Here is a 115,094-nt window from a genome sequence, read left to right as displayed (position 1 = left end):
ACCATGGCTTGGTGCGCCATCACCGGGATGTCTACTTAAGCAAGGGCCGTTGGGTGCTGGCTACGGCGGTGGTTGTCGGCTGGCTACTGGGGTTAACGGTAGATGTCTCTGAACCCATTGTCAGCCTGCTTTATGCGTTCGTGGCCGGTGGTATTGTGCTTAACGTGTTGAAAGAGGAGTTGCCGGAAGACCGCCATAGCCGCTTTTGGCCCTTCGCGTTAGGCGCGCTTATCAGTACCGTGCTGCTAGTGTTTTCGTAGATTCTTGCGTCGATCTGTAGGTGCTCATTTACTATTTGGCTCATTGGCCGTTTGGTCGCTGCGTATGAACGCCTCATTTGCAAATGAAAATCACTTTGCGCATTGACTTGACGAGGTAGTCCGTCACAATTTGCTGCCTATCTTTCTGTCAGGAAGCGCTAATGGAGTTGTTGCAGGTTGTCTTTCGTCATTACCGCTGGCCATTTCTAGGGGCCATTGGGTTAAGCCTTTTAAGCGCGGGCCTCGGGGTTGGCGTCATTGCCTTTATTAATCAGCGCTTGATTGAAGTTGGCAGCCCGCTTTCAGCGCTGCCCCAGTTTTTGGGTTTGCTATTTGTGTTGCTCGTTGTGACGCTGGGGACCCAGTTAGCGATTACCCTGCTGGGGCACTACTTTGTGTATGACCTGCGCACAAGGCTTGTGAAGCGCATTCTTGACACTGATATCGAGCGGCTTGAGCAGTTGGGTAATGCCACGCTGCTGGCGAGTCTTTCAAGTGATGTGCGTAATATCACCATTGGTTTTGTGCGCCTGCCTGAGCTTGTGCAGGGTGCCGTGTTGGCACTTGCTTCGGTCGCCTATTTGGCGTGGCTTTCACCGAAAATGGTGGTCATTACCGTGATATGGATTGCGGCCACGATGGGGGTGGGCTGGGTGCTGATTTCGAAGGTATATCGGCACTTTAGCCTGGTGCGTGAAAGCGAAGATCGTCTCTACAAAGATTACCAATCCGCCATTGAAGGGCGCAAAGAGTTAGCGCTCAACCGTGACCGGGCTCAGCGCTTCTTTGATGCCACCTTCACCCGCAACGCGCGTGAGTACCGCTACCATATTATTCGCGCGGATACGTATCATCTAAGTGCGGGGAACTGGTCCAACATTATGATGCTGGGAGCCATTGGCGTGGTGTTTTTCATGGCCAATGGGCTGGGCTGGGCGACACCTGCCGTTGCCGCTACCTTTGCATTGACGTTACTGTTCTTACGCACGCCTTTAATTCAAGCCATCGGCGCCTGGCCCACCTTGATCAGCGCACAGGTCGCGTTTGATAAGCTGGCAAGTTTGGAGCTTGCCGAGTATCAGCCGGGCTTTGCGGTTGATGACGCCTTTGCTGCCTGGCAGCGCCTTGAGCTTGTGGATGTGACTTATCACTATCCTGGCAGTGAGCAGGGCGAAGGGTTTCACGTTGGCCCCGTTAACCTGACGCTTGAGCGCGGCGAGCAGGTATTTTTGATTGGCGGTAACGGCAGCGGAAAATCCACCCTGGCGCGTTTGTTAACCGGCTTGTATCAGCCGCAAAGCGGGCATATCAAGGTGGATGGACAGACGCTCACACAGGCGCAGTGGCAAGGGTTTCGAGCGCGATTTGCCAGTGTGTTTACCGACTTTCATCAGTTTGACCTGACAATGGGGCCGGACGGGAAAAATGCCGACCCTGTGCTGGTAGCGACCTGGCTTGAGCGGTTACAAATGCAGCAAAAGCTGAAGTGGGAGGATAATCGGGTCATTAATACCCAGCTTTCCCAAGGGCAGCGCAAGCGCTTGGCACTGTTACTGGCGATTGCTGAAGAGCGGGATATTTTACTACTTGATGAGTGGGCCGCCGACCAGGACCCTCAGTTCAGGCGGTTGTTCTACCGAGAACTATTGCCGCACCTGCGTGATATGGGCAAAACGGTGTTTGCGATCAGCCACGATGATAGCTACTTCGTGCATGCCGACCGTTTATTGGAAATGACCCAGGGGCAGCTAAGAGAATTAACCGGCGCGCAGCGCGATCTGGCAAGCCAGGATGCGGTCACTCAGATTAACAGTTGATGTTAAAAATCTGAAGTTAGAGATCTGAAGTTAAAAAATATACAGTTAGACAGCCGTTAGGTGGCTCGTTTGCGGGCCACTCGGTCACACCCTTCCAGCGGGCAATTGCTGCACACGCTGAACTCATCCAGTAAATAGCGCAGGCAGCAAAGCTTGCGTACTTGCTTCACCTCATCGCTGCCCTTGGGCGTATACGTGCGTACCGGCTCAAAGAGCGGATTGCGCTGGCCATCAATATGGCGTGATTCCAGCAGCGCTCGGGCAGCACTAAGCGCCGCCTGGTTCACTTCCGGGTGTTCGGCAAGTACCTTCACATAGTAATCCAGATAGCCACCGGCGTTGCTCCAGAACACGCGGGGGGCTGCGCCTGAAATGGCGGACAAGCGTTCAATAAGTGGCGCCCAGTGCTGGGTAATCAATTTGGCAAAACGTTCGCTGGTATCCTGAGCGTCCATCAACGCGCCTTCATGGGGCAGCCAAAGCTGTGTTGTACAGCCTTCATCATTCAAAATGACGTGTACGTCATCCAGCTCTACCGGTAGATCACGGTTAAGAAGTAGGTGAGAAGCGAGGGTAGGCACGGTAAGTGCGCTGAAATGCCACTTCGACCACAGCGACGTAATGGCGCGCTTGTCGCCACCCGGGTAGCGAGCAGCGTAGCGCTCCAGGTCCTGTTCCAGCAGTGCTGTATTACGCCAGCGCGAAGCCTTTACTGCACTGGCCGGTGGCGTGCCGCCAATCAAGGGCGGGGTAAGCAGCACAAGTGCGCCCTGATAGCAGTCAGCGAGCGAGGGCAAGGTACAGGCAGAGTGGGTCAGGGCTAGCGGTGGCATAACAAAACTCCCGACATGAACTTGTAAAAGTTCAAGCACACTTGCGCAAACAGTAACGATGTGGCGTTAGCGCAGGTTGAAAGTGAAGGAGTCAGCTTAATCGATAATGCTTATCAGTTGAAGTGTTAGTTGCGAATCAGTGCGTTTTACAAAAGCGCGTTTATTGAGCGACCGCGATATTATGCTCGCCGTTAGGGTGTTGCATGACCTGCATGGGCAACCCATAAATAGCTTCCAGGGTGCTATTACTCATCATGTCACCTGGCGTGCCGTGAGCGAGCAAGCGGCCGCTGTGTAGGGCCATCAGCTCGTCGCAGTAGCGCGAAGCCATATTAATATCGTGCAGAACGATAATAACCCCCAGGCCGAGCTCATCGCAGAGCTTGCGAATGAGTGCGAGGACTTCCATCTGGTGGGCAATATCCAGCGCGGCCAGCGGCTCATCAAGCAGCAAAAAGCGGCTACCCTGTGCCAATAGCATGGCAAGCCAAACGCGTTGGCGCTCACCTCCAGAAAGCGTATCGACCAAGCGGTCGGCAAACGCTTCGGTATGGGTGAGCGTGATGGCTCGGTCAATCGCGTCTTTATCTTTCTGGTTATGACGGCCCAGTAGGCCGTGCCACGGGTAGCGGCCAAAAGCGACCAATTCTCGGCCGGTTAAATTTTCGGCGCTGGGCAAATGCTGGGGAAGATAGGCCACCTGGCGCGCAAATTCTCGGTTGCCCCAGGCACTGAGCGAGCGTTGGTCAAAATAGATCTCGCCCTGGCTTACCGGCTGCTGCTGGGCCAGTAGCTTGATCAGAGTCGATTTTCCCGAGCCGTTATGACCAATCAGGCCGTAGACCTTGCCTTGCTGGAAGGTATGCTCAATGGGCTGTAAAAGGGGCTTGCCGTTGATCGCAAAGGTAGCGCCTTTGACCTCGAACATGGAGGACTCCTGGCCGTCAGAAGGTGATTACGAAAACCCGATTGTATCGTTAATGGTTATCATTTAGTAGCGCTGCTCCAGCGCTTCGCACAAACGGCTGTCTATCACGAAAGCGGGCCGGCCATCCGGGAAAGCACACCGTCCTTGAACACCGTACGGTGTATAAGTGCCATTATCACGTGCCCAGTCACCAGCGCTAAAAGCAGCCAGGCGAGCGGACTATGTAATGCGTTGGCTGTCGCTATCATCCATGGGATCTCGCGCTCGGCTGCATTGAAAAGCGGTAGGCCGTAGACATCCAACGCACCGCCTCTGCCGTACTGGCGCAAGATGGCAAGCGTGGGTAGCGCGATCAACAGTGCATACAACGTGACATGCCCGCCATGCGCTAGCGCACCCCTTATCCCAGGCGCATACGAAGGACGCTGCTGACGATTTAGCCATGCCCAGCCCGCACGCAGTAACGTCATCACTAAAAGTATAACGCCCAACGAGCCGTGAGGGCCGACGCTTGATAGCAGCAAGGTGAGGGACGTTTCGCCAAACCCGCGCCACGCCAGCACAACGCTGAACTGAAGCAATACGATAGCGGCCGTTAACCAGTGCAGAGTGCGGCTTATGATGCCGTAGCGCGTAGCGCTGTCCCGCCAGAAGAAGGAGGAACTTGTTAAAGCAGCAGGGGAGGCTATGTCGGCCATTATTATCGTTCTCGATTCAATAACTGTTTTGATGGTGCGCTGTTACAGCCCTGCAGAGCGGCACTAACGAGGGCATCAATTGTAGTGCTAATCGTTATCATTTAAAATCACGCGCTTATATTCACCCATGACTGATTAAAAAGCCAAGGCGCTTAAATGACCGTGCTGCCTATCGCGTCCACCACACAAGCGTGGACGATTATCCGAGATACCCCGCCATGCTAGATGCAGCCGCCCTTCAAAAAGTGTGCCGTCTGTCGCCTGCCAAGGCCGTTTGGTTACTTAGCCTACCGTTGCTGGTGCTGTTCGGCATTAGCCTTCATGTTCAGGGCGGTATTGTTTCCGGGTTTCAGGTACTGCTGGCGCCTTCGTTTGGAAATACCCATGAGGTATTACTCTATTATGCCTGGTGGCCACGGGTGTGCGTGGCATTGCTGGCTGGCGGCGGTTTGGCGCTGGCGGGTGTGTTGATGCAGCAGGTGCTGCGAAACCCGCTGGCATCACCCACTACGCTTGGGGTGGCATCGGGTGCTAACCTGGCGTTGCTGGCTACCACGTTGATGGCGCCAGGGCTGCTGGTCATCGGACGTGAGTGGGTGGCGTTAATCGGTGGCGGTTTAGCCGTTGGGCTAGTGTTTGCGCTGACCTGGCGGCGTGGGCTAGCGCCTGTGGTCGTGGTATTGGCTGGGTTGGTGGTTAATCTATATTTGGGCGCACTTTCGACCGCGCTGTTGCTGTTCAACCATGAGACGCTGGCGGGGCTATTGATTTGGGGGGCGGGGTCGCTTGCCCAGAACGGCTGGAGTGGGGTAGCTACCTTATGGCCCCACTTGGCCATCAGTGCTGTGGCTGCAGGGCTGTTGTTACGCCCACTAGCCGTGTTGGAACTTGACGATGCCAGCGCCAAAAGCCTGGGTATCTCGCTTAAATATCTGCGTTTTGCTGGGCTCGGGCTTGCAGTATTTATTACCGGCAGCGTGGTCAGCGTTGTCGGTATTATTGGCTTTATTGGCTTGGCGGCACCCAATATTGTGCGCATGGCCGGGGCACGCCGGTTAGGCAGCCGCATACTCTGGTCGACGCTGCTGGGCGCGGTACTGCTGGCGACCACGGATCTTCTACTACAGCGCTTTTCGGGCATGCTGACGACGCTGGTTCCCACCGGCGCTATTACCGGCGCGCTGGGTGCACCGCTGCTTTTATGGCTCATTCCTCGGCTGAAGCTTCAGGGGGACAGGCCTCCGCAACCCCCGGGGATGCTGGTAAGCCGTCATCCAACGCCGTACCGCTTGGCGATGGGGCTTTTAATCGCGTTATCAATGGCAGTATGCCTGGGACTGCTGTCAGGCCAGGGCGCTAACGGCTGGGAGTGGATTAGTCCGGCCCACTGGCAGGTGATGGAGTGGCGCCTGCCCCGAGTCATCGCCGCGGCAGCCAGTGGCTTGATGTTAGCCATCGCCGGAACAGTGCTTCAACGCCTTTCCGCTAACCCTATGGCGAGTCCCGAAGTGCTGGGTATCAGTGGGGGCTGCGCGATTGCTTTGATCCTGGGCATTTACGTGCTGCCTGCACCGAGCAATGCAGCGCTGATCGGCATTGGGACCCTGGGGGCATTGACCACACTGGCCGTGCTAGTGATCTTGAATCGCCGTAGTGGCTTTGTGCCTGAGCGGCTGTTGCTTAGCGGCGTTGCAATTGGCGCACTGTTTGATGCAGTGCGTAGCGTGCTGCTGGCGGGCGGCGACCCGCGAGGGCAGCAGGTTATTGCCTGGCTGGCAGGCTCTACGTATTACGTGGATGTGACCAGTGCGGTGGTGGTGGGAAGCATCGCCGCTGTGTTGGCAGTGATAACCCTTCCTTTTACCCGCTGGCTCGATATCCTGCCGTTGGGCGCGCCGATGGCTCAAGCGCTGGGTGTGTCCCTGAACCGAGCGCGGTTGGGGCTGTTGCTGCTGGTGGCACTGTTAACCGCGTGTGCCACGCTGGTCGTCGGGCCGCTCTCGTTTATCGGCCTGCTGGCACCGCACATGGCGCGTTTGGTGGGTTTTTCCCGCGCTCGGCAGCAACTGGTTGGCGCCGCATTGATCGGAATGTTGCTCATGGTGCTGGCCGACTGGGTCGGCCGCCAGATTATGTTTCCGTATGAGATTCCCGCAGGCCTTGTTGCCTCGTTGATTGGCGGCGCCTACTTTATGTGGGGCCTGCGGCGTTTATGAGGCTTACGCGCTTAAGCGTTACGCCTAAGGGTGTTGATTGAAGTAAGCGGCCATCACGTCGAGTACCTTTTCGATATCGGCATCATTGATATCACGGTGCACGACAAGACGCGTGGCGTATAAAAGCTCAATTAAAATATCGTGCTGTTTAAGCCATGTTGAAAGAGGCTGAAGGTGCTCTTCCGAAATGTGTACAAACAGCATGTTGGTGGCTTGAGACGTCACCTCTATACCCGGAAGCAGGGCCAGGCCTTCGGCCAGGCGTGCTGCGCGGCGATGGTCGTCGGCCAGGTCCTGAATATTGTGATCTAACGCATACTGGCAGGCGGCGGCTATGATTCCTGCCTGGCGCATACCGCCTCCCGCTACCTTGCGCCAGCGGCGGGCACGCTCGATGAAGTCCCGTGGACCTATCAACGCCGAGCCGATCGGTGCACCCATCCCTTTTGAGAAGCACAGTGAAACGCTATCAAAGGGGCGGCATAGCTGCTCAAGCGGCACTTGGCTTGCAACGGCTGCATTAAAAAGCCGCGCGCCGTCCAGATGCGTTGCCAAACCTCGTGAACGGGCAAACTCGGTGGCTTGATGAACGTAGGTTTCGGGCAGCACTTTACCGGCGATGGTATTTTCCAACGCCAAGAGACGCGTGCGGGCAAAGTGAACATCATCGGCTTTAATCGCTGCGCTGATTTTTTCTAAGGGCAGGCTGCCATCACTGGCATTTTCAATTGGTTGTGGCTGAATACTACCCAACACCGCAGCGCCGCCCCCTTCATAGCGATAGGTGTGGGCTGACTGCCCAACGATATACTCATCACCCCGCTCACAATGCGCCATCAGACCCACCAGGTTGCTCTGGGTGCCGCTTGGAAACAGCAGTGCCGCCTGCTTGCCGGTTAAGGTGGCAAGGTGCTCCTGAAACGCATTGACCGTTGGATCATCGCCCCAGACATCATCCCCAACAGGCGCACTCATCATGGCTTCTAGCATGGCGGCATCGGGTCGGGTGACCGTGTCACTGCGTAAATCGATCATAAAGATTTCCTTTATAAATAAGTGATTTCTACGTTAACCCACTAGTGTTAAAGCTACCGATAAAAGCGTTGCAAAGGGAACATGATGGATCTTAAAAGCGGCTATCCGTTTTGGACAGTAAAGAACGGTCTGTTGGCTACTTTCCCACAGCTAACCCACGACCATCAATGCGAGGTGGCCGTCATCGGCGGTGGCATAACCGGGGCGCTGATTGCCAATGAACTAAGCCAGCATGGCCATCACGTGGTGGTGGTTGAGCGTCGCGATATAGGCTGGGGAAGCACGGCCGCCAGTACCGCACTGCTGCAGTATGAAATTGATACCCATATGACCGAGCTTGCCCAGCGTTACGGTGAAGCAAACGCGGTGCTTGCCTACCGGGCGTGTGCAGAATCAATTTTTGAGCTTGAAGCCTTGGCGCTTGAACTGGAGGATGTGGAGTTTGAGCGCCAGCAAAGCCTCTATTATGCAAGCAGTGGGGAAGACGTAGCGTCGTTGAAAGAGGAACTTTGGCTGCGTCAGAAACATGGTTTTAAGGCCAAGTGGCTTGAGCGGGCAACGCTTTTGGAACGCTACGGCTTTGATGCGCCAGGCGCTATTTTAACCGAGCTTGCCGCACGCATGGACCCTTATCGAATGGTCTATCAGCTGTTTGGCAAGATAGCCACACAGGGCAGCGAGGTATACGACCGTACCCAGGTGGAACGCATGACCCAGCACGGTGAGCATATAGCGCTTACGTTGACGAACGGTGCAACGCTCAACTGCCAGCAGGTCGTGGTGGCCGCAGGCTATGAGTCTCAAGCGTGGCTGCCTGAGCCGGTGGCTAAAAACCGGAGCAGCTATGCATTCGTTACCGACCCGCTAACGCCTGACATGCTGGGCGAGCTTAAACATACCCTCGTCTGGGAGTCTGCGCGGCCCTATCTTTACCTGCGCACGACTCAGGAGGGAAGGCTGCTGGTCGGCGGTGATGATGATGAGCAGGATATTCCCAAGCGTCGCGATGAACGAGTACTGGAAAAAGCCGAGGGGTTGGCAGACAAGGTCAAGACGCTCTGGCCGTCGTTAACGATTAATCCTACCTTTAGTTGGGCGGGCACGTTTGCCGAAACATGCGATGGGCTGCCTTATTTTGGTCCTCATGATTCCCATGGGCCAAACGTGCACTTTGCCATGGCGTACGGCGGAAACGGCATTAGTTACAGCATGATAGGGGCCAAGCTACTGCGCGCTTTAATTGAAGGAAAGCCGCATCCGCTGGCAGAGTTATTTTCGTTTAAACGCCATATTTAAGCCACGTAACGGGCTATGTGATATTACCACCCCACATTGTCGTTACACGATGAGATCAGCGCCCATGAACCACTTGCTATTTTTACGTGCCCTTGAGCGTGGCGACCTGCGCTTTGTGCATGAACTTAATAATAATCAAAGTATTATGTCGTACTGGTTTGAGGAGCCCTACGAATCATTTGATGAGCTGGAGGAGCTTTATAACAAACATATCCATGATAATGCCGAGCGACGGTTTGTAGCGGAAGACAGCACCGGAACGGCGATTGGCTTGGTGGAACTGATTGAAATTGACTACATCCATCGCAGTGCAGAGTTCCAAATCATTATCACTCCGGACCATCAGGGAAAAGGGTTTGCACGTTCGCTGATCCGCCAGGCCCTACACTACTCGTTTACCATCCTGAACCTTCATAAGGTGTTTCTCATCGTCGCAGTGGAGAACGTTAAGGCGATTCATCTTTATGAAGAGAGTGGGTTCATCGAAGAAGGACATCTGGTTCAGGAGTTCTTTATCAACGGCAAATACCGAGACGTAAAGCGGATGTATATCCTGCAGGAGGCTTATTTAGCAGCGCTTGAAAGTGACGCTACCTAGCAGTTGATTGATGGTTTGAATGGCGTACTCAGGTACAAAAATAACGCCTCCAAGGGGAGGCGTTGATAGGGGGTAAACAGCCGCGGGCTTTAGTAATCACAAAGATAAGCGGCAAAGGCATCAAACGCTGCGCGCTGCGCAAGCGCGTGCTGTGCCCATACTTCCATAATGTCCGCATTAGTGGCCGGGTACTGAGTCATTGAGTGTTGCATAGCATGCACTCCTGTTAGCAGGGGAGTTAACAACGGTTCTTGTTATGAGGATTTTTGGTTGTGCGTCGCAGCATTGGCTGCGGCGGAGGATAGTAGGCGCTTTTGAGGGTTGATGCTAGTCCTAACGTTGTAGGTAAAAGACGATGGGCTGTAAGTAATGGCTTACAGATTGAGTAGGTGAGTGCTTACATTGTTGAATGAAAAAGGTTTTCACAAACAATATAAAAAAAGCCTCAGGGTGCCAGGAGTTGGATGTTTTTTAGCCGTTCGCTGGTGAACTGACGTGTAACCCCAAAGCTAAAGCCCATGGTCACATGTCTGGTTTTAAAGCTCCGTCATCGCCCCTTCGTTAGCGCTTTCTCCTCGAGTAGCTCGCAGCCTCCCACTAAGTGCTGTCTAGGCTAACGCATGAGCTTGCACTGTTATTATTGGGTCTGTTGGTTAGCTGTGGGTCAACGGTTTGTTTCCACTGGTTAAAGTGTATTTTCGTAATTCTTGCAGGTGCCAAGAGCGCTAGCACTTTGGTCGCAGCATAGTGGTTTTTTTCTTGCAGGGCATGTTCTCGTTGATTACCTTTTATATTGTATGATGTATTACGAGTGTTGAGTGGCTACGGTTTTAACTCATTACCAATTGGCTTGGGCATACATGAGGGCGTTTCAGTGACGTTTTCCAAACAAGAAGTAGTCAAAGCAATAGGCGGTGGTTTGCTGTCATTCCCTATCACTGATTTCGATGCGAACGGACAGTTTGACGAGCAAAGCTACCGTGAGCGTTTGACGTGGTTTATCCGTCATGATATTTCCGCTGTTTTTGTAGCAGGCGGTACGGGTGAGTTCTTTAATTTAACCTTGGAAGAGTATCGGCAGATTGTCCGTGTGGCCGTAGAGGTCGTTGATGGTAAATTGCCGGTGATCGCAAGTGCTGGATTAAGCGTAAAAGCGGGTAAGGAGTTTGCCACTGCTGCTGAAGAGGCCGGTGCAGACGGTATTTTGCTGATGCCGCCTTACCTAACAGAGTGCCCGCAGGATGGATTGGTCGAGTATGCTCGACAAATCTGTGATGCCACGAACATCAACATTATCTACTACAACCGTGGTAACGGCATTCTAAATGCCGGATCTGTCCAGGCGCTTGCGGATGCTTGCCCGAACCTTATCGGCCTCAAGGATGGTAAGGGCGATATTCAAGCACTAAACAAGATCATTAAAACGGTAGGGGATCGCCTTGTGTATGTAGGCGGTGTGCCCACAGCTGAGATTTTTGCAGAAGCGTACCTCTCCATTGGTGTGAATACCTACTCTTCTGCGGTGTTTAACTTCGTTCCGGATATGGCAGTAACGTTTTACAAAGCGTTACGCCAAGGGGACAAGGATACGGTTAAGAATATTACTACGGGCTTCTTTATTCCCTTTATTGATCTGCGTGATCAAAAATCCGGTTATGCAGTTAGCTTGATTAAAGAAGGCGCGAATATTATCGGCCGTCCGGCTGGTAGCGTCCGCGCACCTTTAACCATGCCGACCCCTGAGCAACGCCAGCAGTTAGAACGCCTAGTAGGTGTAGCACGCTCTTACTAAATGCTGGAAAAAAACCACCTGTAATAACAAGAGGTTTTAAGTGATGAAAACAACAAATATCCGTCGCCAAGCGCTGTTTGCGTTAACAGGTGTCTCACTATTAGCCGCTGCGGTCTCTGCCCAAGCCGATAACTGGAGGGGATGGAATATACACCCGGACGGTTACCCCAACACGGTAGCGCTTGAAGCCTTTGCTGAAGCGGTTACAGAACAAACGGAAGGACGTGTCTCGCCACGTGTCTACAATAATGCTGTATTAGGTGATCAGTCCGACGCGATTGAACAAACACGTAATGGCGCTCTGGACTTTGCCAACTTCAATATGGGCCCTATGGGTCCAATCGTTAAGGAAACGAACGTTTTCTCGCTGCCTTTTCTGTTTACCGATGTAGATCATATGCACACGGTGATGGATGGCGAGATTGGCCAGCGATTTGCTGATGCGTTGGAAGAGAAAGGTCTGGTGGTGCTTTCCTGGTTCGATTCAGGTGCCAGAAGCATCTACAACACCAAACACCCGATCAATACCCCAGAAGATGTCCAGGGCTTAAAGGTCCGGGTCATGAACAATGATCTCTACGTTGAGATGATGGAGGCACTTGGCGGCAATGCAACGCCAATGGCGTATGGCGAGGTCTACCAAAGCTTAACGACCGGTGTTCTGGACGGCGCTGAAAATAACTACCCTTCCTTTGAATCAAGTAACCACTACGAAGCGGCGGAATACTACTCGTTAACTGAGCATTTGATTATTCCTGAGTGTTTGTGTGTTGCTAAAGCAAGCTGGGAGAAGTTATCTGAAGAAGACAAGGCCATTGTACGTGAAGAAGCGATGAATGCTTCCGCCATGCAGCGTGAATTGTGGGTCGAAAGCTCTGAAGAGAGCCGTCAGATTATCCTCGATTACGGCGTGGAAGTTAATGAAGTAGAAGACAAAGCAGCGTTCCAGACACTGATGGAGCCCATGTACGAAAACTTTATCGCCAACAACCCCGGTACTGGAGAACTGATTGAGGAAATCAGAGCCGCACAATAATTTTCTTGCTGGCTTCCTTTCGGCGGCTTAATGCCGCCGAAAGATTAAAAGGAAATGTGCCGTGAGTATAGAACTCGAAACACCCAGCAGCAGGAAAAACACGACAAAAGGCGGCTCTCTGGATCGTGTATTAAACGGCATGGCTGAGCTATGCGTGCTTTTAGCAGGTGTCATGCTGGTTATTCTTATTGCCACGTTCGGCTGGCTGGTCTTCGGGCGTTATGTGCTTAACGATACGCCAACCTGGGTGGAGCAAACTTCTTTGGTGTTAGTGGTGTATATCACCTGCTTAGGCGCCGCAGCTGGCGTTAGATATCATAGCCATCTGAATATCGACTTTGTGCGTGAGAGCTTCCCTCCTTTTCTGCGCGCATTACTGCACCACATCTCGGACCTTTTCATCCTTGTGTTTGGTGGTTTTATGGCGGTTCAGGGTTGGAATTTGGTCATGACAAACCTGGAAAGAGCCATCCCAATGATTGGTCTTTCTGAAAGTTGGCGTGCAGCCCCTTTGGTGATCTGTGGTGTGCTGATCATGCTGTTTTCAGGGGCAGATATAGTTCAACGATTACTGTCTCGTAACGTTGAGAGGACATAAACCATGGGGCTGATGCTACTGTTTGGAATTTTCTTTCTCGGCCTTGTTGCAGGTGCGCCGGTCGCTTTTGCCGTTGGGCTGGCTGCTGTCGCTACATTTATGTATGAAGGGCTGCCGTTGTTTGTCGCCTTTCAGCGTATTCTTTCGGGAATTTCCGTCTTTTCACTATTGGCAATTCCTTTCTTTATTTTTGCCGGTGAGCTCATGCTTCACGGAGGCATTTCCACGCGCCTTGTACGCTTGGCTTCGGCCATGGTTGGGAAAGTACGTGGTGGCTTGGGAATGGTTAACATCAGTTCTTCCATGCTGTTTGGCGGTATTTCAGGCTCAGCCGTTGCCGACACCTCTGCATTAGGCTCAATACTTATCCCGGTGATGAAAGAGAAAGGCTATGACGCTGACTACGCTGTCAACGTAACGGTCACTTCTTCGGTGGCGGGTGTCGTGATTCCGCCCAGCCATAATATGATTCTCTATGCCGTAGCAGCAGGGGGCGGTATTTCCGTTACCCAGCTGTTTATCGCGGGGATTGTTCCTGGTATCTTGATGTGCCTCAGCTTGGCCGTAGCTGCTTATATTGTGGCCGTTAAGCGTGGCTATAAAGGCGAAGCATTTCCCGGCTGGCAAGCCTTATTACTTAGTTTAGTGGCCTCGCTGCCGGGTTTAATGACTGCTGTTATTATTGTGGGCGGTGTTCTTTCGGGCATTTTGACCGTAACGGAGTCCGGGGCCTTTGGCGCGATCTACGCCATTATTGTGACCGGGCTTGTCTATCGTGAGCTTAGGTGGGCGTCCTTCAAGGCAGCCGTTATTCAGTCGGTTAAAACCACATCATTGGTCATGATTTTGGTGGGCTGCGCATCGGCTTTTTCTTACCTGCTGGCGCTCTATAACGTACCTGAAATTCTGACCACCGGACTGATGACGATTTCAGACAAGCCTGTCGTGATTTTTTTAATGCTTAACCTGATTCTTCTGGTGCTAGGCATGATCATGGATATGGCAGCCTTGATTCTGATTTGCACGCCTATCTTCTTGCCGGTCGCCATGCAGTTTGGGATGGATCCTATCCAATTCGGCATCATCCTGATGATGAACCTTGGGCTGGGGTTATGTACACCTCCCGTTGGCGCGTGTCTTTTTGTAGGTTGTGTGATCGGAAAAATTAAAATTGAACAGGCGGTCCGCACCATTTGGCCGTTCTTTCTGGCGCTGTTTGTGGCGCTAATGCTGGTGACTTACATCCCGGCGGTTTCATTAACGCTACCTGGCCTTTTTAGATAATGCCACGACAGGAAAACCAGCCATGAGAATAGAATCGGTCAAGACTCATATTCTGGATCACAAGCTTGAAACAGCGTTTGAAAGTGCTTCGATGTCATTCACACGCCGCCAGCACTGTCTGGTCGAAGTCATTTGTGAAGACGGCACCGTTGGATGGGGTGAGTGCTTAGGGCCTGCCAAGCCTAATGCTGCCATTGTTCAGTTATACGCTCAAACACTGATTGGCGAAGACCCGCTGCAAACCGAGAAAGTGTGGCTCAACCTTTATAACCGTCTCCGTGATCAGGGCCAGCGTGGCTTAACCATGACGGCATTGAGTGGTATCGATATTGCGCTGTGGGACATCAAGGGCAAGCACTTTGACGTACCTGTTTCCACTCTGCTTGGCGGTCGGTTCCGTGAATCTGTGCGTGCTTATGCCACCGGCTCGTTTTGCCGTGAGGGAGTTGAGCGTATCAGTGACGTTGCGGCGGAAGTGGCACGCTATCGCCATGAAGGCTTTCACGCCGTCAAGATCAAGATCGGCTTCGACGTTGAAGAAGACCTGAAAGTGATAGAGGCGGTGCGGGAGTCAATCGGGCCGGATGTGCGGTTAATGATTGATGCAAATCACGGCTACGACTACCTGGAAGCTATTGAAGTAGGCCAGCGTGCGGCAGCGTTTGGTGTCGACTGGTTTGAAGAGCCGGTACTCCCGGAGCAAATCGACACGTATGCCGCCGTAAGGGCAGGGCAGCCTATTCCCGTGGCTAGCGGAGAGAACTGGCACGGGCGTTACGCTATGCATGAGCCGCTGGCGCGTAGGGCTGTCGACATCGTACAGCCGGATATTTGCGGCGTGGGTGGCTTTAGCGAAATTCGTCGGGTGGCGGATATGGCCGCCATGCACGGCGTAAGGCTAGTGCCACACGTTTGGGGCACTGCAGTGTGTTTGGCGGCCAGCCTTCAGTTTATGGCAGCACTCGCGCCTAACCCACCGCGGCGAAAACCGCTTGAACCGATTATGGAGTTTGACCGAACTGAAAATCCGTTTCGTCAGGCGGTGGTACAAACGCCGGTTGAGCATCAACACGGCGTGATGAGCGTACCGGATGGTCCAGGATTAGGCATTGATATTAATCGTGAGGCGTTAAACACGTATGCATTAAAGGAAAGGCAGAGTACGGGTGCAGTTGATGAATAGCTAATAATTCGGTTCTAAATGTACTTCTATCTAATAACGAACGCTATTAAGCAGCTGCTTAATAGCGTTCGTTATCTATCTGTCTATTCATTAAAAGTAGAGAATAAAATATTAGACTAATGGAGTGATGCAGGCGCTTTGATTAGGCTATACGCTATCAAACATAATATGTATTACTAATAATGCATCAGATTTCTTTAGCGTATTGGAGACTAAATGAACATCTTTATCCGATATTTCGCGGGTATGATAATGCTAATGCTGTCAATAACAGCGCATTCAAATACACCCAGTAACCAGCTTATTATTGCATTGAAAATGAATAATATACTGTCGCTGGACCCTGCTGCGGCTACGGGTAACGATGTTGCCTTTGTTAATGCCAACCTTTATGACACGCTAATTGAACTGGATCCTCATGATCCAACCATCATCCTGCCTTCGATCGCTAGTGACTGGGAAGTAGCCGGCGATGATATGTCGATTCTGTTCACTCTAAACGACGATATTCACTTCCATTCAGGTAACGCACTCACTGCTGAAGATGTAGTTTGGACGCTGGAGCGTATCCTAAACCTTAATTTAGCGCTTGCAACAACGTGGAAAGCCTTGGGCTATACCCAAGAGAATATTTCCGACTTGGTTAACCAGGTTAGCGAGTACGAAGTCGAACTCAAGTTTCCGCGTAAGCTTGATCCAAAGCTGGTGATATATACGCTGGCGACGAGTCCCAGTGCTTTTATCCTTGATAAAAAGCACGTTCTTGAACATGAGCATGAAGATGACCTTGGGCATCGCTGGTTAACTACTAACTCTGCAGGTAGTGGTGCTTTTATCCTGGAGCAATGGATTCCCCAGGACAGAATTATCATGACCAGAAATAGCCAATACTGGGGTGGCGAGCCCATCATGGAACGCGTAGTAATGCGTAATCTAAAAGAGTCACAAACGATGCGTTTGATGATCGAGCGCGGTGACATCGATGTAGCCATCGGCATGTCGGTTCCTGATATTCGCTCGCTGGAAAGTGCCGAGAATGTAGATATCCAAACGACTCAGCGTGGCACCCTCTATTACGTCGCCGTTAGTATGCATAACGATATTCTAGCTAATAAAGAGGTTCGAAAGGCGATTAGAGGCACCATTAATTACGAGGGTATCAATAACAGTATTATGCCCTACTATGGAGTTTTTCATCAGCGCCCGATAAAACTTGGCCTGCCGGCTACCTTGCCGGAACCCATGTATTCAGTATCACCTGAGGAAGCTCGCGAGTTACTTCAAAGTGCGGGTTACGAAAATGGGTTTAGCACTACGATACGAGCACTTAATGAGTCTCCTTTTATTAATGCAGCTATCAACTTACAAAATAGTTTAAAGCGTATAGGAATAGATGCAGAAATTATTAGCGGATCGGGTAATCAAGTATACGGTGCGATGCGAGATCGCCGCTTTGATATTATCGTAGGGCGAGGAGGCGGCGGTTTTGCACCGCATCCAGACTCTAATCTTACCCCACTGCTTCTGAATCCGGATAATTCAGATGAAGCGAAGCTCACCAATTTTCAGGGTTGGCGTACTGGTTATCAGAATGATCGTATCAATGAATTAATTTTAGGCGCAGTTTCTGAAGCTGACAGTGATATACAAAATAGCCTTTACGAAGAAGTTCAATCCATCTATGAGGAAGAGGTTGGTGCCTTGTTCCCTTTCTCTCAAATGGTCAATACGGTAGCCGTTAGAAGTGAAGTGGAAGGGTATATAGATGATCCTGCCGCGATGACCCGCTTACGATCAGTTACCAAAAGAGGTGAGTAACCGACTTTATTTCTACTTTAAAACGGAGCATATAATAATGATAAGATCACGTTGGTTCGGCGCGTCTAAAAAGTTAGGTGTTATCTTTATAATCCTGTTTGGCCTTTTAACAATGACATTTGTTATTGGGCGGCTAATGCCAATTGATCCCGTCTTGGCGGTCGTTGGCCCGGATGCCGATTCATCGACGTATGAACAGGTTTTTCAGCAAATGGGGCTGGATCGACCTATCTGGATTCAGTACTTCTATTACCTCCAGGATATGCTTTCGGGTGATTTCGGCTATGCCATTTTAACAGGAAGCCCTGTTATCAACGATATTATTCGGGTGTTGCCTGCCACGATAGAGCTAGCCTCTGTAGCTATCATATTTGGTGTAGGGCTTGGGGTTCCCTTGGGTGTGTATGCGGCAACACATAGAGGTCAATTGGGTGATCATTTAACGCGGATTATCACCCTTTTTGGGTATTCGACTCCTGTGTTCTGGGTCGGCATGGTGGGATTAATCATCTTTTACGCGTGGCTTAATTGGGCCGGCGCGGCTGGAAGGATCGGGTTTGCTTATGATGGGATGTTCGAAAGCTATACCGGATTTTATCTCATAGACACCCTTCTTTCTGGCAACGTAGAGGCCTTTGTTAGCGCTCTACGACATATTGCCTTGCCCGCTGCGATTCTTGGCTTGAACTCCGTCTCTTTTATTGGACGAATGACGCGCAGCTTCATGCTAGAGCAGCTCTCCCAAGAGTATGTGAAAACGGCCCGTGTGAAGGGACTTTCTGAACATAGTGTTATCTGGAAGCACGCGTTTAAAAACATTCTGGTTCAGTTGCTGACAATAGTAGCGCTTGCTTATGGGGGATTGCTGGAGGGTGCGGTACTTATTGAAACCGTATTTGCCTGGCCTGGTTTTGGACAATATTTAACTGACAGCCTCTTAATGGGCGATATGAATGCTGTCATGGCCTCAGTTCTTTTCATTGGACTTGTATTTGTTTTCTTGAATTTATTATCAGACGTCCTATACAAGCTGTTCGATCCGAGGACTAAATAATGAGAAATGCTGAAACAATAAATAACGCGGATTACTCAATGGGCCTTCGGTCTAACGTTGCACCGACCAGAGCAACGTTGTTTATTAAATCGTTTAAAAAGCTTTGTAAAAATCCGCTGAGCGCTTCCGGGGTCGTTATTGTCGCCTTGCTACTCATTCTTGCTATAGCAGCTCCCCTGATAGCCACACATGACCCGCTTCAGCAGGATTTATTGCGCACGCTATCACCACCTTCCATGGCTCATTGGTTTGGCACGGATGAGTACGGAAGAGATATCTTCAGTCGTCTTGTTTATGGCTCTCGGGTAACTCTGTATATCGTCTTTTTGGTCACTATTATTGTGGGCCCTATTGGCTTATTTATAGGCACTATGTCCGGTTATTTTGGTGGCTGGATTGACAGTACTTTTATGCGTGTTACGGATATTTTTATCTCGTTCCCAAGTCTGGTGTTAGCACTGGCTTTTGTGGCGGCCTTGGGGCCAGGGCTTGAACATGCGGTTATCGCAATAGCACTCACTTCGTGGCCTCCGGTCGCGCGCCTTGCACGGGCAGAAACGCTTACGTTAAGAAACTCAGACTACGTTGTGGCAGCTCAGTTACAAGGGGCCTCGTCGTCTCGCATACTCGTACATTACATCTCCTTGATGTGCCTGCCCTCCTTGATTGTTCGTTTAACCATGAATATGGCAACAGTCATCCTGACGGCTGCAGCGCTCGGCTTTCTAGGGCTAGGGGCGCAGCCGCCGCTACCCGAGTGGGGCGCGATGATATCGACAGGGCGTAGTTATATGCTTGAGAGCTGGTGGCTCGTTGCTTTCCCGGGCGCCGCTATCATGCTTGTCAGCTTGGCGTTCAATTTATTGGGTGACGGCCTGCGTGACCTTCTAGACCCACGGACAGAGTGAGATACCCATGGATGTATTAACGGTTGAAAAACTGAACGTCTCTTTTCGTACCGATGAGGGCTTAAAGCACGCGGTTCGCGACGTATCTTTTACGCTTAAAAATGAAAAGTTGGCCATTGTTGGCGAGTCAGGCTCAGGAAAGTCGACAGTTGGGAAAGCCATACTGAAGCTGAACCCGCCGTCTTCAATCGTCACGGCTGACAAGCTCCAGTTTAAAGATTGCAATATTTTAACCTGCGATGATAAGCAAATACGCTCCATACGGGGCCAGCATATCTCAATGATTATGCAGGATCCTAAATTTTCGCTAAACCCAGTCATAACAGTGGGCGACCAGATTTCAGAGGCATTAAGAGTTCATCAGAATATAACCCGGCATGAAGCTAAAAGGGCCGCCATAAAAATGCTCCATGAGGTGAGTATTTCAGATCCTGAGCATGTGTATAGTCAGTATCCCCATGAAATATCCGGAGGCATGGGGCAGCGGGTAATGATTGCGATGATGGTAATACCCGAGCCAGATATTATTATCGCAGATGAACCAACATCGGCATTGGATGTGTCAGTTCAGCAGGATGTGCTTAACATATTAAATGAGCTCGTAGAAAGGAAAAATATCAGCCTGATATTTGTAAGCCATGACCTGAATCTGGTGAAAAAGTTTTGTGATCGCGTTTTGGTGATGTATGAAGGAAAAGTGGTTGAATCTATACAGGCCAATGAGCTTTCTAATGCAACGCATCCCTATACAAGAGGACTGATGGAGTCGCTTCCTAGCCTCAAGCATCGGCGTGACGTACTGCCGGTGCTGTCTAGAGACCAACAATGGCTTGCTTAGGAGTAGCTCAATGATTGCTATTGATTCGTTATCGTTCGATATCTCAAGCCTTACAAAATCAAAGCGTATTTTAAGTGACATTAACCTTAATATTGAGCGCGGTGAGTCGTTTGGCTTGGTAGGGGAGTCGGGGTCGGGAAAAACCAGCATTCTTAAGTGCTTGGCGGGCCAGTTTCAAGGCTGGGAGGGGACCATTCATGTACAGGGTAAATCGATTGCCAAAGCATCTTTGAAAGAGCGAAGCAATACCATGCAAATGGTATTTCAGGACCCCTATGGTGCTTTACACCCTCGGCACACCATTCGAAAAATTTTAAATGAACCGCTGGTGATTAAAGGCTTGCCCAATAAAGAGGAGAGGATTGTTGAGGCATTGGAGCAGGTGGGGCTTAATGAAACATTTTTATCTCGCTACCCCCACCAGATATCAGGTGGCCAACGGCAGCGGGTGGCGATAGCCAGAGCCATCATACTGGATCCTGACATTATTCTGCTGGATGAGCCTACTTCAGCGTTGGATGTTTCTGTCCAGGCCGAGATACTTAATCTTTTAGCAACCTTGCGCACCCGTCATCAGTTAACGTATCTCATGGTGTCACACGATCTTGGCGTTATTGCTCATCTTTGCGATCGTGTTGCCGTGATGAAGGGGGGAGAGGTGGTCGAGGTCGTTTCCAGAGAAGAGCTGATGGACGGAAATATAGCGCATCCCTATACGCAAAGCCTTTTACAGCATGCTTTTAACCGCGAATAAGGCTCTGGTTCAATAGAAAGTAAAGGTGGGAGGGCCCACCTTTATGTTTAACGTGATTTACCGTTGAGATTGAAACAACTCTGCATTGAACGTTCTGACAAAAAAGAACACAGCGCCAAGGCTTACCGCACTACTGTTGGTCTTCTTTATCTAACCTGCTCATCCAGCCAGTCGAAAGCAGCATCTTGCATATCGGCCGTGAACGTATGTGCTTTGTCTTGCCATACGCGGGTAGTGAGGCCTTCACTTTCTCCGTAGGCATCCCATACGCTGTGCATTTTCGCCATGGCCGCTTGTACGGCGCTGGTGGGAAACAGTGGACCTTCTCCTCCGACATAAACCAGCATCGGCTTGAGTGCTGATAGCGCCGCCACATCCGGAAAGTCTAGCAGGCTCAATAATCCAGGATGTAACATTGTAAAAGCCGACTGACCGCGCAACTGATTATTGCCCGGGAGCATAACTCTTTGCTTTCTGCCATCCACCCATCGACGACGGTGGCTCTAATCTCGGGTGACAACGTCGTTGCTATTAGCGTTCTCATCTTGTCTCCTCAAGCCCGGTCGGTAACGCCAGTTCTGATGGGCTTGGTATGGCACCGGTCTGTACCATCCATTCAGCTAACAAGTTAGGCCAGCCTGCTACCGGCTTACCCTGTGCTCCCCCTATGCCGAAACCATGGCCTCCGTCACGGAAGATATGTAGCTCCGCCTTAACGCCTGCTTCATGAAGTGCAGTATAAAAAGCAACGGCGTTGGCTGGTGATACGGAGGGGGCGTCGTCGGCCATTACCAAAAACGTTTCAGGTGCATCCGTACTGACGTGCTCTTCAGGAGAGTAATCACTTTTTTGCTGCGGCGTTGGGTTATCACCAAGCAGAGCAGAGCGTGAGCCTTTATGAACGCCGTTATCCTGCATTGTCACCACCGGGTAAACCAGGGCTACAAAATCGGGGCGGGCTGAGATAACGTGTGCCTCGTTGTCCTCTTCATAAGTGGTCCGGTCATAGCCAGTAGCGAGCGATGCACCCAAGTGGCCTGCGGCGGAGAAGCCCAGAAACCCAATGCGATCAGGATTCAGCCCCCACTCATCAGCATGTCCACGCACTAGACGCATCGCGCGCTGAGCATCGGCAAGCGGCGCATCCGCGCGGTCAGTGTGTCCCTCGCCAGGCAGGCGGTAGGCAAGTAGGAAGCTGGTGACGCCCAGAGGCGCCAGTGCTTTGGCAATTTCAATCCCTTCCTTGTCGAGAACCACACGCCTATAAGAGCCGCCCGGGGCGATAATGATGGAGGTGCCGTTGGGGTTTTCTGGAACCCAAGCCGTTAGGCTTGGTTCAGCAATGCCTGTAAGGGCTCGGTCAGCCCTAAACAAGTTTTTGGAGCGCTCATCAATGGTTGGTGTGAGGTCAGCGGGTGTTCCCGCGGGCCGCTCGTCCCAAAGCGGTAGAACCGCTTCATGCTGTAAAACATCGGCCATAGCTCCCTCCTGTGCTCATAAAACCGCACAAGGCTAACGCCACCAGTCATGCGGATAAATGTAGTGTTTGTTTTTACATGGTTGATAAACCATTTAATGCGTCATGCGATCATTGTTTTTATAAAAAAAGAGTGTCTGCTGCTATGGGGAGCAAGAGACACTCAGCGCTAGTTTTACTGATTGAACACTAACCGTTGTAGAGCCAAGGCACGTGCACGCTGTTCGCTCTCAGTATTGGCTTCTTGTTGAAGCAGGGCCCTGATCTCAGCGAGCGTTACTTCATCAAAAGGCTGCGCCATTGCTGACGTGTTTTCTTCCTGAATGAACCAGTTGTCATCGCTGATATCGCCGTGAACGCTATCGGGGTAATCGCTTTCGCTTTCCATATGCAGCGATACGTTGCCCGCTAACTGAGCAGATTCTAACTGATCACCATAGGGGCTTTGGCGAACAATAAAGTTGAAGCGCTTATTGTCGATAGCCACGTTATCAACGATGGACAAAGCGCCCGAGTTGAAGTTATCGGTGAAGCCATCCATACCATTATTGAATGAAAGGTTATTTTTCACGGTGTGAGCAACAGGAAGGCCTTCGCCGCCCAACTTGAAGCCATTACCCAGGTTGCCGCCTGTTTGCTGGGTGTTAAAGGTCTGGCCATTATTAAACGCAATGGAGTTGGTAATGGTTACGGCGCCGTTAGGGCCATCCTCTACTTTGTTGAACAGGTCCCAGCCATCGTCGATATTGTGGTGCGAGATGCAATAATCGAACGAGTTGCCTTCACCGATACGCATCTTGGCGGCAAAGCCGTCGGCGTTGATGCCGGATGCGTCCTCGTTGTTATAGCTTTCGCTATAGCGCACCGTGTTATGGCTGGCCCACAGGGCGCGGCCAACGTCGGAGGGCGAGGTAATCTGAAAGCCGGTGTCCGGGGCGCTGTGGGTCACGATATGTTCGAAAACGTTATGGCTGCCGTGAATAATCAAACGCTCGCCCGCGACTTCAAGATGATCCAACTGCCAGTAATTAGCGTTATGCGACACCATACCGGTGAAGCGCACCTCAGCGTTTTCGCCGGAAAGCCGCTTTAACGCGTCTGGTGTGCCGCTGGCGGTCAGCGGAATTTCAATGGCGCCATACTCGCCGTCGGCCAAATGAATGGTGCCCCCTGGCGCGACCAGCGAGATAGCCGATTCCAGGTCTAACGGATTGTCTAGGTCGCCTGGCTGCCCTGCGCGCCCGTCCGGTGATACGTGAAGGTTGTAGGGGTCTGCAACGTCTATCAATTCAAGCATTAGGGTCGTGTGCTGGGGGTGGGTATCAGGCCCTTCGGAAGGCACGAAGGTAACGTTTAGCTCGGTGGGCTCTTTAACCTCAAGCGGAAAATGAAACAGTTGACCGGCTTCTACTTCTAGTGACTCGCCAAGCGCCTCTCCATCCTTGGCTAAGCTGAAAGTACCTGCGTAGTTGGCCAGTGCCTGCAGCGTATAATCCGATGTTGTCACGAGGCTGGGTGAGGCGATTGACCACACGAGCGGCGCTTCTAGCGCCTGATATTCAGCAGCTTGCTGGGTGTCGGCATCAGACAGCTCAATGGTGATATCGGAAACGTTGAGCCGGGCATTGCGCGAGGCAAAAAAACCTATGGACTGGTGCTCTGGGTCCTGTACCTCGACCAGGTTGGCGGGCGCCTCGATCAGCTCATGGCGGTAGATCTCATCGCCATCCTCCAGGGTAACGCTGAAATGTTCATCGCTGCGTGCAAGGCTCATGCGGTAGGTGTGTTCGCTGCCGTGGGGTATACCTTCGGCATAGTCTTCCTTGCTCAGCAGATTACCCGGGTTTCCCCACGGGTCCTGAATACCCTCGCGGTATACCGCCGTTGCATTTGCCAGCCCATCGTTCTCCCGCGTATGCGAGCGCATCAAGTTCATGACCATATTGGAGGCAGCTGGAAATTCCTCATGGCCAGCAGGTTGGGGGTTAGCGCGTGGCGCTCCCACTACATCACGAACGATAATGCCTGCACCTTCCTGACGGTTGGGTGTTGCCCCTGTTTCCGGGCCTAACTGCTCTAGTGTAAGCGTTGCTGTGAGCACGAAGTTTTTATCAGTGGGCAACGTCGTGTAATAGAAGGTACCGCCTTCATGCGAGTTGGCGAGCTTCCCGCCTCGGCTCTCAATTGTCACGTTATCAAGCAGGGCACCCGAGGAGACTGGTTCGCCATTGTGGGTCACCTCATTGGTGCCGACTTTCTCAGGCAGAATAGTGGAGCCAAAATTTAAATCCGTTGACTGGCCAAAGGTGACGCTCTGCCAAACAAGTTCGGAAGCGTCATCGGCGTGCACAAGCGAGATGCCCAAGGCGGGTGTTATAACGGTCAAGGCAAGCGAGGCTATCTTTCTCATGAGTAAACCTTATGTTCTTTATGATTGTTCTAAAAAGACTGGCCACAGCCCGAGAAAGGACGATGACGCTGAAAATTCGTCAAAAGATAATACATAGTACGTTTTGAGCTACAAATTAGCTAAAAGTATGACAGCACTAAAACAAAGATATGAATGTAGCTTTAACGTATCTCGACCCAGTCCGGGCTTTGGCCAACAGGCAGGCGATTAACTAACTGCAAATAGCCGGTCTCGCTATCTATTCGATAACTCGCAATATGATGGGAAAACTGTCCGGCGGCGATGAGATAGTGACCACAAGCAGTAATGGCAAAGCCACGGGGGCGGTTCTCCGTCTCAAAATACTTTTCAAAGTGGATTGTGCCATCTGATTGCAGATTAAAGAGGTGCAGCGTTGAGGTGGCTTTTTCAGAGGCATACAGAAAGCGAGCATCCGGAGTAATATGAATATCCGCTGCTTGAAATGCCTCTTGCTGATCAGGTAAGTACGCCGTTTGCAGGTGGTTTAAACCTTCTGCACCATAACGGACGACGTTAACTGTGCCGTTACGTTCGCCAATGATGTACGCAATAGGCTGGGTAGGGTGATAGGTAATATGCCTTGGTCCAGTGCCCTCTGAGAGCATAAGCTCATCAATACATTGAGCCGGAAACGAGGCAGCGCTACCGGAAGACCGTGATTCCCATTGCCATTGATATATAACGTCTTTGCCAAGGCCCGTAGCTAGAATAGTCTTGTTGTCTGGCGCCATGCGCAGCATATGCGCATTCACAATTTCTTGAATCTGATGGGGCTTTACCGCTATACGGTTATCTTGCTGTATGTCAAAAACGCTGACGTGATGATCGATAAAAGATGCGCTTAACAAGTGCGTATCATCAGTGTCTGTCTGGATATAGGCAAGATTGGTTTCAACAGGCGTGTTACCTAAGTGCTGTAGACCGCCTTTGGCATCAATCGTGAAGCTGGCAATAAAAAACGGTTCTCCTCGGGAAACGGCATAGAGTGTATTACGCGCACGCGATATGGCAAGTGGCATGGCTCCACCCGGTTTTTTAAGCCCTGGAAGACGTGTGTGCGTAACGTATTCAAGTGTTCCGGTTGCTAATGATAGGCTGGCGGTATATAGCTCTCCGCTTAGCGCACAGCCTATATATAACGCTTGTTTTTTATCGATCATCGTGGCTTTTTGGTTCATGTTGACTGTCCTTTACGATAGCTTAAAACGATACGCTTGAATTCGTCATCTGCGCTGATCTTCGGTCTTCGTATATTCATACCATTGTCTATATTGTTGTCGGCAGTGTGTTTCTCTAATATTAAACATATTATGTATGACTTTAAGAAGCCATGCCAAATGTAAAAATACGCTATATACGAGGGGCCAAGGCACGATGAAAATCGAATCCATATCCGTAGACGTTATCCGCTATGAATCCAAATTAGCCCGAGACAGTGCGGGTCACGCCCATGCTGGAAAGCCCAGCGAAGCGCAAATTGCCATGCTCTCCGTGACAGCCGAAGACGGCGCCAAGGGGTACGCTTTTGCACCCAAAGAATTGATCCGCCCTTACATTGTTGAAAACTACTTTAAGAAGGCGGCTATCGGTAAGCCTGTGCATGCGCGGGAGCTTATCTGGCAGGATCTCTGGTTGCGCCAACGGGGTAGTGGAGCACAGCTAACAGACCGTGCCATGGCTGTTCTAGATCAAGCGCTTTGGGATCTGGCGGGTCGCCAGTTGAATGTACCTGTCTATCAGCTGTTGGGCGGTGCCCGGGACAAGGTAAAGGCTTATGCCAGCACCATGTGTGGGGATGAAACGCAAGGGGGACTCTCCACGCCTGAAGAGTACGCCCAGTTTGCGGAATCCCTGGTCGCGCGTGGTTATCAAGGCATCAAGCTACACACCTGGATGCCGCCGGTTAGCTTTGCGCCTAGCGTCGAAATGGATATTCGTGCTTGTGAAGCCGTCCGGGAAGCAGTAGGGCCCAACGTGGCACTCATGCTGGATGGTTACCATTGGTACAACCGACTGGATGCCTTGAAAATCGGCCGCGCGCTTTCGCGTCTGAACTTCGCTTGGTTTGAAGAACCGATGCCTGAAGATTCCATGGAGTCCTACCGCTGGCTGACCCAGCAGGTGGATGTGCCGGTTATCGGCCCGGAAACCATTGGTGGCAAGCATCAAAGCCGTGCCAGCTGGGTTCAGCACAATGCCTGCGACATCCTGCGTGCAGGTGTCGCCAATGGTGGGGGTATCACGCCTTGCATCAAGGCGGCCCATCTGGCCGAGGCGTTCGGCATGGACTGCGAAATTCACGGCAACGGCGCGCCGAACCTGGCGGTCGTGGGTGCTATAACCAATTGCCAGTGGTACGAGCGCGGCCTATTGCACCCGCATATGGATTACGACGAGGCGCCTGCTTACTTGAACGTCATTGTCGATGAAATGGATGCACAAGGCTTCGTTCACCTGCCCGACCGACCGGGCCTGGGTGAAAGCATCAATTTTGATTACATCAAAAATAATACGCTAGAGAGCTACTAATTTGGTTAACGGGCCGGGTTAGTTCACCGCGTATATTTCAAAGCACCAGCTTTATAACTATCCGGCAACGCCGATGTTCCAATAATAAAGTGATAAGGGGTTCTTATGAGTGTCGATGTCTGGGTAATATTAATTTACCTTGTCTTTCTAGTAGTCATTGGTTGGGTGTTTAAAAACTTCAATGCTAATACCAGTGACTACTTCCGCGGTGGCGGTAACATGCTGTGGTGGTTGGTAGGTTCAACCGCCTTCATGACACAGTTCTCAGCCTGGACATTTACAGGTGCCGCTTCTCAGGCCTATATGAGTGGCTTTGCGATCATATTTCTTTTCATGGCCAACGCTGCCGGTTATTTCCTTAACTATGTGTATTTTGCGCCGCGTTTTCGGCAGCTGCGCGTGGTCACCGCTGCAGAAGCGCTGAAGATGCGCTATGGCAAACCCAGTGAGCAAACCTTTATTTGGTTTAGTATGTTTGATGGGTTGGTATCCGCAGCAACCTGGTTAAGTGCTCTGGCAATCATTACTTCGGCGGTGTTTAACGTTCCGCTTGAAACCGTTATTTTGTTAACCGGTATTGCCGTAGTAGCAATGTCAGTAACGGGCGGTGCCTGGGCGGTGGTTGCCTCCGACTATGTTCAAATGCTGATCATTATGTCGGTTACCTTTGTTTGCTTTATCGTTGCCTGGGGGAATACAGAAAGCATAGGCCATGTTGTATCCAGCTATGACGGTGAGTTTTTGACAGGAAGTGGCTATGGCTATGCATGGCTGTTTGGATTTTGGGTATTCATGTTAATTATTAAGCAAATATTCATGATGAATAACACGCTTAATGGTTATCGCTATATTTGCGCCAAAAACAGTAAGAATGCTCGCTATGGTGCTCTGTTTACCCTTTGTCTTGCTTTGATTGGGCCCATTATATGGTTTTTCCCTGCATGGTTTATGCATGCTTACAGCCCGGACTTCACAGATAACTTCGCTATGTTGGGCGCTAAGGCCAATGAGGCTGTCTTTGTCGGCTTCGTTAGTGAATATATGCCGGCAGGTATGTTGGGACTGCTGATGGCTGCAATGTTTGCTGCTAGTATGTCTTCAATGGACTCAGGCTTGAACCGTAACGCAGGCTTCTTTGTACGGAACTTCTATCTACCTGTTATAAAGCCCCATGCTACCGAGAAAGAGATGATGCGTGTCTCACGCTTTGTCACCCTCAGTTTCGGTGTGATCATTATCGGTATCAGCCTGTTTATCAACTCGCTAAAAAGTATGAGCCTGTTTGATATCTTGTTAACGGCAAGCGCGTTGATTACCTTCCCGATTACCATTCCTGCCATGTTGGGTATGATTATTCGCAAGACACCAGACTGGTCTGGCTGGGGAACGCTCGTAGTGGGCTGTATGGTTTCTTATGTTATTGGCGCATGGCTATCGCCAGAGTTCGTTAATAATGTAATGGGAATGGATATTACTGACCGTGAGTGGTCTGATTTCCGCGTCTCATTTGCTATCGGTGCACATGTCGTAATAACTGGTGGTTTCTTCATGTTGAGTACACTTTTTTACAAACCTGAAGCGCAATCAGACGAGCGAGCAGATGAACGCGCGGAAATGTGGCAGCGTTGGGAAACGCCGGTAGAGAGTACCGAAGAAGATCCAGCTTCCGATGCAATTGATTATGCCCAGAAAATTGTGCTGGGTCGTTTAATTCTCATTGGCAGCATCATGGTGATGGGCTTGTCATTACTTCCCAACTCGATGGATGGACGCCTAATCATGCTCTTGTGCGGAGGGATACTGTTGGTTCCTGCGGTTCTGATGCTTATCTCGGCGCGTGCCAGTAAGCGAGCTATGCATAAAGCGGAATTGAAGACTCAAACCGCTTAATAACAGTGACCCACAACAAAGCACTCTCTTGATGCAGGTACAGGCGTAGGGAGAGTGCTTAATGAAACATAATACATTATAAGTGTTATGTATAGGGTGCGCGCAAGTTCACACCATGTGAAGAATTTTTAGCGTGCGATAACAATAAGTGCTTAACCGAGAAGGCTATTTATGAAAAATACAAAGTTAGTTAATGGGGTGGCAGTACTTGCAGCAATGTTTTGTAGTCTTGGTCATGCAGGCACAACGACCATAGCAACAAAATATGAACAGACCTTTAGAGATAATCAGGATTATAAGGTCAAGTTTGGTATTGGGCATGTATTCGATAATAAAATATCACTTGGCTTTGAGCACCAACGTCGCTGGCGCGATGAGATAAGTGGATCACCTGAGTTAGCTGAGAATTTATTTGGTCTTGGCTATACCTATGCACTGGATGAAGATAAACGATGGACACTTCAGCCAAAGATTGAATACAAGTTTAACCCAGGTCAGGAAATGGCTCGTCCAATGCTCAGGTTAAACTATCGTATTAATGATGCTTTGCGGATTGGTACACGCTACCGCTATGAATATCAGACGTATAAAGAAGGTAACGGGCCAAGGTCGCGAGCCAATCGATTTGACGGATATATCAATTATGCTCTGACGGACCAAATTGGTCTGGCTTGGAACACTAGCTACGCCTATATGCTTGGTGGTGATAATCGTATGTATACAGGGTCCCGTGACCGTTGGGAGCATGAGTTTAGCGTTGGTTATCGCATCAATCGAGCCAATGCGCTTGCTATAACCTATAAGCGTAAAGATGAAATACGCGAAGGGGCATCTAGTAATGCTGGAAAACATAATGATGCTGCCCAGCTAACGTATAGCTTCCGATTCTAAACACCCGTTATGGGTAATATAAGCAGGAGCGTTCAGGCTTGCATAAAACAGATGCAGGTTGAGGTGGTTTAAAAACATTGATTCCGCTTCTGCTTCCCTCTATAGTTGTGTGATGTATTACAACGAGACATGATACAGGAATAAATATATGAATTTTTCACGTGAAAATACTGTGACAGCTATCTCAAACGGCTTGCTATCTTTCCCGATTACGGATTTCGACAGTCAAGGCTGTTTTAACCGTGAGAGCTACCAGGATCGCCTGAAGTGGTTTGTGAGCCATGAAATTACAGCTGTCTTCGTTGCTGGCGGAACGGGCGAATTCTTCAGTCTGTCGCTGGAAGATTTCCGCGATGTAGTGACAACAGCGGTTGAAACTATCGGTGGTCAGCTACCTATTATTGCTAGCGCAGGCCAAAGCGTTGAGATGGCCAAGGCTCAGGCCAAAATTGCCGAAGAAGCCGGGGCTGACGGTATTCTCTTGATGCCTCCCTATCTAACGGAATGTCCTCAGGATGGCTTGGTCGCCTATGCACGTGAAGTGTGTAACAGCACGTCCATCAACGTTATCTACTATAACCGTGGTAATGGCATTATGAATGCCGAGTCGGTCAAGCAACTAGCCGATTCCTGCCCAAATTTGATTGGCCTTAAAGATGGTAAAGGCGATATTCAGGCACTGAACAAGATTGTGAAAACGGTCGGCGACCGTCTGGCATACATTGGGGGCGTACCTACCGCTGAGATTTTCGCGGAAGCCTATTTGTCGATCGGCGTTAATACCTATTCTTCAGCGGTGTTTAATTTTGTGCCCGATATGGCATCAACGTTTTATAAGGCACTGCGTGCCGGCGAACAAAAGACGGTAGAGAAAATTATCCGGGATTTCTTTATTCCGTTTGTTGATCTACGCGACCAGAAAAAAGGCTATGCCGTTAGCTTGGTTAAACTGGGGGCTGATATCGTCGGCAAGCCTGCAGGTAACGTGCGTGCACCGCTGGTGATGCCTTCTGAGTCAGAGCGCAATCAGTTGATCGACTTGGTCAACGTTGCCAAGCAGTATTAAAGGCCGCCGCAGCAGCGATTTTCAAACAATTCAGGAGGCATGATGTCAATTCCAGAAAATACCCGCCCATTAACTGGCCCGTCCCCGCGCTTTAAGGCGCCTGCGGGAGCAACTGATTGTCATGCCCATATTTTCTTACCAGAGTTTGAGGCGCAAGAGGGCGGGCCTCAAATTGCTGAGCTGGCAACGGTTGAAAATTATCGTGAGCTGCAAAAATGGTTGGGCCTGGAGCGTATCGTTATTACCCAGCCAAACGCTTACCAAACCAACAACGCTGCCTTGGTCGCAGCGTTAGAGCAGTTTGGTCCTGAGGTGGCACGCGCTATAGCTGTCATTACACCGGATACTCCTCGAAGTGAGCTTGATCGGTTACACGAGAAGGGCATACGTGGCGCACGTATCATGCAGCTGCCAGGTGGGGCGGTAGGTATTGATCGTATGTTGGCTGTAGAAAACGTTATTCAGGATATGGGTTGGCATCTCATGGTCCAGTTTAATGGCCGTGATCTGCCTGACTACCATGAAGAGCTGCAAAAGATTAAAGGGCGCTACATTATTGATCATATTGGTAAGTTCATTGCCCCAGTGCCTGCCGATGACCAGCGTGTTGATGACATCCTGCGTTTGATCGATAAGGGTAATGCATGGTTCAAAATCTGTGGTGCGTATGAAACCAGCTTGACGGGCGGGCCAGATTACTCAGACGTATCGCCTATTGCCAAGCGCGTCATCCAGCATGCGCCTGACCGGGTTATCTGGGGATCCAACTGGCCCCATGTTGGCGTCCAGCGCGCACAATACCCAAGTGATGCTGAGCAGCTGGATATTCTCTTGGATTGGGCAGATGCAGAGACGCGGCAAAAAATATTGGTAGATAACCCGGCATTTCTCTACGGTTTCTAGTTATAAGCAGGTTGTTATTAAATTTTACTACCTGGCAACTATAAGATGAGCAGGAGATGGGTATGTTAAACAAATTATTAGTCACTGGTGCTGCAGGTGGTGTGGGTAAAGCGATTCGTCCTTACTTAACCAAGCTCGCCAAGAATGTGCGCCTTTCCGATATTTCAGATATCGCAGATCCGGCTGCTCATGAAGAAGTGATGGTATGTGATCTTGCCGACTATGAAGGCGTAAAAGCGCTGGTAGATGGCTGTGACGGTATTATTCACTTGGGCGGCGTCTCTGTTGAAAAGCCTTGGGAGGGCATTTTACAGTCAAACATTATTGGTACTTACAATCTTTACGAAGCAGCACGCCATTTAAATAAGCCGCGCATCATTTTTGCAAGCTCGAACCATACCATTGGCTTTTACGAGCGCACTCAAAAAATTAACACACAAGTGCCGCGCCGCCCTGATTCTATTTATGGTCTTTCAAAGTGTTTTGGAGAAGACTTGGCGAGCCTCTACTTCGATAAATTTGGTATTGAAACGCTAAGTATCCGAATCGGATCCTGTTTCCCTAAACCGGCTGATGCTCGCATGCTGGCGACTTGGCTCCATGTTGAGGATTTACTGGCTCTGTTTGAGCGTGCGTTTCAGGCGCCCAAGCTGGGGAATTCCGTCATTTATGGCGCTTCTGATAACGCTGAACAGTGGTGGGATAACCAGCTGGTTTCGTTTTTGGGTTGGAAGCCGCGCCATAGCTCTGAGCAGTGGCGCGAGGAAATTGAATCCAAGGGGGGGCAAGCAGCAGACCCTAACTCACCAGAAGTGGTTTATCAGGGTGGAAAATTCGCTGCTTCAGGCCATCCTGATGACTGATCGTCATATGTATGATTAAAAAACGTATGGGTTGTTATATAGTGGTACATATTATGGAGGGCATTAAGCAAGCCTGAACTTTGATCTACGTGAGAGTTAGTGAAGCATGAAAAATCTTGGCATAAAACCTTTAGTGCATGGTGGTAGCTTGTCGCGACAGGTCTCCCAGCAATTGGAAAGTATTATTGCAGGCCAGGAAATCCCGGTGGGAGATAAGCTCCCACCAGAAGGCGCGCTATGTGACATGTTCGGGGTTAGTCGTACGGTCATTCGTGAAGCTATCACTCACTTAAAATCGCAGGGGCTTGTTGAAACCCGCCGTGGAATTGGAACACGCGTGTTGCGTTCGCTTCCTGAAAGCAAGGCTTCGGGTAAGAAAATTCGACTGAGCACTATCGAGGATATTTTAAATATTCTTGAGCTACGTCTGACTATTGAACCCGAGGTGGCTGCTTTGGCCGCCAATCGGCACGATGAGCAAGATAAACAACGCCTGATAAGCCTGCATCAAGATTTTATTCAGGCGTGTAAGCACGCGACGCAGGCACGAGAGGAAGATCTGGCCTTCCACGCAGCTATCGCGCAGGCAACGCATAACCCAGCGTTTGCCACCATTTATGAGCAGTGGGATGTAGGCACAATTCCTCGCGCTAAGTTGATGTCAGTGGAAGTGGATTTGCAAACGACATACCAGTACCTGCAAAGAGTAAGCCAGGAACACTCTGACATTCTTGAGGCAATTCTGGCCCGTGATCCAAAGGCGGCCAATGCTGCCATGTATCAACATTTAAGCCGAGCATATAAAACTTACTATTCTTACAAGTAGGTGCGTTTAAAGGTGATGCCCTACGCGAATCTATCAGGAGAGATCGACCATGGCACTGGAAGGCAAACTCTTAATCGGTCAGCAGGTTGTCACCGGCACACAGCGCAATATCCAGGCTACTAACCCTTCTACGGGTGAGTTGCTTGAGCCGGTCTACGTAGGCGGAGACCGAAGCCATGTTGAACAGGCCACTAAGCTTGCCTGGGATGCACTGGATACCTATCGCGAAACTTCACTGGAAGCACGCGCCACCTTTCTTGAAACCATTGCCAATGAGATTGAAGCAATTGGTGATGAGCTGATCGAACGTGCCATGGCGGAATCCGGTCTTCCGCAAGCACGTCTTGCTGGCGAGCGTGGCAGAACCTGTGGTCAGTTACGCTTATTTGCATCGGTAGTGCGCGCTGGTGAGTGGTTGGATGTACGTATCGACCCTGCCATGCCGGATCGTCAGCCGCTGCCGCGTGCTGATTTACGCCAGCGCCATATCGCTTTGGGGCCGGTGGCTGTGTTTGGTGCCAGCAACTTCCCCCTGGCATTCTCTGTAGCGGGTGGCGATACCGCCTCTGCGCTGGCGGCGGGCTGCCCGGTAATAGTGAAGGGCCATTCCGCTCACCCCAGCACGTCCGAGCTGGTGGGCCGGGCGATCCAAAAAGCAGTGAAAGCCTGCAACCTGCCGGAAGGCGTGTTCTCGCTTCTGTTTGGTTCGGGTAATGAAATTGGTCAGGCGCTGGTCACCGACCCACGTATTCAGGCAGTAGGTTTCACCGGGTCACGCAGTGGCGGTACAGCGCTGATGCAGGCGGCTCAAAATCGCCCCCAGCCCATCCCTGTTTACGCTGAGATGAGCAGCATCAACCCGGTCTTTTTACTACCCGCAGCGCTGAAGGAAAACAGCCAGGCGTTGGGCGAGGCATTCGTTGGCTCACTCAATATGGGGGCTGGCCAGTTCTGCACCAGCCCCGGCTTGGTGATCGCCGTCAAAGGTCCGGATCTGGATTCATTCATTCAGTCGGCACAAAAAGCGGTGGAAGGCAGCGGCGCGCAAACCATGCTGACACCGGGCATCCATGACGCGTATCAAAAAGGCGTTTCCGCACTGAGCGGTGAGGCCAATGTGAGTGAAGTCGCCCGTGGCCAAACCGGCAGCGGCAGCTATCAGTGCCAAACGGGCCTATTTGCCACGTCGGCAAGTAATTTCCTCGCGTCTGAAGTGCTTCAGGAAGAGGTGTTTGGCGCGAGCTCACTAATCATCGAGTGCCAGGATATGGCCGAAGTGAAGCATGTGGCCGAGCAGTTGGAAGGCCAGCTAACGGCCACGCTGCATATGAATGATGCCGATATTGACGCGGCAAAAACGTTGTTGCCCACGCTTGAGCGTAAAGCAGGGCGGGTTCTTGCCAATGGCTGGCCAACTGGCGTAGAGGTTTGCCATGCCATGGTTCACGGCGGCCCTTACCCTTCAACGTCCGATAGCCGTACTACTTCGGTAGGCACCGCCGCGATCAAGCGCTTTTTGCGTCCGGTATGCTATCAGTCACTGCCAGAAAGCTTATTGCCAAGCGCGTTGCAAGAAAGCAATCCGCTGAAAGTTAGCCGATTGGTAGATGGTAAGCGGGAAGCCTGATATCTCTTTGAGATCATCGGAAGTCATCCACTAGTCAAGACCCAAAGCAGGTAAGTAATTACCTGCTTTTTTATCAAGTGTGCATCTAACAATTAAAATTCGCAGGAGTAGATGATGAGTGAAGAAATTACCCTTTCATTGAAAGATGCTGAAGCCCTGAGTCTCAATGTGCTTCAACATAATGGCTATAGTCAGGCTCACGCGGAAGCCATTACACGTAATGTACTGGCCGCTCAGCGTGATGAGTGTCACTCACATGGCCTATATAGGCTGATTGGCTGTGTTAACACGGCCCGCAATGGCGGGGTGGACACGCACGCAACGCCGGAAATTATCGACCAGGCAGCTAGTGTTGTTAAAGTGAACGCTCATCAAGGGTGCTCGTTATTGGCATTTGAACAGGGTAAACAAAGCCTTGTTGAAAAGGCCAACCGCACGGGCATTGCGGCACTTGCGATCAATAACAGCTTTCATTTTTCAGCGCTGTGGCCTGAAGTGGAGGCGCTCTCTAGCGAAGGTTTGATCGGTATCGCTATGACGCCAAGCCATGCGTTTGTTGCACCTGCAGGTGGCACTAAGCCGCTACTGGGCACAAATCCTATCGCATTTTCATGGCCGCGGCCGGGTGGCACACCGTATACGTTCGATTTTGCGACTAGCGTTGTAGCGCGAGGTGAAATCGAGTTGCATAAGCGCGCCGGGAAAACGATTCCTTCTGATTGGGCGATAGATGATAAAGGTAGCCCCACCAGTGATCCGGTAGCAGCACTTGCGGGTGCCATGCTGACCTTTGGCGGCTATAAGGGCTCGGCGCTTTCTACCATGATTGAGCTGCTGGCCGGGCCGCTGATTGGCGATGTACTGGGCCATGAAACTCAGGCTGCCAACGAGCAGAAAACCGGCAAACCCTTTCATGGCGAGCTGATTATCGCCATATCGCCAGAGGTATTCTTGGGGAAAGACGCCGAACACCATCTTCAGCATGCAGAGGTACTGTTTGATAATATCCTCGGGCAGGGCGCTCGCTTACCTTCCCAGCGCCGTTTTAAGGCGCGTGAAAATAGCCTGCAAAACGGCGTTACGTTGCCAAAGGCTCTTTACGATGAGCTTGTTGAACTGACTCATTAAGCCATTAAGCATCTCTGATAATGGCATGCTGCCTTATTTAATGCTCCGCTTTCGGGTTAGAAAGGAAGGTTTGATGGCGCTATATCCTCTCCGTAGCCAACCTGATGCTTGACGTCGCTGTCATCATTGCGCCTATTTTTTTGCTGATTGGCGTCGGCTATTTTTCCATGCGAATTCGCATTCTTGACCGCGAGCAAATGCAGGGAGTTGGGCGGTTTGTGCTGTATATCGCGCTCCCTGCGCTGTTGATCCGTGCCCTTACCCAAAATCCTCTTGAAGAGGTGTTTAACATCCGTTACCTGTTAGCTTACGGGCTTGGGTCGCTGGGTGTTTTTGCCGCTGCACTGGGTTATAGCGTAATGTTGAAAAAGCAAACGCTTACGACCGGAAGTATTAGCGCGCTGGGAATGTCCGCATCAAATAGCGCGTTTAGTGGATATCCGGTTGCGGTAATGATTATCGGCCCTCCCGCCGCTAATTTTTTAGCCTTGAATATGATCATCGAGAATTTATTGATCATCCCGCTGGCGCTTATTCTTGCAGAGGTAGGACAGCAAGCCGGGCATGGCGTTATTAAAACCCTGCAAAAAACGCTTCGCCGATTGGCCAAGAACCCTATCTTGATTGGCTTGTTTATTGGGGTATTGATTGCTGTAACCGACACACCTCTACCCGCCCCTGTTATTCGAGCAGTCGATATGCTGGCAACCGCGGCAGGTCCTGCTGCATTGTTTGCCATCGGTGGCGCACTCTACGGACTGCAAATACGTGGCGTAGTGGGCGAGGTGAGCCAGATCGTCACGGGCAAGTTGATCCTTCATCCGCTTGGCGTGTTTATCTGCATGTGGTTGATTGCAGGTAATGACGCGTTACTTATCGCTGGTGCACTGCTGTTTGCCAGCGCGCCCATGGCAAGTGTCTATCCTTTACTGGGGCAGCGTTATGGTATGGGAAACGTGGCTGCCGGTGCATTGATGGCGAGCACGCTCATGTCCTTTGTCACCATCAGCGTTATTGTTGGTTTGATGACCTATTTTGGCGTGTTGCCTTGATCGCTATTGGCGGCAATAAACGCTTTGGCTCTTGGATCCTGCAGATAGGCGATATTCAGGCGCAGCCATGACGTTGTTTGATTGTCAGGGAAAAACAAGTGGCTGGGCGATAGCATGATGTCAAAACGGCGTGCGCTCGCCATTAGTGCTTCCTTCTCCACCGGCGATTTGGCCCATACAAACATGCCGCCTGCCGGTTCAGTGAATACCTCCCAACCGACTTGCTTGAGCTGCGTAAGCGCCAGTGCCATCTGGTTGGAGAGCCGGGTTCTTAAGCGTTCAGTGAGTTTTCGATAGCTGCCGTTTTGAAGCAGCGTGATCAGCACCTGCTCAGCAAAGCGCGAGGAGGAAATGCTGGTTAACATCTTGATATCCACAAGCCGTTGCACTAGTGAAGGCGGGGCGGCTATAAAGCCGACCCGCAGCGATGAGGTGAGCGTTTTGGAAAAGCTGGACAGGTAAATAACCCGTTTAAGACCATCCAGTGCGGCGAGCCGTGTGGTCGGGGTGTGCTGAAAGTCAGCGTAGATATCGTCTTCTACAATCGTGAAATCGTACTGCTCGGCGAGCTGTAAAACGCGATGTGCAATCGCCGGTGTGAGCGTACTGCCGGTAGGGTTTTGAAACACGCTGTTCACGTAAAAAAGCTTGGGACGGTACTCTGCTAAGAGGGCTTCCAAACGGTTAATATCCGGCCCATCAGCAAGGCGCGGTATTCCTATCACGCGAACGCGCTGTAAATGCAGCAAGCCGAATAGGTTGTAATAGCCCGGCGATTCCACAAACACCACGTCGCCGGGCTCAAGCAGCATTCTCACCAATAAATCCAGTGAATGGCTGCCGCCGCTGGTCATGACAATTTGCTCAGCACTTGCTGATATTGCGAGGGGGCGCAAGCGCTCCTGGATTAAGCTGCGAAGCTCCTGCAGTCCTTGGGGCGTGCTGTATTCAAAAATTCCTGATTGGCTTTTACGCGCCACTTGGCGAATGGCGTAGGTCAGGTATTCGCTCTCGCGCCAAGCATTAGGCAACCACCCGCAGCCCAGTTTTAGCGAATACTCATTAGCGCTAAAAAGCCCCCACAGCCCATTGGTAACTTCTTGAAGAGGGGTAGAGGCTAACGATGGTTGGGGGGTAACAGCAGCGCCATCAGAGATAAAGAACCCGGAGCCGGGTCTTGAGCGAACCAGGCCAATAGCCACCAACCGTTCGTAGGCGTCAATAACCGCATTACGGCTAATATTGAGGTCTGCCGCTAGGCGGCGTATGGAAGGTAAGCGACGCCCGCCCGCTCCATTCTCTTGAATCCAATGGCGAATACTCTCTTCAAGCTGCTGCGCAATTGGGGAAGCGGCATGTCGGTCGACCTGAAGTTTCATAAACATCTCTGCTGCCGGCCACTGTTCTCAAAAACGCAGGAACAGTGCTTGGGTAATGATGGACAAGTGTACCTTACCTCTAGGCGGGATGGGTGCGAGCGTAATGGCTTAACCCATGACCCGTTTAGGAAAAAAGATGGACCGATATAACGCGCCCCGGTTGGCTTTTGCACTATTTATGATTACCACTGCGGTTAATTTACAGGCACCGCTTTACGATATCCTGGCGGCGAAAGCAGGCGTCGGTGTGGGCGCAGCCACACTCGCGTTTGCTTGTTACGTTGTGGGCGTCATGCCGGTATTGCTGGGGCTTAATGGGCTGGCGGATCGGGTGGGGCCTAAACCGCTCATCATTGTCGCGCTTCTGCTCTGTTTAAGTGCCACTGCGCTAACCCTATTGATGCCTAGCTTGATAGCGCTGGGGGTTGCGCGCTTTTTATTAGGCATTGGTACCGGGCTGACCTCAGCCGTCGCGCCTGGATATATGCATCGGTTACTTAATAGTGACGACAGTCGCATGGCAACGACGTACGTAACGTCCAGTACAGCACTTGGGTTTGGTTTGGGTGCGGCGGTTACCAGTTTGTTTATTCTCCATACGTCCAGTGTGACGCCGCCAAGCCTATGGCTGTATCTGGGCGTAGGCACCATTGCGTTAGTTGCAGTGATGCCACTAAAAAATATCGCACCTGCTGCTACCCAAAGTGCGATGTGGCGACTGCCAGGTTATCCGCCGGGAACACTGAGCTTTGGGCTAGCCATTTTACTTGCATGGGCAACCGTAGGGTTGGTGATTGCTATATTGCCCTCCACGTTAAGCCTGCACGGTTTAACGCCCTGGAGTGGTTTTGCCACGTTTGGCATTTGCAGCTGCGGAGTACTGTTTCAGCCTTGGGCACGCGCCTTGGTGCCCGTGAAGGCCACGATGCTGGGGTTGATGATTTTACCTCTCGCCTACGGATTAATTGCCTGGGGCGCCCTTCAGGGAAGCCTGGTAGCTGTGTTACTGGGAGCAGTTGCGGCCAGCAGCGCCTGCTATGGGTTTATCTATTTGGGTGGCTTAAGCGGAGTGCTAGCCATTGCTGGCCCGTCTTCTACCCAGGCAAGCGCCGGCTATTTTTTGATGGCGTATGTGGGATTTAGCCTCCCGGTAATGACAACGGGCGCCCTTGTTGATTCAGTCGGGCATGTAGCCGCATTGACGCTATTTGGCGTGGCGTTACTGGTGGGAGTCATTGCCACGGTTAGTTTGCTGCTCATCGGCCGGAACAAGCCTTCCAAGCGGCTGACGGCCATTCGCCAGCCATAAATCGTGCGCTTTGCTTACGTGTGTCGCTCAATCAGCAACCCACAAGAGGGCGCTGCCCACAGCGTGTCTGCGGTAAACACCACATCGCATACGACCGGTACGTAGCAGCGGCGCACCTGCTCATCAATCCGTGCGCGTAGGTCATCCTGAGCGGTTAACGACGTGGTGATGCCTTCATCAGGTAGCACCACGTGCACCATAACGTAAAGCAGGCGCCCAGGGCGTACCATACGCACACGGACTTCTTGGGTATGCGTTTCTGCCAGTGCCTGAGAAATAGCGTCGCGCACAGGGGCAGCAATGGCTTCTTCGGGCGTTTTATTGAGTAACTCCTTCAGCGCTTGGGAGGCCATGCGTACAGGCACGCCCAGGCACAGCACGACGACCGCAATAACCAGTACCGAATCGATATACGGCACTAGCGTGTTCAAATTTAACTGCTCAAGGAGTACTACTAGGCAAAATGCCGCGAGAACTGCTGCGGAAATCACGCTATTGACGATCCAGTTGAGTTTGTCGGCCGCGATCAGAGGGCTTGCGGTATAGCGTTGGCTGCGGTGCATTACCCAAGCGGTCAGCGAGCAGGCAAACGTGGCAAACAGGGCATAGATGACCGCAAGGCCCGCTGAAATCTCTCGCCCGCCAGAGAGGAGCGCGACAATGGCATCGACCAAAGCAAAGATGGAAACACCCAGAATTAATAACCCTTTACACAGGTTAACCAGCGACTCGAAGTAACTGTATCCAAACGGATAAGATTCACTATCAGGGCGGCTGGCTAATTTACTCACCTTGATCGTCACTAAAGCTACACTAAAGTAGATTAGGTTAAATAACCCATCGAGCAAAATAGCCTGGGAATTGGAGGCGAGTGTAGCGGTAATTCCGGCACAGCCAATCAAGAGCGCCATAAAGGCGGAAAATGCCAGTGTACGCGTTTCTGTTTTCATGGATATTTGGCCCCACCGCCAGTGATATAACCCGCAAGCATAGCAACATTTTTCATCTTTGAACCAACGAATGCTATGCATTAAGGCCACAAAGGCGAGTGACAAAGTACTCACAAAGAGAAGGACGTTATGCGTCATGCCAAGGACTTAACCTTTTCGCTATTAACCCCTGAAGACGCTGTCGACCTGTTGGCGTTTGAAACCGCCGAACGTGCCTGGTTTGAGCAGCATATTGAAGCGCGTTATAGGCATTTTTATACGCCTCAAGGCGTCTCACAGCATATTGTTGAGTGCCTTTCCCTGAATGCCCAGCGTCGAATGAGCCCGCTGTTGATACGCAAGAGAGGAATGCTTATCGGCCGCGCCAATTTGCGCGATATTGACGAACACCAAGCGAAGGTAGGTTATCGCATTGCAAAAAGTGCCTGCGGTCAAGGAGTTGCTTATAGGGCGCTTAAGCATCTAATGAAGGAAGCGCGCGGTGTCTATGGTCTCACTACGCTAACGGCGATTGTTTCTGTCGAGAACGATGCCTCTCAGCATGTGTTGCAGAAAGCCAGCTTCGATGCCATGGATATCTTGCCAGCGCACTCCCAAGTGGCCGACAAGCGCGTTGATTGCCTGGTATATCAGTGTGCCTTGAAGGCAGTCTGCTGAAAGCGGCGTTATAAAGCCTAGCAACGCTCTGTGCTGCGTACCTTGGTAACGTTAAAAAGCGTGTACTACCTTGAAGGCATGCCGTTGATCAATACGCAGCCAATCAGGAGGGGCTAACGATGCCAGTGTTAAGCGCGGGTACAGAACAGGGAACGCCGGTAAAGATTCATTACGAGGTATACGGTGCAGGCAAACCTGTGGTGCTTATCCATGGATGGCCATTAAGCGGCCGTTCCTGGGAAAAGCAGGTACCAGCGCTAGTGAAGGCGGCCCGCATGCGATTAACACCACCCACGCTGACGAGTTTAATAAAGCGTTGATCGATTTTCTTAATGCTTAACGGTTAATGGTTGTAAAGCGCTTCTAACGCCGCCTATCAGGCGGCGTTTTCGTTGGGAAAACCAACAGGAGATTTCTTCAAAACAGAAAATCGGCTAAAACACTATATTGTATTTTTGGTTAATAAAGTGCAATTATGGCGCCTGAGATCGACTCATCAGTTAATAACGACAATCGTCAGATACGGCGGCATGAACTATGCACAAGCTTGAGAAGCTAACCCACTACACGCATGGCTATTTGACGTTCAAGGGCCATGATTACGCGATTATCGAACTGCCCAAATTACTCGGCGAGACGCTTCACAAGCTGCCCTATGTGCTGCGCCTTCTGCTTGAAAATATTATGCGTAATACGACGGGGGAGGAGCGCAAGCGCAGTGCTCAAGCGCTGTTGAGGTGGCTGGAAAACGGCACGAGCAGTGATGAAATCGCCTTTCAGCCGGGGCGGATATTGATGCACGATACAACGAGCACACCTGCGTTAGTGGATATTGCCGCTATGCGTGACACGATACGTGAGGCAGGGGGTGATCCTGAAGTGCTTAAGCCACATTTACCGGTAGATGTTTCAGTAGATCATTCGCTTGCTGTGGAAGTGTTCGCCAGCAGCAGCGCCTCAGAAGACAACCTTCAGCATGAAATGCGCCGTAACCACGAGCGGTATCGTTTTTTACGCTGGGCCTCCAGTGCACTTGAAGGCGTGACCATTCACCCGCCGGGCACCGGTATTATGCACACGCTAAACCTTGAGCAACTGGCCACCGTCGTAACCACTCAAGAGCGTGGCAGCGAACGCTGGATGGTGCCCGATATGATGATAGGTACTGATAGCCATACGCCAATGATTAACGGCATTGGTGTATTGGGCTGGGGAGTAGGTGGCCTGGAGGCGGAAACGGTAATGTTTGGTGTACCCACCATGTTGCGCATTCCTGACGTGGTGGGGGTTAAGCTGGCAGGCACACTGGCGCCACACGCACAGGCCACCGACTTGGCGCTGATAGTCACTCAGCGCTTGAGGGCGCTGAACGTAACGGGCAAGTTCGTTGAGTTTTTTGGACCGGGCGTGAGCACCTTAACGGCTGGTGATCGTGCTGTCGTGGCTAATATGGCGCCTGAGTACGGCGCCACTACCGGTTTTTTTGCGGTGGATGAGCAAACCCTGCGCTATCTTGACCAAACAGGGCGTTCGAGAGAAGCCGTTGAACGGGTAGAGCACTACTGCAAAGCGACAGGACTTTGGTTTGAAGCCGATGAGCAGCCTACCTATACACAGTGTATAGAGATTGATTTAAGTGGTATTGGTGTACAGGTAGCCGGGCCTACGCGACCCCAGGATGTGCATGACTACACCGATGTGGGAGTGGTGTTGTCACAGCTTGAATTTACGCCAAGTGCAGTACCTCACCGCGCAGTTTCAAACCTGCCCCGCCACCCCGTAGCGATTGCTGCCATTACCAGTTGTACCAACACGAGCGATCCACGCCTTATTATCACCGCAGGGCTATTGGCCAGAACGGCGCGCCGCTATGGGTTAACACCGCCTGCTTGGGTAAAAACCTCGCTTGCCCCAGGCTCACCAGCAGCGGCTACCTATCTCAAACGGGCAGGGCTAATGGAAGATCTGGCCGCTATCGGCTTTGATATCGTCGGGTATGGGTGTACTACCTGTATCGGTAACTCGGGGCCATTGACCCCAGAGATCAGGCAGGCACAGGAAGCAGGTAACTGCCGTGCAGTAGCGATGCTGTCGGGTAATCGAAACTTCCCAGGACGCGTGCACCCAGATCTTGACCTGGGTTTTATCATGTCGCCTGCGCTGGTTGTGGGTTTTGCCTTGGCCGGTAATGCCGAGCATGATTTCAAAAAGCCACTGGCGGAGTATGAAGGTAGGAGTATCTACCTGCGTGACCTATGGCCTGCCAGGGAAGACGTCGATGCCGCGTTAGCCGAGGCGCTGAACGCTGCCGATTTTGCAAAAGATTTCAAACAGGCAAGCCGTAACACCCGTTGGGAGGCTCTGGATGCGCCTAAAACAGCGACCTTCCCATGGGAGGAAGCCTCTAACACGCTGCGCCGCCCACCGTTTGCTGCGGTATCCGAGGGCAGTCAGCTAGGCCATTACACTGCTTACCCGCTGCTGATAGTCGGTGATGATGTCACGACCGACCATATCTCACCTGCTAGTGCCATTCCGGCTGATAGTCGTGTCGCTGACTATCTGGTTGAGCGCGGTGAACGTCGTGATGATCTAAACGTTTTTGCCTCACGTCGGGGCAATTGGGAGGTCATGGTAAGGGCCGCCTTCCACAATAAAACGTTAAAAAACTATCTTGTCCCTGATGCACCGGTTGCACATACGCGTCATCTACCCAGCGGCGATGTTATGCCTCTTTTTGAGGCAGCCAGGCGCTACCGTGAAGCCAATGAGTCCGTTGTGATCATCGCGGGTGAGCGCTACGGTATGGGGTCATCGCGTGACTGGGCTGCAAAAGGGCAGCGGTTGCTAGGCGTTCGTGCGGTACTTGCCGCAAGTTTTGAGCGTATTCACCGCTCAAACCTGATCGGCATGGGAATTTTGCCGCTGAACTTACCCGCGGGCGTTAGCTCAACCACGCTGAATATTGAGCCGGGTGATCAAATCGAGATTCAGGCGCAGGCCGATACGCTAACCCCTCGCGCTTGGATTCAAGTTAATATTTTAAGAGTGCAAGGCGAGGTAGAGACGCTAATGGCTATCGCCCAGGTCGATACGCAGGCAGAAATTACACTGCTTAAAGAAGGCGGCGTTATTCCCTCGCTACTGAAAAAAACATTGGCCTGAGTAATACTGGCCAAGCCCTTCATAAGGAAAGTGATAAGTGAGCGATAGTAACAAGCTAAGAGAGCTAATGGCGCCTACCGGCGTGTTGCGCACCACTATTAACGTGGGTAACCCGATATTGGCGGGACTCGATGCCGATCAGCAGCCCTATGGCGTTTCGGTTGATTTGGCAAAGATGATCGCGCACAGGCTGGACGTTGAGCTTGAACTTCAAGTATATGCCTCCGCCGGTGAGGCCGTTGCCGTTGTCAGCGATGAAAAGGCCGATATGGGCTTTTTTGCACTAGACCCCAAGCGTGCTGAAAGTATTCAATTTACCGCGCCCTACGTGCTGATTGAAGGCTGCTATCTGGTGCGCGAGGATTCGCCAATTACTGATCAGCAAGAGGCTGACCGCCCTGGTCAGAAGATCGTGGTTGGTAAGGGCAGTGCTTATGATCTTTACCTTAGCCGCGCTATTCAACACGCCGAGCTGGTTAGAGCACCTACTTCTCCGAAAGTGGTGGCGTTTTTTATTGAACACAAGCTGGATATCGCCGCAGGCGTTAAGCAGCAGCTGGAAGCGGGTATTGAGGAGTTTGGTGGTTTGCGGCTGTTGCCTGGGCACTTTATGACGATCCAGCAGGCGATGGGCGTTCCGAAAAACCGGCCCCAGGAAGCCGCCGCTTTTCTGTCCGCGTTTATTGAAGAGGCGAAGGCGGAAGGGGAGGTCGCTCGCTTGTTAGCCAAGCATAATATTCAGGGTGCCTCGGTCGCGCCAAGCGCTTAAAGGATGGGTCGTGGCTAATAGTGCATCACCCCTTACCGCTGAGCTTTTGGCAAAGCGTATTCACACGTTGATTAATGAAGAGGCTATACCCGTAGGGAGCCACCTGACGGAGGCGAGCTATGTAACGAAATTGAAGGTCTCGCGGACGCCCATTCGTGCGGCCTTTCAGTTTTTGGAAGAGCAGGGGGTGGTGAAGCGTCAGCCTAATCGCGGCTTCTTTTTAGTGGATACCAAGCGTGGACTTTTTGCCGATACTGACGAGCCGCTAGAGCAAGGCTCTTCTATCTCGCCACTGTGTTTTACGATTGGCGTCGATTATTTAAATAATCAGATCGCCGGGAAAATTACCGAGGCGGAACTTGTTAAAAAATATACGCTTGGTCGCAGCACGATTCTTCAAGCGATGCATGCCATGGAGGCTGAAGGCTGGGTGTCCAGGCTTTTGGGCTATGGCTGGGAATTTAACGAGTTCTTAACCTCTCAAGCAACGTATGATCAGTGTTTTCGTTTTCGTCTGTTAATTGAGCCCGCCGCGTTAAGAGAGCCTGGCTACCAGGTTAATGAAAAAGTCTTCGGCCAGTTAAGGCAGTCATTAATTGAGGCCGTGTCTGAAGAAGGTAGCACGATCTCTGAGCGTCAAATGTATATAAATGGCACCTACTTCCATGAAAGCATCGTTAACGGCTCAAATAACCAGTTTCTGATTGAGAGCCTTAAGCGCGCTAATAGGCTGCGTCGCCTAATTGAATACCACGTATATGCCCGGCGTGAATCGCCAGTGCCTGAGTATAAAGAGCACTTGGCGATTCTTGACCTGCTGGAGACGGGGGATAATCAACAAGCAGCTGTCTATCTAACGGAACACCTGGAGCGAACGCGTCAGGAAAAAATGCGTATTGCCCAAGGTATTTTTGCCCGTTAACGGCACGGCAGAGAAAGATGAAGCTGCTTCTTGTATGTGCATCTTCGCCTATGTGGCTTATTCCTCAACCCACACATCAACTCCTTTAAAGCTCACCTTCCAGGTACGTAGCTTGACGCTGTCATCTTCCAGACACTGGCCGTCTTCCAAACGAAAGTGCTGCTTATAAATGGGTGAAGCCACCACGGCGGCGCCCTTTATATCGCCCACAATGCCGTGGGCGACCACATTGGCGTTGGAAAACGGGTCGTGGTGATCAATGGCGTAAAGCTCACGCTCAAAGCCCGGCAAATAGAATAGTGCGACTTGCTTCGGCCCCTGTGGTGTTTCAAGCCACGCAGCAACCCCGGAAAACGCGACCAGATCGGCTTTACTGCACAGTTTCTGGCCGGTCGGTGCCTTTCTGCTTTGTATAACTGTTGCTTGCTTCATTGCGGTAGCGGTCATGGAGTAGCCCCTTTAAAGTGATGTCGATTAGTCTTTGTACGAAAACTGCTTGCGCTCGACCATACGGCGTTAAAAATCAGCTCAAAATACTCATTTACACTCGTAAACTCCGTTTTTTCGCTAATTTTTGCCTTGTCTGGTCTTCGCTCAGCGACTTTTCGTAACAAACCCTAGGCAGGCCGTAGCTGGCCGCGCTCACTGGTCATGATGATCGATGGGTCGGGGCGGCTGTCGTTAACGTAGCTTCTAAAGCGCTTGAGCTTATCCGGGTCACTGATGGCGCCCGCCCATTCGCACTGATAGTTATCCACCACGGTTTGCATCTGGCGCTCCAGTTCATCACCCATGCCCAGGCGGTCGTCGAGAATTACCTCTTTCAGATACTCCAGCCCGCCTTCCAGGTTTTCCCGCCATACCGAGGTACGCTGCAAGCGATCCGCTGTGCGCACGTAGAACATCAGAAAACGGTCGATGGCGCGGTAGAGGGCTTCGTCGTCAAGATCGGTGGCAAACAGCTCCGCATGGCGTGGGCGCATGCCGCCGTTGCCGCACACGTAGAGATTCCAGCCGTTTTCGGTGGCGATAATGCCGATATCCTTGCTTTGCGCTTCGGCGCACTCGCGGGTACAGCCTGATACGCCAAACTTGATCTTGTGCGGTGCGCGCAGGCCCTTGTAGCGGTTCTCAAGTTTGATCGCCATGCCCACGCTGTCCTGAACGCCGTAGCGACACCAGGTGCTGCCCACGCAGGATTTCACCGTACGCAGCGACTTGCCGTAGGCGTGACCGGTTTCAAAGCCGGCTTCGATCAGCTCGCCCCAGATCTCAGGCAGGTCCTCCAGGCGGGCGCCGAACAGATCAATCCGCTGGCCGCCGGTGATCTTGGAGTAAAGGCCGTATTTTTGCGCCACCTGACCCAGCACCACCAGTTTGTCCGGGGTAATTTCGCCTCCGGCGATACGTGGCACCACCGAATAAGTACCGTTTCTCTGCATATTGGCCATAAAGGTATCGTTGGTATCCTGCAGCGGGATATGTGCGGCGTCGGTAATTGGCTCGTTAAAGCAGGAGGCGAGAATGGAGCCTACAGCGGGCTTGCAGATATCGCAGCCCAAATGGTGAGCACTAGGCACACCGTGCTTTTCGATCAACTCGCTGAAAGTTTTGATGCCTTCCACACGCACGATGTCGTAAAGCTCCTGACGGGTGTGCTGAAAGTGCTCGCAAATCGACTTGTCCACCTCAACGCCGCGTGCAGCCAGCTCATGATCCACCACGCTTTTCAAAAGCGACGCGCAGCCACCGCAGCCGGTGCTGGCGCGGGTGTCACCTTTCACGGATGCCAAGTCGCTGGCGCCTGCGTCAATGGCCGCGCAAATGCTGGCCTTGGTGACGTTATGGCACGAACAGATCATCGCGGTTTCCGGCAGGGCATCCGGGCCAAGTGCCGGGGCGCCGCCGCTTTGCGGCAAAATCAATGAGGCGGGCTCTTTGGGCAGCTCGATACCGTTGGCGTAGTACTGAAGCAAGGTATCGTAGACGCTGTTATCGCCCACCAGCATGGCGCCCAAGAGCTTCTTGCCGTCGCTTGAGACCACCATCTTGCGGTAAATCTGGGTAAGTGGGTCAAGGTAGCGAAACATCCGCGCGCCGGGGTTTTGGTTGCCATGGGCATCGCCAATCGAGCCGACATCCACGCCTAACAGCTTGAGCTTGGTGCTCATATCAGCACCGGTAAAAGAAGCGTCGCCACCGGTGAGCGTCGAAAGCGCTGTCTTGGCCATCTGATAGCCAGGCGCCACCAGGCCAAAAATGCTCTGATTCCACAGCGCCACTTCGCCAATGGCTAAAATCGCCGGGTCGCTGGTTTGGCACTGATTGTTGATCACTACGCCGCCGCGCTCGCCGATCTCCAGGCCGCACTCCCGGGCCAGTTGATCTCGGGGGCGAATACCCGCCGAGAACACGATCAGGTCGGTTTCCAGTATTTTGTCATCCTGAAAGACCATGCGATGGCGGCTGGTTACGCCATCTTCAATGCGCTGAGTGGCACGCTCGGTGAGTACCTGAACACCCAGGGCTTCGATCTTTTCGCGCAGCAGCTCACCGCCCTCGCTATCCACCTGCATGGGCATCAGGCGTGGAGCAAACTCGATTACCGCGGTTTCCAGATTTAACCCGCGCAGCGCGTTAGCCGCTTCCAGGCCCAGAAGGCCGCCGCCCACCACGACGCCGGTGGCCGCACTTTGCGCCGCCTCGCGGATGGCATCGAGATCATCCAGCGTGCGATAGACCAGGCAACCTTCGCGATCGTTACCGGGAATGGGCGGCACAAACGGGTAGGAGCCGGTGGCCAGCACCAGCTGATCATAAGCGTAATGGCCGTGCTCGGTGGTCAGTGTTTTGGCCTCGCGGTCAATGGCTATGACCGCTTCGCTGCTGTTGAATGTCACGCCATGGCCTGCGTAGTAGTCGCCATCACACAGGGCCAGCGCTTCGGCGTCGCGGCCTTTAAAATATTCAGAAAGGTGCACACGATCATAAGCACGGTGGCGCTCTTCGCCAAACACGGTGACGTTCATCTGTGACAGGGCGCCGTTTTCAACCAGCTGCTCGACTAGGTGGTGGCCGACCATACCGTTACCAATAATAATCACGTTGCGTTTAGAGGTGGTGGACATGGCTAAGCTGCCTCCAGCGTCGATGAGGGAGTGGGTGGGGTATCAAGAAGCAGGGCGTTGGCATCGGCTTCACCGAACAGTAACGCCTGGCGGCAGGCGCCCAGATCGGTTTTGGCCAGCGCCTGGGCGAAATACCAGGGGCCGGAATGGGTATCGCCATACAGCACGGCACCTTCAAGCCTTCCGTTGTGCAGTAGCAGGCGGCGGTAGTCGCCGCTTTCCGGGTCGCTGTAATGCAGTACTTCGTGTTCTGGCGCGGCCTCCGTGGGGCCAAACGCGTAGAGGGCCAAGCCGCTGATCTTAAGCTTGGTGGCGGTTGGCACCTCACGATAGCGGGCGCTGCCATCGCCACACAGCGTGTTGGCTAACACATCTACTTGGCGCCAGATTGGCTCGACCAGGCCGTAGGTGTGCTGCTCGAACTGGCAGCACTCACCCAATGCGTGAATACGCGGGTCTGAGGTGGTGAGCGTGTCATCAACCATGATGGCGCGCTGCGTTGCCAGGCCTGCCAGATGGCCCAGTTCTGCGTTAGGTGTAATACCGGTTGCCACGATGACGCTCTGAGCAGGCAGACGCTGGCCATCCCCGAGTACAACAGCGGCTAAGTTGCCTGCGCCATCGTCTTCAAAATGGCGGATGCGCGCATTGGTTAAGATGGTCAAGCCACGCAGGGTAAGCGTCGTTTCAAGCAGCCCAGCGGCCATGCTATCCAGCTGACGATTCATCAATCGCTCGCTGCGCTGTAGAACGCTGACGCTGGCACCCCGCTTGCGAAGCCCTTCGGCGGCCTCCAGGCCCAACAAACCGCCGCCGACCACGACACACTCGCCGCCCTGTAGGGCAAGCGTTGCGAGCGTGTCGGCATCTTGCAGGGTACGAAACCCATACACGCCGTTAAGGCCAATGCCGGGAACCTCGGGCAGCTTTGGGCGTGAGCCGGTGGCAATCACCAAGCGGTCATAGGCCAGCGTGCGGCAGGTAGTGACAACACGCTGCTCTTCGCGGTTGATCTCCAGCACGCATTCATTCAGGTGCAGGGTGATACCCTGTTTGGCGTACCACTGCACATCCCGCAAGGCGAGGGCGCTAGGCGGCATTTCATCGGCGAGCAGTGGCGATAGCAGTATCCGGTTATAGGCGGGAGATGCCTCTGCACCAATCACCGTTATCTGCTGGGGTCGATGAGACAATTTAACGACGGCCTCTAGCAGTCGATGGCTCGCCATACCGTTGCCGATAACGACTAAGTGATCATCAGACGAGCACCGAGAGATAGCGATCATAGGTTGCTCCTTACAGTTTAGCGCTTGGCTACAAATGCCTATCCACAAATACTCGGCAGCGCTGAAGAAAAGCCAATAAAAAAAGCCCCTGAGTCAGCGTCCCGGGCAAATGGATTGCCAGGAAGGCCGTATCAGGGGCTTCGTTGCCCGGTAGCTGAGGCCAAACCCGTTAGCTGGGTTTCGCACAGAGCAGCCACCGTTGGCTGCCCGCTAAGCTTAAATTTATCTAATCAGTACAGGGCAATTAATCAGCCAAATATCGTTAATTATTTATTTTTTTATTGCTTATCAATAGCCTGTTTTAAGTAGGCAGGTTGACGATAACGCCTTTTTATCCGCCTAAGCGCAGACTGCGCACGCTATTGGTGCGCTAAGCGGTAAGAATGCACCGTGAGTAGTCAGCGTTAGCAAAAAACCTGCCTACAAGATAAGTCGAAAGATATTTTCTTGGTTACTAACCTTCTGTTTAATTTGGTGTTTTTGTTTTAATGGGTTGGTTGGCGTAGGCCTTGCTATTACCTTGGCAACAAGCAACAAAGCACAGACGGGTTTATCGGCACAATAAAATGCAGCCATTGAATTTGACGGGCAAATAACAACGCTAACGCCATCAGATGACAGGCCATTAATAAGTATGTCCAATCCCAGCAGTGCGACATTTGGCACCGGTGCAGGTGTCCCTGAGACAACGGCGTCCAGGCAGGCTTCTTTTGAGGCTAGCTTGGGCGCTTTTTGCTTTTAAGCGGGAGGAAATCAGTATGTCCCAGGCCACACGCTCGGCTTGTAAAGCAAACACAACGTGCCCTTATTGCGGTGTCGGCTGCGGCGTAATCGCCACTGTGGCTAGCGGCACAATCAGCGCCGTTGAAGGCGACCGCGACCACCCCGCCAACTTTGGTCGGCTATGTGTGAAAGGCTCGGCACTTCACGAAACCCTCGGCCACCATGACCGGCTCACCACGCCCTGGGTCGATGGCCAAGCGGTTGACTGGAATGTGGCGTTAACCACCTTGGCAGAGCGGTTGCAAACGACTCGCGCAACTTACGGCGCTGAGTCAGTCGGTGCCTATCTTTCAGGCCAGCTATTGACCGAAGATTACTATGTGGCCAATAAGCTATTTAAAGGCTTTTTAGGCACGCCGCACCTGGATACCAACTCGCGACTCTGCATGGCCTCTGCCGTGGCGGCGTATAAACGCTCGTTGGGCGCGGATGCCGTTCCCTGCAACTATGAAGATATTGAAGAGGCCGAGCTGGTGGTGCTGGTGGGCTCGAATCTGGCCTGGAATCATCCGGTGCTTTACCAGCGCTTAAAGGCCGCCAAAACGCGCAACCCGTTGATGCGCGTGGTGGTCATCGACCCGCGCGTGACCGACAGCTGCGAGATTGCCGACCTGTACCTGGGCATCGCACCCGGCAGCGATGCAGTGCTGTTTAACGGCCTGCTGGCCTGGATGGCTGAGAATAACAAGCTGGATCAGCTCTATCTGGATCGCCATACACAAGGTTTCGACGAAGCGCTGCTGGCCGCGAGCCAGCATGATATTAATGACGTGGCGGCGATATGTGATATCGACCCTGAGCGGTTGGAGACCTTTTACTACTGGTTTGCCAGCCAACTCCATGTCGTGACGCTCTACTCCCAGGGCGTCAATCAATCCACAAGCGGTACTGATAAGTGCAATGCGATCATTAACTGCCATCTGGCGGGCGGCAAAATCGGTTTGCCCGGGGCGGGGCCTTTCTCGATCACCGGCCAACCCAATGCCATGGGCGGACGCGAAGTGGGTGGGCTTGCCAACCAGCTGGCCGCGCATATGGATTATCACACCCCTGGCGCCCTTGGCCGAATCACCCGCTTTTGGGCGACGGAAACGTTAATGCCCGAACTGCCCCAGGCGCCTGGCTATAAGGCGATCGAGCTTTTTGACGCGGTTGAGCGGGGCGAAATAAAGGCGCTTTGGATAATGGCCACCAACCCAGCGGTCAGCTTGCCGGATGCCGCCCGCGTGCGGCGTGCGCTTGAAAAGTGCTCACTGGTAATTGTGTCTGAGTGCGCAAGCCATACCGACCTGCTGGCCTACGCCGATATCATTCTGCCCGCGACGGGGTGGTCTGAAAAAGACGGCACGGTGACCAATTCCGAGCGGCGTATTTCACGCCAGCGTGGCTTGCTACCCGCGCCTGGCCAAGCGCGTCACGACTGGTGGATTATGTGCGAAGCCGCCAAGCGGTTAGGCTTTCAGGAGGCGTTTGACTATAGCCATCCCCATGAAATTTTTGATGAGCACGCGCGCCTTTCCGGCTTTGAGAATGAGGGAGAGAGCAAACGGCTATTCGATATTTCCGGCCTTGTGGGACTTGGGCGCGAGGGCTACGACGCGCTGGCGCCTATTCAGTGGCCGGTGACGTCTTCAGCGCCTCACGGAACGGCGCGGTTATTTGAAGATGGCAAGTTTGCCACGCCTGATGGGCGCGCCAACTTCATCGCCATAACGCCGCGCTTGCCGGAGCAACGCCTGAGTGACGCCTACCCGCTGCGCCTGAACACCGGGCGTATTCGCGACCAGTGGCACACCATGACGCGCACGGCACGCGCGCCCCGGCTGATGAATCATCGCCACGAGCCGTTTATCGAATTCCACCCAGGCGATGCTGCGAACTATGGCATTGGCGACCAGCAACTGGCAGTATTGTCCGCCGCCAGCGGCGAGTACCGGGGGCGCGTGCGTATCTCGAATGCCCAGCGGCGTGGCGAGGTGTTTATTCCCATGCACTGGAGCGATGCGTTCAGTAAATCGGCGCGTAGCGGTGCCATGCTAAAAGCTTTGACCGACCCTGTGTCAGGCCAGCCAGAAGCCAAGCACGGCGCTGTGGCGCTGGCACCGCTTGAAGTAGCCTGGGAGGCAACGCTGTTGATTGCCCATCCATTAGGGGATAATAGTCAGGAAGTGCCCCCGTGGTGCAGAAGCGATTATTGGGCACGCGTACCCATGCAGGGCTGTCAGCGCTGGCAGCTGGCAGATGCAAAACCGGTACATGACTGGGTGGCGCTGCTCGCTACGTGGCTACCCGAAGGGGCTTCTTTGTGGTGTGAAGACAGCGGCAATGGCCGCCTGCGCGCTGCGGCTATTGTGCAGGGCAAACTGCGCTGGTGGCTGATGGTCGGCCCGCCGCGCGAATTGCCCGGGCTTGCCTGGCTTGAAGCGCGTTTTAATGAAACAGTCATAAGTGATAAGCACCGGCGCCGGCTGTTAGCGGGGTGTGACGATGGAGCCGCCGATACCGGCCCCGTGGTATGCAGCTGCCACCAGGTGGGCCAGGCGGCGATTGTTAATGCCATTCGTGCCGGTGATGCCAGCGTTGAAGCATTGGGCGCACGGCTTGCCTGTGGAACCCAATGCGGTAGTTGTTTGCCTGAATTGAAGTCCCTGATTGAAGAGGAGCGTTCACATGCGCGTGCTAAGCAAGCGTCTACTACAGAAGTGGCCTGAGGCCACGATGCGCTTTACGCAGCGTGTGCTGTCGCCATTCCAGCGCTCCCCGCGCAGCGCCTCAAGTGCGCCTTCGCTTAAGCTACGCGGCGAATGCACGGCTGGGCATGTGTATCTGGTTGGTGCGGGCAGTGGTGATATGGAGCTGTTAACGCTGAAAGCCGCGCGGCTGTTAATGCAGGCCGATGCTATCGTGTATGACCGTTTGGTAGGCGACGATGTGCTGGGGCTGATTCCGCTTTCCGCCGAGCGCTACTACGTTGGCAAAGCCAGTGGCCATCACAGTATGCCTCAAGCGGAAATTGGCGCTTTGATGGTCAAGCTGGCAAGCGCCGGAAAATCGGTGGTGCGCTTGAAAGGCGGTGACCCCGGTATCTTTGCGCGTATGGGCGAAGAGCTTGCCGCTCTGGCGGATGCCAATGTGCCCGCGCACATCGTGCCCGGCATTACTGCGGCGTCTGCCGTCGCCGCAAGCCTGGGGATCCCGCTAACCGACCGGGGCCACTCTCAGCAGCTGCGCTTTATTACCGCACAGCTATGCCGTGAGGGCGGCGCGCCCGACTGGAAAACTCTGGCCCGCCGCGATGAAACCCTGGTGTTTTATATGGGGCTTTCCAAGGTAGAGGCCATTTGCGCAGGGCTACGTCAGGCCGGCTTGCCCGATGAGTGGCCGATCATGTTGGTCGCCAATGCCAGCCTGCCTGAACAGCAGGCATTGGTGGGTACCCTTAACGATATGCCCCAACGCCTGGCGGATCATCCGCTGCCATCACCCTGCGTGATTCTGGTGGGCAGCGTGGTGAGTATGGTGGCGAGCAGCCCCGCTAATGCGCTTGCCTCAGCGGGCATCATCGAAGCGGTCGACCTGACGTAGCGTTGGGAACAGGCGCATCCACAGGCCGACCACCGCCAACGTGCCCACGCCGCCAATCACCGCGGCGGGCACTACGCCAAACCCGGCAGCCATGCTGCCTGCGCGGAACTCGCCCAACTCATTGCTTGAGCCAATAAACAGCATATTGACGGCATTCACCCGGCCGCGCATTTCATCCGGCGTGGCCAGCTGAATCACAGTGGTGCGTACATAAACGCTGATCATATCGGCCGCACCCGCCACCAGCATGGCGATCATTGACACCCAGAACAGGGTTGAGAAGGCAAACACCAGATTCGCCAAGCCAAACACGGCCACGGCGGCAAACATCACATGCCCGGCGCGGCGCTTGATGCCGCGAACGCCAAGATAAAGCCCCATCAATAATGCACCCACCGCAATTGCGCTGCGCAATGCACCTAGCCCTTCAGGGCCAACATGCAGAACTTCCTGAGCGTAAATGGGCAGCAGCGCCACGACGCCACCCAGCAGCACGGCAAATAGATCCAACGAAATGGCGCCCAGAATAATCGGCTGATAGCGGATATAGCGAATGCCTGCGGAAAAGCGCTTCCAGGCGGTGCTTTCCAATACCTTGGCTTTCTCAACATAGAGCACTGGTACCAGCATCAGTAAGGCCAGCGCGACGATAAAGCAGCCCAAGCACACGGCATAAGCCAGGCTGCCGCCGCCCACACTGTAAAGTACGCCGCCCAGCAATGGCCCGCTAATCACTGCGACTTTCATGATCGAGCTATTCAGCGCAATGGCCTGGGCAAGCTGAGCGCGGGGCACAATATTGGGCAACATACTTTGCAGCGTGGGGCCGGTAAACGCCCGAGCACAGCCAAACAGAGCCAGCACAACATAAAATTCAATAACGCTACCGTGATTGGCCTGCGCCAATAAAAGCAGCAGTGCGCTACAAATGCCTTGTACTGCCCAGCTGAGTTGCAGAATGCGCTTGCGCGGAAAACGGTCGACCACATCGCCGGCGGGCAGCAGTAAAATCACCATAGGCAGAAACTGCGCAAGCCCCACATAGGCAAGCGACATGGCATCACGGGTAATGTCATATACCTGCCAGGCCACCACAATGGCCTGAATTTGCATGGCAAAAACGGCTGCAAGGCGGGAGAGAAGAAAGCTTAGAAAGCCCGGTTGGCGATGAATGGGAAGCAGCGGGGCATCGGTCGCTGCAAGCGTGTTGTTGTCTGGGGGCATGGGCGGTATCTTGGTTAGCAAGAGAATGTTAGCAAGCGAATTTTTATAATTCTATCGCTTATGGCGCCAAACGTGGATCAAAATGCCCGTAAATTCCGCCTGGTTAATGCCAAGCCTATTAAGGGGTTTTTCTAGTGAGTGGTTGAAGTCACGTGACGGCTGCCCCATGTTAATTAACACGCTATCAATAGAAAAGGATGTTAATGATGCAAAAGGTTATGCCTAACCCCGGTTTCGGTACTTTTCGCTTGGAAGGCGATACGCTAAAAGAGAGCATTCATGCGGCGCTTGAAGCAGGCTACCGCCATATCGACACCGCTCAGTTTTACGGTAATGAGAAGGGCGTTGGTGAAGCGATCCGTGACAGCAGCGTGCCACGTGGCGACATTTTTCTAACCACCAAGGTGTGGCACGACAACCTGGCGCCGCAGCGCTTGAAAGAGAGCGTTGATGAAAGCCTTGAAAAACTGGGCACCGATTACGTTGACCTACTACTGATCCATTGGCCATCGCCGGATAATGAAGTGGCGATGGAAGAGTATCTGGCTGCTCTCAAAGAAGTAAAGGCACTGGGCAAGGCGTGCCATATCGGCGTATCCAACTTCACCATCGAGCAGCTTGATAAAGCGGTGGAGATTTTGGGTAAAGGCGAAATCCTCACCAACCAGATCGAAGTGCATCCTTTTCTGCAAAACCGCAAGCTGGTTGAGCGCTGCGAGCATCACGGTATTCAGGTAACGGCCTTTATGCCGCTGGCGGTGGGCAAGGTAATGGACGATGCGACCCTCAAGCAGATTGCTGATGCACATAGCGTAACGCCTGCGCAAATTGCCTTGGCTTGGGTCAATCAGCGCAATATGGTCACCATTCCCTCTTCCACCAAGGCGCGTAACATCCAAAGCAATATTGCCGCGTTTGATCTTGTGCTAAGCGACAGCGAAATGACCGACATTGCCAAGCTGGACCGCAAGGAGCGCATCGCCAACCCTGACTTTGCGCCCGCCTGGGACGAGTGATCTTAAATGAGTGCTGAGGAACCTTAAGCTTCTTATAATGTCTTAGCGGTGCCTGTTTTAGCAGGCACCGCTTTTATATAGCTTTTAAATAATCGGCTGTACAGGAAGATTCCATGAAGCAAAAGATTCGCGACAACGCGCTCAAAGCGCAGCTACGAACCCCCATGTTCAAGATGCAACAACAAACGCCCAAAAAGGGCAAAGGCAGCTACTCCCGTAAAGGGCGCAAGGCCCTGCGGGGGTATCGCCAAGCCGCTTAATCAGGCGTTTTGGCAATGCTTCTGCTCTACCCAGGTATAGATCAATCCCTCTTAGCGATAGCCTTTCGCTTGCAGGTGAAATAAATGGGCGTAACGGCCGTTTATCGCGAGTAGTTCTTCATGCGTGCCGCGTTCAATAATTTCTCCCTGGTCGATAACGAGGATGAGATCCGCATTGCGAACGGTTGAGAAGCGGTGCGAAATAAGAATCGTCATTTTATTGTGGCTATGTTGCCGAAACCGGGTAAATACGTCGGCTTCAGCGGCAGCGTCCATCGCGGCGGTGGGTTCATCCAGTACTACAATATCGGCCTCTTCGCGCATGTAAGCACGTGAGAGCGCTATTTTTTGCCACTGCCCGCCGGAGAGTTCCTGTCCGTCCTTAAACCAGCGGCCCAACTGAGTGTTATAGCCTTGAGGCATGCGTTTGATAAAACTGTCAGCCATGCCATTGCGAGCGGCCTGCTGCCAGCGCTCTTGATTATTAAACGCCTGGATGTCGCCCACGCCCAGATTTTCGCCAACCGGCAATTGATAGCGGACAAAGTCCTGAAAAATAACCCCGACGCGTTTGCGTAGCGCACTGCTTTCCCAATCACGAAGATCACTGCCATCCAGCAGAATTCGCCCCTTTGTAGGGTGATAAAGCCGCGTTAAAAGCTTAATGAGGGTGGTTTTTCCTGAGCCGTTTTCGCCGACCAAGGCAAGGCTTTGACCGGGAGACAGGTGCAGTGAGATATGCTGCAATACCTGCTTGCCGCCTGGGTAAGCAAAGCTTACATCTTCAAAGCGCAGCCCATCGCCGGGAAGCGCGCCTTGCAAGCGCGTGCCGCCTTCCTGCTGGGTAGGTTGTTCCAGGTACTCGTAGAGGTTGGAAAGATAGAGGTTGTCTTCGTACATGCCGCTGATAGCTGTCAGGCTTGCAGAAAGCGCAGACTGGCCCTGTTTAAACACCATCAAGTACATGGTCATCTGCCCCAGCGTGATAGCACCTGCAATCGTCTCAACCACTACCCATCCATACGCCGCGTAGAATGTTAGCGTGCCCAGCAAACCAAGCAAGAAGCCCCAGCCCTCACGGCGGAGTGTTAATCGCCGGTCTTCGCTAAATAGCCGGTTGAAAATGTCGCGATAACGTTGCAAAAAAAGCGTCTCAAGGCCAAACAGTTTGACTTCTTTAATGCTGTCTTCGCGGGCCAGCACGGTTTCCAAATAGCCCTGCATACGCGTTTCGGGTGAGCGCCTGCGAAACAAGCGAAACGCATCACCTGAAAACTTGGCTTCTGAAACGAACACCGGCAGGGCGCCTGCCGCTAGAATCAGCAGCGCCCAAGGGGAAAACTGCACAAGCAGTACACTAAAACTGACCAGTGAGATGGCATTTTGCAGCAGCCCGAAGGTTTTATTAACCAGCGCTAAAGGTCGCGTGGAGGCTTCACGGCGAGCACGTGTTAATTGGTCATAAAGCTCTGAATCCTCGAACTGGCTTAATGATAGCGTGCCCGCTTTTTCTAAAATCATGACATTGACTTTCTGGCCCAGCAGGGCGCGAAGCAGCGACTGCTGAGCAGAAAGACCGCGTTGGGCCAGTGCGATCAAGGCGATGATGAGAGCCTCTAAAGCCACAAGCTCAAGCACCGGCATAATAATAACCGTCAGGTTAGCGGAAGGATTGTCGTGATAGGTGTCCATCGCGTTGACGACGCCATCAACGATCAGTTGGCCCACCCAGGCACCCGCCGCAGGCAACACGCCAGCCACCAGAGTACAAAGCGCCAGCCCGAACATCATCCAGCGGGAGGTTTCCCAAACAAGGCCCAAGGCTCGCTTGCTGTAGCGAAACACGTTGAAAAAACCGTTAACCGACGGGGCGTTACCAGAGGTGGAAAACAGTGGGGGCATAGGGAGTTAACATGAACCGAGAACGAAAGAAGCTATTATGATGCGTGGGTTGCGTCGCAATAGCCACTTCAACCGCCAGAGCCTTATAGCGCGCGACGGTTGCAGCAGGAGAAGAAGATGAGCACAGGCTCTTTTCGTACAAATCTTAGGGAAGGATAAAGGCACCGTATACAAGCGCACCCATTACCACAAACGCGGGATGAACGCTGAACCGTACCAGCGCAATCGCGGCAATGGCGCCGATAATCAGCGTATGTACCCACCCCGCGCCATTAACGCCTTCAAGGAAAAAGCCAAACGTTAACCACACCATCATAATGGCGATCACTGGGCGTACCCATTGGCTCATACGCTTGACTTGGGGCGACTCGCGATGACGGTACAAAAGTCCTAGTGCGGCAATCATCAGCAGTAACGAAGGTACAACCGTTGCCGCTATCGCGACGGCGGCACCGCCGATGCCGGCCACTTCATAACCCACGTAGCCGGCCATTTTAGTAGCAATCGGGCTAGGCAGCGCGTTTCCAAGTGCAAGCGTTTCCGCGAAACCCTGAGACGTCATCCAGCCATAGCGGCCGACTACTTCGGCTTCAAGCAGAGGGATAATGGCTGGACCACCGCCGTAGCCAACAATGTTCGGTACAAAAAACGCCAGGAAGAGCTCCCAATAAATCATGCTGAGCGCTCCGCTTTTTTAGCCGTGGAAGGGCGTAACAGCGCCACCAGCAAAATCGCACCAATAATAAAACCGGGGTGAATGCCCAGCCAATAAATCAATATGCCAGCGGTAATCGCCATTAGGCTACTGACAAGCCAACCTAGCGCCTTTTGCGATTTATCAAAGAAGTCCCAGGCCAGTTGCCCCATCATCACCATCACGACGGGAACCACGGCTTGCCCCATCCCACGAATCCAGGCCACATCCCGATACCGGCTAAAAACGCCCAGCATGACCACCATGGCAACTATCATGGGAAAACAAACTGCAAGTACCGACGCTATACAGCCACTAATGCCGCCTACACGGTAGCCGATATAACCAGGCATTTTAGTTGCGATAGGACCAGGTAAGGTGTTGCCAATGGCTAATACATCGGCAAACTCTTCGTCCGTCAGCCATTGGTGGCGTGTAACGACTTCTGCATGTACCAGCGGTATCATTGAAGGGCCGCCACCGAAACCAAAAATACCGACTCGAAAAAAGGCCCAGAACAGGGCTGTCTGTTTCATCAGCGTGTCACGCTATGGTAAGCAGGCCGAAAACGGTAGTAGATGCGTTGAAAAACCATATTCTCTCTTTATATCGTTTATAAGTGATAAAATCGATTATTTTTCAGGGTAGAATAATATAATCAAGAGCGTTAGCAGGCGTCAAACGGAATAAATGATATGCGCTCACCGGTGGATGAAAGGACCCTACCATGAACCAGTACATTCAGCCCTCCACAACGACAGCATCTAGCCGTATTTACGATATTTTACGCAAAGACCTGGTTAATGGGCGTTTTGCTGCTGGCGAAAAGTTGGCAATCAATGCGCTTAAAGAGCTGTATCAAGTGGGCTTAAGCCCCTTGCGTGAAGCGTTAAACAAGTTGGCCGCCTATGGTCTGCTGATACAGGAAAATCAGCGCGGTTTTCGGGTGCCAACACTTTCACGCAGTGAACTGGATGATATTGTAAAAACGCGCTTAGCCTTGGAAGGCATGGCATTTGAACAGGCAATTTCGCTGGGGGATGCGGCGTGGGAGGCAAACCTTCTCGCGGCAGAGCATCGCCTGAAGTGTGCCGACATGACGCTGGATAATGACGATGAGTGGGAGCGATTGCATACCCAGTTTCATCGCACGCTGGTCGCATCTTGCGGCTCTATATGGTCGCTGCGGTTTATTGAGCAACTGCATGATCAATTTGATCGGTACCGGCGCTTGGGGCCCAAAATGCCGGTAATTCGCCAGGAGTTGGATCAGCAGCACCATGAGCTAGTGGCGCTCGCTTTAAAGCGCGATGTGAAAGCAGCGCGAAAGCTTCTTGATGAGCATATCCTTAAATCCTATGAGGCTGCGCTAACGTGCTTTGCGCAGCACGGATAAAAGCATCAGCTAAGCCGTTAGTGATAGGTGTACACTGGCGCGCACTAAACACGATAAAGCGGATGTAAAAGAGCGATGCAATATTCAGATAATGATGTCATTGAGCAAACGTTGAGCTGGGTGCGCAATTTTATTGTGGCTGAAAACGTATGTCCCTTTGCTCAGCGAGAAGTAGAGCGTGACACTATTCGTGTGGGCGTCGTACGCTCAAAAAAGCTTGAGGTGGCATTGGAAGAGCTGATGGTCGAAGTGCAGTGGTTGGATGAGCATCCGGAAACAGAAACCACGCTGCTGGTCTTTCCCACGCTTTTTAAGCACTTTGACCACTACCTCGACTATGTAGAACTGGCAGAAAGCATGCTGGCCGAACAGGGCTATGAAGGTGTTTATCAGCTGGCGACTTTTCACCCCGACTACTGCTTTGAGGACGCCACGCCAGAGGACGCCTCGAACTACACCAACCGCTCACCCTACGCAATGGTGCACCTATTGCGCGAAGCGAGCGTTGAAAAAGCCATTGAGTTTTATGGTGATACCTCGGTCATCCCGGAACGCAATGTGGCCCACTTGACCGCGATGGGGAGCAGTAGGGCAGAGCGCTATCTTCAGGATGCGTTAGCGCAACGGGCATTTCCGGGTAAAACGCCATAACGCCTTATTCGTGCTGTTTATGTAAAGCTCAAACGCCCTTGCTTTGGATCGATTGTTGCGCTTTTCTCTGCTTGTATGCCAAGCGCCGCCACTACAATCAACATGACAACGAGTAAACCTAATGCACCTGCAAGAGCATAGTTCACAGGTAGATCTTTCTTTACGTTAATCTCTCACTTAAGGGCAGTGGAGCAGGAAAGGGACAACCGCTTCTTAATGAATCAGGAAGGCTCATCGGGGTGGTTGTAATATCGATTAAAAATCATAAAAATTAATATGTTAGTCGATTAATTTATAAAAATTTATGCATCACGTAGCTGTCTACGAGTCCTTGTGCCGCGTGACAATAAGCCTTCGGCACCGTGCCCACAATACTAAATCCTAAACGCTGCCAAAGCGCTACCGCTGCGTCGTTCGTAGCTACGACAGCGTTAAACTGCATGGCTTTAAAATCATGGGTGCGGGCGAGTTGCTGAGAGTGTTCACACATCGCGCGCGCAACGCCTTTACCGCGGGCGGCAGCGGTGACCATATAGCCGCAGTTACACACATGGCTACCCGGGCCTGCCGCATTGGCTTTTAGGTAGTAGCTTCCCACCAGTTCGCCTGCTGAGTCTCTTACGGCATACGTGGCTTTGGGTACTTGGCACCATAGTGAGTAGGCCGCCTCGTAGCTAATGTCGGGGTCAATGGCATAGGTGTGTTGTTCCGCCACAATCGCCTTAAAAGTGGGCCAGAAAATAGCGAAGTCGTCTTGCGTCATCAAGGTGAAGGTAAGTGTAGACATGGTTAATACCTGGTAGAGATAAGCCGCGTAGCATGTGATGGGCGTTAATGGTACCAGGCCGCAGCGATACATGCGGCTGTCAACATGGAAGGGGCATCTGCTGAAGCCCCTTAAGCGGCTGCACGTTGCACTTATTTTGCTACTTGAGCAACGATTTCGTAGCTACGCACGCGGTCGGCATGATCAAAAAAGTCACTATTAATCATTAATTCATCGGCGCCTGTACGTTCCTGAAAGTCTTCAAGTCCCGCTTTAACTGTTTCTGGACCACCAATAATCGCGGCACCCAGGAACTGGTTGACCTGCGACTGCTCCATGGGTGACCAGTCCAGTTGCTCTACCGGGGGCTGCGACTGAGTGGGCTTGCCACGAATAAGGTTCAGAAACTTCTGCTGGGCGGAGGTAGCAAGGTAATGCGCCATGGCATCATTTTCAGCGGCCATCACCGGCAGTCCGACCATGGCATAAGGCTTATCCAGATGCTCAGACGGGCGGAAGTTATCGCGGTAGAGGCGTAACGCTTCAAATAGATAGCCGGGTGCAAACTGCGCCGCAAACGCAAAGGGCAGGCCCAGCCTGGCGGCCAGTTGGGCGCTGTAGCCGCTTGAACCCAACAGCCAGATAGGCACGTTAGTTCCTTGGCCAGGTACCGCTTTCACCTGCTGGCCGGGCTCTGCATCACCCAGGTAACGACGCAGCTCGCTTAGTTGCTCGGGGAAATCATCTACGCCAGAATGCATGCTGCGCCGCATGGCACGCATAGTGGCACCGTCAGAACCAGGCGCCCGCCCAAGCCCCAGGTCAATGCGCCCAGGGTAGAGCGTTTCCAGCGTGCCAAACTGCTCGGCAATCACAAGCGGAGGATGATTAGGCAGCATTACCCCGCCCGAGCCTAGCCGTATAGTGGAAGTGTGGCCTGCCAAATGGCCAATCAGAACGGACGTGGCGGCACTGGCGATTCCAGGAATGTTGTGATGTTCGGCAAGCCAGTAACGGGTATAGCCCAACTGCTCGGCTCGCTGTGCCAGTGAAACGCTATCACGGAACGTTTCAGCAGCGCTGCCGCCTTGGCGTATAGGGGCAAGGTCGAGAACAGAGAGCGCGGTCGAAGAGAGTTGGCTCATATTTCACCTACTAATAAAGACGTGGAGCATGCTTAAGAATTTGGGCGCGTAGGCAATGAGACGGTACGCGGTTAAATCATTAGCACGCTTGTTAGTAGAGTGTATGCGGGCTACGAAGGCCAAATGCAAGGAGTAGCCCCTTTTGAGCTGCGTAACCTGTTTTATCGGTTAGTCACTCGGCGGGGTGGGGCGAATCAGGATCTCGTTAACGTCGACATGAGCCGGTTGAGAGAGCGCATAAATAACCGCGTTAGCGACATCGCGAGCTTCCAGCGCCGTTTCAGGCGGTTCATCAAAAAAGGGCGTATCGACCATGCCGGGCTCAATCAAACGAGGTGACATCAGTGGATGGCCCGTTTAGCGTGAGTATGCTGGAGCCTCTTTGAGCATGGAGGAGAGATCGAGAATGGCTTGCGCCATGTCTGCCATGCTTTTGCTTTGATCCATTGATGTCTTGCGAAGGAAGCGGTAAGCCTCCTCTTCACTCATTGATTGGTGCGCCATAATAAGCCCTTTAGCGCGTTCAATAAGCTTGCGCTCGCGCAGTGCCTTACGGGTATTTTCCAGCTCATCGCTTAACCCTTGTAGGCGGCTGGACTGGGTCTGGATTAACGCTATCAGGGAACGGCCAAGCGGTGAGGTCAGCGCGCTGGCCGTTAAATCACCCGGCGGCTGAGGATGGTTAAGGGCCAGTAACGGTTCGCAAGGCGCGGGTTTATGCGCGTAAGGCTTGGCTTTGGTCTGCTCAAGCGTTGCTTCTGCCTGGTGTATTTTGCGATAGCAAAGCGCGGCTAACTGTGCGTTTAACGTATCTTCGACGCTTTTAATGGCGTCGATACGCAGCGTGGTTAGCTCGTACCAGGTTTCACCCAACGCGTTAGACGTTATATGTGGCGACGCTGGCTGGCAGGCGGCCTCACGCAGCTGTTGAATGCCGGTTAGCGTGCTGGCTGAAACGGCCTGCTGCCAGGCAAGCACGGCGTCTGGCGTAGCAAATTCGATAAAAGTGTCAAAACAGCGCTGCTGGTCGTTAACCAGTTGGCCGAGAAGTTGGCGATGATTGTCATCAAAATGGCCAAGGGTATAGCCAAAGGCGCCACAGGCACGCTCTTGTCCAGCCAGCTCCTTGCCTTGCATGAGATGGAAAATAGCTACCAGCGCGCGGGTGATATCTGGATCGTCTGAGGTGTCGGCAGCTTCGAAGACAATCGCTAACAAACCGCCAATCAGGTGATTAAAGGCTTGGGTGGCGGCATCGGGAGAGATAGCAACGTTATCAATGGCGCTGCGCAGTACGCTTAAGTCGTCCAGGGCGTTCCACACGGCGGCTATCCGGCGCAACAGGCGTGCCGCCGCCTGCGGGCGCACTTCCTGGCTTAGCGCCTCTAAGCGCCTGCGCAGCAGCGCTTCGGCCTCTTTGCTCTTGTTAATATACGTCTGGCGGCGTGTTTTAAAGCGCTGACCTTGAGAGGCGAGATAAATCGTTGAGGCACCGCGTTCGCGCTGAAGCACATGGATAAAACGGCTAATATCCGCAACGATTTCTGAGGTCGTTGCTAAATAGCGAAAATTGTCGATATCGCAACGAATGGCGGTTAAGAGTAGCTGCAGGGCAGATGACATAACGATTTCCTTTTACTCGCCGCGTTGCCCCCTTCTCCCATGGCTGGCTTGCGGCGGAGAGTAGGGGGCTGCTTGAGTGTAATGCCTGGTGTTAACGTAATGCCTAGCGCTAACGTAATGAAAGGGCCCCCGCACCGGTATCATCGCCCACGGCATCACGGTAAGCGTTTGCTTCTTGTGCTTCCGTTATGTCGTTAAACCGAACGACTAATACACACGAGGCCAGTACCAGAACGGTCACGCCCAGGTAAAATAGCCCTTGTTGATAGCTTAAGCTTTCACTGCGAAACAGAAAGGCTGCCGAGACGGCGCCGACATTTCCGCCTGCACCCACAATCCCGGCAACTGCGCCCAAGGCTTTTTTATTGATAAACGGCACGACACCGAACGTGGCGCCTTCGGCCATTTGTACGAAGAGGCTAAACACCAGCATGATGCCAATGGCCAAGCTTAGAATGTGCATTTGCGAAAAGGCGACCAGCGCAATGCCTTCACAAAGCAGCGCAATAAATAGCCAGCGCACGCGTCCTTTTAACCCGCCCTGTTTGGCGAATAGGTCCGAGAAAACACCACCCAGTGTGCGGGCAAAAATATTCATCAACCCAAAAAGCCCTGCAATCATGCCAGCCATTGCCAGCGTTAAGTCGAATTTGTCGAAGAAGTAGATAGCCGCAATATTGTTGATCGTAAGTTCAACACCAAAACAGAGCCCATAAACGACAAACAGTGCCCAAACGCGGATGTCTTTCGCCGCTGCTAAAAAGCATTGAGTGGCGCTGTTCTCGCCCGTTGCCTCGGGCAATTCACCCCGTGCGCGCAGGTCACTAAAGTTGCCGTCAGGCGCATCCTGCGTGAGGAACCAGTAACCGAGCCCGGTGATAAACATCACAATGCCGGGCACGACCATGGCAAGACGCCAGCCTAGCGCTTCGTTAACGCCCAGCATTAGCATGCCTGCAAAGATAAGCGGCATGAGAATTTGCGTGGTACCGCCTCCCAGATTACCCCAGCCCGCACTCGTTGCATTGGCGGTACCCACGACATTGGGCGCAAACATCATGGTGGTGTGGTACTGCGTAATCACGAATGAGGCACCGATAGCGCCAATGGCTAAGCGGGCTAGCAGGAACGTCTCAAAACTATTGGCAAAGCCGATGCCCATGACCGGTAGGGAGCCTAAAATGAGCAGGCCCGTGTAGGTTTTGCGCGGTCCTAATCGGTCACACAGCAATCCGATCAGGAGCCGTACGATAACGGTAATCGCGACAGACGCGATGATCGTGTTGCCAATTTGTGTCTGTGTCAGGGAAAGGTCATCGCGCACCACCGCCATGAGTGGCGCGATGCCGAACCAGCCAAAGAAACAGATATGAAAAGCAAACCACGACAGGTGGAAGGCACGCATCTGAGGCGTGGAGAACGTCAGCAGTCGAATACGATTGGCTTTATTGCGTATGTCCATGAGATGGCCTCGGGGATCTTGAACCAGTTGAGCATCACGCAACGCTAAATCGCTTTGCTGCGTTACGTGTTCACGAGAACATGCCTTCGTCATTGAAGGTCAGGCTCGACGCACTCGTACCCGGTTGGGCCTGGTCTACGCCTACCATCACAAGAGATAGTTAAGCAATTAATTCGCCATCGGGGTTTTTTGTAAGCCTTATCAGTTGGTTACTTTTTATAGGCCGGAGATTTACAGAAAGAGGAACAGCCCCACGCGCTGTTGATGGGCATGCCGTAGGCGGCATGCATCACAATAGTGCTGTTTAGTCGTGCAGGTAAACGGCGTCGATATCCAGCGTTGAGTGATTGCCGATTGCCTCGAAGTGCTCATCCAGCCAGCGCTGCGCGGCGTCTCGGCCTTGTTCAAAAAGATGTGAAAGAAACGCCCATTCCGAATTCATCTTGCTGGAAACGGAAAGGTTTTCCAGCGCCTGCTCGCCGCTAATACGATGAAAGAGTGCCTGCTGGTAACAGTTTTTAATCCCTTGCTCTTCCAGGGCGTGTTGCAGCAGTGCAATCATGCGTATCTCTTTAATCAGCGCGGCGTTAAAGGTAATTTCATTAAGTCTGTTCAGGATGGATGACGCACAGGTCGGCACTGAGTCGCGGCTGATAGGATTAATTTGTACCAGCAGGATATCGCGTGAACTGCACTCCTCCATTAAGGGAAACAGCGCGGGGTTACCCATGTAGCCGCCATCCCAGTAGGCCTCACCATCAATTTCAACGGCCTGGAACATCAAGGGTAAACAGGCAGAGGCCATCACGGCATCAAGGCTCATCTCTTCGCGACGAAAGACACGCTGTTTGCCCGTGCGCACATTGGTGGCTGCCACAAACAGCTTAAGCTGCTCGCATTGTCGCACCCGCTCGAAATCAATGTGTGCATCAACGATGTCACGCAGTGGGTTAACGTTCAACGGGTTGAATTGATAGGGCGAGATCAGGCGCGTCATAAGGTCCATCGCGATATAGCCAGGCGAATGATCAAGGCTCCAGTTGCCTGTCCAGACATCCATCGGCGAACGGCGTACCGGGCTTGCCATACCCGCGCGGCTGACCGCCTGCCAAAAATCTGTAAGTGCTTGCCTGGCTAACGGCTTGCCGCCCCTGGTAAGGGCATCTGCCATCACCACGCCATTCATGGCGCCGGCGCTGGTGCCGCTAATACCTTCTATTTCGATGCGCTCATCTTCAAGCAGGCGGTCAATGACGCCCCATGAATAAGCGCCGTGCGCCCCACCGCCTTGCAATGCGAGATCCAGCTTCTTGACTTGAGTCATAAGGCCTCATGCGTTAGTAAGCTTATTTATGCTGCACTGCTTCTCAGCATGGCATAAGAACCAACACATGCCACCACCAACGCGTATGAGACGAATTTAACGCTGCGCTAAATGGGGGGAGCCTGGCGTTTGGCAGCGTAAGAAATCTGAGCTGGCGAGCCACTCTTCATCGGGGTAATAGGCAAACACATACTGATCTTCTCTTAAGCTATCAATCAGCGGGTAAGTGATATCCTCGCGTACAGCGGGGCAGCCATGGCTGCGGCCGAGACGACCTGTTTGCGCAATAAAGTCGTCGCTAACGTAGTCGGCTCCATGAATCACAATGGCACGTTCGTAGGCGAGGTCGTTGACCTCGGGTTCCAGCCCGTTAAGTCTAAGGGAGTAGCCGTTGCGTCCGTAATAGCTATTCATGGTACGAAACAAGCCAAGACTTGATTGATAACTTTCAGGAATATTCGAGAAGGTTTCGGCTTGCGCATCACCAGAACCCTGACCATGGGAGACCAATTCCTCAAACAGTAGCGTGTGCTGGCGCAGGTCAAAAACCCACAAGCGCCGCTCGGTGGAAGGCAGTGAATAGTCGATAACTGCCAGCCGCTCGACATTGGGGTCCGCACAGCTGAGCGCTTGGGCGGCAAGGCGCAGCGCTTCTGGGGTAGCCGAAGGCGCTAATTGAAGCAACTGATGATTAAGCGATAACACACCGGGAGGGGGCGTTGAGGCGACATCAGAAAAGAAACTGCTCGCGTATAAAGGGAGGCTAATGAACGCGAAAGGTAAACAGCATGACAACGATAGTGGGCGCAAACGGGTTACCATACAGAACAATCCTGCTGACAAGAGCGACGACGAAAAACAGTAAACGGCTATGATGAAAGTAAGCATGCCGCGAATGGGAATTCATAGTAACGCAAGGAGAGGGTGATGAACGAGATGCAGTCACTAAGACAATGGGCGATAGGGGCCGCTCTAGGTCTAGCACTGTCCCATATCCCCTTCGGTGTAACACCGGCGTATGCGGCCTCTGAGCCGCTTAAACAGGCACTTATACAGCGCTTGGCGGCTGAAGATCAGGCGTCGCTGCCGATCCGTGAATTTTATCAATTGCGTAATGAGCAGCTAGCTTGGCGCGAGGCTTCATCGGTTGAGGCGTTAGCCAATGCGCTTAACCTGCTTGAAAGTGATGGTTTGACCCCTAGTGACTACCGTGCCGATAGATTGTTGAGCGCTTTCCAGAGTAGCCAAAACGCTGGAGAGTCCGCTCAGGTCGCGTTTGATATTCAGGCAACGTCGTCGCTGTTATTGGCGCTCGATCACTTGGAGCGTGGCAAGGTCAACCCGCGTGACGTTGAGCCAAATTGGGATGCCCCACGCCCTGAGCGTCGCTATTCGCTGGCTCGCGTTGCTCAGGCCGTTGATGACCAGGCGTTGGAGCGCGCCTTTGAGCTGGCTCGCCCAGCCTCAAGTGAGTATCAGCAGTTGCGAGAGGCGCTCAGTCGCTATCGCCAGGTGGCCACGCTAGGCAGCACCCCGTATTTGCCGTCGCGCGAAGACTCGCTGCGCCCGGGTGATAGGGATGATGCCGTAATCCTGCTGCGCCAACGCTTGGCGATGTGGGGAGAAGATGGCCTGGTCTCGGCAGACAGCAGCGCCTATCCCATGATTGGCGTTCAGGCGCCAGGCGGCGATAGACGCACCTTTGATACTGAACTCGAAATGGCCGTAAAACGCTTTCAGCGGCGCCATCAACTAACCGCCGATGGCGTCGTGGGTGATCGTACTCGCTTGGCGCTTAATGCACCTGCCGCCTCACGTGTTGATCAGTTGCGGGTTAATCTGGAGCGTGCTCGCTGGATAGGCCCCCAGCAGTCTAGTGAGCCGCGGGTCTGGGTAGATATCGCAGGCTACCAGTTGCACTATATTCGGCCAAACGGCCAGCAGTGGAATGCCCGGGTGGTCGTTGGGTCGCCGCGCCGTGAAACGCCTATTATTCACTCATCCATCAGCCACCTAACGATCAATCCCAGTTGGACGATTCCGCCTACCATCCTGCGTGAAGATGTTCTGCCCCGGATACGTCAGAACACCGACTATTTAGCCCAGCATAATATGCAGGTGATCAATATGTCCGGTGCGCAGCTAGACCCCGCCGAGGTCGATTGGCAACGCCCTGGGGGCGTTATGTTGCGCCAGGTAGCGGGGAGCAGTAACCCTTTGGGTCGGGTAGTGGTGCGCTTTCCCAATAATGACATGATCTATTTACACGACACGCCAGCACAGGGGCTTTTCCAGCGTGATCAACGGGCATTGAGCTCGGGCTGCGTACGTGTCGAAGGGGTGCGCGAATTTGCCCAAATGCTTTTGCAAGATAGTGGCAGTCGTTACCAGCTCAGCACGCTAATAAATAGTGGTGGCAGCGACCGTAATGTGAACTTGCCTCAGCGCATTCCTGTCGCGCTACATTACTTGACCGCATGGCCCAACGCCCAAGGGAAAGTGGAGTTTCGCACGGATATCTACCGGCGCGATGCGTCACTATTGGCAGCGCTCCAGCGTTCTGTATGAACATAGAGGAGCAGGCCCGCGAGTAGATAGCGCAAGGTGCGTGGCTACCGTTCAGAGGGTAAAAACGACAATGCCGCCCTAGGGCGGCATTGTTATAGGGTGTTAAAGCTTGGATTACAAAAACTTGGATTACAAAAAAACCGGATTACTCAGTATCGCTTTCTGACTGGTAGCCCGCCACGCTAATCGTGCCGGTTTCGCCACTTTCAAGCGCAGCAAGCATCGGCTCGGCCTGGCGTTGGAAGGCAATTAGTGTGTCGCCGTTTAAGCCCATGTTTTCAGGCAGGTCTATCGTCATTGCATTAACGGGCGAGTTATTAACGATGACCTCGTAATGCAGGTGAGGGCCCGTACTACGGCCAGTGTTACCCGAAAGCGCGATGCGCTCGCCCATGGTGACGCGTTGGCCCTGGCTTACCAACTGCCGGGACAAGTGCAGGTAGCGCGTACGATAGCCATTGTCATGGCGGATAATAATATAGCGGCCTGCGGCTGGGTGGTTGGCAATTTTCTCAACACGGCCATTGGCGGGGGCAGTCACCGGCGTACCAATAGGCATTGCAAAGTCAGTACCGTTGTGCGGGCTGATCCGACCCGTTACTGGATGTTTACGGCGTGGATTGAAACCGGAGCTAAGGCGGTAACTGCCGTCAAAGGGGTAGCGTGCAAAAGAGGGATCCAGGCTATTGCCTTCGGGCGTATAGAAGTTATTGTCGGTGGCATTACGTACGACAGTGAGGTCCATGCGCTCTCCGGCATACTTTACTGCTAGTACGCGGGAGCCCAGCGTTTCTCCATCAATCATGTCGGACTCAACCAGCACCTGGAATTGGTCGCCACGGCGACTGTCCCGGCGAAAATCAAGTTTCTTCTCTAGCAAGTGAGTAAGCTCGGTAACCGAGCTGCTGCTCAAACCAGTTGCCTGAGCTGAACGGGCGAAACTACCGCTAACACTACCCGCAAAAAGGCGTTGAACCGGCTCACCCTGTCGCTCAATAGACGTAATGGCGAAACTGTCAGTATCGCTTTCTATTAATACCCCGTCGCGCATGTTTTTCATCATGCGAAGCGCAAGCAGGCGGCCGTCCTCATCTAGCTGGTAGTCGAAGCTGTGGCCTGCACGCCAGTTTGTCAGCATTTGAGATTCTGGCATGTCATCCAACAGTGCCAGTACTTCGCTATAGCCTAGCCCCAGCTCATCTTGTGCCAGAACGGCAAAGGTTTCACCTGGCTCAACAAGGTGGGTCTTCCATTCAGGGACATAGGGCTCTTCAGCAGCCAGTTCCAGCTCAAGAAAAGAGACGTCATCGAACAGATCAATGCCGTAATCTTCATAAGAAGTAGCATCTGCGATTTCGACAGAGGACGACGGATCGATATCGAGCATGCCGCTTGAAAGTGTGCCTACGACAATCGACATATGCAGTGCGCCGTTATCGATTGCGCTGTCGTTGAGTACTGCACTGGGCGGCTGGTGTTCTGCTACCGCCGCATCCGCACTAGAGATAAGATCAAGATCAACGATTTCTGTTGCCGCTAAATCGCTAAGGGGAATATGTTCGCGGGTGGCATCAATGGCCCTTGAGGCGCGGTTGATGGCATCAGCAACCGGCGCTCGTTCCTGACCAAGGGAAGGCAGACCTGGCGCTGAATCGCTGGGAAGCGGTACTAACACGCTTGCAAGCGGTGTATGGGGTTGGTTTAAATCGTGATACGTTGTAATTAATTTTTGTGCGCCCAGCACAGTGACCATTGTAGCCACAGGTAACAGTAACAACTTATGCGTGCGGGGCAGCGAATGAAGGATTCGCAACATGGGTAAATAGACCGCCGAGTTCGTGATCGAAAACGAATATGAAAGTAAACAAACCCCGGAACCATACCCCATGGAGCAAAAGGTGCATAGACTGTATATCTATACATAAAAGATGCTTTTGCTATATGAGCATAAGTAAATGGCAGATATCACTGTTTGTGAACACTGTTTGCTAACAAAGGTAAATAAAAGCTTGGATAAAGTGAGTCGGCTACCTCTATGTATTGCATACTTCTGATCATGAAAAACATGATAATTACTAACCTAACCATAGACAGGCAGGGAGTGGCGTAGAGGTTTTGTGACGGCTGGGAATGTCGGGTAAGTAAGGTCTAATAGGAATTATTATTATTGTTGTTTTAAAACAATCGCCTAAGTTATTGTTAATGTTAGTTAAGAATTTTTAAGTTGGGCGAAGATAATACCGTGAGCCGTGGATACTGTCTGTCAGACTTAAGGCGGGGTTAATCTTGACGTTTTTTTTGTAACAAAAGGTTAATTGCGGGTTTTTTTAGCGTTTTAACGTGGTTAGGGCGTTGGCCAGACGAGCAATAGAGCGCGCTGCGTATTTGAGCGACGCAGATAAAACCAACATGCACTGGCAGGTCCTTTCTGATAGGCGCTTTCAAGTAAGCCCTTTCAAGCAAGCTCTTTCAGAAAGAGGCTGTATCGTGCCGGGTGGCATAAATAAGCGCTGAATAAGCGGTACTTTTTATTGATTACTGGCATTCTAGTGAGATTTTTTCGAAGATTAAGCGGATTGTATCGCTGTATAGCATCGAGGAAATCGAAATGTCCCGGGTAACACTTGCGCAATGGCAAATGCTGGCAGCCGTGGTAGACCATGGAGGATTTGCGCGTGCAGCGGAAGCGATCCATAAAAGCCCCTCTACGTTGAACCATGCCGTTCATAAGCTGGAAGAGCAGTTAGGTGTTCAGGTGCTTGAGCCGGTTGGGCGTCAGGTGCGCTTGACGGAGGCTGGTGAGTTACTGCTGCGCCGCGCACGTCAATTGGTAGAAAGCGCAGCCTCTTTAGAAGATGTGGCGTCAAGGCTGGCGGCAGGCCTGGAAGCTGAAATTATCGTGGCAATCGAGCAAATATTCCCTGCGGCGGTCCAGGCGAAGGCGCTAGAGCGTTTCTCGGAAGAGTATCCTCAAGTACGCGTGCAGCTATATGAGAGCGTACTCCACGGTGGAATTGAAATGCTCTATGACGGTCGCGCAGACCTCGTGGTTTCGGGTATATCGGCGCAGGGGTTTTTAGGCGAGCCCTTGGTGCTCGTTCGCTTTATTGCGGTTGCCCATCCGGACCATGTTCTACACCAGTTGGGGCGGTCATTGGACCTTCGCGATCTGGCACAGCATCGCCAGTTGGTGGTTCGTGACTCAGCCTTGCGCCAGCCTTTGGATGCGGGGTGGTTAAAGGCCGAGCAGCGTTGGACGGTAGGTCATTTGAACACCTCTCTGGATATGTTAAAGCGTGGCCTGGGGTTCGCTTGGATGCCTGAATCCCATATTACAGAAGAGCTAGCGCGTGGCGAGTTAAAGCCACTGCCGCTTCCGGCGGGTGGCATACGTGAAGTGCCTGTTCAGATGATTTTTCGGGATCGTGATCGTGCAGGGCCTGCCGCTCATGCTATGGCGGCTGCGTTAAAGCAAGCGGTCGAAGAGCTCTATTCCCATGGTTCGATTATCTCGAATGAAGCACCGTAAAACATCCGCTTGAGCATCTGCGCACCGGGGGTATGCTGAAGGTAGCGCCGTCAGATATTTATTACCCCTTTAGGAGATGCCTTATGGGCTTGCTTGTTAATGGTGAATGGCACGACCAGTGGTACGACACGAAAAAGAGCGGCGGTGAATTTGTCCGTGAGTCTGCTCAGCTGCGTGATTGGGTCGGCGATCAACCGGAAACTGACGGGGCCTGCTATCCCGCTGAAAAGGACCGCTACCATCTATACGTTTCGTTAGCCTGCCCTTGGGCGCACCGCATCCTCATAATGCGTAAGCTAAAAGGGCTGGAGTCGTTGCTAGGTGAGTCGCATGTGAGCCCTTTGATGCTAAATAAAGGGTGGACCTATGAGCAGAATGAAGGCTCAAGCGGTGATGCCGTTAACGGCGTTGATTACCACTATCAGCTATACACCATGACTAACCCCACCTATACCGGTCGGGTAACGGTCCCGGTGCTCTGGGATAAAAAGCGAAGTGCCATCGTTAATAATGAGTCGGCCGACTTGTTACGTATATTGAATGTCGCGTTTGATGATCTTGCTGGCAACCATTTGGATTTTTATCCGGAGGATTTGCGCGAACAGATCGACCAAGTGAATGCCGATGTCTATGACCATATTAACAACGGCGTTTACAAGACCGGTTTTGCCACCGAGCAGAATGTGTATGAAAAGCATGTTCATGCGCTGTTTGAAGCACTAGAGCGTGTGGAAAAACGTTTGGGTAACCAGCGTTATCTGGCGGGTGAGTGGCTAACAGAAGCGGATATCCGCCTGTTTACGACGCTGATTCGTTTTGATGCCGTGTATTACGGCCATTTCAAGTGTAATTTCAAGCGTATTGAAGACTTTCCCAATTTGTCCAATTATGTGCGCGAAATCTACCAATGGCCGGGGGTGGCTGAAACGATTGATATGGGCCATATAAAACGTCACTACTACTACAGCCACGATACGATTAACCCAACACGTATTGTACCTGCTGGGCCGCTGCTTGACTTTGAACGCCCCCATGATCGAGAGCGCCTGCCAGGGCGTGGGGTACGTTCTAAGCAGAGCGCTTAGGCAGCTTGTTCAGCACAGCCGGCCGCTGCAAACCAGAAGACCGCCGAAAAGGCGGTCTTCTGTTATTACGTTAGCTGATGATGGACGGTGTTAATCGTGATTTGATATGGCTTCACGTGTTGATTGCCAAGCGCTTTGTGCGCCATCGCGGGTAGTCTCCCACGCATCACGAGCATTTACTTTCGTTTGTTCCCACCAGTCATGGTTGTAGGTCGGAAATTCTTCAACTTCTTCGTGGGTTGCATCAAGAATAATGCGGTGCTCGGTATCCCCGTCGCTCTCAGTGTGGGTTTCAAGCGAGAAGTAGTCAGTGCCTACAACGATCTCACGACCACCAAGTCCTAATACGGCGCCACTCTCAATGACCAGCGCATTGATACGCATCTCTTCATCGAACAGGATATTATCGACTTCACCGATCTCATCGCCGGACCCGTTGTTGAAGTAGACGTCAGCGTCAAGGATATCTTTGGCGGAGTACATGCCTTGGGGCTCTTCTGACGCTTGCACTCCGAAGGCCAGGCTGCCTAACAGGGCGGTACCGATAGCGGTGGTTAACATTGTCTTACGCATAGCTTCTCTCCATGTGGCTAAAATACAGAATGGTCAACATTGGCTGCCCATTCATCGCTAGTCGCCAATAACTTGCAACGTTTGACTAAAACAGAAGTGAGTAGGCTTATGACGCTGACGGGTTATAGCGTGTTGGCCCAATCATCAGCACGTCTTTCAGCTTCTTCACGCGTCAGACCATATTTTTGCTGAAGCTTGCCCACTAGCTGATCTTTCCTGCCACCAATCTGATCAAGCTCATCATCGGTGAAGTCGCCCCAGCTAGTGCGTGCTTTACCTTTCATTTCCGTCCACTTGCCTTCAATTTGATCCCAGTTCATACATCACTCCTTGAATTGCTGAACGTGTTGAGGCATCTAATTAAGTTAGACGATATTTACACAAGTGCAAATGATGATGTTTGTTTTGGGTGAAGTAAAAAAGGTGTAGTAAAAAGGCTGGTCATTCATTATTTGAGGTGTTAGGATGCGCGCTCCTCGCATGTGTTGACCCCTCCATCACGACGATAAGCGATGTCTACGTAGTTTTATATTTGATGCGTAGCAAGGCTTGCGGGAACATCTCTATAATTGCAGATGTTCATTGCTGTGAAGATGGCGCGCCTCCAGCATTTCACCAAACGGGTGAAATCGGCGCAGAAGGTCGCCACAGCGGTTGGCCCTTTGAAAATATATAGGTTTGCCAACCGTATGCCAGGTGCGACCGGCGTCTCCGACTCCACTGATGACATTATCCGCTTATTGACGGAACCTGTTTTTCGATGCTGCTTTTTAGCGCAACATCGTTGTCAGAGTCAGAGACGCTTACGATGCTCTTTTGCCGGTACTGCCGGCCTACCAAGGTGTGATTAATGACCTCGACTTCTGTCGCCTCGCCGAGCTTCGGTGATCTGGCTCTATTGCCTGCCGTTCTGTCTGCTGTTGAAGCACAGGGCTATGTAACCCCTTCACCTATCCAGGCGCAAACTATTCCTGCGTTGCTGGAAGGTCGCGATATGCTGGGCCAAGCACAAACCGGTACCGGTAAAACCGCAGCATTTGCTTTACCGTTATTGTCACGACTGGATCTTCAGCGTCGCGCTCCTCAAGTATTAGTCATGGCCCCAACCCGCGAGCTTGCTCAGCAGGTTGCAGCCTCATTTAGTAAGTATGGTCAAAACCTGCAGGGCCTTGAAGTGGCCATCCTGTGTGGTGGCCAAGAGTACCGTGAACAGTTAGGCGCGCTGAAGCGCGGTGCCCAGGTTGTTGTTGGCACCCCCGGCCGTATTATTGATCACCTGGACCGTGGCAGCTTGAAGCTGGACGGCCTGTCAGCACTCGTATTAGACGAAGCTGATGAAATGCTGCGCATGGGCTTTATCGACGACGTAAAACGCGTGGTCGCCGATACCCCGAAAGATGCACAGCGTGTGTTCTTCTCGGCCACACTGCCGACTGAAATTGAGCGCATTGTTAACCGCTATCTGGTTGACCCGGTAAAAGTGGCGATTGAGTCGCGCACGACCACTGGCGAAAACATTGAGCAGCGCATTGTACGCGTTGACGGCGGTGCCAAGCTTGAAGCGCTGGCGCGTATTCTTGAAGTCGAGCCGGTCGATGCCGCTATTGTCTTCGTACGTACTCGTGCCGCTTGTACTACCCTGGTTGAGCAACTGACGGCTCGTGGTGTCAACGCCGCTGGCCTGTCCGGTGACCTGGACCAAAGCCTGCGCGAGCGTACGATTACTCGCCTGAAGCGTAGCAAGGTTGACGTACTGATTGCGACTGACGTTGCTGCCCGTGGTCTTGACGTGCCGCGCATTACGCACGTTATCAACTACGATCTTCCGCAAGATGCAGAAGCGTATACGCACCGTATCGGCCGTACTGGTCGTGCTGGTCGTAGCGGCATCGCGATTACCTTTGCTGGTTTCCGTGAAGGCCGTAAAGTAGGTTGGATGGAGCAGGCAACCGGTCAGAAAATGGCCGAAATGCCGCTGCCTGACGAAGCTGCTATTCGCGCTCACCGTGACGAAGTGTTCCACCACCGTGTGGTGGCAGCGCTTACCAAAGGTGCCGAAGAGCAGCAGGCACTGGTAGAGCGTCTGGTAGAAGAAGGTCACGACGCTATTCAACTGGCCTGCGCCTTTGCTGCCATGGCACGTGCTGATGAAGCGCCGATTGGCCGCTTGCAAGCGCCGCGTAAAGAGCGTGCCCCGCGTGAAGGTGGCAGCGCCAAGCCAGGTGCTCGCCGTGAGCGTGGCGAACGTGGTGAGCGTCCGCGCGCACCTAGCGAAGGCATGACTCGCTACCGTGTATCCGTTGGCCATAAAGATGGCGTTAAGCCTGGCCAGCTGGTTGGCGCGTTAGCGAATGAAGGCGGCATTGAAGGTGCGCGTATCGGTCGTATCGATATCCGTAACGCCTTCTCAGTGGTTGAGCTGCCTAGCGGTTTGCCTTCCACTATTCTGACCAAGATGGCCCGTGCTCGTGTCGCTGGTCGTCCGTTGGAAATCAGCGAAGACCGTGCGCCTGAGCGTGCTCCGCGCCGTCGTCGTGATGATGGCGATGCGCCGATCCGTCGCCGCGAAGCGTAATCGCTTAAGCATGCGATAGCGGTATTAACCGCGCCTAAAATGCCCTCGTACCGGTTTCCGGTGCGGGGGCATTTTTTGCTACGCTAAAAGATGACACGCCAAAAAAGCGACAGGGAGTCGAGACAGGGAGTCGACAGTGAAAGCAGCCTTGCATGAATGGAACCTGGCGCCTAAAGAGGCTATCGCGCTTCAGAAAGAGCTTGCTACACGGTTAGAGTCTGATGACCGTATTGCGCCGGTAACGCACATCGCCGGGATGGATATTGGCTTTGAAGACAACGGAGATACCACGCGGGCAGCCGTGGTGGTGCTCAAGTGGGACCCACAAACAGCACCTGACTTAACGCTTGTTGAGCGCGTTGTTCATCGTGAGCCGACGCGAATGCCGTATATTCCAGGGCTGCTCTCTTTTCGCGAAATACCGGCGGCACTGGGCGCCTTTGAACGGCTCAATATACTGCCCGAATTAATCATGGTGGATGGCCAAGGGATCGCCCACCCCAGAAGGCTCGGAATCGCCGCGCACTTGGGGTTGTGGCTGGACCTGCCTACCATCGGCGTTGCCAAATCACGCCTTTACGGCAAGCACGATGAGGTAGGCGAGGTACGTGGGGATTGGGTGCCACTGCGAGCCGGTGACGAGACGATTGGCGCCGTCCTGCGCTCGCGTGACAAGGTGAAGCCGGTATTTGTCTCGCCTGGCCACCGAATTAGTCTTGAAACATCGCTTGATTGGGTAATGCGTTGCCTGGGGCGTACCAAGTTGCCAGAGCCTACCCGCTTGGCCGACAGGTTGGCTTCAAGGCGCGACCAGCATGTCAAAAAGCCACAGAATTCGCTGTTTTAAGATGTCTGGCTCACGTGACCATGTGATGAGCGTTTTATAAAAGCGTGATAAAGCGCTTGAGTAAGCTTGTAGCCTCCTGTGTTTCAACCACCTGAGCGGCAATTGCCTCTGCGTCTTGTTGCTGTTCAAGCAGCACTTCGCGCTGATGCGCTATATAAGCGCGCATGACAGGTACAGTGAACTCAGGGTGAAACTGCACGCTCCACTGGCGCGGTCCGTAACGCAGTGCTTGGTGCGCATCGTGGGAATTACAGGCCAGCACCTGGGTATTGGAAGGCAACCCTAACACAGACTGCGCATGGGTCAGGTGGGCCATAAAATGCGCGGGTAGCTGGCTAAACAAGGGGTCTTGAAGGCCCGCATCCGTCAGCGTAACGCTATGTGTACCCAGCTCACGCCCTGCGGGGTGGAAGTCGCTGGCACCTCCAAAAGCCGCTGCCATTAACTGATGGCCGTAGCAAACGCCTAACATGGGAATGTCCGCTTGAAGCGCCTCCTGTAGCCAGGGTTTTAAGCGTTCGCTCCAGGGCTCTTGGTGGCTCACCATGCTGTGCGAACCGGTAATCAGAATGCCTTCCAGCGCGTTTAGCGGTAGCGGCGCAGACTCCTTTCGGGCGTCCCATACGCGAAGTGTTAAATGCTCAGGCAGCGTATCGTTTAGCTGTTGCTCAAAGAGGCTTTCAAAGTCACCGTGCTGTTCGGCAACGTCAGAAAATGCATCGCCGGTTTTAATAATGACGACAGAGGCCATATTGATTCCTGTGAAAAAAGGCAGCCTGGTGCGCACACTGTTGATGCGAGCATCAAGGGGATAAAGCATGTCATTATGCGACAGGGCGAATAGGATGTAACCGCCATTCAGTGAGTAACGCCAATAATGAGCGATCCTGCTCATTAAGCTTTAACAAGGAGATGACAATGCAACACGTGACGCGTGCCGGTGAACCGATGGATGTAGCCGGGGTAATACCTTCCGTTGATCAAGCCGCGCCAGAGATGGTATTAACCGATGGCAATCTTCAAGACGTAACGCTGGATACCTACGCAGGCAAGCGGAAAGTCCTCAATATAATTCCCAGCGTCGACACGCCGACCTGCGCCATGTCGACACGGCGTTTTAATGAGCTTGCTTCTAATTTGGACGATACCGTGGTGTTGGTGGTGTCAGCTGATTTGCCCTTTGCCGCTCAGCGATTTTGCGGTGCGGAAGGGTTGGACAATGTTAAAACGCTTTCCACCTTCCGCCATCCCGAGTTTTTAGAAGCCTGGGGTGTCGCGCTGCGTAATAACCCTATGGAGGGCTTATGTGCGCGTGCCGTGGTGGTGCTGGATAGCGATAATCGCGTACTGCATAGCGAGCTGGTCAGCGAAATTAAAAACGAACCGAACTACGATGCGGCACTGGCCGTACTTACGGCGTAGCTGACTGCTGACAACGTTTAGCAGCCTCCAGCAGCGCACTAATCAGGCGCTGCTGGGGTCGGTTAAATATCAGCCATTCGGGGTGCCATTGAACCCCGATTAAAAAATCATGTTCGCGCGATTCGATGCCTTGCACCAGGCCATCACGGTCACGCGCGACAATCTCTATCCCTTGGCCCGCTTGGTTAACGGCCTGATGATGAAGGCTATTTACCCGGCACCAAGTGACGCCGAGTAGTTGATACAGTTGGCTTGCCCCCACGATATCGACCGTCTTACGGGGAAGTACCGTGCGTCGACGTTTTAAGCCTTCGTGGGTGGTGTAAATATCGGGGTCCAGCGTGCCGCCTAAATGCACGTTGATTAATTGCGCACCTCGGCAAATACCCAAAACGGGTGTGTTTAAGGGAATGAATCGTTCAAGTAAGGCAAGTTCCAGGGCGTCGCGTGCTGGGTCAAGGCGTACATCCAACTGGAGTTCACCGCCGTAAAGGGTCGCCTGAATATCATCGCCACCGCCAATAATTAACCCATCCAGATACGCTGGTAACGGGCGGGAAGGAGATAGCCGTAAGGGTTTTCCGCCATGCCGCCATACGGCAAACCAGTCAAACCACCAGGCAAGGTGGCTTTTATAATCCGAGGTGGTAATTCCAATAAGCGGCCGTTGCATTCAGATAAGTTCTCTTGAGTCGTCAGAAATAGCCGTGCTGCTGACATGGAGCGCTGTCTTAACGGTGCATCCACGTTGTCAGTTTGTCTTTTAAGCGCATCATGAACGGTCGATTTTGCTTGGCGATATATTCATCGCAGCGTGTTTGAAGAAGCTGAGTGTCCGCCGCGAGTTGTTCCACTTCAACCCAGCGGTTCCATTCCACTACCGCCCCCCAGCCTGGCTGAGAGAGCTGTGCATTGGGCAATCGGTAATGAAACGTGGGGCGCGGTTTTATAAGTTTGGTATGCAGCAGCGCGTGAGGATGCTCTGGACACAAATATGCAAATAATGGCAGTAGGTCAAACTCACGATTTCGCGTGGCGTTATAGTGCAGGTAATCGTTAATAAACGATGCAAGGTCTGGTTGGTAGCGCCTATCCAGCACCTTTAATGCGTACTCCTTGGGGAAAGGATTAGCATGGGGCAACACTTCACGGGTGATATCCACTTTGATCTCATCGCGCAGCCAATGGGCCAGCAAGAGATAAGCACGCAGCACCGCCAGCAGGTAGTCAACGTCCAGACGCGCTACCTCCAAATTAAGGTGCAAACCAAAACCATACAGCAGGCTAGCATCCGTGCCTTTTGCACCCTGGTCGCGTAATGCCTGAAAAATAGTATCCAGCTCTTCAAGTTCATTCCACGGCACCGGCGGACAAATAAGCTCGGTGGGCACCAGGCCTGTTACCATGTCGCCAATAAATTCGCGGGTCTTTTGGTGAAATTCCAGGCGGCGCTGGTGCCGATGCCGCTCCCATTCGCTATCCTGGTTGGCCTGCTCTTCAAGCAATGCCTGATCGGGGTGGGCATACTGGGTGTCAAGCTCAATGCCAAATACACCCCAGCGGGTTCCCTCAACCAGTAGCCGGTGGGGGCTTACCACGTTAAGCTCACCTTTAAACAGATCGCGGACCACTAATGCCGTGTCGTGGGGTGGCAAGCCGGCAAATTCGATCTCAATGCCCACACGGCGTACCTTACCGTCGCTATTTAACCGGTTTGGGGGAGCTTGCGGCGTCATCTCGGCATCCTGTGAGGTGAACGTTTAGACCATCAGCCTATCATAGTCGCGCAGGTAGGCTGAGCGGATTCCGGGAGGCGAGAGGGAGTAGGCGCGGTGTCATTTTTGAATCCATTTTAGGAGCATGGTGTGCGACAGCACTGGATAATTAACACTGCCATTTACATTGCGTTAACGGTACTGGTCAGCGTAATGGCGGCTCAGGTTCAGGCCCAGGTCGTCTCGCTTTCCGGTTTAAGTGGAAATGAGCCGAACCAGGAAGAAGAGGTCAGCAGTGATGAATTCCAACGCTCGCTGAATGATGTTATCGCCATGCTCGACAATGAAGAGCAGCGTACGGCGCTGCTTAACTCGCTGCGCGAGCTACAGGTAACAACGGATGCTACTCAAGAGGAAGGCATCGTACGCCAAGGGCTGCTGGGCGCGCTTGCCGACACGCTAACGGATCTCGGTGAGCAGGCCCAGGCAGGCAACTCACCGATTGATGAGTGGTCACGGCAACTGGTGCAAGGGGCCGCTGATCTGCGTGCCTTAAATGCTGGCACGGACCGCGGGCAGGCGATCCGTGAAGTTGTTGACGGCGCAGTGATGGGGATTATCTGGGTCACGCTGCTGGTACTGATGATTGCCTTTGGCCGCTTGGTTGCGACGCGCCGAGAGTGGCCCCTGGATTTGCCTCGTGACCCCAAGGCGTGGTTGCTGGCGGCGCATTTTCTACGCCGTATGCTGCCTTGGGCACTGGCCTTTGCGATTATCCTGGGCATTGCTCAACTGCTGCCCTACAGCCCAGGGCGCACGGTGGTGTTGGTTATTGCGTATGTCTGCCTGTTTGGGCGTGCGTTATCGGTAGTGTTCGAGACCGTCATTGCCTTCTTTAGTCGAGGGCACCGCTTTACCGCTGTGCAGCTGTTGCAGCAGCAGGCACTGCGTGGGCTGTTTGTGATCGGGGCGTTGATCGCTTTGGGCGATGCGGTAAATTCAGCGCGCCTGGTGGATCTACTGGGGACCGAACTCTCAAGCCTTGTTTCGATGCTGTCCAATATGCTGGCCGCGCTGCTGGCTGCGCGCTTTATTATCAAGTTCAAGCAGCCAGTACGCCATCTCATTTGTAATCGGCCCTATAAGCAGCGCCGGGAGGCCAGCACGGCCGTTGAGATGGTGCGTACCCTGGGCGGCTTATGGCATATCCCGGCACTGCTACTGGTGGGCGGCTCGTTATTGGCGATTTTTATCACTGTGGGCGATGTCGGGACCGCGCTGGCACGTTCGATAATTTCTGCGAGCTTGCTGGTACTTACCCTGGTGGTTACCGGGTTGATACGCCGTCAATCCGAGCGCTTGAGTAAGCGTCGCCGTCGGCGCTTTAGCCAGTACCGAAAACGCCTCGAGCGCTTTGGGTTTGTGTTGGCGCATATCTGTTCATGGATGGTATTTGCTGAACTCTCCATGCAAGTGTGGGGAGGATCGCTGTTTGGGCTAGGCCAAGAAGCGGTGGCCAGTACGCGTATCGGCCAAGCGTTGGTTAGCCTGGGGGCGACAATTTTGTTGGCATGGCTGGTGTGGATATTTGCCGACACGGCCATCCAGCGGGCGCTGACTTCCTCGGGCCGCGCTCGTGGTCGGCGGGTTAACCAGGCGCGGGCGCAAACCATCACGCCGATGATTCGCAACGTGATCTTTGTCGCCATTTTGATTATCGCGTTTATTGTCGGGCTGGCTAACCTGGGGGTGAACGTGACACCGCTGCTGGCGGGTGCCGGTGTGATCGGCTTGGCGATAGGTTTTGGCGCACAGACGTTGGTTCAGGATTTGATTACCGGCATCTTTATTCTGATTGAAGATTCGTTGGCGGTGGATGATTTTGTGCGCATCAACAACCATATGGGGACGGTAGAAGGGCTGACTCTGCGTACCGTGCGGTTACGCGACCTGGATGGCGTGGTACATATTATTACCTTCAGTCGTATTGAATCGATCCACAATATGTCGCGTCAGTTTGGCATTGCGCTAATGCGGATACGCATTCCCTATGATATGAAAATTGATGATGCCATTACGCTAATGCAGGAAACCGCCCAGGAGCTGCGCAATGACCCGATGATGCGTCATTACATCTGGTCGCCGCTTGAAATGCAGGGGGTCCAGGGATTTGAAGAGGGCTGCCCTATCTTGCGCATGCGCTTTCGGACCGCTCCTGAAATGCAGTGGGATGTTTCGCGGGCCTTTAATCTACTGCTTAAGCAACGGATGGAAGCGCAGTCCATCGATTTGGGTGTGCCGCGTCTAAGTGTCAGCATGGAAGCGCGCTCAGAAGACCATATGGAGCCGACCGGAGGCACCGACCTATCGCTTGATAATGGGGAAGCCACAACGGGTGAGCACGAGGCCAATAAAAAGCCTGCACCGCCCAAGCGCACCCCGCAGCCTACTCAAGCAGAGATAGCGCGTGATGAGGGGAGGACGTATCGCGGCTCACCTTAAGCCGCAATCGTCTGGCTCAAGGTGAGCCCCAGCGCAATCCCCAGGCCTGTACCGATGGTGAAAATCGCAATGAGTAGCCAAGCGCCGCGCAAGCCACGCCAACGGTTGTAGAGTTTTACGACGTGGCTGACGCGGTCGACCAATTTATCGTGACGGGAAACTATCTCGTCAGGCGGTACTGAAAAATCGTTGGCAACATCATCCTGCCAATGGGCGCCGTGGGTTAGCCCAAGCTGAGTACGCAGCTGCCCAATGTCGCTCAGCGTGGCGTGCAGCTTATCGTAGTCTGCACGCCGCTTGGCGACGGCGAATGCGGCTTCCGCATCCTGGCGCAAAGCGCTGTTGGGGCAGCGAGCAACGGCTTGCTGTAGCTCTTCATCGTTTGCTTGGGGGGGAACGTTAAGGCGTTGGTACAAATCCCGCATAGGTGCATTGTTCTTTTAGGGTTGGAGGTTAACACCAGAGAGTGTGCCTATTTTACCGATAGGTTTGCATCAAGTAATCATAGGCGCTTTTTATACGTTGAAAACGTGCTGAAGCAAGGGCAATTTGATGTTCACTTTGGGTATAGAAGCGATCCGGATGGTGTAGCTGTGCCATGCGCCGGTAGGCACGGCGCACTTCTGCTTGGGTAACGCCAGGTGATAATTCCAGTACCGCCAAAGCGCGGGTGGTGCGATCAGGTGGCGGCGGTGTGGACGAGCGCTGTTGATGGCTGTGCTGATAGCCTTGGCGTGAACCTTGGTATGAGCCCTGCTGTGAGCCTTTTTGCGAACCGCTTTTCGAGTTTTGTTGCTGGCGTTTTGCGCGCTCACGCTCCTCTTTTTTGCGCCGAGCATGTTCCTGCTGCTGTCGAGCCTTTTCGTTGCGCGCTTGGTCTTTACGCGCTTTGTCGTCACGAGACTTGTCGCTGCGGGCTCTCTCACGCTCGGCCTTTTCCTGGGCTTTCGAATGCGCGCGTTGGGCCTCTTCTTCCTGGCGCCTTTTTTCCTGCTGTTCGGCTTTTTCCTGCGCCTCGCGGGCCTGGCGGGCAGCCTCTTCAGCCTTGCGCGCTTGCTGCGCGTAATAGTCAGCATCATGGACACGCCAATAGGCGTCGCGGCTGGGATCTTCCGGCAGAGCGAGCGCGCGTCCTGTAAGCTCTTTAAATAGCGTGCCAAGTGTTGTGGGCAGCACATTGAGCAAATCTGCCACGAACCGCAATATATAATGGTTCGACAGAGAAAGGTCGCCATTGTCGGTTGCCACCGTGATGGCTTGATGCATGACGCCAAGGCTATGCTCTTCAGAGCACTCCTTGCGAATGACTTCAGCGGCAAGCTGAATAGCCTTGAGGTCGCGCTGCCGCGCAATATGCATGACTGGCGCCAGTTCATGCCCATGGCGAAAGTGCGCGCACACCTGGGCCAAACGGCGTCGCCGTTGACCTTCTGAAACGTGTTGGCGGTGCACCAATATCCAGGCCAACAGCAGTAGCTTTGCCGTATCCACTTGGCTGCGGCTTTGCAGTAGCAGCAGCTCAAAGGGGGAGAAACGGGCAATGGGCATTCCCAAGCTCCAAAGGCGTAAAGGTGAACCATCCCCGCATGAAGCGGACCATCATGACAATTGGTGTCATGGTATATCATCGCTCAAGGCAATGAAGTAGGAGATTGACCAGGTGATTAACGTCGAGCGCAAAAATAGCTACCAGCTACGCCTTACACGGCGGCTCAAGGAAGAGACATCGCATAGGCTTGACGTCTATCTTTTTGTACCTGGCGAGCTGGGTTTAAATGCTCACGTCATCTCGGAAGAGGCATTTTATCACTCATCCATTAGTGTCTCGCGGACGTACTATAGCGATGCCTACCACCTGCCGCTAGTGCATAGCCGGCTCGCCAGCCGTAATCAGTTGGGCAGCGAATCTTACCGATTAAGCTTAAGTCTTTATGCGTATCAGTATGTGACTGCCATGGAGCGGACGACTCAAAAAATGCTGGTCCGCGAGCGCAAACTGCGTAGCGAGCGGCAAAAAGAGTCCAGCGATGTGCAGACGCTAAGAGAAGAGCTGTGTGAGCAACTGAATGAAATGCAGAAGCTCAGCGAAAGCATTTTAAGGAAGATGCGCCGCAATCAACCCACGGATGAGCGTTTATACAAATATTTCGCCAATATCGATAACTATCTCTCCTGGTTTACTGAGCAGCAGCTGCTTTCACTAGTGGCCTATATGCCAAGAGGTGGCGAGTTTAGTGATATCAAGCGCCAGTTTATCAATGTGTGCGAACGTGAAAGTGAGTATCGACGCGAACAGAAGTACAACTCAGAGCGTGTGATGGAAGACCCGACACGCATGTCGAATAAAATGCGCTTGCTACGACGCTTGATTGAATATCCGATTACCTTGAAGCAGGAGGCGCTGGAGTTAGGCGGCGGTGAGCAAAAAGCTGTAAAAGCGTTGGCAACCGCACTGGTAATGGCCTGTGTCACGCTGGGAGTATTGCGCGTACGCGAAGTCGTTGGCGATATTACGGCGCTGTTTGTGCTTGCCATGGCGCTGCTGTATGCCTTGCGTGAAGTGTTTAAGGACGACCTGCGCAATACGCTTTGGCGCCTGCTGCGTCGGGGACGGCCAAAATGGCGTCGCCAATACGTTGACCCCACGCGTAATGCACTGGTGGGGCGTCAGCTTGAATGGTTTGATTACAAGCGCTACACCGCCCTGAATGAAGACATCAAGCAGATGCGAAGGCGGACCGTGGCTGAGCGGGAAGAGGATGTGCTGCATTACCGCTCCAGTTCGCGTATGTCGCCCACGCGGTTTTTGAGTGGTTACGAGCATACGCGAGAGACACTGTATATTGATCTCTTGATGCTGACCCGCTTAATGAGCAAAGAGAAGCATCATATCTTTCGGTTAAAAGATGGTCAGGCCGTACGTGAAAGCGTTGAACGGCGCCATTTGTTCAACCTGGTGGTGCGTGAAACCGGCAGTGAAGATGCCCCCTACCTGGCGCGCTGGAAGGTGGTGGTTAGTCGTTCAGGCATCGTCGATGTCGAAAAAGTTGCTGAAAGTGGCGCCTCAGAAGGCACATCCAGTGAGCTCAGCCCTTGAAGCCATTTCTTAAACTCAGTTCTTAATTCAGTCCTTACATGCAGCCTCTGTGCATGCGAGTGCCAGCCAGCTGCAAGCGATTCACTCAGAGGCGCCCGAAAAGACGCCTCTGAGCGGATATAGTCAGCGTTAAGCACTGTGTAACGGCTGATTAATTGAACGAAGTAAGGGCCTTTTCCAGGTTGTCCACGCTGCGTTTAGTGTGATGCAGTTTATCCAGCCCAAACAGGCCGATACGAAAGGTCTGGAAGTTATCACCTTCATCGCACATTAAGGGCACACCGCCCGCGACTTGAACGCCCGCTTGGGCAAACTTGCCGACAAGCCCGGCGTCCTCGGTGTAGCTGACCACGACACCCGGCGCCTCGAAGCCTTCAGCGGCAACGCTGATAAACCCGTGGCGTGCGAGCATGTCCCGAACACCCTGACCAATGGCCTGCTGCTCTTGCTTCACCTTGGCAAAGCCGTATTCACGAGTCTCCTGCATGATATCGCGCAGCTGGCGCAAGGCATCCGTTGGCATGGTGGCGTGGTAGGCATGCCCACCGTTTTCGTAGGCCTGCATGATCGCGTGCCATTTGGCTAAATCGCAGGCAAAGCTATTGCTTTGCGTTTCGCTTAAGCGCTGTGTGGCGCGCTCAGAAAGCATGACCATGGCGCAGCAGGGTGAACCGCTCCAGCCCTTTTGCGGTGCGCTGACCACCACATCGATGCCCAAATCCTGCATATCCACCCACAGGGTGCCTGCGGCAATGGCGTCCAGCACAAACAGGCCACCCACCTCACGCGTCGCTTGCGCCACGGTGCGAATGTAGTCATCAGGCAGCAGTAGACCCGCAGAGGTTTCTACCTGGGGGGCAAACACCACAGCGGGTTTTTCCTGGCGGATACGCTCGGCGGCTTCTTCCGCAGGTACAGGCATAAACGGCGACTGCGGGTCATCAGACGTCACGCGGCGTGCTTTGAGCACTGTGTGTTGGTCGGTTAAACGGCCCATCTCGATAATCTGCGTCCAGCGGTAGCTGAACCAGCCGTTACGAATCACCAGGGTTTTCTGATCCAGGGCGAACTGACGTGCGACCGCTTCCATGCCAAACGTCCCGCTACCGGGAACAATGGCCGTTGCATGGGCGTTATAGACCTCTTTCAGCGTGGTCGAAATATCGCGCATGACGCCTTGAAACTGCTGCGACATGTGATTGAGCGAACGGTCGGTATACACCACCGAGTATTCAAGCAGTCCGGTGGGATCAACGTTGGGCAGTAGGGCCGCCATGGCGTTCTCCTTAATGAGTAAGCGTGCGAGATAAAGTGCCTTACAGGGTTTGGGGACTTAGAGCCCGAGGAAATAGAGTACGAGGAATTGTTAGGCGAGGCCAGTGCTGGCAGTGTGGTTCGCAAGGCAATAAAAAACCGCCGTCATGAAGACGGCGGCAGAGTGACAACCAGCCTGATGCGGCTAACCGCAGTAATGAATGCGGCCTAGCGTTGAGGCAATTGCTCGGGGCCAAAGGCGTCCGGCAGTAATGTTTCCATGGTGTAGGTTTTGAGCACCTCACCCTGGCGGGAGATAACCATGATTTGCGTATCGGGGGTAGCGAACTCACGAATACGCTGACGGCAATCCCCGCAGGGCGTGCACAGGTGCTCGCCTGGCCCCATTACATACACCTTGGCAAGCTTGCGCTGGCCAGCGGTTACCATCGCACTAATGGCCGATGCTTCTGCACAAAGCCCCTTGTAGTGAGCAACTTCGACGTTAGCGCCTACAAACTGCTGGCCGTCCGGGCACACCATGACGGCCGCGACCGGGTGGTCGGAGTACGGGACGTAGGCATTGTTCAGTGCATCAAGCAGCGTGTTGACCAGCGCAGAGTCTGCTTGGCTCATGGATGATTCCTCGGTTTAACCCACTTAGGCGTTGGCGGCGTCATCACGCAGGACGGTATCCAGCGCGATGATCATCATATCGTTGAAGGTGGTTTGACGATCGGCGCTGGAGAGCGCTTCACCTTTCAAAATATGATCCGATACGGTGCAGATGGTCAGCGCGCGGGCACCGAACTCGGCGGCAACACCGTAAAGGCCAGCCGCTTCCATCTCAACGCCGACAATGCCGTAGCGCTTCATCAGCTCGGCCATATCGGTCTGCGGGTTGTAAAACAGATCGGCGGAGAAAATGTTGCCCACTTTCACCGGCACGTTTTGCGCTTTGGCGGCGGCTACGGCGTGGCTTGTCAGCTCAAAATCCGCAATGGCGGCAAAGTCGTGGTCGTTAAAGCGCATGCGGTTCACCTTGGAATCCGTGCACGCACCCATGCCGATCACCACATCACGAACGTTAACGTCGTCGCGTACCGCGCCACAGGAGCCTACGCGAATAATCGACGTCACGCCGTAATCGGTAATCAGCTCTTTGGCATAGATGGACACTGACGGAATACCCATGCCGTGGCCCATCACGGAAATTTTGCGGCCTTTATAGGTGCCGGTATAGCCCAGCATGCCACGCACGTCGTTCACCTGACGCACGTCATCAAGGTAAGTTTCGGCAATGTACTTGGCGCGCAGCGGGTCGCCGGGCATCAACACCGTATCCGCGAAATCACCCTGTTCAGCATTAATATGCGGAGTAGCCATGTGGTTTCCTTATGTCTTGTTAAATAGCGCCATCAGGCAGCATAAGAGAGAAAGCTTTTGCCATCGTCCATTGCGGGAAGGGCGAAGTAATCCGCCAGTGTCTGGCCAATATCGGCAAACGTATCGCGTGCGCCCATCGGCCCTGGCGCGAACCCCGCGCCGCTGACCATCACAGGAATGTATTCGCGCGTGTGCTCAGTACCTTCCCAGCTTGGGTCGCAGCCGTGATCCGCGGTAAGAATCAGCAGATCGTCACTGTTCAACGCAGCCAGCAGCTCCGGCAGGCGAGCGTCAAAGTGCTCAAGGGCGGCCGCGTAGCCCGGCACGTCACGGCGATGGCCGTAGACCGAGTCGAAATCGACAAAGTTGGTCATGATCATGGTCGGGCGGTCGCTGGTTTCAGCAGCGGTGCGCGCCACTTCACTTAACGTCGCATCCATCAGCGCATCGTGACCGCTGGCTTTGACCTTGTGGGTAATGCCGCAGTGGGCGTAGATATCGGCAATCTTGCCAATCGATACCATTTCACCACCGGCATCGGCGAGCTTTTGCAGTACCGTGGGCGAAGGCGGCTCTATGCTGTAATCGCGACGGTTACCGGTACGCGCAAAGCTTGCGCTGTCTTCACCTATAAACGGGCGGGCAATTACCCGGCCGATATTGTAAGGCTCCAGCAGCTCACGCACGGTTTCGCACAGCGCGTAAAGGCGATCCAGGCCAAAGTGCTCTTCGTGAGCGGCAATCTGGAAGACCGAATCCGCTGAGGTATACACAATCGGTTTGCCGGTTTGCACATGCTCATCACCCAGCCGGGCGATGATCTCGGTGCCTGAAGCATGGCAGTTGCCGATTACGCCGGGCAGGTCGGCTGCCTGAACAATCTTGTCCAGTAGCTCTTGTGGAAAGCTTTCGGTCTTATCGCTGAAATAACCCCAGTCAAAACGTACCGGCACGCCAGCGATTTCCCAGTGGCCGGACGGGGTGTCCTTGCCGCTGGAAATTTCCTGGGCGTGGGCGTAGGCGCCTTCAAGCACCTCGGGGAGGGCAACGCCTTCGGCAACCGTGCCGGTGCTATCCCGGTGGGCATGAAACAGGCCAAGTTTGGCCATGTTGGGCAGCTTCAAGGGGCCTGAGCGTTCAGCCGTATCGGCGTCGCCACGCGCGCAGGCGGCAGCGATATGGCCCAAGGTGTCCGAGCCTTCATCGCCAAAGGCGGCAGCATCGGCAGCGCTGCCAATGCCGAAGGAGTCTAGTACCAGCACAATTGCACGTTTCATGGCGTTTTCCTCGTCAGGCGGTGCTCATTAAAGCGCTTCACCGCGATAGGCTTCCTGGAGCAGTGAATCAATCGTCGCTTCGCCCGTGCCAATGGTGATGGCAGCACGCAGCTGGGCAGCGGCGCGGTCAGCCTCTTCAGCGCTACGCGCGTGAACGAAGGCTAGCGGCTGCTGGCTATCCACTTGGGTGCCCAGCTCGGCAATCGCACTAAAGCCCACGCTATGATCGATACTGGCGTCGTTACGCAGGCGGCCACCGCCCAGCTCGACCACGCTCATGCCCACAGCGCGGGTATCGATGCGCAGCACATTGCCCGACTGCTCGGCATATACGGGTTTGACCACGTTGGCTTTGGCAAGGTAGCTGTCAGAGCGCTCCATAAAGTCACCCGGGCCGCCCAGCTCACGTACCATGCGCGCGAATACTTCGGCTGCGGCACCTGAGGTCAGGGCTTTTTCAAGCTGGCTCAGAGCATCTTCACGGCTCTTGGCCAGTTTGCCCGCCATAAGCATTTCAACCGCCAGCTCACGCGTGACCTGCATTACGCGGCTGTTGGGACGCTCACCGCGTAGCAGTTCCAGCGTTTCGACGATTTCAACCGCGTTGCCTGCGCACGGTGCCAGCGGCTGGCTCATGTCAGTCAATAGGGCTGTCGTCGGCGTACCGGCCTGGGTGGCGACCGAGGCGATGCTTTTGGCAAGCTCGTGGGATTTTTCGGTGGTGGGCATAAACGCGCCACTGCCGACTTTGACATCCATGACCAGCGCATCAAGGCCGGAAGCAAGCTTCTTACCCAGAATGGACGCGGTGATTAGCGGAATGGACTCAACCGTAGCGGTAACGTCACGCACGCCGTAAATGCGCTTATCCGCCGGTGCCAGGTTGCCGGTCTGGCCGATGATCGCCACACCAGTGGACTTCACCACATCGCTGAAGCGCTCAGGAGCCGGGTAGGGGTCGTAGCCGGGGATCGACTCAAGCTTGTCCAGCGTACCGCCGGTGTGGCCAAGGCCACGGCCTGAAATCATCGGTACAAAGGCGCCACACGCCGCGACCCACGGGCCGAGTACCAGAGACACCAGATCACCCACGCCGCCGGTGGAGTGCTTATCGACCACTGGGCCGGGCAGGTTTAAGGAGTCCCACTGCATGACGTGGCCGGAGTCACGCGTGGCGGTGGTTAGGGCTACGACTTCCTCACGGCTCATGCCGTTAAGAAATACCGCCATGGTGAAGGCGCCAATCTGAGCATCGCTGATACGGTCATCGGCAATGCCCTGGACAAACGTTTTGATGTCCGCTGCTGCCAGCGGGTTGCCATCGCGTTTTTCGCGAATTAATTCCTGTGGGAGCATATTAGTAGCCTTCCTGTGGTGCTGCGCTTTCTACGCCGCCCAGTGTGTTTAATAAATTGGCTAAAAGACTCGATGCACCAAAGCGAAAATGTGCCGGTGTTATCCATGCACTGCCCATGATGTTGCTTGCCAGTGCCAAGTACTCAGCGGCTTCTTCTGTGGTGCGCACGCCGCCTGCGGCTTTAAAGCCCACGTCTTTACCGCTTGCTTTAATCGCGTTCAGCATAATTTCGGCGGCTTCCAGCGTGGCGTTGGTGGCCACTTTGCCGGTAGAGGTTTTAATAAAGTCGGCGCCGCCTTCAATAGCAAGCTCGCTAGCACGTTTGATAAGCGCTGGGTCTTTGAGTTCGCCTGACTCGATAATGACTTTTAACAGGGCCTGGTCTGCGCAGGCGGCTTTACACATTTCAACCAGCTCAAGGCCGGTTTCTTCGTCACCTGCCATCAGCGTGCGGTAGGGGAACACCACATCGACTTCGTGGGCGCCAGAGGCAACGGCATCGCGGGTTTCACGGGCAGCCGCCATAATGTCATCGCCGCCATTCGGGAAGTTGGTGACGGTCGCGATTTTTACCAGCTCGTTGAGTTTGTGGGCAGTTAGCGCACGCTGAGCGGTAACAATAAACTGCGGATAGACGCAAACGGCGGCCGGGTTGCCGTAAGGCGTTTTAAGCTGCTGGCAAAGCGCTTCAATCGTGCTGTCGGTGTCGCTGTCATTCAGGCTGGTCAAATCCATTAAGCTCAGCGCTTGGCGGGCGGCCTGGATGGCGTGGGGAGAGGCTGTCGCGGTCATTGGATTCTCACAAAATTGATAAAAGACAAAACGGGCACTGTGAGATCAAACAGCAGCGCCCGTTGCATGGTGTCGTACTCGCTGCGTTATGTCGTAATACTGCTCAGCGAGATGAAGAAGCCAGCGATAGTGGCTGACATTAAATTGGACAGTGTACCGGCCAGAACGGCTTTGCCCCCAAAGCGGGCAATTTCAGCGCGACGGCTCGGTGCAATACTGCCTAAACCGCCCAACAAAATAGCGATTGAGGACAGGTTGGCAAAGCCGCACAGGGCGAAAGACAAGAAGGCCGTGGTATGAGGCGTCATTAATTGACCCGTCGCGGCAACCACCTGCTCCCCATCAATGTAGGGGGCCAGGTTAATAAAAGCGACGAACTCATTAACCACTAGCTTCTGGCCAATAAAGGAGCCCGCAACGGTGGCTTCAGCCCATGGCACGCCCAGCATGAAAGCCAGCGGGGCAAACAGCCAGCCCAGGATCATTTCAAGGCTCAGCGACTCAAATCCAAACCAGCCGCCAACGCCTCCTAAAATACCGTTGATCAGTGCGATCAAGGCAATAAAGGCCAGCAGCATGGCGCCAACATTGGCCGCAAGCATCAGGCCAGAGGTAGCGCCTGAGGCAGCAGCATCCAGCACATTGGCGGGTTTGTTTTCCTGCTCTTGAAGCTCTTCCTCGACTTTAGAGATGCTGTCGCTGTCAGTCGCGTCCTGGGTTTCCGGCATGATCAGCTTGGCGAACAGCAGCCCCCCCGGGGCTGCCATAAACGACGCTGCGACCAGATACCCCATGGGAATGCCCAGCTGCGCGTAACCGGCAAGTACCGAACCCGCTACCGAAGCAAGGCCGCCGCACATAACGGCAAACAGCTGCGAGGGCGTCATGCGAGCAATAAACGGGCGTACCACCAGCGGCGCTTCGGTTTGGCCTACGAAGATATTGGCGGTCGCAGAAAGCGACTCCGTACGCGACGTGCCGAGCGCTTTTTGCAGCCCGCCACCCAGAATACGAATCACCCACTGCATGATGCCCATGTAGTAAAGCACGGCGATCAGCGAGGAGAAGAAGATAATGACCGGCAGGACCTTGATCGCGAAGATAAAGCCAACATTATCAACATCAGCCAGACCACCAAACAGAAAGCCAATACCGTCGTTGGCATAAACCAGTACCTGGCTTACTCCCATGGAAATGGTTTGCAAAAAGGTTTGTCCAAACGGCACATAGAGGACAAACGCCCCGATGGCTGCCTGGATACCAAAAGCGCCCAGCACGGTACGCAAGCGAATTGACTTACGGTCGTAAGAAAAAATCAGAGCGATGGCCACCAGAGTGACCATGCCAACCAAGCTCATAAGGAGGGTCATATGGGAATCCTTTGAGTCCGCTAAGGGGGCTCGTTTAAAGTAAGTTGAGCCTGCTTAAAGTATGTTGAGCTTGATAGAGTAAATCATCGCGTTTTGATAAGCATTCGGCGTGCCGAGCTTATTCTCCGAGTAGCGATACTGAACGCCCGTTGTGATCAAATCGCTGGGGTGCCACCAAAGGCTCAGCGCGCCGTTGGTGCCTACGCTTCCGGCTTTGCCACCTACATAGTTCTGTTCCAGGTAGTCACTGTCGCGGCCAAACGTTTGCTCGTGCCAGTTGGTGACGCTGAAGTTTTGATTAAGGGCGGCGAAGTCATAGCCCGCGACCCAGCCAGCCATGTAGCCGTTCATGCCAGTATAGCTTTCGCTCTGAACGCGTGCTGCGCCAATAAAGGGTTTAAACCATAAACCGTTGGCGAACGTGGTGCGGTAGCCCAGGCCCAGGATTTGGTCTTGTTCGCGGCTGTTATAGCCGTAGTCACGGAAGTCGTACACGTGGGCGTACAGCGACAGCGGGGTATCCCCCAGGTAAATGTGTGACGTTACCTTGCCTGCCGTGCGGAAGTTATCTTTACCGCCGCTTGATTCATCGAACTGGTCGTTGGTCGGGTTTTCGAAATCAAAGAAACCGTAGAACTCGCCCCAGCTAAAGCCCGCGCCGCCTTCTATCTCTACGTAGGTGAAGTCACTTTTTGCCGCGTTGGAGGCCGTGCGGCGCTCGGTACCGTTAGACCAGTCGAGGTAGTTAACCGAGACATTGGCAAAGGACCAAAGAGGTGTCGTCGGCTGGGGCGGCGCATCGGCAGCTATTGCCGGTGTTGCCAGTGCCAAGCCAGCGGCTAAAACGCCAACGCTGGTGGTGAATGAAAACGTACGCATTGAGATCGGAGCAGTCATGTAAGCCTCAAGAGGGGTTGCCACAGTTTGGCCGTCGTTAGAATTATGTGGGCTGGCGGAAATGTTATAATTATAACATTGCATGTTATTTTTTTAACGCCCATTTGCAATAAACTCACACCAACGCTTATTGGATGCTGCTACCGGGGTATCGCAGGAGGGCTTGCATGTTCCAGACGTTAAGCTTGCGGCTTTAATGTCACGGCCATAGGCTAAGCACGCCGTTGGGTAACAAGGGTCATGGCACCCGCCATGCACGACACATTATAAAGTGAATAATAACGGTAATGAGGAGACGCCTGGTATGAGCGACCGTAGCGCCCAGCGGTTGGCATTGCTTCAGGAAACGCTTGCCGGTGGTGGTACGTTGCATTTACGTGACGCCGCTAGTTTATGCGGTGTTTCAGAAATGACCATACGCCGCGACCTTTCAACGCAGCCTTCTGCGTTAACGCTGCTGGGCGGAAGGTTGGTAATGGCAAGTTACCCAAGTAACACTTCTGCGTACGATTTGGCGGAGCAGCAAGCCAACGACTATCCGTTAAAGCACTTGCTCTGCAAGCGGGCCGCAAGCTTTATTGAAGAGGGCGATACGCTGTTTATTGATTGCGGCTCAACGCTGGTGCCGCTTTTGGGGCAGCTGGGGAATTTTCATGAGCTAACGGTGGTGACCTATGCGTTAAATGTCGCCACGGCGGTATCGACGCTACCCAATGTGCGTTTGGTGCTATTGGGCGGGCTATTTTATGCGTCATCACAATCATTTGGCAGCGATGACATGCGCGCCGCCATTGAGCGTATCGGTATCAATAAGGCATTTATTTCCGCTGCTGGGGTTGATTGCACGCGAGGCGTTAGTTGTTTTCACTTTCATGAAGTAGCCCCCAAGCAGGCGGCTATTGCCTGTGCTTCGCAGCGCTTATTAGTAATCGACGCGAGTAAAATCGGCATGATTCGCCCCGCCTATTTCGCGTCATTGAACGATTTTGACATTGTTGTGACTAATGAGGGTGCTGCGCCCGCGTTATTTACCCATTTTACGGGGCGTGTGCTTACCCACCTTTCTGTTTCATCTACTTATGAACAACCGCGTTAAGAGGGTGCGGCTAGGTGCGTCAAATCGTCGCTTTGATTCGTTGCCTGGATCAAAGGAAGATACGCCGGTTAGAGCGGGCTTCCTTCATGTTAGGATGTCGGTTCAATCCGCTACCTGCTTCTAATCCCGGTAGCGCATGTTTTTCCCGGAGCACAGGCAGTACCTTTGGCAGAGTGTTTTGGGAAGAGTATGGGGTGTTAGTTAGCTGACATATGGCATATCGTTTGGCTTGCTGTTTGACGGCTAGTTTTGTAACGCAACTCTGACGAGATCGCACCATGCAACAACCTTCCTACTGGCGCAGGTCAGGCACTCTGGTGCTCATTGCGCTGTGCTTGCTGCTTGCAGGCTGTAGCTCGGCCTTGATGGACCCAAAAGGTGTCGTTGGTGAAACCCAGCGTTCACTGATCCTGAGTTCATTTGGCTTGATGCTGATCGTGGTCATCCCCGTTATTGTTATGACGATAGTGTTTGGCTGGTACTATCGCCGTAGCAATACGATGGCTGAATACCTTCCTGACTGGGCGCACTCTAACTGGATCGAGGGCATTGTTTGGCTAGTTCCTGTCGTAATTGTCGCTATTTTGGGCGTAATTACCTGGAAAAGTTCACACGACCTTGACCCCCATCGCGCACTTGAAAGTGATACACCTGAGCTTGAAATTCAGGTCGTGGCACTTGATTGGAAATGGCTGTTCATTTATCCCGAGCAAGGTATTGCAACGGTAAATGAAGTGGCATTCCCGGTTGATACGCCCGTCCGCTTCCGAGTGAGCTCCGGTTCGGTGATGAACTCTTTCTTCATTCCTCGACTAGGCAGCCAGATTTATGCCATGGCAGGAATGGATAATGACGTTTATCTCGAAGCTAATGAGATCGGTACCTATAGCGGTCGTTCGACCAACTATAGCGGTGCAGGTTTCTCTGGAATGATCTTCGATGCTCACGCGACATCAGATGAAGACTTTGATGCGTGGGTAGAAGAGGTTCGGCAGTCACCACAAACGCTGACCTACCCAGAAGGCTACTCACAATTGGCTGAGCGCTCTTCGTTCAACCCCGTTGAGTACTTCGCAAGTGTTACACCTGAGTTCTATGAGCGTCTGGTCTCCAGCTTCCGTACTGGCAGCGATCCTGAAACCGACACTCAAGATGCGCCTCGCGCACCAGCTATCGATAGCAATGAAGCCTATCAAACGACCGACAACCAAGCGAGTGGCGAGGCTGAAGAAGGCCAACCTGTGAGCAATGAGGCGGGAGAGTAACCGTGTTCGGTAAATTAACCCTAGAAGCAATTCCCCTTCACGAACCCATTCTGGTTCTTGCGGGTCTCGTGGGGATTCTAGGCGGCGCGGCATTGTTAGGCGCGCTGACCTATTTCCGTAAGTGGGGCTGGCTATGGAACGAGTGGTTCACCTCCGTTGACCATAAAAAGCTCGGTATCATGTATTTCATCGTGGCGCTTATCATGCTGCTGCGCGGTTTTGCTGATGCCTTGATGATGCGTGTGCAGCAGGCGGTCGCTGCAGGTGGTTCGATGGGCATTTTGCCGCCTGACCACTACGACCAGATCTTTACCGCCCACGGCGTTATCATGATCTTCTTCGTGGCCATGCCTATGGTTATCGGCCTGATGAACCTGGTTGTTCCGTTACAGATCGGTGCGCGCGATGTTGCGTTCCCGTTCCTGAACAACCTGAGTTTCTGGCTGTTCGCGGTTTCGGCGCTGCTGGTCAACATTTCTCTGTTCGTGGGTGAGTTCGCTACCACAGGTTGGTTGGCTTACGCGCCGTTATCGGGGATAGAGTACAGTCCTGGGGTAGGGGTCGATTACTGGATATGGGCGTTGCAGATATCCGGGATAGGTACCACGTTAACGGGTATTAACTTCTTCGTTACTATCCTGAAAATGCGTACCAAGGGCATGACTATGTTCCGCATGCCGATCTTTACCTGGACGTCGCTGTGCGCCAACGTACTGATCATTGCCTCTTTCCCGATTTTGACCGCTACTATTGCCATGCTGACGCTGGATCGTTACCTGGGGATGAATTTCTTCACGAACGATATGGGCGGCAACATGATGATGTACGTCAACCTTATCTGGGCGTGGGGTCACCCTGAGGTTTACATTCTGATTCTGCCGGCCTTCGGTGTGTTTTCAGAAGTTATCGCGACCTTTGCACGCAAGCGTCTGTTCGGTTACCACACCATGGTATGGGCAACGATCGCGATCACGATCCTGTCATTCATCGTTTGGTTGCACCACTTCTTTACCATGGGCGCAGGCGCCAACGTCAATGCCTTCTTCGGCATCATGACAATGATCATCGCCGTACCGACTGGGGTGAAAGTCTTTAACTGGCTGTTCACTATCTTCCGTGGACGCTTGGAAATGACCTCGCCGACGCTCTGGACGCTGGGTTTTATTATCACCTTCGTCCTCGGTGGTATGACAGGCGTTATGCTGGCGCTGCCGGCGGCAAACTTCGTGCTGCACAACAGTCTGTTCGTTATTGCCCACTTCCATAACGTTATCGTTGGTGGCGTGGTCTTCGGCATGATGGCGGGTCTGACCTACTGGTTCCCGAAAGCCTTTGGCTTCACGCTTGACGAGAAGTGGGGCAAGCGCTCGTTCTGGTTCTGGGTGTCAGGTTTCTACGTGGCATTCATGCCGCTATACGTACTGAGCTTCTACGGTGCTGTGCGCCGCATGAACTCATACCCGAACGCTGAGTGGCAGCCCTGGTTTATCGTTGCCTTGGTCGGTGCTCTGCTGATTGCTGCGGGTATCGCTTGTACGCTCATCCAGTTCTACGTAAGCGTGCGTAACCGCGATAAGTATGCGGACGTGACTGGCGACCCATGGGATGCTCGTACGTTGGAGTGGTCAACTTCATCGCCGCCCCCGTTCTACAACTTTGCGCGTCTGCCCGTCGTTGGTGATATCGACAGCTTCTGGTCACAAAAGCAGCGTGGCAACGAGCAGTTGGACAATGCGCCTTACACGGATATCCATATGCCGAGGAACACGGTGGCCGGACCTGTCATCAGTGTCTTTGCGATGATCTTTGGTTTCGCCATGGTATGGCACATCTGGTGGCTAGCTGGGTTCAGTGCAATCGGCATGCTGGTGAGCTTCCTGATGCGGGTATCTAACGACGATATCGATTACTACGTGCCAGCTGCAGAGGTCGAGCGAATCGAACGTGCTCATCAACAACGTGTGGAGGCCCAGGCGTAATGGCTACTGAATCCCTACATCACGATGCCCATGCTGAAGAGCATGAGCACCACGATGCCGGTCCTACCAAGGTATTTGGTTTCTGGGTCTACCTAATGAGCGACTTAGTGATCTTCGGAACACTATTCGCCACCTACGCCGTGCTCATGAGGGGCACGGCAGGCGGGCCGACCGGTGCGGATATTTTTGAACTACCTTTGATTCTCTTCGGCACCTTTGCACTGCTGATCAGTAGTTTCACCTTCGGCATGGGCGTTCTGGCAATGAATGCCAATCGCGTCGGCCAGGTGAAACTGTGGCTGGGCATTACGTTCGTGTTGGGCCTGATGTTCCTGGGCATGGAAATCTATGAGTTCCATCACTTTATCCATGAGGGATGGGGCCCGGATCGCAGCGCCTTCCTGTCAGCGTTCTTTACACTGGTAGGTACCCACGGTCTGCACGTAATGTTCGGTATGATCTGGATTCTGGTCATGCTGGTTCAGTTGTCGACTAAAGGTCTGAATGATAAAACGCGTCCGCGTATCCTGTGCTTGAGCTTGTTCTGGCACTTCCTGGATATCGTCTGGATCTGTGTCTTCTCCTTCGTCTACTTGATGGGAGTGCTGGTATGAGTTCTTCTAGCCAACCGTCCGGTCACGGCACCGTAAAGTCCTATGTAACGGGTCTTGTGCTGTCGTTAGTCCTGACTGTCATTCCATTTGGCGCGGTTATGCTGGGTTCGTTCAGCTTACCCGTGAACGTGGGAATCATCACTGTGACGGCCGTTTTACAGGTGCTGGTTCAGCTTGTGATGTTCATGCACTTGGACTTCAAGACTGAAGATGGCTGGAACATGCTTTCCTTCGTCTTTACGGTGCTGATTCTCGGCCTAGTGGTAGGAGGTTCGCTGTGGATCATGCAGCATCTACATCTCAACATGATGATCGGCTAACCAGCATGCCCAATCGGTGGCACGATCTGCTTGAGCTAACCAAGCCAGGAATCATTGGCGGCAATCTCATTGCCGCCCTTGGCGGCTACTTTCTAGCCGCGCACGGTGAATTCGATCTGGTGACGTTTGCTTCGGTCATGTTGGGGATCGCGTTAGTGATCGCCTCAGGCTGTGCCTGTAACAACGTGATTGATAGGGATATTGATGCTCTGATGGCGCGCACGCGCCATCGTCCTCTGGTTAGGGGAAGCGTCTCTATCACGCAAGCATTGGGCTTGTCGGCGTTTCTGGGTATCAGTGGTGTGGTCTGCCTGGCATTGGGCACCAACGGGTTGACGGTGGCCTTGGCTGTTATCGGATGGGGCGTGTATGTGGGGGTGTATAGCCTCTATATGAAGCGCAACTCCGAATACGGCACCGTGGTAGGTAGCTTGTCAGGCGCTATGCCGCCCGTGATTGGGTACTGCGCCGTGACGGGTACCTTTGACAGTGGGGCGATGGTTCTGCTGTTGATCTTCTGCCTCTGGCAGATGCCGCACTCCTATGCCATTGCGATTTTCCGCTATGCCGATTACCAGCGCGCTTCGATTCCCGTTCTGCCTGTTGTTCACGGGATCAAGCGCGCAAAGCATCACATCCTTGGCTACATTGTGGCGTTTATTCCCGCCTCATTGGCTTTGGTACTGGCGAGTCAGGCGGGTACTGGCTACCTGTGTGTCGCTCTGACCATGGGGGGCTACTGGCTCTACCTGGCTATCTGCGGCTACCGGCTGGATGATGATGTACGCTGGGCCAAACGCGTATTTGGTGTATCGATTTTGACCATCACCGCGATGAGCCTGGTGATTGTGTTGGAATCCATGGTGCCAATGTGGACGTGATTGATCCACGCCGCTAAATGGTTGAATTAGAAAAGCCCCGGGCAGTTAAACTGGCCGGGGTTTTTTCTTGTCTTAAAGCTTACTTATCATTTTATCATTGGTCGCACCTGCGAAGCTTATCAGGTGCGATGACGGGTTTACGCTTCTCGCTGGCTTGCCTGAATAGCGGTCAGCGCGATGGTGTAGACGATATCATCCACCAGCGCGCCTCGGGAAAGGTCATTCACTGGCTTGTTTAAGCCTTGCAGCATGGGGCCAACGCTGACTACGCGGGCACTACGCTGCACCGCTTTGTAGGTCGTATTGCCGGTATTCAGGTCCGGGAATACAAAGACGGTGGCGCGGCCCGCTACGGGCGAATCCGGCGCTTTCTGCTTACCCACGCTCTCAATGGCGGCTGCATCGTACTGAAGCGGGCCATCGATCAATAAGTGCGGGGCACGCTCTTTGGCGATGCGCGTAGCTTCACGCACTTTATCGACATCCGCACCGGTGCCTGAATCTCCCGTTGAGTAGCTGATCATGGCCACGCGCGGCTCAATGCCAAACGCTTCTGCGGAGCGGGCGCTTTGCAGGGCTATTTCAGCCAGCGTTTCGGCATCCGGGTCCGGGTTCACCGCACAATCGCCATACACCACTACCTGCTCGGGCAGCAGCATAAAGAAGATTGACGATACCTGGCTATATTCTGGCGCGGTTTTTATCAGCTGAAACGCCGGGCGCACGGTGTTAGCGGTGGTGTGGATAGCACCCGAGACAAGGCCATCGACTTCATCCAACTGAAGCATCATGGTGCCAAGCACCACGTTATCCTGTAGCTGGGCCTCAGCGGTGAGTTCGTTAAGCTTGCCACGCCGACGTTCTACCATGGGCGCAATATAGTGGGCACGCGTGCTTTCGGGGTCGATAATCGTCAACTCGTCGGGCAGTGCTAAACCGCGGTTACGCGCCACTTCCTCGATGTTCTCACGACTGCCCAACAGTACGCAGTTGGCAATGCCGCGCCGCTGACAAATAATGGCCGCCTCCACCGTGCGGGGTTCATCGCCTTCCGGCAGTACGATCCGTTTTTTTGCGTGCTGAGCCTGTTTGACCAACTGATAGCGAAACGCCGAAGGAGATAAGCGCCGTGCATAGCCGTGGCTTAACTTGTCTTTGAGCCATTCAAGGTCGATATGGGCAGCGACAAAGCGCGCCACCTGCTCGGCACGCTCGAAATCATCAACGGGGATTTCGCTGCTAAGCTGGCTCAAGTTTTGAGCCGTGGTCAGACTGTCGGTTTCAACCGCCAGCACGGGCAGGCCGGTTCTAAGCGCTGGGCGACACATCTCAATCATATTGTCGTTAGGCAAAAAACCGTTGGTCAGCAATATGCCCGCCAACTGAGTGCCGTTCATGGTAGCGAGGGCGGACGCCAGCACGACGTCGTCACGGTCGCCAGAAGCCACCACCAGACTGCCGGGTGTAAAGATATGCAGCGCATTCGCCGCGCTACGCGCACACAGGCTTGTCGACATTACCCGGCGGCTTGCCGCATCGCCTTCATTCAGCACCTTGGCACTTAGTGCCCGTGCCACGTCCAGCGTGCGGGGCGCATTGAGTGTTTTGCTGTAAGGCACGATGCCGATTAGGTGAAAACTGTCGGTGGCTAGTGACGGTGAATAGCCGCGAAGCTCGTTAAGCACCGACTCTTCAAGCTGCGGTTTAATGGTGCCCGGCGCTGCCGAAAGGTCATCTTCCTGGCCGTAAGGCAGGTTCTTCATGCGCATCAGGATGCCGCCCAACGTGCGGGTCGAGCTAACCCCGCCAAAGCTTCTGGCGTGCATATCCAGCTCTTCAGCAAGTGCCTGTGGCTCGTTTAAATCCCCGGTGCCCACCAGAATGATTCGGGCATTAAGTGCATGCGCCAGTTGAGCATTGGTTTGCGTCGCGTACGTGGTGTACTGGGTAGGCACTACGCCTTCCACTACGACTAAATCCAGCGCATTACCGTCCCGCTCAGCCTGTTGCATTACCTGCTCATAAAGCTCGACCACATTTTCCATTAGCTCATCGGTTTGGTCATCGCGCAGCAGGCGCTCCAGCCGGGCTTGTGAGATCGGCGAAGGCGGGCGCAGGTTGAGCGTGCGAGACACCAGTGCCGTTGAGCGATCAAGGCCCGGGCCGTTCAGCTCTTTTTGCATAAACGGCTTCAAAAACCCGGCTTTAAGGCCAATGGTGTCGAGCGCCTGAATCAAGCCTAAACAGGCTGAGGTTAATCCGGCCCCCATGCTTGTGGGCACCAGAAGAATGGCTTGAGGTTGAGAGGGGGACGAGCTCATGCTTGGGCCTCCAGGCATTGACGTGTTTCCATCGCGATACGGCCTTCTTCGTCGGTAGGAATAACCCAGGCTTCGGGACCCTGGTGATTTGCCCTGTCCAGCTTGCCCTCTTTACCGCGAATCATCACGTCATTGCTCGCCTCATCAAGGGCAAAGCCAAAGTGAGGCAGTAGGCTGATAACGCGGCTGCGTACAAGAGGAGAGTTCTCGCCGATGCCACCGGTAAAAATGACGCCATCAAGCGTCGGCAGTGCGCAAGAGAGAGCAGCAAGCGACTTAGCAATGCGGTAGCAAAATACATCCAGCGCCAGCATGGCGCCTTCATGACCCTGCTCTGCTGCTTCCTCGACTTCACGCATATCGTTGGTTAAGCCAGAAAGCCCCAATAGCCCGCTTTGCTTATTCAGCACGTCATCAATCTTGTCCAGCGACCAGCCTAACTGACGGTGTAGGTGGGCGTGCAAGCCCGGGTCGACATCGCCGCTGCGCGTGCCCATCACCAGGCCTTCTAGGGGGGTAAGCCCCATGCTGGTGTCCAGGCTTCGGTTATTCCAAACCGCTGCGGTTGAGCAGCCGTTACCCAAGTGGGCTGTTAACCAACCGCCCGCACCACGAGAGCTAAGCTCGGCAGCCCGCTGGCTAACAAAGGCGTGGCTCGTGCCATGGAATCCGTAGCGACGAATGCCGTGCTCAGCGTAGAGGCTCTCTGGCAGGGCATAGCGGTAAGCTTTTACTGGGAGGGTTTGGTGAAACGCGGTATCGAATACCGCAACCTGAGGTAGTGCTGGGAATATCTTTTGGGTAGCGCTGATGCCTGCCAGGTTGGCAGGGTTATGCAGAGGTGCCAACGCGGCGGTGGCCTTAATCGCACTGATAACATCACTATCAATCAAAGCGGCCTGAGTAAACTTCTCTCCGCCATGAACAATGCGATGCCCAATAGCGCCCGGAATGCGTCCTTCCAGGCTGTTTAAAATGGCGTTGAGCACTTGAGTATGGTCAGCATTGGGGAGTGCATGGCTAAAGCTTCCCCCCGCGCTATTTATTCCTTTTAAACGGGCATCGGCGCTGCCTAAGCGCTCTGCCAAGCCTGCTAAGCGCGGGGCATCAGGGGCCGGATCGATCAGTGCGTATTTAATAGAGGATGAACCACAATTAATAACCAGCACCGGTGCATTCATAAAGAATCTACCAAAAGAGTAAAGGTTTAGTTTGTACGTTAGTGTGACAGGCGGCAAGGGGCATTAACGTAGGCGGATATTTGTTTAGCCATTCGACTCAAATCCGGGCATGCTTGGCGGTTAACGTTCTTTTGCTGCCTGGAGCCTATGACTACGTCCTCGTTACCCAACCACCTGCCGCGCCACTTGGCCATTTTGCTGCTAATGACCGTTGGCACCATGTTCGCTGCCAACCATGTATCGGCCAGGCTTGCCTTTGATAACGGTACAGGGTTACTGCTGGCCGTATTAACGCGTTCCGGGGTAGCCTGTTTGATCCTGCTCGCCCTTGTGATCGTTCAGAAGAAACGCTTCTGGCTGCCTTCGGGCACCTGGCCCTGGCAACTGGTGGTAGGCCTTCTTATCACCATTCAAAGTGTCAGCCTTTATTCAGCGGTTGCGCGGCTTCCTGTTGTTATTGCGCTACTGTTGGTCAATACCTTCCCCATTCAGTTAGCACTATTGAGTTGGGCGCTGGGCGGGCCGCGTCCGTCGCTTCGCAGTTGCCTTATTATGGGGACCATTTTAATCGGGCTGTTGGTCGTGCTGGATATTCCAGCGTGGCTTTCCAGTGCTGACAGTATGGGGCCGGAATGGGTCGCCGGTATTGGATTTGGGTTGCTGGCTGCGTTCGTTTTCGCCTGCGCGCTATGGGTTACCGAGCACCGTTTATCTCAGGTAGGCAGCACGCTGCGCAGTCTTTTAACCATGCAAGCCGTGTTTTTCGCCATGGTAATCGGTGGGGCTTTAGGTGTCGTGCCAGGTGGTATGAGCCTACCTGACAATAGCCAAGGCTGGGTGGGGTTGGGGCTTTTGGCGCTGCTTTACGCCACCGCGTTCTCGACACTGTTTATTTTTGTGCCGCGCCTGGATATGGCCCGCAACGCCCCGGTCATGAATATCGAACCTGTCGCCTCTTTGGTGATCGGTTATTTCGTATTAGGGCAAACGCTAAGCCCTGGCCAGTTATTGGGTGGGGCGGTCGTGGTGGGTGGTATTGTCGCACTTAGCCTATCCAAAGGGCGGTAAACGTTGCGTTCTTTTCGGACATGTACCACAATGAAGTTGTGTAAGGAAACACTGTTTTTTAACGGAGGTACATGACGATGAAGATGACCGTATTATCACTCACTTCTGCGGCACTCTTGGTCGGCGCGGGTGCATTCGCTGCATCAGCCCAGGCACAGCAATCATTTGGTCACCCTGAAGGTTACGTGGCGGGCGACGCCATGTTTTGGAACCTTGATCCTGACCGCGGTTCCTCACGTAACGACGTAGGCCTGCGTTTGCGCGGTGGTGCGCAGTTCAATGATTACTTCGCGCTCGAAGGGCATCTGGGTACCGGTGGCTCCGATGGTGATACCAAGCTGGATTACCTGGTAGGTGCTTACGCAAAAGGCATCGCGCCTATTACCCCCAATGCACGCCTGTATGGTCTGATCGGTGTCACTGAAGTGGATTTCGACCACGACAGTGAAAGCGGTTTCTCCTATGGCGCGGGCGGTGAAATTGATGTCGCCAACAATCTGGCCATCAGCGCTGATTACATGCGTTATCTGGACAAGTCTGCCTACGATTTCGATGCGGCAAGCGTGGGCTTAAAATACCGTTTTTAATGATTAACGCTTAAAACGCGTTAGTGGTTTATCCAACCCCAGGGCCTTTTGGCTCTGGGGTTTTTTATGAATTTTTTCTGGGTAGCCAAGGGCACTACTAAATAACGCTAATAAAGCAGAAGGGTGGCTCATTGTTAGCTTGCTAATCATTTGCTAAAATGCGCTATTCCATTAAGCATCTGCTGGCCACAAGCGCTCTGCGCGTACGTAGAAGGCGCGCAAAACAAAGAGTAAAACTCCATGTCCCCTGATCAAAAATTCGCCCGCTGGGTGAAGGTGGCGCTGGCTGCCTTTGCACTGCTGTTTATCTATTTCTTGATAGCTGACAGCTTCATGCCCATGACGCCCGAGGCCAGGGTAATGCGCCCGGTTGCCCGTGTGGCACCAGAGCTCAGCGCGCCAGTGAAAGAAGTGACCGTGCGTGACCATCAACAGGTTGCCAAAGGCGATGTGCTGTTTCGTCTGGACCCCGAGCCCTTTCAGCTTGCCCTTGATCAAGCGCGGCTAAACCGTGAGCAGGCTGAGCGCGAAAACACGCGCCTTGAAGCGGAGCTTGCCGCCGCACGGGCGGTGCTGGCCTCTGCCCAGGCAACGGCTGAGGAGCGCAGCAGCGAGCGGCGCCGTGGCGAAGCCCTGGTGGGGCGGCAGAGTATTTCACGCCAGCAGTACGAGCAGCAGGTAGCGGCTGAGCATACCGCCCTGGCAGAAGTGGCTTCCGCCGAGGCGAACATACAGAGCCTGGAAGTACAGCTAGGCGAGAACGGAAATACCAACCTGCGCTTGCGCCAAGCCGACAACGCACTTGAGAAAGCGCAGTTGGACGTCGAACGTACCGAAGTGCGGGCGGCAGAGTCAGGCCAGGTGACGAACTTGCAGCTTCAGGTGGGCGACTATGTTCAGGCGGGGCAGCCAGTGATCGCACTGGTGACTCAGAAGATGGATATCGTTGCCGACTTCCGTGAAAAAAGCCTACGCCACGTACTGCCCAGCGACTCGGCTGCGGTGATCTTCGATGCCATGCCAGGGCATATCTTTGAAGGGCAGGTCAGTGCTTTTGATGCTGGCGTGCGGGAAGGGCAACTGACCGCTGATGGGCAACTGGCGGATATTCCTACCTCTGACCGCTGGGTGCGCGATGCGCAGCGCTTGCGTATTCATATTGTCCTCAACGAACCCATTGCTGCGCTGCTGCCAAGCGGCGCCCGGGCAACGGTGCAACTGCTACCGGGGGAACATGCGCTGGCGCATCCCTTTGCATGGCTACAAACGCATCTGATCAGCTGGCTACATTATGTCTACTGATGCGGGTTCTACTACTGCAGGGCCCGTTGATACAAAACCGGCGGATGCCAGCACGTGGTCAATCAGTCGCGCGCTGCGTAGTTTTTTTAAGCGCACGCCCCGCCGTAGCGGCGCTGGCCCAGAGGCACCTGCCTATCATCGCCTGAGTGAGAATGCCCTGCGCCAGTGTTTGCGGGTGGCCGGTGGCGGCACGCTCGGATTTATTATCAGTCAGTTAATGGGTTGGAACTACGGCGTCTTCTTTACCGTTTTTCCGATGTTTTTGCTGGGTATGGTGCCCATTCTGAATATCAGCATTATTCGCCAGTTTTTAGGTAACGTATCGGTGAATGCGCTGGAAGTCAGCCTGGTGGTCGGCCTGCTTAAACATATGCCGGTGGTGATGACGCTGGTCGTGTTGGGTATGTTCCTGTTTCGGTTTAGCCTGATGGCAAAAGGCCCGCTGTTTCTGTTTGGGGCCAATGGCGTATTAACCTTAAGCATTCTGCTGCATTTTGCGAGCTACCCCAGCGTCGATCTAGCGGATTTGTTGGCCTCCAATTTTGTGGCCAGCGTGCTCGCCGTGTTCATCGCCATGCTGATGTACACACTTTTCCCCGACGTTGAGCCCCGCCAACCGCCGCCCAAAAGCACCAAGACGAAAGCGCAGATGCGCCATGAAACGTTGATGGGCGGCATTACCGCGACACTTTCCTTTGTCGTTTTTCAGGTGTTTGACCTGCAGGGGTCGCTCTCGGCACAAATGGCGACCATTCTGGTGCTGTTCGCGATGGGGTATGCCGGTGCACGTGTATCCGCTCGCAAACGCGCCATCGGCACGCTGTTGGGGTGTAACCTGGCGCTGATAATGCAGCTTCTGCTTTATACGCAAAGCAACCACTTCCTGCTGGCGATTGTGCTTTATTGGTTGGGGCTATTGCTGTTTGGGCGCGAACACATACTTGAAGGCGGCGGTTCAGGTATCGGGTTTGGCGGGATGACCACTTTAGGCATTTTGTTTGGTCAATCTTTAGGCCCCAGCCAGGACCTTGTCTATAGCGCCCTGTACCGTTTTTCATCCATGAGTGTGGCGCTGGTAGTAACGCTACTCGTCATGGCTTGCCTGCATTATCTGCTTAATCTTTGGGAGCCTACGCGACTACCCGAAAGTTAGCGTAACACGTCGACAACAGGGGCTTTCAGGCCCCTGTTTGCGTTTAACCCTTGAGTTTTTAAACCGCTTTACACTTCCTGATACAGCTGGCTTCCCGTTTGGCGAAATTTCTCCGCCTGCTCTTCCATACCGCGCTTAACCGACTCCGCGTCGTTAGTGCTTTCTGGCGTGCGGTCGCGGTAGGTGTCGCGTACTTCCTGGCTAATCTTCATTGAGCAGAACTTGGGCCCGCACATGGAGCAAAAATGGGCGACCTTCGCGGAATCCTTGGGCAAAGTTTCGTCATGGAATTCCCGCGCGGTGTCTGGGTCTAGCCCTAGGTTGAACTGATCTTCCCAGCGAAATTCAAACCGCGCCTTGGAAAGCGCATTATCACGCCGCTGTGCTGCCGGGTGGCCCTTGGCGAGATCCGCCGCGTGGGCGGCAATTTTGTAGGTAATAATACCGGTCTTTACGTCATCTTTGTTGGGCAGGCCTAGGTGCTCTTTCGGCGTGACGTAGCAGAGCATGGCACATCCAAACCAGCCGATCATCGCGGCCCCAATGCCCGAGGTAATATGGTCGTAGCCTGGTGCGATATCCGTGACCAGCGGGCCGAGTGTGTAGAAGGGCGCTTCATCGCAGTACTCCAGCTGCTTGTCCATGTTCTCTTTCACAAGGTGCATGGGCACGTGGCCGGGGCCTTCAATCATTACCTGCACGTCGTGCTTCCAGGCAATGTGGGTCAGCTCACCCAGGGTTTTAAGCTCGGCCATCTGCGCTTCGTCGTTGGCATCGGCGATAGAACCTGGGCGCAGGCCGTCACCTAATGAGAACGCCACATCGTACTGCTTGCAGATCTCGCAGATTTCCTCGAAGTGGGTATACAGAAAGCTCTCCTGATGATGATACAAACACCATTTGGCCATGATCGAGCCGCCGCGCGAGACGATGCCCGTCACCCGGTTGGCGGTCAGCGGCACATAGCGCAGCAAAACGCCTGCGTGAATGGTGAAGTAATCCACACCCTGTTCGGCCTGCTCAATCAACGTATCACGAAACACCTCCCAGGTCAGGTTTTCGGCCACGCCGTTGACCTTCTCCAGCGCTTGATAAATGGGCACCGTACCGATAGGCACTGGCGAGTTACGCAAAATCCATTCGCGGGTTTCGTGAATGTTCTGCCCGGTGGAGAGATCCATGATGGTATCCGCGCCCCAGCGAATCCCCCAGGTCATTTTGTCGACTTCTTCTTCAATCGACGAGGTAACGGCCGAGTTGCCCAGGTTGCCGTTAATTTTGACCAGAAAGTTACGCCCGATAATCATCGGCTCGCTTTCGGGGTGATTGATGTTATTGGGGATAATCGCCCGCCCACGAGCAACTTCATCGCGCACAAACTCCGGCGTAATTTCTTCTGGGATGCTGGCGCCGAAGCTCTGGCCGCGATGCTGGTGGCCCAAAATTCGCTCCACCTCGGCATTGCCCAGCGCTTGGCGGCGTTGATTCTCGCGCAGGGCGATAAACTCCATTTCCGGCGTGATAATCCCTTGGCGGGCATAGTGCAACTGGGTAACGTTCTTGCCTTCTTTTGCCCGGCGCGGCGTGCGTTTCAAATCAAAGCGCAGCTGGGCCAGCATGGGGTCGTTGGCGCGGCGTTTGCCGTACTCAGACGTATGGCCTTCTAAAAACTCGGTGTCGTCGCGCTCCTCAATCCACGCCCGGCGAAGCGCGGGAAGCCCACGGCGTAGATCAATCTGAGCGTTGGGGTCGGTGTAGGGGCCAGAGGTGTCGTACACCAGCAGCGGCGGGTTATGTTCATCCACGCTAGTCGTTTTGGTCGGCGAGAGACTGATTTCCCGAAACGGCACGCGGATATCCGGGCGCGAGCCTTCAAGATACACCTTGCGTGAACCGGGTAGTGGGGAAATCGCGGCGGCATCGACCTGGGCGGTTTCGGCTAGAAAGCGGGCTGTCTTCTGGGTAACGGTTTTGTTCACGGTTATATCCTTGTTATTGGAATTAATGGGAAAGGTCTAGGCCCATCTGCCAGAAGTCGATTTCCAAACGCGTGGCATCGCGGAAAATTTTGCTGAGCTCATTAAAGCGGGCAGGGGGGACGTCGGCGAGGCGAGCATCCAGCCATTCAAGCTCGGCTTGCATGGCCGCCTGAAACTCCTCGCTTTCGTACATCGCTATCCAGGCATCGAACGGGTTATCGCCGCCACGCACTGTGGAGGATTGCGCGTTCAGCCAGTTGGCAATCTCGCCATAGCCCACCAGGCAAGGGGCAAGTGCCACGTGTAAATCCAGCAGGTCGCCACGGTTGCCGGTATCCAGCACGTAGCGGGTGTAGGCCATGGTCGCCCGAGCTTCTTGTAGCTCGGCAAGTGCCTCCTCGGAAATACCCCACTCGCTACAAAACCCCACGTGCAAGCCCAGTTCCACATCCACAATGGTTTTTAAACCTTCATGGGCTTGGCGCAAATCGGCAAGCGTAGGGCTTTTGTAGGCGGCCAACGCATAGGCGCGAGCGAAGTGAATCAGAAACAGATAATCCTGCTTCAGGTAGTGGCGAAATGACGCTTCAGGCAGCGTAGCGTTGCCCAGCTGGCGCACAAAGTCGTGCTCAATGTAGGCGCGCCAATCGTCATGGCAGGCAGTGGTTAAATCAGTAAAGCGGTAGCCCATACATCCTCCGGTGGTGGTGATCCGAAGGGCAGGCGAAAAGATCGAGGAAATGGCACGGAAGGGTGGCGAGCGATTGTGGGAGAGAGCTAGCCGGCGCCATCGCTTGATCCCTACGCCGGTACCCGCGCTACATCAAAAGCAGCGCATTAGCCGGATCAGGTTCAGCGGGACCAGCGCTTGGCAGCAAAATTGCTACGCCCTGCGCCATCTCAGCCGGATTCACCGGCACCCCGTCAAGCATTCAACTCAGCGAGTCTAGGTGGCGGTGGAGGGAGATGCAAGGGGGCGGACGACGGTGCTACGTGTTAATTTGAATTGATTATGACGATTAATACTCATCATTACAGCGTGATGCGATCAGGAAGTACTGACATTGACCACCGATAACAAAACGGGCTGGGAAGCTTTCTATTGCGCCAATCAAACGCGAGCCGCCTCACCGCTATTACGCCGCGCCTTGGGGGATGAGTGCTTAGCCAAAGGTAACGGCCATGCTATCGATTTAGGATGTGGAGGCGGCATTGAAACCGCACTACTGCTGACGTCAGGGTGGAAGGTCTTGGCGATCGACAAAGCGCCCAATGCCATTGCGCGAGTTGAAACACTAAAACCTAAATTACTCGGCGCTGATTTGACGGTGATGACGTCGTGTTTCGAGGAATTGAAAGGCCTGCCATCGTCTGCCCTGATCCACGCCGGGCTAAGCCTACCGTTCTGCGAGCCAACGTACTTTTCCATACTGTGGAACATGATCCTTTCAGCGCTTGAGCCGGGAGGGTTATTTGTCGGGCACCTCTTCGGTAACCGGCATGATTGGGCCAAGCATCCAACAATGAGCTTTCACTCGAAGGATGCAGTAGAAGCCCTTTGCGGCGGTTTAGAGATCGAGCTTTTTCGCGAAAGTGAAGGAGAGGGCGGGCTGGTAATGCATCACTGGCATCGGTTTGATCTTATCTTGAGAAAGCATGCGGTTTGATTGAACCGGCTTGTTTAAAGCAGCGGCTGCCACGTGCCTTGATTTACTACAGGTGTTGCCTCACTTCGGCAGTCGTTATCGCAGCATGGAGCCCTGTCCCCTGAAAGCGAGTGAAGAAGCGAACCCTATAGCAATACGTTTTCTCGGTGCGAAAGCTATAGTGTTTTACCCGCAAGGTGGCCCGGACCCTATCCATTAGCTTTATGGGGGTATCCCTTTGTATTTATCTTAGTATGTATTTGTATACAGTATTATTGAGAATGGCAAATCGTGCCAGCATGCGAATTTTGGATAGACAGCCAAAATTTGCTTTGCTATCAATAGAATCAATGAGGTAGATTCGATCTAAGCGGCTAGATAGTTCTAATGAGCGCGCTGGCGCATTCATTGAGGTTATGCAGCCGGGTATA

101 protein-coding genes, 2 pseudogenes and 1 riboswitch (1 of these 104 running past the window's edge) are annotated in these 115,094 nt (G+C 53.4%); of the genes and pseudogenes, 55 read left to right on the top strand and 48 right to left on the bottom strand.

Annotation, left to right across the window (positions count from 1 at the left end; all coding sequences use genetic code 11):
* Together ACT3TJ_RS07935 and ACT3TJ_RS07930 are read left to right on the top strand one after the other, a co-directional pair.
* Window positions 1-260, top strand: partial view of a hypothetical protein gene (locus ACT3TJ_RS07935; protein WP_444622103.1) — the 3' end only. Its footprint begins 463 nt before the window's first position; 260 of the gene's 723 nt are visible here — the last part of the coding sequence; its start codon lies off the left edge, out of view; it ends in the stop codon at window positions 258-260.
* A gap of 161 nt (window positions 261-421) precedes the next feature.
* Window positions 422-2,077, top strand: a complete 1,656-nt coding sequence (locus ACT3TJ_RS07930) for a multidrug ABC transporter permease/ATP-binding protein (RefSeq protein ID WP_444622102.1) — start codon at window positions 422-424, stop codon at window positions 2,075-2,077.
* Between the two features lie 56 nt (window positions 2,078-2,133).
* Here the strand turns inward: ACT3TJ_RS07930 and fhuF are convergent, their stop codons facing one another.
* The 3 genes from fhuF to ACT3TJ_RS07915 all read right to left on the bottom strand — a co-directional run bounded on the left by fhuF (window position 2,134) and on the right by ACT3TJ_RS07915 (window position 4,536).
* Entirely contained in the window at window positions 2,134-2,910 is a 777-nt protein-coding gene (fhuF, locus tag ACT3TJ_RS07925; protein ID WP_444622101.1) for a siderophore-iron reductase FhuF, read from the bottom strand.
* A gap of 160 nt (window positions 2,911-3,070) precedes the next feature.
* The gene (locus ACT3TJ_RS07920; RefSeq protein WP_441679088.1) at window positions 3,071-3,838 is read right to left on the bottom strand and encodes an ATP-binding cassette domain-containing protein; all 768 of its coding nucleotides are present in this window, start codon (window positions 3,836-3,838) and stop codon (window positions 3,071-3,073) included.
* A 104-nt stretch (window positions 3,839-3,942) separates the two neighbouring features.
* Window positions 3,943-4,536, bottom strand: a complete 594-nt coding sequence (locus tag ACT3TJ_RS07915) for a cytochrome b (protein WP_444622100.1) — start codon at window positions 4,534-4,536, stop codon at window positions 3,943-3,945.
* Window positions 4,537-4,754: 218 nt separating this feature from the next.
* Between ACT3TJ_RS07915 and fhuB the strand changes: the two genes are divergently transcribed.
* Window positions 4,755-6,752, top strand: coding sequence for a Fe(3+)-hydroxamate ABC transporter permease FhuB (gene fhuB / locus ACT3TJ_RS07910; protein ID WP_444622099.1), 1,998 nt, complete (start codon window positions 4,755-4,757; stop codon window positions 6,750-6,752).
* 24 nt (window positions 6,753-6,776) lie between these two features.
* On the opposite strand, the gene ltaE is transcribed toward fhuB, so the two are convergent.
* Window positions 6,777-7,787, bottom strand: coding sequence for a low-specificity L-threonine aldolase (ltaE, locus tag ACT3TJ_RS07905; RefSeq protein WP_444622098.1), 1,011 nt, complete (start codon window positions 7,785-7,787; stop codon window positions 6,777-6,779).
* Between the two features lie 81 nt (window positions 7,788-7,868).
* Here ltaE and ACT3TJ_RS07900 point away from each other — a divergent pair, with 81 nt between their 5' ends.
* Both ACT3TJ_RS07900 and speG read left to right on the top strand, forming a co-directional pair.
* Window positions 7,869-9,083 carry an NAD(P)/FAD-dependent oxidoreductase gene (locus ACT3TJ_RS07900; RefSeq protein WP_444624384.1) on the top strand — a complete coding sequence of 405 codons (1,215 nt, stop codon included), beginning with the start codon at window positions 7,869-7,871 and terminating at the stop codon, window positions 9,081-9,083.
* Window positions 9,084-9,147: 64 nt separating this feature from the next.
* Window positions 9,148-9,681 (top strand): spermidine N1-acetyltransferase, encoded by a 534-nt coding sequence (gene speG, locus ACT3TJ_RS07895; RefSeq protein WP_172118084.1) that lies wholly within the window; start codon window positions 9,148-9,150, stop codon window positions 9,679-9,681.
* An 89-nt stretch (window positions 9,682-9,770) separates the two neighbouring features.
* Here speG and ACT3TJ_RS07890 read toward each other — a convergent pair whose 3' ends face one another.
* Window positions 9,771-9,893: a hypothetical protein gene (locus tag ACT3TJ_RS07890; RefSeq protein ID WP_264757783.1), complete on the bottom strand. Its 123-nt coding sequence runs from the start codon at window positions 9,891-9,893 to the stop codon at window positions 9,771-9,773.
* A 662-nt stretch (window positions 9,894-10,555) separates the two neighbouring features.
* On the opposite strand from ACT3TJ_RS07890, the gene kdgD (ACT3TJ_RS07885) reads away from it, so the two are divergent.
* The 10 genes from kdgD (ACT3TJ_RS07885) (at window position 10,556) to ACT3TJ_RS07840 (ending at window position 20,946) form a co-directional block, all read left to right on the top strand.
* Entirely contained in the window at window positions 10,556-11,473 is a 918-nt protein-coding gene (gene kdgD, locus ACT3TJ_RS07885; RefSeq protein ID WP_441678550.1) for a 5-dehydro-4-deoxyglucarate dehydratase, read from the top strand.
* A 43-nt stretch (window positions 11,474-11,516) separates the two neighbouring features.
* Complete coding sequence (locus ACT3TJ_RS07880; protein ID WP_441678548.1) at window positions 11,517-12,509, top strand: TRAP transporter substrate-binding protein; 993 nt, start codon at window positions 11,517-11,519, stop codon at window positions 12,507-12,509.
* 61 nt (window positions 12,510-12,570) lie between these two features.
* Window positions 12,571-13,107, top strand: a complete 537-nt coding sequence (locus ACT3TJ_RS07875; protein ID WP_441678546.1) for a TRAP transporter small permease — start codon at window positions 12,571-12,573, stop codon at window positions 13,105-13,107.
* A gap of 3 nt (window positions 13,108-13,110) precedes the next feature.
* Window positions 13,111-14,391 carry a TRAP transporter large permease gene (locus ACT3TJ_RS07870; RefSeq protein WP_444622096.1) on the top strand — a complete coding sequence of 427 codons (1,281 nt, stop codon included), beginning with the start codon at window positions 13,111-13,113 and terminating at the stop codon, window positions 14,389-14,391.
* Between the two features lie 22 nt (window positions 14,392-14,413).
* Entirely contained in the window at window positions 14,414-15,574 is a 1,161-nt protein-coding gene (locus ACT3TJ_RS07865; RefSeq protein WP_444622095.1) for a mandelate racemase/muconate lactonizing enzyme family protein, read from the top strand.
* Window positions 15,575-15,790: 216 nt separating this feature from the next.
* Window positions 15,791-17,392, top strand: a complete 1,602-nt coding sequence (locus tag ACT3TJ_RS07860) for an ABC transporter substrate-binding protein (protein WP_444622094.1) — start codon at window positions 15,791-15,793, stop codon at window positions 17,390-17,392.
* Between the two features lie 37 nt (window positions 17,393-17,429).
* On the top strand, window positions 17,430-18,446 hold the full coding sequence (locus ACT3TJ_RS07855) for an ABC transporter permease (RefSeq protein ID WP_444622093.1): 1,017 nt from the start codon (window positions 17,430-17,432) through the stop codon (window positions 18,444-18,446).
* Between the two features lie 38 nt (window positions 18,447-18,484).
* On the top strand, window positions 18,485-19,354 hold the full coding sequence (gene nikC, locus ACT3TJ_RS07850; protein WP_444622092.1) for a nickel transporter permease: 870 nt from the start codon (window positions 18,485-18,487) through the stop codon (window positions 19,352-19,354).
* Between the two features lie 7 nt (window positions 19,355-19,361).
* Complete coding sequence (locus ACT3TJ_RS07845; RefSeq protein WP_444622091.1) at window positions 19,362-20,192, top strand: ABC transporter ATP-binding protein; 831 nt, start codon at window positions 19,362-19,364, stop codon at window positions 20,190-20,192.
* A gap of 10 nt (window positions 20,193-20,202) precedes the next feature.
* On the top strand, window positions 20,203-20,946 hold the full coding sequence (locus ACT3TJ_RS07840) for an ABC transporter ATP-binding protein (RefSeq protein ID WP_444622090.1): 744 nt from the start codon (window positions 20,203-20,205) through the stop codon (window positions 20,944-20,946).
* A 146-nt stretch (window positions 20,947-21,092) separates the two neighbouring features.
* Here ACT3TJ_RS07840 and ACT3TJ_RS07835 read toward each other — a convergent pair whose 3' ends face one another.
* The 4 genes from ACT3TJ_RS07835 to ACT3TJ_RS07820 all read right to left on the bottom strand — a co-directional run bounded on the left by ACT3TJ_RS07835 (window position 21,093) and on the right by ACT3TJ_RS07820 (window position 26,032).
* Entirely contained in the window at window positions 21,093-21,362 is a 270-nt protein-coding gene (locus tag ACT3TJ_RS07835) for a hypothetical protein (protein ID WP_444665555.1), read from the bottom strand.
* 124 nt (window positions 21,363-21,486) lie between these two features.
* On the bottom strand, window positions 21,487-22,425 hold the full coding sequence (locus tag ACT3TJ_RS07830) for an alpha/beta hydrolase (RefSeq protein WP_444622088.1): 939 nt from the start codon (window positions 22,423-22,425) through the stop codon (window positions 21,487-21,489).
* Between the two features lie 173 nt (window positions 22,426-22,598).
* Window positions 22,599-24,833, bottom strand: coding sequence for a right-handed parallel beta-helix repeat-containing protein (locus ACT3TJ_RS07825; RefSeq protein WP_444622087.1), 2,235 nt, complete (start codon window positions 24,831-24,833; stop codon window positions 22,599-22,601).
* 161 nt (window positions 24,834-24,994) lie between these two features.
* Entirely contained in the window at window positions 24,995-26,032 is a 1,038-nt protein-coding gene (locus ACT3TJ_RS07820; protein ID WP_444622086.1) for a lactonase family protein, read from the bottom strand.
* A 196-nt stretch (window positions 26,033-26,228) separates the two neighbouring features.
* On the opposite strand from ACT3TJ_RS07820, the gene ACT3TJ_RS07815 reads away from it, so the two are divergent.
* From ACT3TJ_RS07815 to ACT3TJ_RS07770, 10 genes are all read left to right on the top strand, one after another.
* Entirely contained in the window at window positions 26,229-27,383 is a 1,155-nt protein-coding gene (locus tag ACT3TJ_RS07815; protein WP_444622085.1) for a mandelate racemase family protein, read from the top strand.
* Window positions 27,384-27,488: 105 nt separating this feature from the next.
* Window positions 27,489-29,273: a sodium:solute symporter family transporter gene (locus tag ACT3TJ_RS07810; RefSeq protein ID WP_441678521.1), complete on the top strand. Its 1,785-nt coding sequence runs from the start codon at window positions 27,489-27,491 to the stop codon at window positions 29,271-29,273.
* Window positions 29,274-29,444: 171 nt separating this feature from the next.
* Window positions 29,445-30,164: an oligogalacturonate-specific porin KdgM family protein gene (locus tag ACT3TJ_RS07805; protein WP_441678519.1), complete on the top strand. Its 720-nt coding sequence runs from the start codon at window positions 29,445-29,447 to the stop codon at window positions 30,162-30,164.
* A gap of 148 nt (window positions 30,165-30,312) precedes the next feature.
* Window positions 30,313-31,230: a 5-dehydro-4-deoxyglucarate dehydratase gene (gene kdgD, locus ACT3TJ_RS07800; RefSeq protein WP_444622084.1), complete on the top strand. Its 918-nt coding sequence runs from the start codon at window positions 30,313-30,315 to the stop codon at window positions 31,228-31,230.
* A gap of 42 nt (window positions 31,231-31,272) precedes the next feature.
* On the top strand, window positions 31,273-32,133 hold the full coding sequence (locus tag ACT3TJ_RS07795) for an amidohydrolase family protein (RefSeq protein WP_444622083.1): 861 nt from the start codon (window positions 31,273-31,275) through the stop codon (window positions 32,131-32,133).
* Between the two features lie 62 nt (window positions 32,134-32,195).
* Window positions 32,196-32,996, top strand: a complete 801-nt coding sequence (locus ACT3TJ_RS07790) for an NAD-dependent epimerase/dehydratase family protein (protein ID WP_441678513.1) — start codon at window positions 32,196-32,198, stop codon at window positions 32,994-32,996.
* A gap of 106 nt (window positions 32,997-33,102) precedes the next feature.
* Window positions 33,103-33,822: a FadR/GntR family transcriptional regulator gene (locus tag ACT3TJ_RS07785; RefSeq protein ID WP_444622082.1), complete on the top strand. Its 720-nt coding sequence runs from the start codon at window positions 33,103-33,105 to the stop codon at window positions 33,820-33,822.
* A gap of 49 nt (window positions 33,823-33,871) precedes the next feature.
* On the top strand, window positions 33,872-35,449 hold the full coding sequence (locus tag ACT3TJ_RS07780; RefSeq protein ID WP_444622081.1) for an aldehyde dehydrogenase (NADP(+)): 1,578 nt from the start codon (window positions 33,872-33,874) through the stop codon (window positions 35,447-35,449).
* A 114-nt stretch (window positions 35,450-35,563) separates the two neighbouring features.
* Window positions 35,564-36,577 carry an Ldh family oxidoreductase gene (locus ACT3TJ_RS07775; protein ID WP_444622080.1) on the top strand — a complete coding sequence of 338 codons (1,014 nt, stop codon included), beginning with the start codon at window positions 35,564-35,566 and terminating at the stop codon, window positions 36,575-36,577.
* Between the two features lie 104 nt (window positions 36,578-36,681).
* The gene (locus tag ACT3TJ_RS07770; RefSeq protein ID WP_442353171.1) at window positions 36,682-37,629 is read left to right on the top strand and encodes an AEC family transporter; all 948 of its coding nucleotides are present in this window, start codon (window positions 36,682-36,684) and stop codon (window positions 37,627-37,629) included.
* Here the strand turns inward: ACT3TJ_RS07770 and ACT3TJ_RS07765 are convergent.
* A complete protein-coding gene (locus ACT3TJ_RS07765) occupies window positions 37,608-39,008 on the bottom strand; it encodes an aminotransferase-like domain-containing protein (RefSeq protein ID WP_444622079.1) in 1,401 nt (466 codons plus the stop codon). The genes ACT3TJ_RS07770 and ACT3TJ_RS07765 overlap by 22 nt on opposite strands.
* 136 nt (window positions 39,009-39,144) lie before the next feature.
* On the opposite strand from ACT3TJ_RS07765, the gene ACT3TJ_RS07760 reads away from it, so the two are divergent.
* The gene (locus tag ACT3TJ_RS07760) at window positions 39,145-40,317 is read left to right on the top strand and encodes an MFS transporter (RefSeq protein WP_444622078.1); all 1,173 of its coding nucleotides are present in this window, start codon (window positions 39,145-39,147) and stop codon (window positions 40,315-40,317) included.
* 14 nt (window positions 40,318-40,331) lie between these two features.
* On the opposite strand, the gene ACT3TJ_RS07755 is transcribed toward ACT3TJ_RS07760, so the two are convergent.
* Complete coding sequence (locus ACT3TJ_RS07755; RefSeq protein WP_444622077.1) at window positions 40,332-41,267, bottom strand: cation diffusion facilitator family transporter; 936 nt, start codon at window positions 41,265-41,267, stop codon at window positions 40,332-40,334.
* A 129-nt stretch (window positions 41,268-41,396) separates the two neighbouring features.
* Between ACT3TJ_RS07755 and ACT3TJ_RS07750 the strand changes: the two genes are divergently transcribed.
* The 4 genes from ACT3TJ_RS07750 (at window position 41,397) to ACT3TJ_RS07735 (ending at window position 46,780) form a co-directional block, all read left to right on the top strand.
* The gene (locus tag ACT3TJ_RS07750) at window positions 41,397-41,924 is read left to right on the top strand and encodes a GNAT family N-acetyltransferase (protein WP_172118062.1); all 528 of its coding nucleotides are present in this window, start codon (window positions 41,397-41,399) and stop codon (window positions 41,922-41,924) included.
* 537 nt (window positions 41,925-42,461) lie between these two features.
* The gene (gene acnA / locus ACT3TJ_RS07745) at window positions 42,462-45,089 is read left to right on the top strand and encodes an aconitate hydratase AcnA (RefSeq protein ID WP_444622076.1); all 2,628 of its coding nucleotides are present in this window, start codon (window positions 42,462-42,464) and stop codon (window positions 45,087-45,089) included.
* A 37-nt stretch (window positions 45,090-45,126) separates the two neighbouring features.
* Window positions 45,127-45,858: an ABC transporter substrate-binding protein gene (locus tag ACT3TJ_RS07740; RefSeq protein WP_444622075.1), complete on the top strand. Its 732-nt coding sequence runs from the start codon at window positions 45,127-45,129 to the stop codon at window positions 45,856-45,858.
* Between the two features lie 10 nt (window positions 45,859-45,868).
* Complete coding sequence (locus tag ACT3TJ_RS07735; protein WP_444622074.1) at window positions 45,869-46,780, top strand: GntR family transcriptional regulator; 912 nt, start codon at window positions 45,869-45,871, stop codon at window positions 46,778-46,780.
* Window positions 46,781-46,837: 57 nt separating this feature from the next.
* On the opposite strand, the gene nirD is transcribed toward ACT3TJ_RS07735, so the two are convergent.
* The 3 genes from nirD to ACT3TJ_RS07720 all read right to left on the bottom strand — a co-directional run bounded on the left by nirD (window position 46,838) and on the right by ACT3TJ_RS07720 (window position 51,194).
* Window positions 46,838-47,227 (bottom strand): nitrite reductase small subunit NirD, encoded by a 390-nt coding sequence (gene nirD / locus ACT3TJ_RS07730; protein ID WP_444622073.1) that lies wholly within the window; start codon window positions 47,225-47,227, stop codon window positions 46,838-46,840.
* A 170-nt stretch (window positions 47,228-47,397) separates the two neighbouring features.
* Window positions 47,398-49,908, bottom strand: coding sequence for a nitrite reductase large subunit NirB (gene nirB, locus ACT3TJ_RS07725; protein ID WP_444622072.1), 2,511 nt, complete (start codon window positions 49,906-49,908; stop codon window positions 47,398-47,400).
* Window positions 49,909-49,910: 2 nt separating this feature from the next.
* A complete protein-coding gene (locus tag ACT3TJ_RS07720; RefSeq protein ID WP_444622071.1) occupies window positions 49,911-51,194 on the bottom strand; it encodes an NAD(P)/FAD-dependent oxidoreductase in 1,284 nt (427 codons plus the stop codon).
* A 758-nt stretch (window positions 51,195-51,952) separates the two neighbouring features.
* Here ACT3TJ_RS07720 and ACT3TJ_RS07715 point away from each other — a divergent pair.
* Window positions 51,953-54,688, top strand: coding sequence for a nitrate reductase (locus ACT3TJ_RS07715; RefSeq protein WP_444622070.1), 2,736 nt, complete (start codon window positions 51,953-51,955; stop codon window positions 54,686-54,688).
* Window positions 54,648-55,562 (top strand): uroporphyrinogen-III C-methyltransferase, encoded by a 915-nt coding sequence (gene cobA / locus ACT3TJ_RS07710; RefSeq protein ID WP_444665553.1) that lies wholly within the window; start codon window positions 54,648-54,650, stop codon window positions 55,560-55,562. The genes ACT3TJ_RS07715 and cobA overlap by 41 nt, the downstream gene beginning before the upstream one ends.
* Here cobA and ACT3TJ_RS07705 read toward each other — a convergent pair.
* Entirely contained in the window at window positions 55,527-56,786 is a 1,260-nt protein-coding gene (locus ACT3TJ_RS07705) for an MFS transporter (protein ID WP_192526678.1), read from the bottom strand. The genes cobA and ACT3TJ_RS07705 overlap by 36 nt on opposite strands.
* 206 nt (window positions 56,787-56,992) lie before the next feature.
* On the opposite strand from ACT3TJ_RS07705, the gene dkgB reads away from it, so the two are divergent.
* Window positions 56,993-57,802, top strand: a complete 810-nt coding sequence (gene dkgB, locus ACT3TJ_RS07700; RefSeq protein ID WP_407647897.1) for a 2,5-didehydrogluconate reductase DkgB — start codon at window positions 56,993-56,995, stop codon at window positions 57,800-57,802.
* A 113-nt stretch (window positions 57,803-57,915) separates the two neighbouring features.
* Complete coding sequence (gene arfA, locus ACT3TJ_RS07695; RefSeq protein WP_087108287.1) at window positions 57,916-58,062, top strand: alternative ribosome rescue factor ArfA; 147 nt, start codon at window positions 57,916-57,918, stop codon at window positions 58,060-58,062.
* A gap of 51 nt (window positions 58,063-58,113) precedes the next feature.
* Here arfA and ACT3TJ_RS07690 read toward each other — a convergent pair whose 3' ends face one another.
* From ACT3TJ_RS07690 to ACT3TJ_RS07680, 3 genes are all read right to left on the bottom strand, one after another.
* The gene (locus tag ACT3TJ_RS07690) at window positions 58,114-59,964 is read right to left on the bottom strand and encodes an ABC transporter ATP-binding protein (RefSeq protein ID WP_192526680.1); all 1,851 of its coding nucleotides are present in this window, start codon (window positions 59,962-59,964) and stop codon (window positions 58,114-58,116) included.
* 145 nt (window positions 59,965-60,109) lie between these two features.
* Window positions 60,110-60,640, bottom strand: coding sequence for a chromate transporter (locus tag ACT3TJ_RS07685; protein WP_192526681.1), 531 nt, complete (start codon window positions 60,638-60,640; stop codon window positions 60,110-60,112).
* Entirely contained in the window at window positions 60,637-61,194 is a 558-nt protein-coding gene (locus ACT3TJ_RS07680; RefSeq protein WP_192526682.1) for a chromate transporter, read from the bottom strand. Before ACT3TJ_RS07680 ends, ACT3TJ_RS07685 begins: the two co-directional genes overlap by 4 nt.
* Window positions 61,195-61,385: 191 nt before the next feature.
* On the opposite strand from ACT3TJ_RS07680, the gene ACT3TJ_RS07675 reads away from it, so the two are divergent.
* Both ACT3TJ_RS07675 and ACT3TJ_RS07670 read left to right on the top strand, forming a co-directional pair.
* Complete coding sequence (locus tag ACT3TJ_RS07675; protein WP_087108311.1) at window positions 61,386-62,054, top strand: GntR family transcriptional regulator; 669 nt, start codon at window positions 61,386-61,388, stop codon at window positions 62,052-62,054.
* Between the two features lie 75 nt (window positions 62,055-62,129).
* Complete coding sequence (locus ACT3TJ_RS07670) at window positions 62,130-62,705, top strand: DUF1415 domain-containing protein (RefSeq protein ID WP_444622358.1); 576 nt, start codon at window positions 62,130-62,132, stop codon at window positions 62,703-62,705.
* A 17-nt stretch (window positions 62,706-62,722) separates the two neighbouring features.
* Here the strand turns inward: ACT3TJ_RS07670 and ACT3TJ_RS07665 are convergent, their stop codons facing one another.
* From ACT3TJ_RS07665 to ACT3TJ_RS07630, 8 genes and pseudogenes are all read right to left on the bottom strand, one after another.
* The gene (locus ACT3TJ_RS07665) at window positions 62,723-62,851 is read right to left on the bottom strand and encodes a hypothetical protein (RefSeq protein ID WP_264299230.1); all 129 of its coding nucleotides are present in this window, start codon (window positions 62,849-62,851) and stop codon (window positions 62,723-62,725) included.
* A 146-nt stretch (window positions 62,852-62,997) separates the two neighbouring features.
* Window positions 62,998-63,492 carry a GNAT family N-acetyltransferase gene (locus ACT3TJ_RS07660; RefSeq protein ID WP_087108423.1) on the bottom strand — a complete coding sequence of 165 codons (495 nt, stop codon included), beginning with the start codon at window positions 63,490-63,492 and terminating at the stop codon, window positions 62,998-63,000.
* 131 nt (window positions 63,493-63,623) lie between these two features.
* Window positions 63,624-64,616: an LLM class flavin-dependent oxidoreductase gene (locus ACT3TJ_RS07655; RefSeq protein ID WP_192526685.1), complete on the bottom strand. Its 993-nt coding sequence runs from the start codon at window positions 64,614-64,616 to the stop codon at window positions 63,624-63,626.
* A gap of 168 nt (window positions 64,617-64,784) precedes the next feature.
* Window positions 64,785-64,958 (bottom strand): annotated as a pseudogene (locus tag ACT3TJ_RS07650) (short-chain dehydrogenase); the annotation flags it as partial.
* A gap of 15 nt (window positions 64,959-64,973) precedes the next feature.
* Window positions 64,974-66,239, bottom strand: coding sequence for a nitrate- and nitrite sensing domain-containing protein (locus ACT3TJ_RS07645; RefSeq protein WP_444622359.1), 1,266 nt, complete (start codon window positions 66,237-66,239; stop codon window positions 64,974-64,976).
* Window positions 66,240-66,348: 109 nt separating this feature from the next.
* Window positions 66,349-67,701 (bottom strand): MFS transporter, encoded by a 1,353-nt coding sequence (locus ACT3TJ_RS07640; RefSeq protein ID WP_192526687.1) that lies wholly within the window; start codon window positions 67,699-67,701, stop codon window positions 66,349-66,351.
* Window positions 67,702-68,005: 304 nt separating this feature from the next.
* The gene (locus tag ACT3TJ_RS07635) at window positions 68,006-69,025 is read right to left on the bottom strand and encodes a patatin-like phospholipase family protein (RefSeq protein ID WP_192526688.1); all 1,020 of its coding nucleotides are present in this window, start codon (window positions 69,023-69,025) and stop codon (window positions 68,006-68,008) included.
* Between the two features lie 96 nt (window positions 69,026-69,121).
* A complete protein-coding gene (locus tag ACT3TJ_RS07630; RefSeq protein ID WP_087108324.1) occupies window positions 69,122-69,847 on the bottom strand; it encodes a murein L,D-transpeptidase catalytic domain family protein in 726 nt (241 codons plus the stop codon).
* A 105-nt stretch (window positions 69,848-69,952) separates the two neighbouring features.
* Between ACT3TJ_RS07630 and ACT3TJ_RS07625 the strand changes: the two genes are divergently transcribed.
* Window positions 69,953-71,593, top strand: a complete 1,641-nt coding sequence (locus ACT3TJ_RS07625; protein ID WP_444622360.1) for a L,D-transpeptidase family protein — start codon at window positions 69,953-69,955, stop codon at window positions 71,591-71,593.
* Window positions 71,594-71,738: 145 nt separating this feature from the next.
* On the opposite strand, the gene ACT3TJ_RS07620 is transcribed toward ACT3TJ_RS07625, so the two are convergent.
* Entirely contained in the window at window positions 71,739-73,409 is a 1,671-nt protein-coding gene (locus ACT3TJ_RS07620; protein WP_444622361.1) for a peptidoglycan DD-metalloendopeptidase family protein, read from the bottom strand.
* Between the two features lie 792 nt (window positions 73,410-74,201).
* Between ACT3TJ_RS07620 and ACT3TJ_RS07615 the strand changes: the two genes are divergently transcribed.
* Window positions 74,202-75,122 carry a LysR family transcriptional regulator gene (locus tag ACT3TJ_RS07615; RefSeq protein WP_444622362.1) on the top strand — a complete coding sequence of 307 codons (921 nt, stop codon included), beginning with the start codon at window positions 74,202-74,204 and terminating at the stop codon, window positions 75,120-75,122.
* A gap of 83 nt (window positions 75,123-75,205) precedes the next feature.
* Window positions 75,206-76,207, top strand: coding sequence for a glutathione S-transferase family protein (locus ACT3TJ_RS07610; protein WP_444622363.1), 1,002 nt, complete (start codon window positions 75,206-75,208; stop codon window positions 76,205-76,207).
* 90 nt (window positions 76,208-76,297) lie between these two features.
* Here the strand turns inward: ACT3TJ_RS07610 and ACT3TJ_RS07605 are convergent, their stop codons facing one another.
* Together ACT3TJ_RS07605 and ACT3TJ_RS07600 are read right to left on the bottom strand one after the other, a co-directional pair.
* Complete coding sequence (locus ACT3TJ_RS07605; protein ID WP_172118032.1) at window positions 76,298-76,780, bottom strand: PRC-barrel domain-containing protein; 483 nt, start codon at window positions 76,778-76,780, stop codon at window positions 76,298-76,300.
* 122 nt (window positions 76,781-76,902) lie between these two features.
* The gene (locus tag ACT3TJ_RS07600; RefSeq protein WP_087108335.1) at window positions 76,903-77,100 is read right to left on the bottom strand and encodes a CsbD family protein; all 198 of its coding nucleotides are present in this window, start codon (window positions 77,098-77,100) and stop codon (window positions 76,903-76,905) included.
* Window positions 77,101-77,630: 530 nt separating this feature from the next.
* On the opposite strand from ACT3TJ_RS07600, the gene ACT3TJ_RS07595 reads away from it, so the two are divergent.
* Window positions 77,631-79,355, top strand: coding sequence for a DEAD/DEAH box helicase (locus ACT3TJ_RS07595; RefSeq protein WP_172118031.1), 1,725 nt, complete (start codon window positions 77,631-77,633; stop codon window positions 79,353-79,355).
* A gap of 136 nt (window positions 79,356-79,491) precedes the next feature.
* Entirely contained in the window at window positions 79,492-80,202 is a 711-nt protein-coding gene (nfi, locus tag ACT3TJ_RS07590) for a deoxyribonuclease V (RefSeq protein WP_172118030.1), read from the top strand.
* A gap of 34 nt (window positions 80,203-80,236) precedes the next feature.
* Here the strand turns inward: nfi and ACT3TJ_RS07585 are convergent, their stop codons facing one another.
* Window positions 80,237-80,953 carry a glutamine amidotransferase gene (locus ACT3TJ_RS07585; RefSeq protein ID WP_444622364.1) on the bottom strand — a complete coding sequence of 239 codons (717 nt, stop codon included), beginning with the start codon at window positions 80,951-80,953 and terminating at the stop codon, window positions 80,237-80,239.
* Between the two features lie 167 nt (window positions 80,954-81,120).
* On the opposite strand from ACT3TJ_RS07585, the gene tpx reads away from it, so the two are divergent.
* On the top strand, window positions 81,121-81,624 hold the full coding sequence (tpx, locus tag ACT3TJ_RS07580; protein ID WP_087108345.1) for a thiol peroxidase: 504 nt from the start codon (window positions 81,121-81,123) through the stop codon (window positions 81,622-81,624).
* On the opposite strand, the gene ACT3TJ_RS07575 is transcribed toward tpx, so the two are convergent.
* Window positions 81,614-82,297, bottom strand: a complete 684-nt coding sequence (locus ACT3TJ_RS07575; RefSeq protein WP_087108347.1) for a gamma-glutamyl-gamma-aminobutyrate hydrolase family protein — start codon at window positions 82,295-82,297, stop codon at window positions 81,614-81,616. The genes tpx and ACT3TJ_RS07575 overlap by 11 nt on opposite strands.
* A 58-nt stretch (window positions 82,298-82,355) precedes the next feature.
* Complete coding sequence (locus ACT3TJ_RS07570) at window positions 82,356-83,360, bottom strand: amidoligase family protein (protein WP_444622365.1); 1,005 nt, start codon at window positions 83,358-83,360, stop codon at window positions 82,356-82,358.
* A gap of 129 nt (window positions 83,361-83,489) precedes the next feature.
* On the opposite strand from ACT3TJ_RS07570, the pseudogene ACT3TJ_RS07565 reads away from it, so the two are divergent.
* Window positions 83,490-85,918: pseudogene (locus ACT3TJ_RS07565) on the top strand (mechanosensitive ion channel family protein).
* On the opposite strand, the gene ACT3TJ_RS07560 reads toward ACT3TJ_RS07565, so the two are convergent.
* Both ACT3TJ_RS07560 and ACT3TJ_RS07555 read right to left on the bottom strand, forming a co-directional pair.
* On the bottom strand, window positions 85,838-86,266 hold the full coding sequence (locus ACT3TJ_RS07560) for a hypothetical protein (RefSeq protein WP_172118025.1): 429 nt from the start codon (window positions 86,264-86,266) through the stop codon (window positions 85,838-85,840). The pseudogene ACT3TJ_RS07565 and the gene ACT3TJ_RS07560 sit on opposite strands and share 81 nt — an antisense overlap.
* 52 nt (window positions 86,267-86,318) lie before the next feature.
* Window positions 86,319-87,389, bottom strand: coding sequence for a DnaJ domain-containing protein (locus ACT3TJ_RS07555; RefSeq protein WP_193054017.1), 1,071 nt, complete (start codon window positions 87,387-87,389; stop codon window positions 86,319-86,321).
* 112 nt (window positions 87,390-87,501) lie between these two features.
* Between ACT3TJ_RS07555 and ACT3TJ_RS07550 the strand changes: the two genes are divergently transcribed.
* Window positions 87,502-88,938: a hypothetical protein gene (locus ACT3TJ_RS07550; RefSeq protein ID WP_172118024.1), complete on the top strand. Its 1,437-nt coding sequence runs from the start codon at window positions 87,502-87,504 to the stop codon at window positions 88,936-88,938.
* Between the two features lie 151 nt (window positions 88,939-89,089).
* Here the strand turns inward: ACT3TJ_RS07550 and ACT3TJ_RS07545 are convergent, their stop codons facing one another.
* The 8 genes from ACT3TJ_RS07545 to ACT3TJ_RS07510 all read right to left on the bottom strand — a co-directional run bounded on the left by ACT3TJ_RS07545 (window position 89,090) and on the right by ACT3TJ_RS07510 (window position 97,271).
* The gene (locus ACT3TJ_RS07545; RefSeq protein ID WP_444622366.1) at window positions 89,090-90,214 is read right to left on the bottom strand and encodes an aminotransferase class V-fold PLP-dependent enzyme; all 1,125 of its coding nucleotides are present in this window, start codon (window positions 90,212-90,214) and stop codon (window positions 89,090-89,092) included.
* 206 nt (window positions 90,215-90,420) lie between these two features.
* The gene (gene cdd / locus ACT3TJ_RS07540) at window positions 90,421-90,828 is read right to left on the bottom strand and encodes a cytidine deaminase (RefSeq protein ID WP_444622367.1); all 408 of its coding nucleotides are present in this window, start codon (window positions 90,826-90,828) and stop codon (window positions 90,421-90,423) included.
* Window positions 90,829-90,852: 24 nt separating this feature from the next.
* Complete coding sequence (gene deoD / locus ACT3TJ_RS07535; protein WP_444622368.1) at window positions 90,853-91,578, bottom strand: purine-nucleoside phosphorylase; 726 nt, start codon at window positions 91,576-91,578, stop codon at window positions 90,853-90,855.
* A gap of 32 nt (window positions 91,579-91,610) precedes the next feature.
* The gene (locus tag ACT3TJ_RS07530) at window positions 91,611-92,855 is read right to left on the bottom strand and encodes a phosphopentomutase (RefSeq protein ID WP_444622369.1); all 1,245 of its coding nucleotides are present in this window, start codon (window positions 92,853-92,855) and stop codon (window positions 91,611-91,613) included.
* Between the two features lie 27 nt (window positions 92,856-92,882).
* Window positions 92,883-94,211, bottom strand: coding sequence for a thymidine phosphorylase (deoA, locus tag ACT3TJ_RS07525; protein ID WP_444622370.1), 1,329 nt, complete (start codon window positions 94,209-94,211; stop codon window positions 92,883-92,885).
* Window position 94,212: 1 nt separating this feature from the next.
* Window positions 94,213-95,004: a deoxyribose-phosphate aldolase gene (gene deoC, locus ACT3TJ_RS07520; protein ID WP_172118018.1), complete on the bottom strand. Its 792-nt coding sequence runs from the start codon at window positions 95,002-95,004 to the stop codon at window positions 94,213-94,215.
* A gap of 86 nt (window positions 95,005-95,090) precedes the next feature.
* A complete protein-coding gene (locus ACT3TJ_RS07515; protein ID WP_444622371.1) occupies window positions 95,091-96,374 on the bottom strand; it encodes a NupC/NupG family nucleoside CNT transporter in 1,284 nt (427 codons plus the stop codon).
* A gap of 54 nt (window positions 96,375-96,428) precedes the next feature.
* Window positions 96,429-97,271, bottom strand: a complete 843-nt coding sequence (locus tag ACT3TJ_RS07510; RefSeq protein ID WP_444622372.1) for an outer membrane protein OmpK — start codon at window positions 97,269-97,271, stop codon at window positions 96,429-96,431.
* A gap of 304 nt (window positions 97,272-97,575) precedes the next feature.
* Here ACT3TJ_RS07510 and ACT3TJ_RS07505 point away from each other — a divergent pair, with 304 nt between their 5' ends.
* The 6 genes from ACT3TJ_RS07505 to cyoE all read left to right on the top strand — a co-directional run bounded on the left by ACT3TJ_RS07505 (window position 97,576) and on the right by cyoE (window position 103,426).
* Window positions 97,576-98,367, top strand: a complete 792-nt coding sequence (locus tag ACT3TJ_RS07505; RefSeq protein ID WP_444622373.1) for a DeoR/GlpR family DNA-binding transcription regulator — start codon at window positions 97,576-97,578, stop codon at window positions 98,365-98,367.
* A 278-nt stretch (window positions 98,368-98,645) separates the two neighbouring features.
* Window positions 98,646-99,632: a ubiquinol oxidase subunit II gene (cyoA, locus tag ACT3TJ_RS07500; protein WP_193054003.1), complete on the top strand. Its 987-nt coding sequence runs from the start codon at window positions 98,646-98,648 to the stop codon at window positions 99,630-99,632.
* A 2-nt stretch (window positions 99,633-99,634) separates the two neighbouring features.
* On the top strand, window positions 99,635-101,611 hold the full coding sequence (cyoB, locus tag ACT3TJ_RS07495) for a cytochrome o ubiquinol oxidase subunit I (RefSeq protein WP_193054004.1): 1,977 nt from the start codon (window positions 99,635-99,637) through the stop codon (window positions 101,609-101,611).
* A complete protein-coding gene (cyoC, locus tag ACT3TJ_RS07490) occupies window positions 101,611-102,225 on the top strand; it encodes a cytochrome o ubiquinol oxidase subunit III (protein ID WP_193054005.1) in 615 nt (204 codons plus the stop codon). The genes cyoB and cyoC overlap by 1 nt, the downstream gene beginning before the upstream one ends.
* Window positions 102,222-102,545: a cytochrome o ubiquinol oxidase subunit IV gene (gene cyoD, locus ACT3TJ_RS07485; protein ID WP_087108378.1), complete on the top strand. Its 324-nt coding sequence runs from the start codon at window positions 102,222-102,224 to the stop codon at window positions 102,543-102,545. The genes cyoC and cyoD overlap by 4 nt, the downstream gene beginning before the upstream one ends.
* Window positions 102,503-103,426, top strand: coding sequence for a heme o synthase (cyoE, locus tag ACT3TJ_RS07480; RefSeq protein WP_444622374.1), 924 nt, complete (start codon window positions 102,503-102,505; stop codon window positions 103,424-103,426). The genes cyoD and cyoE overlap by 43 nt, the downstream gene beginning before the upstream one ends.
* Window positions 103,427-103,563: 137 nt before the next feature.
* On the opposite strand, the gene pta is transcribed toward cyoE, so the two are convergent.
* Complete coding sequence (gene pta / locus ACT3TJ_RS07475; protein WP_441678420.1) at window positions 103,564-105,747, bottom strand: phosphate acetyltransferase; 2,184 nt, start codon at window positions 105,745-105,747, stop codon at window positions 103,564-103,566.
* Window positions 105,744-106,928 carry an acetate/propionate family kinase gene (locus ACT3TJ_RS07470; RefSeq protein WP_444622375.1) on the bottom strand — a complete coding sequence of 395 codons (1,185 nt, stop codon included), beginning with the start codon at window positions 106,926-106,928 and terminating at the stop codon, window positions 105,744-105,746. Before ACT3TJ_RS07470 ends, pta begins: the two co-directional genes overlap by 4 nt.
* A 147-nt stretch (window positions 106,929-107,075) precedes the next feature.
* Here ACT3TJ_RS07470 and ACT3TJ_RS07465 point away from each other — a divergent pair, with 147 nt between their 5' ends.
* From ACT3TJ_RS07465 to ACT3TJ_RS07450, 4 genes are all read left to right on the top strand, one after another.
* A complete protein-coding gene (locus tag ACT3TJ_RS07465; RefSeq protein ID WP_444622376.1) occupies window positions 107,076-107,996 on the top strand; it encodes an EamA family transporter in 921 nt (306 codons plus the stop codon).
* 77 nt (window positions 107,997-108,073) lie between these two features.
* Window positions 108,074-108,583, top strand: a complete 510-nt coding sequence (locus ACT3TJ_RS07460; protein ID WP_087105797.1) for a porin family protein — start codon at window positions 108,074-108,076, stop codon at window positions 108,581-108,583.
* A gap of 240 nt (window positions 108,584-108,823) precedes the next feature.
* Entirely contained in the window at window positions 108,824-109,885 is a 1,062-nt protein-coding gene (locus ACT3TJ_RS07455) for an HlyD family secretion protein (RefSeq protein ID WP_444622377.1), read from the top strand.
* Complete coding sequence (locus ACT3TJ_RS07450) at window positions 109,875-111,038, top strand: DUF2955 domain-containing protein (RefSeq protein WP_444622378.1); 1,164 nt, start codon at window positions 109,875-109,877, stop codon at window positions 111,036-111,038. Before ACT3TJ_RS07455 ends, ACT3TJ_RS07450 begins: the two co-directional genes overlap by 11 nt.
* A 68-nt stretch (window positions 111,039-111,106) precedes the next feature.
* Here the strand turns inward: ACT3TJ_RS07450 and thiC are convergent, their stop codons facing one another.
* Window positions 111,107-113,017, bottom strand: coding sequence for a phosphomethylpyrimidine synthase ThiC (gene thiC, locus ACT3TJ_RS07445; protein ID WP_444622379.1), 1,911 nt, complete (start codon window positions 113,015-113,017; stop codon window positions 111,107-111,109).
* Between the two features lie 22 nt (window positions 113,018-113,039).
* Complete coding sequence (tenA, locus tag ACT3TJ_RS07440) at window positions 113,040-113,708, bottom strand: thiaminase II (protein ID WP_444622380.1); 669 nt, start codon at window positions 113,706-113,708, stop codon at window positions 113,040-113,042.
* A 90-nt stretch (window positions 113,709-113,798) separates the two neighbouring features.
* Window positions 113,799-113,951: riboswitch (TPP riboswitch) on the bottom strand.
* A 130-nt stretch (window positions 113,952-114,081) separates the two neighbouring features.
* Between tenA and ACT3TJ_RS07435 the strand changes: the two genes are divergently transcribed.
* Window positions 114,082-114,684 carry a methyltransferase domain-containing protein gene (locus tag ACT3TJ_RS07435; RefSeq protein ID WP_444622381.1) on the top strand — a complete coding sequence of 201 codons (603 nt, stop codon included), beginning with the start codon at window positions 114,082-114,084 and terminating at the stop codon, window positions 114,682-114,684.
* Between the two features lie 46 nt (window positions 114,685-114,730).
* Here ACT3TJ_RS07435 and ACT3TJ_RS07430 read toward each other — a convergent pair whose 3' ends face one another.
* Both ACT3TJ_RS07430 and ACT3TJ_RS07425 read right to left on the bottom strand, forming a co-directional pair.
* Window positions 114,731-114,880 carry a phage integrase N-terminal SAM-like domain-containing protein gene (locus ACT3TJ_RS07430; protein WP_444622382.1) on the bottom strand — a complete coding sequence of 50 codons (150 nt, stop codon included), beginning with the start codon at window positions 114,878-114,880 and terminating at the stop codon, window positions 114,731-114,733.
* Window positions 114,881-114,907: 27 nt separating this feature from the next.
* On the bottom strand, window positions 114,908-115,094 hold a 187-nt coding region (locus tag ACT3TJ_RS07425), incomplete at its 5' end, for a hypothetical protein (protein ID WP_444622383.1).

The organism is Halomonas sp. AOP30-A1-24 (genome assembly GCF_052378165.1).
In the GTDB taxonomy this organism is placed as follows: domain Bacteria; phylum Pseudomonadota; class Gammaproteobacteria; order Pseudomonadales; family Halomonadaceae; genus Vreelandella; species Vreelandella citrativorans.
Note: the sequence above shows the minus strand (reverse complement) of the source record. Positions and strands in the feature narration are given on the sequence as shown.

Excerpts from the sequence above, each read along its gene's own strand:
- tpx (WP_087108345.1), top strand. The coding sequence starts at position 81,121 with ATGCAACACGTGACGCGTGCCGGTGAACCGATGGATGTAGCCGGGGTA.
- ACT3TJ_RS07530 (WP_444622369.1), bottom strand. The coding sequence starts at position 92,855 with ATGAAACGTGCAATTGTGCTGGTACTAGACTCCTTCGGCATTGGCAGC.
- ACT3TJ_RS07765 (WP_444622079.1), bottom strand. The coding sequence starts at position 39,008 with ATGAAACTTCAGGTCGACCGACATGCCGCTTCCCCAATTGCGCAGCAG.
- ACT3TJ_RS07815 (WP_444622085.1), top strand. The coding sequence starts at position 26,229 with ATGAAAATCGAATCCATATCCGTAGACGTTATCCGCTATGAATCCAAA.
- ACT3TJ_RS07820 (WP_444622086.1), bottom strand. The coding sequence starts at position 26,032 with ATGAACCAAAAAGCCACGATGATCGATAAAAAACAAGCGTTATATATA.
- ACT3TJ_RS07760 (WP_444622078.1), top strand. The coding sequence starts at position 39,145 with ATGGACCGATATAACGCGCCCCGGTTGGCTTTTGCACTATTTATGATT.
- ACT3TJ_RS07645 (WP_444622359.1), bottom strand. The coding sequence starts at position 66,239 with ATGTCATCTGCCCTGCAGCTACTCTTAACCGCCATTCGTTGCGATATC.
- tenA (WP_444622380.1), bottom strand. The coding sequence starts at position 113,708 with ATGGGCTACCGCTTTACTGATTTAACCACTGCCTGCCATGACGATTGG.
- ACT3TJ_RS07715 (WP_444622070.1), top strand. The coding sequence starts at position 51,953 with ATGTCCCAGGCCACACGCTCGGCTTGTAAAGCAAACACAACGTGCCCT.
- deoA (WP_444622370.1), bottom strand. The coding sequence starts at position 94,211 with ATGCTCCCACAGGAATTAATTCGCGAAAAACGCGATGGCAACCCGCTG.
- ACT3TJ_RS07460 (WP_087105797.1), top strand. The coding sequence starts at position 108,074 with ATGAAGATGACCGTATTATCACTCACTTCTGCGGCACTCTTGGTCGGC.
- ACT3TJ_RS07470 (WP_444622375.1), bottom strand. The coding sequence starts at position 106,928 with ATGAATGCACCGGTGCTGGTTATTAATTGTGGTTCATCCTCTATTAAA.
- fhuF (WP_444622101.1), bottom strand. The coding sequence starts at position 2,910 with ATGCCACCGCTAGCCCTGACCCACTCTGCCTGTACCTTGCCCTCGCTC.
- ACT3TJ_RS07615 (WP_444622362.1), top strand. The coding sequence starts at position 74,202 with ATGTCCCGGGTAACACTTGCGCAATGGCAAATGCTGGCAGCCGTGGTA.
- ACT3TJ_RS07855 (WP_444622093.1), top strand. The coding sequence starts at position 17,430 with ATGATAAGATCACGTTGGTTCGGCGCGTCTAAAAAGTTAGGTGTTATC.
- pta (WP_441678420.1), bottom strand. The coding sequence starts at position 105,747 with ATGAGCTCGTCCCCCTCTCAACCTCAAGCCATTCTTCTGGTGCCCACA.
- ACT3TJ_RS07610 (WP_444622363.1), top strand. The coding sequence starts at position 75,206 with ATGGGCTTGCTTGTTAATGGTGAATGGCACGACCAGTGGTACGACACG.
- ACT3TJ_RS07770 (WP_442353171.1), top strand. The coding sequence starts at position 36,682 with ATGCTTGACGTCGCTGTCATCATTGCGCCTATTTTTTTGCTGATTGGC.
- ACT3TJ_RS07920 (WP_441679088.1), bottom strand. The coding sequence starts at position 3,838 with ATGTTCGAGGTCAAAGGCGCTACCTTTGCGATCAACGGCAAGCCCCTT.
- ACT3TJ_RS07705 (WP_192526678.1), bottom strand. The coding sequence starts at position 56,786 with ATGCCCCCAGACAACAACACGCTTGCAGCGACCGATGCCCCGCTGCTT.
- ACT3TJ_RS07620 (WP_444622361.1), bottom strand. The coding sequence starts at position 73,409 with ATGTTGCGAATCCTTCATTCGCTGCCCCGCACGCATAAGTTGTTACTG.
- ACT3TJ_RS07660 (WP_087108423.1), bottom strand. The coding sequence starts at position 63,492 with ATGTCTACACTTACCTTCACCTTGATGACGCAAGACGACTTCGCTATT.
- ACT3TJ_RS07640 (WP_192526687.1), bottom strand. The coding sequence starts at position 67,701 with ATGGACATACGCAATAAAGCCAATCGTATTCGACTGCTGACGTTCTCC.
- ACT3TJ_RS07795 (WP_444622083.1), top strand. The coding sequence starts at position 31,273 with ATGTCAATTCCAGAAAATACCCGCCCATTAACTGGCCCGTCCCCGCGC.
- ACT3TJ_RS07545 (WP_444622366.1), bottom strand. The coding sequence starts at position 90,214 with ATGGCGGCCCTACTGCCCAACGTTGATCCCACCGGACTGCTTGAATAC.
- ACT3TJ_RS07670 (WP_444622358.1), top strand. The coding sequence starts at position 62,130 with ATGCAATATTCAGATAATGATGTCATTGAGCAAACGTTGAGCTGGGTG.
- ACT3TJ_RS07595 (WP_172118031.1), top strand. The coding sequence starts at position 77,631 with ATGACCTCGACTTCTGTCGCCTCGCCGAGCTTCGGTGATCTGGCTCTA.
- cobA (WP_444665553.1), top strand. The coding sequence starts at position 54,648 with ATGCGCGTGCTAAGCAAGCGTCTACTACAGAAGTGGCCTGAGGCCACG.
- ACT3TJ_RS07655 (WP_192526685.1), bottom strand. The coding sequence starts at position 64,616 with ATGAGCCAACTCTCTTCGACCGCGCTCTCTGTTCTCGACCTTGCCCCT.
- acnA (WP_444622076.1), top strand. The coding sequence starts at position 42,462 with ATGCACAAGCTTGAGAAGCTAACCCACTACACGCATGGCTATTTGACG.
- kdgD (WP_444622084.1), top strand. The coding sequence starts at position 30,313 with ATGAATTTTTCACGTGAAAATACTGTGACAGCTATCTCAAACGGCTTG.
- ACT3TJ_RS07830 (WP_444622088.1), bottom strand. The coding sequence starts at position 22,425 with ATGGCCGATGTTTTACAGCATGAAGCGGTTCTACCGCTTTGGGACGAG.
- ACT3TJ_RS07840 (WP_444622090.1), top strand. The coding sequence starts at position 20,203 with ATGATTGCTATTGATTCGTTATCGTTCGATATCTCAAGCCTTACAAAA.
- ACT3TJ_RS07720 (WP_444622071.1), bottom strand. The coding sequence starts at position 51,194 with ATGATCGCTATCTCTCGGTGCTCGTCTGATGATCACTTAGTCGTTATC.
- ACT3TJ_RS07600 (WP_087108335.1), bottom strand. The coding sequence starts at position 77,100 with ATGAACTGGGATCAAATTGAAGGCAAGTGGACGGAAATGAAAGGTAAA.
- ACT3TJ_RS07775 (WP_444622080.1), top strand. The coding sequence starts at position 35,564 with ATGAGTGAAGAAATTACCCTTTCATTGAAAGATGCTGAAGCCCTGAGT.
- ACT3TJ_RS07675 (WP_087108311.1), top strand. The coding sequence starts at position 61,386 with ATGAACCAGTACATTCAGCCCTCCACAACGACAGCATCTAGCCGTATT.
- ACT3TJ_RS07455 (WP_444622377.1), top strand. The coding sequence starts at position 108,824 with ATGTCCCCTGATCAAAAATTCGCCCGCTGGGTGAAGGTGGCGCTGGCT.
- ACT3TJ_RS07860 (WP_444622094.1), top strand. The coding sequence starts at position 15,791 with ATGAACATCTTTATCCGATATTTCGCGGGTATGATAATGCTAATGCTG.
- ACT3TJ_RS07805 (WP_441678519.1), top strand. The coding sequence starts at position 29,445 with ATGAAAAATACAAAGTTAGTTAATGGGGTGGCAGTACTTGCAGCAATG.
- ACT3TJ_RS07780 (WP_444622081.1), top strand. The coding sequence starts at position 33,872 with ATGGCACTGGAAGGCAAACTCTTAATCGGTCAGCAGGTTGTCACCGGC.
- cyoC (WP_193054005.1), top strand. The coding sequence starts at position 101,611 with ATGGCTACTGAATCCCTACATCACGATGCCCATGCTGAAGAGCATGAG.
- ACT3TJ_RS07930 (WP_444622102.1), top strand. The coding sequence starts at position 422 with ATGGAGTTGTTGCAGGTTGTCTTTCGTCATTACCGCTGGCCATTTCTA.
- ACT3TJ_RS07865 (WP_444622095.1), top strand. The coding sequence starts at position 14,414 with ATGAGAATAGAATCGGTCAAGACTCATATTCTGGATCACAAGCTTGAA.
- ACT3TJ_RS07835 (WP_444665555.1), bottom strand. The coding sequence starts at position 21,362 with ATGTTACATCCTGGATTATTGAGCCTGCTAGACTTTCCGGATGTGGCG.
- ACT3TJ_RS07505 (WP_444622373.1), top strand. The coding sequence starts at position 97,576 with ATGAGCGACCGTAGCGCCCAGCGGTTGGCATTGCTTCAGGAAACGCTT.
- ltaE (WP_444622098.1), bottom strand. The coding sequence starts at position 7,787 with ATGATCGATTTACGCAGTGACACGGTCACCCGACCCGATGCCGCCATG.
- ACT3TJ_RS07680 (WP_192526682.1), bottom strand. The coding sequence starts at position 61,194 with ATGAAACAGACAGCCCTGTTCTGGGCCTTTTTTCGAGTCGGTATTTTT.
- arfA (WP_087108287.1), top strand. The coding sequence starts at position 57,916 with ATGAAGCAAAAGATTCGCGACAACGCGCTCAAAGCGCAGCTACGAACC.
- ACT3TJ_RS07900 (WP_444624384.1), top strand. The coding sequence starts at position 7,869 with ATGATGGATCTTAAAAGCGGCTATCCGTTTTGGACAGTAAAGAACGGT.
- ACT3TJ_RS07515 (WP_444622371.1), bottom strand. The coding sequence starts at position 96,374 with ATGACCCTCCTTATGAGCTTGGTTGGCATGGTCACTCTGGTGGCCATC.
- ACT3TJ_RS07450 (WP_444622378.1), top strand. The coding sequence starts at position 109,875 with ATGTCTACTGATGCGGGTTCTACTACTGCAGGGCCCGTTGATACAAAA.
- ACT3TJ_RS07430 (WP_444622382.1), bottom strand. The coding sequence starts at position 114,880 with ATGGATAGGGTCCGGGCCACCTTGCGGGTAAAACACTATAGCTTTCGC.
- nirB (WP_444622072.1), bottom strand. The coding sequence starts at position 49,908 with ATGTCCACCACCTCTAAACGCAACGTGATTATTATTGGTAACGGTATG.
- fhuB (WP_444622099.1), top strand. The coding sequence starts at position 4,755 with ATGCTAGATGCAGCCGCCCTTCAAAAAGTGTGCCGTCTGTCGCCTGCC.
- ACT3TJ_RS07630 (WP_087108324.1), bottom strand. The coding sequence starts at position 69,847 with ATGGTAACCCGTTTGCGCCCACTATCGTTGTCATGCTGTTTACCTTTC.
- speG (WP_172118084.1), top strand. The coding sequence starts at position 9,148 with ATGAACCACTTGCTATTTTTACGTGCCCTTGAGCGTGGCGACCTGCGC.
- ACT3TJ_RS07825 (WP_444622087.1), bottom strand. The coding sequence starts at position 24,833 with ATGAGAAAGATAGCCTCGCTTGCCTTGACCGTTATAACACCCGCCTTG.
- ACT3TJ_RS07585 (WP_444622364.1), bottom strand. The coding sequence starts at position 80,953 with ATGGCCTCTGTCGTCATTATTAAAACCGGCGATGCATTTTCTGACGTT.
- ACT3TJ_RS07810 (WP_441678521.1), top strand. The coding sequence starts at position 27,489 with ATGAGTGTCGATGTCTGGGTAATATTAATTTACCTTGTCTTTCTAGTA.
- ACT3TJ_RS07755 (WP_444622077.1), bottom strand. The coding sequence starts at position 41,267 with ATGAAAACAGAAACGCGTACACTGGCATTTTCCGCCTTTATGGCGCTC.
- ACT3TJ_RS07625 (WP_444622360.1), top strand. The coding sequence starts at position 69,953 with ATGAACGAGATGCAGTCACTAAGACAATGGGCGATAGGGGCCGCTCTA.
- ACT3TJ_RS07570 (WP_444622365.1), bottom strand. The coding sequence starts at position 83,360 with ATGACGCCGCAAGCTCCCCCAAACCGGTTAAATAGCGACGGTAAGGTA.
- ACT3TJ_RS07870 (WP_444622096.1), top strand. The coding sequence starts at position 13,111 with ATGGGGCTGATGCTACTGTTTGGAATTTTCTTTCTCGGCCTTGTTGCA.
- ACT3TJ_RS07465 (WP_444622376.1), top strand. The coding sequence starts at position 107,076 with ATGACTACGTCCTCGTTACCCAACCACCTGCCGCGCCACTTGGCCATT.
- cdd (WP_444622367.1), bottom strand. The coding sequence starts at position 90,828 with ATGAGCCAAGCAGACTCTGCGCTGGTCAACACGCTGCTTGATGCACTG.
- nirD (WP_444622073.1), bottom strand. The coding sequence starts at position 47,227 with ATGACCGCTACCGCAATGAAGCAAGCAACAGTTATACAAAGCAGAAAG.
- ACT3TJ_RS07605 (WP_172118032.1), bottom strand. The coding sequence starts at position 76,780 with ATGCGTAAGACAATGTTAACCACCGCTATCGGTACCGCCCTGTTAGGC.
- dkgB (WP_407647897.1), top strand. The coding sequence starts at position 56,993 with ATGCAAAAGGTTATGCCTAACCCCGGTTTCGGTACTTTTCGCTTGGAA.
- ACT3TJ_RS07635 (WP_192526688.1), bottom strand. The coding sequence starts at position 69,025 with ATGACTCAAGTCAAGAAGCTGGATCTCGCATTGCAAGGCGGTGGGGCG.
- deoD (WP_444622368.1), bottom strand. The coding sequence starts at position 91,578 with ATGGCTACTCCGCATATTAATGCTGAACAGGGTGATTTCGCGGATACG.
- ACT3TJ_RS07845 (WP_444622091.1), top strand. The coding sequence starts at position 19,362 with ATGGATGTATTAACGGTTGAAAAACTGAACGTCTCTTTTCGTACCGAT.
- ACT3TJ_RS07555 (WP_193054017.1), bottom strand. The coding sequence starts at position 87,389 with ATGCCCATTGCCCGTTTCTCCCCCTTTGAGCTGCTGCTACTGCAAAGC.
- ACT3TJ_RS07685 (WP_192526681.1), bottom strand. The coding sequence starts at position 60,640 with ATGATTTATTGGGAGCTCTTCCTGGCGTTTTTTGTACCGAACATTGTT.
- ACT3TJ_RS07510 (WP_444622372.1), bottom strand. The coding sequence starts at position 97,271 with ATGACTGCTCCGATCTCAATGCGTACGTTTTCATTCACCACCAGCGTT.
- ACT3TJ_RS07880 (WP_441678548.1), top strand. The coding sequence starts at position 11,517 with ATGAAAACAACAAATATCCGTCGCCAAGCGCTGTTTGCGTTAACAGGT.
- ACT3TJ_RS07915 (WP_444622100.1), bottom strand. The coding sequence starts at position 4,536 with ATGGCCGACATAGCCTCCCCTGCTGCTTTAACAAGTTCCTCCTTCTTC.
- ACT3TJ_RS07560 (WP_172118025.1), bottom strand. The coding sequence starts at position 86,266 with ATGCGGGATTTGTACCAACGCCTTAACGTTCCCCCCCAAGCAAACGAT.
- ACT3TJ_RS07750 (WP_172118062.1), top strand. The coding sequence starts at position 41,397 with ATGCGTCATGCCAAGGACTTAACCTTTTCGCTATTAACCCCTGAAGAC.
- deoC (WP_172118018.1), bottom strand. The coding sequence starts at position 95,004 with ATGACCGCGACAGCCTCTCCCCACGCCATCCAGGCCGCCCGCCAAGCG.
- nikC (WP_444622092.1), top strand. The coding sequence starts at position 18,485 with ATGGGCCTTCGGTCTAACGTTGCACCGACCAGAGCAACGTTGTTTATT.
- ACT3TJ_RS07575 (WP_087108347.1), bottom strand. The coding sequence starts at position 82,297 with ATGCAACGGCCGCTTATTGGAATTACCACCTCGGATTATAAAAGCCAC.
- ACT3TJ_RS07890 (WP_264757783.1), bottom strand. The coding sequence starts at position 9,893 with ATGCAACACTCAATGACTCAGTACCCGGCCACTAATGCGGACATTATG.
- cyoD (WP_087108378.1), top strand. The coding sequence starts at position 102,222 with ATGAGTTCTTCTAGCCAACCGTCCGGTCACGGCACCGTAAAGTCCTAT.
- cyoA (WP_193054003.1), top strand. The coding sequence starts at position 98,646 with ATGCAACAACCTTCCTACTGGCGCAGGTCAGGCACTCTGGTGCTCATT.
- ACT3TJ_RS07690 (WP_192526680.1), bottom strand. The coding sequence starts at position 59,964 with ATGCCCCCACTGTTTTCCACCTCTGGTAACGCCCCGTCGGTTAACGGT.
- ACT3TJ_RS07790 (WP_441678513.1), top strand. The coding sequence starts at position 32,196 with ATGTTAAACAAATTATTAGTCACTGGTGCTGCAGGTGGTGTGGGTAAA.
- ACT3TJ_RS07785 (WP_444622082.1), top strand. The coding sequence starts at position 33,103 with ATGAAAAATCTTGGCATAAAACCTTTAGTGCATGGTGGTAGCTTGTCG.